Here is an 88,392-nt window from a genome sequence, read left to right as displayed (position 1 = left end):
CGTGTGGATGGTGGCCCGTGGCAGATGATGATGGTGACTCCGCAGGCGACCAGTGATCCGTTGCTGGTGCGTGTCTGGTGGGTTGATGTGGGACGCGTAGCCGGTGACTGCAGCTATGACGACACTCGTTGGGGCTGCAAGAACGATCCGACGATGGGTAAGAAGGATAATCCGAACCCGCGTCTGCGCAAGGCTGATATCCGTACCGGTCAGCGTTGGCACCTCAATGATAACGGTGACGGGGACACAGAGTATTCGTTGCACCGCGACTGGCCCGACATGTAAAGTCCACTGTGGGTCTTACGTTGAGAAGCCACATGTTCGCCGAGAAGCCACCATTCTAGTGGCTTTTCGAAACACATGTGGCTTCTCAGCTATCGGGGTTCTTCCCTTCAGCTGGTTAGTCTTCCGGTTTCTAACCAGCCCCCCTATTCACACTTCACACCGATACGAGGAATGTATTTCCATGACTTCCGTTATTTTGAACCGCCGCACACTGTTGAGCGGCGGTACCCTTCTGGGTCTTGGTGCCCTGCTTGCGGCATGCGGCCAGCAGGCGGCTAATGAGGCGAGCGCCTCGGCAGCACCGAGCGAGACCGCCTCCGCCACGCCGAGCGAAATGACTTCCGCTTCAGCTTCTACGGCGGCTTCCGATGCCTCTTCTGCATCAGCTACTCCGAGCCCGGTCATTACCCGCGGCTACTCCGGCGGCTCCAAGGCACCTGACGGGGAGTACCGCGGAGCTGACCCTAACGGTCCGGCACAAAACGTTCCGAAACCTGCATCACCTGAGGACGGATACCGAGAAAAATCCAATGAAGGTCTACGCAAAACACTCAACGCGTGGATTGAATGGAACAACTACGGCGCCCAAACCGGAGACTACAGCCAAGCACGCAAATTCGTTGATAGCAGCTTTACCGAACTACTAGACTCCTACGAAGGTCTTGAAGCCCTCTACAAGCGAGGCGGCTGGATTATCGCGGGACTTGATCACTACATTGCTGACGGGAACCCCTGGATCGAGGGGGAGACTTACTTCTGGAAGGCGTACCGGGAGTGGGGTTACGTTATGTACATTGAACCTAACGGTGATTGGAAGTCTTACGAGAATGACAGAAAGGATGACGACACGTGGAAGTTCTCGTTCAAGTACACCTCTGAGGGCTGGAAGATTATCGATTTTGAACAAGTAGATGACTAAATAGGAAATATAAAGCACTTATTAGTATCGCAAGAATTCTTATTCTTGCTTCGAGAATTTCTCTATCTTCCGCTTTCTAATCAGCATCCCCCATTCACACCACACCGATAGAAGGAATCTACTTCCATGACTTCCGTTTTTCTTACTCGTCGAGCGTTGTTGAACGGCGGCGCACTCATGGGTCTCAGTACCCTTCTTGGAGCCTGCGGTCAGCAAGCTAATAACGAGGCGGCAGCCACGACTTCCGCCGCGCCGAGCGAGACCACCTCGGCGTCTGCGGCGGCATCTGAGTCGCCCTTGGCGAGTGCTACCCCGTCTACTGTCCGCGGTTATTCGGGTGGTTCGAAGGCGCCTGACGGCGAGTACCGCCCGGCGGATAAGTACGGTCCGGCACAGAATGTACCGAAGCCTAACGTTCCGGAGGACGGCTACAACGAAAAGTCTCTGGAGGGCATGCGCAAGACGATGGATGCCTGGATCTTGTGGGGTAATTACGGTACTCAAACTGGCGATTACTCGATGGCTTTCAAGTTCATGTCCCCTACTTTTGAAGACGAACGTAAGGCCTATACAGGCGTCGAGGACCTTTACAAGAGAGGCGGATGGGTCATTGGCGGTATAAACCACTATCTAGCTGACGGTAACCCCTGGTCCGAAGATGGTGAAACCTACTTCTGGAAGGCGTACCGCGAATGGGATTACGAGACTTATGTTGAATCTGACGGTAGCTGGCGCAAATGGAGTAATGACGATAAAACCGATGACACCTTTAGATTTGAGCTGAAGCACAACGGGCAGAAATGGGAAATCATGAATTATGAGCCCGTTGATGACTAGTCCCTCCAGCCGATCCTAAAAGTCCGCACCCCGCAGATATCCCGCATCCCACAGACACCCAGCAGACATTCCGCAGACACGCAGAAGCCACATGTATTTCGAGAAGCCACCAAAAAAGTGGCTTTTCGAAACACATGTGGCTTCTCGGCGTTAATTAGACCGTTATTTAGACCGTCTGCTAGACCCTAGTTGCCGAAGCCCTGCAGGGTTGCTGCCCAGGCGCGGCGCGCCTCCAGAGCTTCTTTAGCCTTGGCGATCTTCTTGGAGTCGCCGCCCTTTTCAGCTGCTGCGAGCTCTGCTTCCAGCTCGGCGAGAGAGTCCTCGATCTGTGCGAGCAGGGAGTTCGCGCGTGCCGCCTTGGCGGGGTCGTTGCGCTTCCACTTTGCCTCTTCGGCGCCGTTGATTTCGTCCTGAATACGGCGCAGTTCGCCGTCGACGCGGCGCAGGTCGTTGCGGGGTACGCGGCCTGCCGCATCCCAACGGTCCAGAATCTTCTCGAAGGCGGCCTTCGCGCCCTCAATGTCCTCGACGGGCAGGAGTGCGCGTGCTTCTTCGAGCAGTGCTTCCTTGACCTTGAGGTTTTCGGCGTAGACTGCGTCCTGCGCTGCTTCGGCTTCGTTGCGGGCGTTGAAGAACAAGTCCTGTGCCGCGCGGAAGCGTGCCCACAGCTTGTCGTCTTCGCGACGGTGGCCGCGGGGTACCTGCTTCCAGGCGCGCATCAGGTCGCCGTATACGCGGGAAGTCTCAGACCAGTCAGTGGAGGTGGACAGCTCTTCCGCGCGTGCGATCAGCTCTTCCTTGGCGCGCTTGATGCGTGCGTTGCGGTCGTCGAGCTGCGAGAAGTGTGCGCGGCGGTTGCGGTCGAAGGTGGTGCGGGCTGCACGGAAACGCTTCCACAGCTCGTCCTCTACGCTCTTTGCCAGGTGAATTTCGCGCTGTGCCTTCTTCCACGCTTCGAACAGTTCGTTCATGCGGGAATGGGAGTTCTTCCAGTGAATCTGGTCGGGGTCCTGGCTGGCAATCTGCTCGGCTTCCGCGACGATTTCTTCACGGACGGCGAGGGCGCGTTCACGGTTTTCGGTGCGTGCCTGCTGCTGCTTTTCGCCGAGTTCAGCGATCTGCTCTGCGAGGGAGATGAGGCGCTTCTGCAGGCCGGAGTAGTCACCGACCATGTTGCGCACACCAATCTGTGCACCGATGGAGGTGATGCCCTTCTGCAGGTCTGCGGCGGGGGCGTTGTTGGCGAGGCGGGATTCGAGCAGGGCAACCTGCGCCTCGACGTTTTCAAACTTGCGGGCGAAGTAGCTGAGCGCTTCTTCTTCGGAGGCGCCGGGCAGCTGGCCTACGGCGTATTCTTCGCCGTCGACAATGACGAAGACGTGGCCGTCCTCGGAGACGCGGCCGTACTGGCGTGCCTTTTCGAGGTTTACAGTGTCGTCGGGTTTGGTAGTCACCGCTATAACTCTTTCACTCGGGGGTGCTGGGGGTGGGCGCCTTTGCGCTGTTCCCCGTGGTGGGCACCCGTTTGGGTGTGCGTGTGCACCTCCTAAGCATAGCCTCTGTGGGGTGTGTGTGAGTAGTGTCTGGTCGTGTTGTGTTGTGGGCGAACCTGCCGGCTGCGGGTTTGTGCGGGTTTGTGTTGGGTGAGCTGGGGGAGTGGGTGCTGTGCTGGGGTGGGTGTTGGTATGATGGGTAGATATGCCCGGAGGTGTTCCGGGGGTTTTGTTGTCGAGTTCTTTGTCAAGGAGTATCGCGTATGGCTCGCAAGGCTTCGCTGTCTGGTTTTCCCGAGTATCTTCCGGCTGAGCGGTTGGTTGAGAATCATGTTCTGGACACTTTGCGTGAGACTTTTGAGTTGCACGGTTTCTCCCCGATTGAGACTCGTTCGGTAGAGACTATTGAGCAGCTGCTGCGCAAGGGTGAGATTGACAAGGAAGTTTACGCAATTTCTCGCCTGCAGGAGGACGAGGCTGCTAAGGCTAAGGAAAAGCTGGCTCTGCACTTTGACCTGACCGTGCCGTTTGCCCGTTATGTGGTGGAGAACGCCGGTTACCTGAATTTCCCGTTCTCGCGTTACCAGATTCAGAAGGTGTGGCGTGGTGAGCGTCCGCAGGAGGGTCGTGCCCGCGAGTTCACTCAGGCTGATATTGACGTGGTTGGCGACGGCGAGCTGCCGTTCCGTTACGACGTGACCTTGGCGCTGGTTGTTGTTGATGCGCTGTCGAAGCTGCCGATTCCTGAGTTCAAGCTGCGTGTGAATAACCGCAAGCTGGCTGAGGGTTTCTACCTGGGCCTGGGTTTGACTGATACTGCGGCTGTTCTGCGTTCTATTGACAAGCTGGAGAAGATCGGCGCTGAGCGTGTGGCTGAGGAGCTGCAGGCTGAGGCTGGTGCGAGCGCGGATGCTGCCGCTGCCGCCCTGGAGCTGGCGCAGATCCGCACGGAGGATGCTTCTTTTGTGGAGCAGGTGCGTGCGCTTGCCGCTAAGTATTCGGTGGAGCATGAGCTGCTGGATCAGGGTCTTGCTGAGCTGGCTGAGGTCATTGAGGAGGCATCCCGCCGCGCGCCGGGTAAGGTGCTGGCTGACCTGTCGATTGCTCGCGGCTTGGACTACTACACCGGCACCGTGTATGAGACTGTTCTGGTTGGTCACGAGTCGCTGGGTTCGATTTGCTCGGGTGGCCGCTATGAGTCGCTGGCGTCGAACGGTAAGAAGACGTACCCGGGTGTTGGCCTGTCTATTGGTGTGACTCGTGTGGTGGCTCGTATCCTGTCGCAGGGTTTTGCGCAGGCGAGCCGTAAGGTGCCTTCGGCTGTGTTTGTTGCCCTGACGAATGATGAGGGCTGGTCCGCTGCGAATGATGTTGCGGATGCGCTGCGTGCCCGCGGTATTGCCTGCGAGGTGTCCGCGAATGCGGCGAAGTTCGGTAAGCAGATTAAGTACGCTGAGAAGCGCGGCATTCCGTTCGTGTGGTTCATTTCCTCGGATGAGTCGGGTGCCCCGGTTCACGAGGTGAAGGATATCCGTTCGGGTGAGCAGGTTGCTGCTGATCCGGCTTCGTGGATGCCGCCGGCTGAGGATCAGCACGTTCAGATTGTGCGTGCTGAGGGCCTGTAATAGTAGGTAAATAGTAGGAGCCTGTCATACCCTGTGGTGTTTGGCCGCTGTAGTATCTGGCTACTCTGAGCCTGCAGATGGACTCGCATATGGATGTGTACCCGCCTGGTGGGGAGGACGTTGACCTCCCTGCCGGGCGGGTCTTTTGTGTGAGCCCAGATTTTCGATAGGTTAGTGTCTTCGCCGTGGGTCTTTAACCCGGGGTGAAGGCGCTAACCTATCGACTGAGGCGTTTCCTCGCTTTATCTCAAGAGTAGTTTCCGCAAGTGGGTGATGACTTCCCGCTCTTTTTGAAAGATGTCAGCCCATGTGAGGTGTACGACCGTCCAGCCGGCGCGGGTTAGAGCACGGTCGCGGGTGGCTTCGTAGCGGTCCCTGCCGGGGTGGTCCACGTATTTCTGTTCGCCGTCGAACTCGAGAATGACGCGCGCCTCGGGCCAGGTGAAGTCCACTCGATAGTTACGGCCTTCGCATGAAATCGGGTACTGCGTTACGGGGAGGGGCAGCCTGTGCTCCATGAGTAGGCACCGGGTGAGGCTTTCACCAGCCGACTCGCTGGATGCATCCACCGCCTGCGCCAGGAGAGGCCCGGCGGAGCCGCCGTACCCGGTGAGGTTCAGTAGAATCTCAGTCACCTCGTGGGGTTCCAAGAGTTTCCGCCGCATGATGGAGTCAGCGAGGACCACCGCCTCCCGAAAGGGCATGCTGCGAGCACAATCCTGCAGCGTGCGAGCCACCGTCGTAACCATGATGGATGTGCCCGGCAACCTGGTGACTTCCTCGGGGCCAGGGGCGCTGTAATGCCGGGTGATTCTTCCCTTGTCAGAGGTGCTATGACTACAGCTATACACGCTTATCATTTGGGGAACAGAGAGTACATCAAGTCCCCATAGCGCCGCGGCTGATGTGTGGGAGAAGATTCCTTGAAGACCCATCATCTGAGCAGCGATGCACCGTACCGTGAGCCGCTCTTCGGGGGTGAGCGCTTGGGCATCGCAGGTGTAAATATAGGCTCCTCGCTGGATACGTTGCAGAGACCCTTCCGCCACTAGCTTGCGAATGCGTTTTGGCCCGATTCCTCGCAGGTTGAGCATCTGGGAGTTCAGCACGAATGGGTGCAGTTCTGCGGCGCGGGTAATTTCTGGTGTAGCCGGTAGTACGTTTGGGACGCGTTGCCACGGAATAGTTACGGTGTTCATAGGCTTTATCCTGGCAGGCTGTGTGAGGTTGTGGGGCTTGTTTGTGAAATCTGTGGATAACTTCGCGGATTCTACCGAAAAAGTGTTTGTCCACAGGCATGCGGAGTGGATTCCCCGGTAATACTTCGATAGGTTAGCGGCTTTTCGATAGGTTAATGCCTTCACCCCGGGTTAAAGACCCACGGCGAAGACACTAACCTATCGACCGCAGACACCCACGAACCGGCCGCCCTACCCGCATCCCGCCTCCGCACCCCATTTTCTGGCGCCTGACTTGCCCAGACTTGCCCCGACCCGCCCTCGACCTGCCCGGAGGGGATACAATATATGAGGCGCACGCAGTGTGCGCATATCATCAACCGCGTGTACCCGGCTACTGTCTATAGTCGTGAGGTGCCCGCTATGAAAGGAATGTCTGTGCTTCGCACTCACACCAACGGCGAGCTGACCGCCGCAAATATTGGAGAGACTGTTACCCTGACCGGTTGGGTGGCTCGCCGCCGCGACCACGGTGGTGTCGCTTTCGTTGACCTGCGTGACCGTGAGGGTGTCACCCAGTGTGTTTTCCACAATGAGGCTGATTTTGAGCACCTGCGCAACGAGTATGTGCTGCGTGTGACCGGTCTGGTGACTAAGCGCCCGGAGGGTAACGAGAACCCGAACCTGGCGACTGGCGAGATTGAGGTTGAGGTGTCCGCCGTTGAGGTGCTGAACACTGCCGCTCCGCTGCCTTTCCAGATTGACGAGCACGTTGAGGTGGGTGAGGAGGCGCGCCTGCGCTACCGCTACCTGGATCTTCGCCGCCCGGAGCCGGCTCGCATCATGCGTCTGCGTTCGGACGCGAACCGTGCGGCACGCAACCTGCTGGCCGAAGACGGCTACATTGAGGTTGAGACCCCGACCCTGACCCGTTCAACCCCTGAGGGTGCGCGTGACTTCCTGGTGCCGGCTCGTCTGGCTCCGGGTTCTTGGTATGCTCTGCCGCAGTCCCCGCAGCTGTTCAAGCAGCTGCTGCAGGTGGGCGGTATTGAGAAGTACTACCAGATTGCTCGTTGCTACCGCGATGAGGATTTCCGTGCGGACCGTCAGCCTGAGTTCACCCAGCTGGACATTGAGGCATCGTTCGTTGATCAGGAAGACATCATTGAGCTGGGCGAGCGCATCGTTGAGGCTGTGTGGAACCTGATTGACGTGAAGGTTCCCCGCCCGATTCAGCGCATGACCTACAAGGATGCGATGGAGAAGTACGGTTCGGACAAGCCTGACCTGCGTTTTGGTCTGGAGCTGACTGAGCTGACCGAGTACTTCAAGGACACCACTTTCCGCGTGTTCAAGGCTCCTTACGTGGGTGCTGTTGTGATGCCCGGTGGTGCTTCTCAGCCTCGCCGTACCCTGGACGCTTGGCAGGAGTGGGCGAAGCAGCGTGGCGCTAAGGGCCTGGCGTATGTCCTCATTCAGGAGGATGGCGAGCTGACCGGTCCGGTTGCTAAGAATATTACTGACGCTGAGCGCGAAGGCCTGGCTGAGGCTACCGGCGCGAAGCCCGGCGACTGCATCTTCTTCGCCGCTGGTGAGGCTAAGGCTTCCCGTGCGCTGCTGGGTGCCGCTCGTGTTGAGATTGGCCACCGTACCGGCCTGATTAAGGACGGCGAGTGGTCCTTCGTGTGGGTTGTTGACGCTCCCATGTTTGAGTCCTCCGCAGAGGCTACTGAGTCCGGTGACGTGGCTCTGGGTCACTCCGCGTGGACTGCTGTGCACCACGCGTTCACTTCCCCGAAGCCCGAGTTCATGGATACTTTCGACACTGACCCGGGTTCGGCTCTGGCGTACGCTTACGACATTGTCTGCAACGGTAACGAGATTGGTGGCGGTTCGATCCGTATTCACCGCCGTGACGTGCAGGAACGCGTATTCGCTGTGATGGGCATTGGCGAGGAAGAGGCTCAGGAGAAGTTCGGCTTCCTGCTGGATGCGTTCAAGTACGGCGCACCGCCCATGGGTGGTATTGCGTTCGGTTGGGACCGTATTGTGTCTCTGCTGGCTGGCGTTGATTCGATCCGCGAGGTTATTGCGTTCCCGAAGACCGGTAACGGTTACGATCCGCTGACTGCGGCTCCTGCACCGATTACTCCGGAGCAGCGTAAGGAAGCTGGCGTTGACTTCAAGCCGAAGAAGAAGGACGAGGAGTAATCTTCTCTAGTCTTTGGTCGTGCGCCCCGTGTGGGGTGCGAGGCGTGTGGCGATTACCCGGGGTTTGAGCCTTTAGGTTTTGAGTGCTGGGGTCGCTGTTGAGGGTGGGCTGTGTATTCTGCTGGTGCAGGGTCGCAGCCCACCTTTTGTATCAACTGGCGTGCGTGCCGATTTGTGTACTAAGCAAAGGTGTGTGCTAACTGAAGGGGGAGGGGAGCATGCGTATTCTGATTGCCGGCCCGAGCGGTAGCGGTAAGACGACGTTCGCGGCGCGGTTGGGGCGCCTCCTGGACATTCCGCATACGGAGATGGACTCGTTGCATTGGGGTCCGAACTGGACTCCGCGCCCTAGTTTTGAGGCGGATGTTCAGACGCTCATTGAGCGGCCTGCGTGGATTACGGAGTGGCAGTATCCGCAGGTGCGCGGCCGCCTGCTGGAGCGCGCGGATGTGGTGATTTACTTGCGCTATAGCCGTGCGGTGGTCATGTGGCGTGTGGTTCGCCGGACGGTGCGCCGTGCGGTGACGGGTCAGAGGCTGTGGGCTGATAATGTGGAGCCGCCGCTGAAGAATATTCTGCGGGACCCGGACAACATGATTCGGTACACGTGGAGGAGCTACCCGCACGTCGGGGAGTTGCTGGCGGAGGCTCGCGGGCAGCATCTGCAGAAGCGTTTTATTGAGTTTCGTACTCCGCGGGCGGCGAACCAGTTTTTGCGTGCCGTGCAGCTGCGCGGCGTGCTCTGAGGCGGCTGCCTCTAGAACTGCGGCTCCCCTAAACCAGCCGCTGAGAGTGGTGTCGAAAGAGATGTATGAGCCCGGCGAATGCCGGTTCCATGATGAAAGGTGAACGATGCGAGTAGTTATTCAGCGCGTGACCCGCGCGGCGGTGCGCGTGGCGGGTGAGACGGTCGGCGCGATTGAGCAGCCCGGCTACCTGGTGCTGGTCGGTATCACGCACGGTGACGGTGCGGCGCAGATTGCGAAGCTTGCCGACAAGACCGCGAACCTGCGCCTGATGGAGGGGGAGAAGTCCCTGCTCGATGAGGGCGCACCCGTGCTGGCGGTCAGCCAGTTCACCCTCTACGGGGATGCGAAGAAGGGCCGCCGCCCCTCCTGGTCTGCCGCTGCGCCCGGCGCGGTGAGTGAGCCGCTGTTCAACGACTATGTTCAGGCGCTGCGTGAGCGTGGCCTGCACGTGGAGACCGGCGTGTTCGGTGCGGACATGCAGGTGGAGCTCGTCAATGACGGCCCGGTGACCCTGATTCTCGATAGTGAGACCCTTTAAGAGCGGCGCTAACCCGTGTGGTGTCACGCCGCGAGCTAAATCCGCAGCTGTATATCCACACCCCGTACCCGCCTCCAGATTGTGAAACGATAGAGTAAGACTATGGCTGATTCCCTCTTTGATCTTGAGTTGCCCGATGACGGGGACCGCGTGAGCCTGATTGGTGCGCCCGCTGAGGAGCCCTCCTCCTCGCGTGCCTCTGCGTCGCGTGCGTATTCTGCCCGTTCGGCGTCTCGTGCGCCGTTGGCGGTGCGTATGCGTCCGCGCACGATTGACGAGGTCCTCGGCCAGGAGCATCTGCTGACTCCGGGTGCGCCTCTGCGCGTGTTGGCGGGGGAGAATGCCGGACCGGCTGGCCCGTCCTCGGTGATTTTGTACGGCCCGCCGGGTACGGGTAAGACCACTCTGGCGCATGTGATTGCGCGCGCGCCGGGTCGTAAGTTCGTGGAGCTTTCGGCGATTACCGCGGGCGTGAAGGACGTTCGCGCGGTCATGGACCAAGCGCTGCTCGACCGCGACATGTACGGCACGACCACCGTGCTCTTCCTCGACGAGATTCACCGTTTCACGAAGGCTCAGCAGGATGCGCTCCTGCCCGGTGTGGAGAACCGCTGGGTGATTCTGGTGGCGGCTACGACGGAGAACCCGTCGTTCAGCATTATTTCGCCGCTGCTCTCGCGCTCGCTACTGTTGCGGGTTCATTCGCTGGAGCAGTCCGATATTGAGCAGCTGATTGACCGTGCGTTGGCTGATCCGCGCGGTTTTGATGGTGCGGCGGTCATCGATGAGGACGCGCGCGCCCACCTCGCGGCGGTTTCGGGAGGCGACGCTCGCCGCTCCCTGACCTCCCTGGAGGCGGCGGCTGCGATTGCCTTTAGCGAGGCTGAAGCTGCGGGAAATGCCCCGGCAGAAACTGGCCCCGCAGAAACCGGTGCCGAAGAGGCCGAACCTGCCGCACCCGTGCGCATCACCCTGGCGCACGCTACGGAGGCGGTGGACCGCGCCGCGATCCGCTACGACCGTTCGGGCGATCAGCATTATGACGTGGTGAGTGCGTTCATTAAGTCCATGCGCGGCTCTGATGCGGACGCCGCGGTGCACTACTTGGCGCGCATGCTGGAGGGCGGCGAGGATCCGCGTTTCGTGGCGCGTCGCATCATGATTTTGGCGAGTGAGGATATTGGTTTGGCTGATCCGCAGGCGTTGCAGGTGGCGACGGCTGCGGCGCAGTCGGTGGCGCTGGTGGGCATGCCGGAGGCGCGCATTATCCTCTCGCAGGCGGTGATATATTGTGCGCTCGCGCCGAAGTCGAATGCGGCGTATAACGCGATTAACCGCGCGATTGCGGATGTGCGTGCGGGTGCTTCGGGTCAGGTTCCGGTGCATTTGCGTGATGGTCATTATGCGGGGGCTAAGCAGTTTGGTCACGGCGTGGGGTATGTGTATGCGCATGATGAGCCGGGGCATGTGGCGGCGCAGCAGTACCTGCCGGATACTCTGCGCGGCACGGTCTACTACGAGCCGACTCAGCATGGTTTTGAGCGTACGTTGACGGAGCGTCGTGAGCGTATCCGCCGTATTTTGGATGCCGCGCCGGTGCAGGATACGACCCGTTAGCTTACGTGGCTCCCATCGAGCCGTCTACTACTTTGAGTGCTGACCACCGGGGGAGTGGCGTGCCTCGGCAGGCAGGTAGCCGTATAGAGCAAGCAGCCGTATAGGGCTGAGCGCAAACAGAAAGCGGTGCGTAGTACCTCGGTAGTACTGCGCACCGCGTCAGAGTTTTGAGTTGTGATAGACGTCTTGACTGTCGGCCTTCCCGGAAGGGCGGACGCCAAGCTTGTTATGTTCTCTAGTCTAGGCGATATGGGGGTCTGATTCAAGCTATTCCCATAAAGACACAGGTTAAAAATAACGAAATGATTACAATCCAACATCCCGGCGCCGTGATTTTTTCGGGAAGTCGCACCTAAATAGCTCTGACGGGCATAAATAATTCTTGCGGGGTCGTGTGGGTAAGTATCAAAAACCCACACGCACAGTGATTTGAACCAAAGATTTCCCAAAAGGCTGGTAAAGCCCGGACGCATCCGGTAAGCTTGACGGGTCTGGCAATTACTATGCCCGCATTCGTGCGAGCGTCAGTAATGTAGCTGCGGGGTACTCTGCCCCGAGCTCTCCGCCTCACCGCCGTACAGCAACGACCGAATCGGTCGCGTACGGATTCCGGCGGGGTCAACCGAGGAGGCCAGTATTCAACAGACCGAGGCCCCACCCGCGAGGGTGCAGGAGCCTCACATAGAAAGGTAGATTGTGGCTAAGCACAACCGCACCCGCCGTACCGTGCGTCAGTCCCGTGCCCTGGGCATTGCACTGACCCCGAAGGCAGAAAAGTACCTCGAGCGTCGTCCTTACGGCCCCGGCCAGCACGGCCGTGCCCGCAAGAAGGCTGACTCCAACTACGCTACCCAGCTGAAGGAAAAGCAGCGTCTGCGCGCTCAGTACAACATCCGCGAGGCACAGATGCGCCGCGCATACCTCGAGGCAAAGCGTACCGAGGGCCAGACCGGTAAGAACATGGTCGAGCTGCTCGAGACCCGCCTCGACGCTCTGGTTCTGCGTGCAGGCTTCGCCCGCACCATTGCACAGGCACGTCAGATGGTTGTTCACCGTCACATCATGGTTGACGGCGTTCGCGTGGACCGCCCCTCGTTCCACGTCAAGCCCGGCCAGCTGATCCACGTTCACCCCAAGGCTGAGAAGACCACCCCCTTCCAGGCTGCGGCTGCAGGTGAGAACCAGGCAGTTCTGCCCGAGGTTCCCGCATACCTGAACGTTGAGATCGAGAAGCTGCACGCAAAGCTTGAGCGCAAGCCCAAGCGCGAAGAGATCCCCGTGATCTGCGACGAGCAGCTGGTCGTTGAGTACTACTCGCGTCTGGCATAATCTCGATTTTTCGAGAAGCAACCCGTCCTGCACCGTTCGGTGGGGGCGGGTTGTTCCCGTTTAACGCGCGGGTTTTGGGGCTTATACACCAGAGGGGAGTGGCGCCGCTGAACCTGTGAATCTTCCGTCGCTGGGAGTTTCATGAGAGTTTAAGGGGCGCTTGAAGGATTTATCGACTAAAATAGAGGATTGAACTGTGTATACGGTCCTGAACTGTATGCGCGATCCGGCTGCGCGCCACGGTGGCACGCGGTCCTGTACGACTATTGATAAGCATCATGCATTGAGCGGAATGGGGTTATAGATGACCGGCGGAGATATTGCGGGCCTGATTGCAGCAGGAGTTTTTGCGATTCTGGTGGCTCTGCTTGCGCTACCCATTATTCGCCTGACTAAGGTGTTTGATGAGCTTATCGTGACGATTCGTTCGCTGAACCAGAGCACCGGCCCCCTCATCGAAGAGGTGACTCGCACTGTGGTGACCACCAATGAGCAGCTGGAGAAGGTTGACGACATCACCTCGAACGTTTCGGATGCGTCCGCGAACGTTTCTGCGCTGTCCTCGCTGGTGACCTCGACTGTGGGTCAGCCGCTGATTAAGGTTGCGTCCTTCTCGTACGGTGTGCGTCAGGCGTTCCGCGGCGGTAAGTCCGGCGATGCGCACGGCACCGGCAACGCTGGTGGCCAGTACGGTTCGGCACAGGGCGGCTCTTACTCTGCAGGCGGTGAGAACTAATGGGTCTGCTTCGTTCTGCTCTTCTGCTCGGCGCCGGCGCGGCGGTTGGTTACTTCGCTTCCAGGCGTGCCGCCTCCGAACCTGCTCAGCGTACCCCCGGCAGCGCCCTGCTCATGCGTGAGCACGGTGAGCTTGCCCTCAACCCGGAGTCTCAGATGGGAAAGTTCTTCGATTCGCCGATTGGCAAGCCCCTGCAGCCGTATGCGTTGCGTGCTGTTGAGTTCGCCGCCCGCGTGCGTGAGGGCATGCAGGAGAAAGAGATGGAGCTCAACGCTAAGGTGGAGCGCCAGAAGCAGGATATGCGTCCTGGCTCCCTGGATACCTGGGACCGCAAGATGAGCTCGACTGAGATTGAGTCCACGAACCGCCGCCTGGCTGAGCGTGAACTCATTGAGGTGGAGGCTGAGATTGCCTCCTTGGAAGAGGCTCAGAAGCGAGCGCGTGAGCAGCGTATTGCGCGTGACCGTCAGCTCGGTGACGGCTTCTTCAACTAGGTTTTAAAAGATGGTGTTTTCGCCCGTAAACCACGGTACGAGACTGGCTCGATTAGCCATTTTGCTCTTGGGCAGGCACCATAGGTCAGTAGACTAATTTAGAATTTCGCACAGATTACTCTAAGGAACGAGATGCTCTCACAGGAGATTTCTAAGCGCTGGATCGATTTCTTCGCTTCCCGCGGCCATACTGTGGTGCCTTCGGCATCGCTGATTTCGAACGAGCCCGGCGCTATGTTCACCATTGCCGGTATGGTGCCGTTCATTCCCTACTTCCTGGGCCGTGAGACCCCTCCGTTCTCCCGCGCGACCAGCGTGCAGAAGTGCATCCGCACCCTGGACATTGAAGAGGTCGGTAAGACCGCGCGTCACGGTACCTTCTTCCAGATGGCTGGTAACTTCTCGTTCGGTGATTACTTCAAGGAGCAGGCGATTCCGTTTGCTTACGAGCTGCTGACCACCCCTCAGGATAAGGGCGGTTTCGGTCTGGATCCGGAGCGCCTGTGGGTCACCATTTATGAGGGTGACGATGAGGCCTTCGACATTTGGCACAACAAGGTGGGCTTCCCGGCTGAGCGTATTCAGCGTATGGGCATGAAGGAAAACTACTGGTCCACCGGTCAGCCCGGCCCCGCAGGCCCCGACTCGGAGATCTTCTACGACCGTGGCCCCGCGTACGGTAAGGAAGGCGGCCCGGCGGCTGACGATGACCGTTACATTGAGATTTGGAACCTCGTGTTCATGCAGTACCAGCGTGGCGAGGGCATCGGTAAGGATGACTTCGAGATTCTGGGTGATCTGCCGAAGAAGAACATCGATACCGGTCTGGGCGTTGAACGTCTTGCCATGCTGCTGCAGGGTGTTGAGAACTTCTACGAGACCGACCAGGTTCGCCCCGTTCTGGACGCTGCTTCTAAGCTATCCGGTAAGAAGTACCACGGCTCTGAGTCCGCTGAGGATGAGGGCTACGAGGACGACGTGCGTATGCGCGTGGTGGCTGACCACATCCGTTCCTCGCTGATGCTGATTGCTGATGGCGTGACCCCCTCCAACGAGGGTCGCGGCTACATTCTGCGCCGTCTGATGCGCCGTGCGATTCGTGCGATGCGTCTGCTGGGCGTTACTGAGCCCTGCCTGCCCGTGCTGTTCCCGGCTTCGCGTGACGCGATGAAGGGTGCTTTCCCGTACGTTGCTGACGACTTCGAACGTATTTCCCGCATTGCGTACGCTGAGGAGAAGGCGTTCCTGCACACCATTGAGACCGGTACTGAGCGTCTGGAAGAGGCTGTCGCTGCCGCTAAAAAGGACGGCTCTAACGCTGTTTCTGGTGCTGAGGCGTTTGCTCTGCACGACACCTACGGCTTCCCGATTGACCTTACCCTGGAGATGGCTGCTGAGGCTGGCGTGAAGGTGGATGAGAAGTCCTTCCGCGAGCTGATGGCTGAGCAGCGTCACCGTGCGCAGGCTGACGCTAAGGCGAAGAAGGGCGCGTTTGCTGACCTGTCTGAGCTGCGTAAGCTCGTGGACGAGCGCGGCTCCATCTTCACCGGTTACACCGAGCTGCGTACTGAGACTAAGCTGCGTGCAATCCTGGTGGACGGCGTTTCCGTGCCCGCCGCTAAGGCTGGCGACAAGATTGAGGTTGTCCTGGACGAGACCCCGTTCTACGCGGAGGCTGGTGGCCAGGCTGCTGATACCGGTGTTATTACCGGCAACGGCTTCATCATTGACGTTCAGGACGTTCAGCAGCCCGTGAAGGGCCTGAGCGTTCACCGCGCCGTTGTGCGTGAGGGTGAGGTTCACACCGGTGCCGATGTTGTGGCACAGGTTGATGTTCAGCGCCGCCGCGACGGTGAGAAGGCACACTCCGGTACCCACATCATTCACGCTGCCCTGCACCAGGTGCTCGGCAACGAGGCTACTCAGCGTGGCTCTTTCAACAAGGAAGGCTACCTGCGCTTCGACTTCGCGTGGGGCGAGGGCCTGTCCGAGTCCGCTAAGCGTGAGGTTGAAGAGGTTGCTAACCTCGCGATCCGCGATAACCACGAGGTGATTACCCGTGAGATGCCGCTGGCTGAGGCTAAGGCTCTGGGCGCTATGAGCCTCTTCGGCGAGAAGTACGGCGACGTGGTGCGTGTTGTTGAAATCGGCGGCGAGTTCTCCCGCGAGCTGTGCGGTGGTACCCACGTTGGTTCGTCCGCTGAGATTGGCTCCCTGACCCTGCTGACCGAGGGCTCTGTTGGCTCCGGCAACCGCCGTGTTGAGGCTCTGGTGGGCCTGGATTCCTTCAACCACCTGGCTGCTGAGCGTACCCTGGTGAACCAGCTGACCGGCCTGATGAAGGTTCAGTCCTCCGCTGATCTGCCGGAGAAGATTAACCAGACTCTGGCTAAGCTGAAGGCTGCTGAGAAGGAACTGGCTCAGCTGCGCCGCGAGAAGCTGCAGGCTGAGGCTGGCAAGCTGCTGGAGAACGCACAGACCATCGGTTCCGTGCGCGTTCTGGCGCATGACGCTGGCGAACTGGACGCTAACGGCGTTCGTGACCTGGCTCTGGATCTGCGTTCGCGCTTCGGCTCCGAGGCCGCTGTTGTCGCCGTGGTGGGTGTGGCTAATGGCCGCCCCGTCGTCCTGGTGGCAACCAACGAGGGTGCTCGTGAGGCTGGCGTGAAGGCTGGCGCTCTGGTCCGCGTCGCTGCCGGTGTTCTCGGCGGCGGTGGCGGCGGTAAGGACGACGTCGCTCAGGGTGGTGGCCAGGACGCATCCAAGATTGGTGCTGCACTGGACGCTGTCCGCGACGCTATCGCACAGGCTCAGGCCTAAACATGGCGGAATTCCAGCGCGGAGTGCGGATGGGTGTCGATGTGGGGAACGCCCGCGTCGGCACCGCCCTCAGCGACCCCGACGGTATTCTCGCCACCCCGCTCAAGACGCTGCGCCGCGACGCGAAGAAGAACTCTGACCGCCGTGTTTTGCGTAAGCTGATTGAGGTGAACGAGGTGGTGGAGGTTTTCGTCGGGCTTCCGAGGACCATGCGTGGCGGGGATTCTCCCTCCACGGAAATGGCTCGGGAGTACGCTCAGGCTCTGCGCTCCGAGCTGGATGCCGAAGAGAAAACACACATTAACATTTGGCTGGTGGATGAGCGACTCACCACCGTGAGCGCTCACCGTGCACTGCACGAGGCTGGGGTTTCCAGCCGAGATTTCAAGACTATGGTTGACCAGGTGGCGGCTGTGAACATTTTGCAGTACAGCCTGGATGCCCTCAAAGCGGGGCAGTCCGTAGCCGGGTACAAGGTGAGCGATCCGGCCCACGAAGAAAACCGACCGTCCGAGTCAGAAGGGACCACGGTCGGTGCCGTCAACGAAACGGAGAACCTTCAGTGACCGAACAGAATAAACATCCCGAAGAGAGCGGGCTCGACCTCTTTAGGCCGACAGCCGAGGATGAACGTAAGGGCATCACCGGCATCACGATGGAACAGGAAATCGTGTCGGTGGCTACGTTGCGTGCGCGTAAGCGCCGCCGCCGCGCCATCATGCTGAGCGCTATTTCCTTGTTTGTGGTGGCTCTGGTCATCATTTCGGGTGCCTTGATTACTCGCTATGACCCGTTCAAGACTCGTGACTACTCGGGTGGCGGCAATGGTACGACCGTGACGTTCACGATTCGTTCTGGCCAGTCCACCGCGCAGGTGGCGCAGGAGCTTGAGGCGGCGGGCGTTATTGCTGATGCTGATAAGTTCGTTGAGGTGTACACCAAGGAGAGCAAGGGCAAGTACCTGCAGCCTGGCACCTACGAACTGCAGCAGCACATGAGCAGCTCGAGCGCGATTACGACCATTATCGAGGCGAACAGCAACGTACTGTACCTGGCGATTCCGCAGGGTAAGCGCGTGAGCGAGACCATCGATTTGATTGTTTCTGGCTCCGATGGTGCGTTCACCCGCAAGCAGGTTGAGGACGCGGTCAGCAACTACACCCAGTACGGTGTGCCGAGCAACTTCCCCTCGATTGAGGGTTGGCTGCACCCGGGCGAGTACCGCTTCCCGAAGGACACCGACATCAAGAAGGTCATTCAGACCATGGTTGATAAGACCAAGGCTGACCTGAAGGAAGCCGGCGTGAGCGGCGACCAGAAGACCTTCGAGGTTCTGACCATCGCCTCCATCGTGGAGCTTGAGGCTCAGCCGAAGGACTACGTGGCGGTTGCAGGCATCATTGAGAACCGTCTGAACAACCCCGATGGTGAGACCTCGGGTCTGATTCAGTCGGATGCGACCGTGACTTACGGTCTGGGTGTCCGCTCGTACCACCTGACTGAAGAGCAGAAGGCCGATAAGAGCAATAAGTACAACACTTATGCGAATAAGGGTCTTCCGAAGGGTCCGATTGGTTCCCCGCAGCTGGCTTCGATTAAGGCTGCTGCGGCTCCTGAGAAGAACCCGTACTACTACTGGGTGACTGTGGACCTGGACTCCGGTGAGACTAAGTACTCCCGCACTTACGCTGAGCACCAGCGTTATGTTGAAGAGTACAACCAGTGGTGTTCTAAGCACCCGAACCGCTGTAGCTAAGTTGTAGCTCATTGGTTTAGCTGGTAGCTACGATTTGGTAGCTTCGGCGTGAAGGTTCCTTGCTGAGGCGGGTACCGCCTCCACGAGAGTGGGGGAGGTACCCGCCTTTGCTGTACCCGGATGCTGGGTGCATGGTTGATGGGGTGCTTGGTTGTTGGGCTATACCCGAATATTGGTTTGTCCCTTAAAATGGGTAGAGTGCGCCCATGAACGCGGGTTCGTGGCGTGCGTGTCCGCAAGCCCCAAGTGTTGAGAGCGTTCCCCAGCGTTGAGAGCGAAAGAGAGCCGATGAAGACTGAACCGTACCGCGAAGCCCCGTATCTTCGCCGCGCCTACGTGCTGGGGCACCCTATTGCGCATTCGCTGTCGCCTGCGCTGCATCGTGCCGCGTATGACTTTTTGGGTGAGCAGAATTTGGGTTATGATCGCCGCGATACTCTGCCTGATGATTTGCCGGCGATTATGCACGGTGTGCGCCACCCGGACGGTACGGAGGACGCCCCGTATATTGCGGGTCTGTCGGTGACGATGCCGTTGAAGACCGCGGTCATTCAGTATTGCGATGAGCTGAGTGAGACTGCCCGCGTGACCGGTGCGGTGAACACGGTGTATCCGCGCGGTGAGAAGGTGCTGGGTGATAACACGGACGTGATCGGCATTGTGAACGCGCTGCGCCACGCCGGTTTGGAACCGGAACCGCTCAAGGATTCTGCTGCGATTGTGGGTGGGGGAGCGACCGCTATTTCCGCCCTGACCGCTCTGCATCAGCTGGGGTATTCCCGTGTGAGCGTGTACGCCCGTTCGCTGCATAAGCTCGGTAGCGTGCAGAAGGCGGCGGACCGCCTGGGCGTTCAGCTGGAGCAGGTTTCCCTGGCTGATTTGCCGCAGAATCTTGCGGAGCGCGGCCATCACCCGGTGGTGTCTACGCTTCCGGCGCATGCGGCGGATGAGTGGGCGAGCCAGCTGAGCGGGCTGAAGGGCGCCTCCGCAACGCACCGGCCGGTACTGCTCGATGTTGCATATAACCCGTGGCCTTCGGTGCTGGCGAGCGCCTGGGAGGCTAACGGCGGCACGGTGGTTTCTGGCCTGGAGATGCTGCTGTATCAGGCGGTGGAGCAGGTGCTGCTGTTTACCGACCGCACCCTGTCTGAGGGTGAGCTGCTGGGCTTGGTGAATGCGATGTGCGCGGCGGTTGATCTTGCGCCTCGCGCTTCCGTTTCGTGAAAAAAGCGTGCTTTCACTCGCTCAGTCAACAGGCATTTTATACACTATTTATACACGTGAAGAATTATTATTCCTTCCTCCTGCGCTGCGGTGCGGGTGCGATGAAAAGAGGTTAACCTATGGCCCTGCGTTGGCTCACTGCCGGAGAATCCCACGGCGAGGCGCTCGTCGGCATTATTGAAGGCGTGCCCGCCGGTGTGGAACTCACCAGCGACATGGTGCGTGACGCCCTGGCTCGCCGCCGCCTCGGCTACGGCCGCGGTGCCCGCATGAAGTTCGAGGAGGACCGCGTGCGCATCCTCGGCGGTGTGCGTCACGGCCTGACTCAGGGCGGCCCGGTCGCGATTGAGATTGCGAACACCGAGTGGCCCAAGTGGACTGACGTGATGAGCTCCGACCCGGTGGATCCGAAGCTGATTGAGGGTCGTGCGCGTAATGCTGCGCTGACCCGTCCGCGCCCCGGTCACGCCGATTTTACGGGTATGCAGAAGTACAACTTCTCTGAGGCTCGCCCGGTGCTGGAGCGCGCCTCCGCGCGTGAGACTGCGACCCGCGTGGCTCTTGGCGTGGTTGCCGCCCAGATTCTGAAGGCTCTGGGTGTTGAGCTGGTTTCTCACACCGTGGCTGTGGGTGGCGTGCACGCTCCCGAGGGCGCCCCGGTGCCTTCGCCCCGCAATGTTGACCAGCTGGACGCTGACCCGCTGCGTTGCTTCGACAAGGCAACCTCCGACGCGATGGTTCAGCGCGTGGACGAGGCGCACAAGGACGGCGAGACCCTCGGCGGTGTGGTTGAGGTGCTCGCGTACGGTATGCCTCCCGGACTGGGTTCGTACGTGCACTGGGACCGCCGCCTGGACGCGCGCCTTGCCGCAGCGCTGATGGGTATTCAGGCTATTAAGGGCGTTGAGGTTGGCGATGGTTTCGCGACCGCCGACCGCCCGGGCACTGCCGCTCACGACGAGATTTCCATTGGCGAGCACGGCGTAACCCGCGATACCAACCGTGCAGGTGGCATTGAGGGCGGCATGAGCATTGGCGACCTGTTGCGTGTGCGCGCGGCAATGAAGCCCATTGCGACCGTGCCGAAGGCTCTGAAGACCATTGACACTTCCACCGGTGAGGAGGCTCGCGCCCACCACCAGCGTTCGGACGTGTGCGCCGTTCCCGCCGCCGGCGTGGTGGCGGAGGCCATGGTCGCCCTGGTGCTCGCCGAGGCCGCGCTGGAGAAGTTCGGCGGCGACTCGATTGGTGAGACTCGCCGCAACATGGATTCCTACCTGGAGGCCATTCCGGCGTCTCTGGCGTGGGAGTCTAACGTGGCTGGTTGGGACGCGTAGTGCCCCTTCCGGCGGAGTCTGAGGGCCGCGGCGCGAAGGGTCGCGGTTCCGGGGAGGTTTCTGTGGAGCAGGGTGTTCGCCCGGTCGCTTCGAGCCCCCTTGCGCGTATTGCTGCGGCAACGCAGCGTGCGCGAGGGGGCGCTTCGCCGCGCCCGGAAACCGGCACAGAACCCGGTGTATCTGTTGCGGCTGAGCAGAGTGTTGAGGCTGCGGGCGCTGGGGTTCGTGAGACTGTTGCGCGTGAGGCTGCCGCCTCGGTTTCTTCTGCGTCAGTTTCTTCTGTGCGCCCGGCTTCTCGCGTGCCCACCCCCGCTGACCTGATGCGTTCTGGCACCCGCCCCCTGCCCGCCGCCGCTACGGCGAGCACGCAGGGTGTGCGCCTGTACGCCTCCTCGGTATCTGAGGACGCCGACCCGGCGCTCGGCCTGGACGAGGACCTGCGCCTGAAGCTGCTCAGCGCCCTGCAGGGCATGGGCACCGCTGAAGAGGAATCCCGCAAGGAACCAGCGAAGGCGGAAGCACCCAAGCCGACTGCGCCGAAGCCTGCCGCGCCGTCAGTAGTTGCTGCGCCGAAGCCAGCCGCACCGAAACCGACTGCTCCTAAGCCTGCCGCGCCCAAGCCTGCACCTCCGAAGCAGGCTCAGCCTGCAGAAGCGGTGGGGGAGAGCGTTTCTGCTCCCGTGCAGAAGGCTGAACCCAAGACTGTACAGGTCACGCCCGCAGCCCCCGTAGGTGTGCCCGAAACTTCCGTAGCTGTGCCCGCGGCTGAACCCGCCAAGCCGGTCCGTCCGACCCCGGCGCTGTTCGGCAAGGTTCAGGTTGCCGCACCCGCAGTACCCGCTGTGCCCCCCGCGGAAGAAGAGAACCAGGTGGGGGAGAAGCCCCTCGACGCTTCCGAACTGCCCGCAACCCCGGCTGAATCTGTGGCACCCGCAGAGCTCGCCGCCCCCGCAGAGCTTGCCGCCCCCGCAGAGGCGCTCGCAGAAGACGAGTCCGCAGGCGGCGCTCGCATCCACCCGCAGCAGGTGCGTGAAATGCACGAGAACTTCGCGGAACGCTCCCGCCCCATCGTGCTCATTGGCCCCATGGCGGCAGGTAAGACCTACATTGGTACGCACCTGGCGCGTTTCTACGGCTACGAGTTCCTCGACGCCGACCAGCTCATCGTGGAACGCTACGGCGAAGTCTCCGAAATCTTCGAAATTTTCGGTGAGGCGTATTTCCGCGAGCTCGAACGCAAAACCATCGAAGAGGTCCTCACCTCGCCTGTGTACCGCAACACGGTGTTCTCCCTGGGCGGTGGCGCGCCCATGACCGACTCGGTTGCGGAGCTGCTCAAGGACGAATGCGTGGTGTACATCCTCGTTGATGCTGACACCGTCACCCCGCGCATTACCGGCAATAAGACCCGCCCGCTGCTGCAGCCGAACCCGGTCGAGCGGTGGACCGAAATTTTTGAGCGCCGCCGCAGTCGATACGAAGAGTTGGCGCACTTCACCCTGGACGCACGAGGCGGCCGCCCCATCACCGAGATGACCGCCGAAATCCAGGCGTACGTGACCGCAACCCGCGCCTCCCGCGCGCAGCGCCCCCAAGCATAACCCCTCACCTGTGAAAGGACACATGATGAGCACTCAGCCCACCCCCACTTTCGGTGCCTCCGGCGCGGAAGATATTACCCGCATCCCGGTGACCGGCAGCTCCCCGCGTGAGAACTATGAGGTTCTCATCGGCCACAACCTGCTCGGTAAAATCCCCGAAATTCTGGGCAACCGCACCAAGAAGGTGCTCGTGATTCACCCGCGTGCCCTGCGTTCCACCGGTGAGCTGGTCATGGAAGACCTGCGCACCATGGGCTACGAATCGTTCAGCGCCGAAATCCCGGACGCTGAGGAGGCAAAGCACTACCAGGTGGCGGCGTTCTGCTGGCAGGTGCTCGGTCAGAACGACTTCACCCGCACCGACGCAATCATCTCCGTGGGCGGCGGCGCCATTACCGACGTTGCCGGCTTCGTCGCGGCAACCTGGCTGCGCGGCGTGCGCGTCATTCACATTCCGACTACCCTGCTCGGCATGGTGGACGCCGCCGTGGGCGGTAAGACCGGCATCAACACCGCCGAGGGTAAAAACCTGGTCGGCGCGTTCTGGCCGCCCGCCGCAGTGCTCTGCGAAATCGGCACCCTGCGCACCTTGCCTGAGCATGAGCTGCTGACCGGCATGGGTGAGGTCGTCAAGTGCGGCTTCATCGCAGACCCCGAAATCCTCGACCTGATTGAGGCGAACCCGAACGCCGTACGCGACTCGCAGTCCGCCGTGATGCGTGAGCTCATTGAACGCAGCGTGCGCGTGAAGGCGGAGGTTGTCTCCGAGGACCTGCGCGAGTCCGGCCGCCGCGAAATCCTGAACTACGGCCACACCCTCGCACACGCCATCGAGCGTAACGAGCGTTACCAGTGGCGTCACGGCGCGGCAGTGTCCGTCGGCATGGTCTACGCCGCCGAACTGGCGCTAGCAACCGGCCACGCCGACGAAGAACTCGTGGCACGCACCCGCCGCATCCTCGAATCCCTGGGCCTGCCCACCTCCTACAAGGCAGACGCATGGCCCCAGCTGCTCGAAGCAATGCGCCGCGACAAGAAGGCACGCGGCAACCTGCTGCGCTTCATCATTCTTGACGGTTTGGCTCGCCCGCGCGTCTACGAGGTGCCGGACGACTCGATTCTGTACATGACCTACCAGGAGATTACCGAGTAGGTGACGGGTCCCGTATATTCACCGGATGCACCCGGCGCGTGTTTGCTAATACGCGGCAGCCGGGCGGGGTGCCACAGAAAAACTGTGGCGCCCCTGCTAGGCAAATTCGTGCGCATCCTGTAGAATGTACGGGACATATTTTTGCTCATTGAAAACTTAGCGCCTCGCCGAGTATCACTACGGCGTGGGCGTCGATGACACGAAGGAGAGCCCCATGGCATCCACTACCGATATTAAGAACGGCGCCGTCCTGAAGATTGACGGCAACCTCTGGTCCGTCGTTGAGTTCCAGCACGTTAAGCCCGGTAAGGGTGGCGCGTTCGTTCGCACCAAGCTGCGCAACGTTACCTCCGGCAAGGTCGTCGACCGCACCTTCAACGCTGGCGCTAAGATTGAGACCGCAACCGTTGACCGCTCCGACTACCAGTACCTGTACCAGGACGGCGACGACTACGTCTTCATGGACATGAAGACCTACGACCAGATCAACGTTCCCGCAACCGTTGTCGGCGACGCAGCAAACTACATGCTCGAGTCCCAGACCGCAACCATCGCAATGCACGAGGGTAGCCCCCTGTACATCGAGCTGCCCGCATCCGTGGTCCTCGAAATCACCTACACCGAGCCCGGCCTGCAGGGTGACCGCTCCACCGGCGGCACCAAGCCCGCAACCGTTGAGACCGGCTACGAGATCCAGGTTCCCCTGTTCCTGGAGACCGGCACCAAGGTCAAGGTTGACACCCGCACCGGTGAGTACCTCGGTCGCGTGAACGACTAATGAATTCGCGTACGAAAGCCCGATTGCGCGCCCTCGAAGTGCTCTTCGAGGCGGATCAGCGCAACGAAGATTATATTGAGGTACTCCGCCGCCGCCGACTGTACACGGTAGCGCAGATCTCTGCTTACTCTGAGGAAATCATTCGTGGCGTTCGCGACCACGACGGAGAGATCCGCGAGTTTGTGGAGACTTACGCTCGTGACTGGTCCTTCGAGCGTATGCCCGCCGTGGACCGTGCCGTGCTGCGTATTGGCACTTGGGAGCTTCTGTACAATGACGAAGTTCCGGATGCTGTCGCAATTTCTGAGGCTGTCGGTCTGGCGCGTGTGCTGTCCACGAATGAATCTCCTAAGTTCGTGAACGGTCTGCTGGATAAGCTCCGTCAGGTGAAGCCGACCCTGCTCGCGTAAGACATCCCGCCGCGGCTTGCCCGCCAGCCCCGTAGCTGGGTTGGTTTGCTGCCGTTGAGGATGTGCCCGCAGGGGAGCGTACGTGAAACCCCCGCCGTACTGTAGTTCGCTACAGGACGGCGGGGGTTTTCTGTGTCTAGGTTGCGTTTGTCGTGTGCTCGGGTCTGGGATGCTGAGCCGGATGCGCTGGCTAGGTTTGGTTGTAGCAGCGGTGGAGGCTTCACCGGACAACGCGGGCGGGGGAGTGCCCCCTCTGCGGCGCTGAGCGCCTTGAGGACGGAGCCCCCGCCCTGCGTGCCCGGCATGCGCCTCGAGGATGGTTCCTGCTCAGCGTGCTCGGCATGCGCCTCGTGCAGTATCAGCTACTCACCTTGAGCGGGTGCGGTCGCCTCGTTCGTAGCATCTGCTTCGCCTCCGCAACCTTTATGTACGGTTCGCATCTTGGCAATAACGAACGCACCATCCTCTGCACGGCGAATAAAAGTGATTTCTCGCGTCTGCAGAGGTGAATCAACTTTCTCACCATCTACCCGGCGAAGATCGCTCCAGTCTTCACAGTAGGTGATAACCACGCCGGTATTGTATACGCGTGACCCGTCATCCTTAATGCTTCCGTAAATCTCTTTTGTCTTAGCATCACGGAAGATAATATCGCCGTTCGCGGGAGCTTCCTGAGAGAGCTCATAAAAATTCTCTACAGTCTTCTTTACGCTTCCGAGCACGTCTTTATGTACGTACCGGACCAGCTCCTCATCGCTGGTGTGTTCAATATCCCCGTGCCTCCAGGCATTCCAAAGGCGGAAATGCTGCTCCAATGCGGCGTGTGCAGCTTTATTGGTTACCTCAGCGGCTTCCTTCGTGTTGCTATTCACGTCAATGCTTGGGTAAATCAGTTCGATTTCGGAGCCAGACGGGCCGGTCGGGGTGGGCGAAGGCGTGGGAGTCGCAGTGGGAGTCGCGGAAGCTTCAGTGCTCGCCGACTCAGTGCTCGCGGAGGTGGAAGCGCTCGATTCTGCGCTGACCTGCGCGCCGCCGGAACATGCGGACAGGGTGAGCATCATTGCCGCAGAGAGCGCGGCAATAGAACTACGGTTAAACATCATTGTTGGTTCTTTTCTGGTGTGTGGTTGTGTAAACCGCAGAATTATCCATACAGCAACGTGTGGAATTCAGCGGAATGTTATCGGTTGATGCCATTACCCTAACATATATCCACGGAGTGCACACCCTGCTTTATTCTTTGTCCATTTAGAGACTCGGTGTGCGCTTCATTTCTGCAGCCGCCTCACCGTGAGCGGACTCTCGCCGAACCTGAACGTAGCCTGTGAACTGTGGTACCCTACTAGAAGCACAAAACCTTTAAATCCGTCCCGTGAGGCGGGGAAGGAGACGGCTATGCCTGGGTCAACTGTACCCACATCCGGCGCGAATCAGGGGCGAAATGTAACCGCAGCCCCCCATTCGGCAACCCCTCAAAACGCCTCCGAGGACGCGACCACCGTCGGCCGCACCATCCTCAGCGAGGACGAAATCCGCCGCGCCCTCACCCGCATCGCCTACGAAATCATCGAAACCAATAAAGGCGTAGAAAACCTCGTACTCATCGGCATCCGCTCCCGCGGCGTGCCCCTCGCCGTACGACTCGCAGCCCGCATCCAAGCCATCGAGCCGAACTTCAACGCAGAAACACGAATCGGCGCCCTGGACATCACCGCCTACCGCGACGACCAGCGAACCGGCGGCACCACCTCCCCAGACACCGCAGGGGAAAGCATCATGCCCACCATCGGCATTGAAGGCAAAACCGTAGTCCTCGTTGACGACGTCCTCTACTCCGGCCGCACCGTACGCGCCGCCCTCGACGCACTCAACGCCCACGGACGACCCGCCCTCGTACGCCTGGCAGTCCTCGTAGACCGCGGACACCGGCAACTACCCATCCGCGCCGACCACGTGGGCAAAAACCTGCCCACCAGCGCCAGCGAAACCGTGCGCGTCGTACTAACTGAAACCGACAACGCAACAGACCGAGTTGACATTATCCAGCTGGGAGGGCTCTCATGAAGCATCTGCTCGACACCCGCGAACTAACCCGCGAAGAAGCCAACGAAATCCTTGACGTCGCCGACTACATGGCGCAGGTCAAAGCCGAAAACCGCACCCTCAACGTGCTCAACGGCAAGACCGTCGTCAACCTCTTCTTCGAGGACTCCACCCGAACCCGCCTCTCCTTCGAAGCCGCGGAGAAGCGCCTGGGTGCAGCCGTCACCAACTTCTCCGCTTCTGGCTCCTCCGTGTCTAAGGGCGAGTCGCTCAAGGACACCGCGCAGACCCTCAAGGCGATTGCCGCGGATGCGTTCGTGATCCGCCACTCTGCGTCCGGCGCACCGCAGCGCCTCGCCGAGGCAGGCTGGACCGACATCCCCGTGCTCAACGCGGGCGACGGCACCCACGCACACCCCACCCAGGCACTGCTCGACGCGGTCTCCTTGCGCCAGTACAAGGCAGAACGCGACGGCCTCGACAGCCCCCGCGGCACCGACCTGTCCGGCATGCGCGTGCTCATCGTTGGCGACATCCTGCACTCGCGTGTGGCACGCTCCAACCTCTGGCTGTTGCACACCCTCGGCGCACAGGTCGTCTTCGTCGCACCGCCGACCCTGCTACCGCTGAATACCGCCTCCTGGGTTGAAGAAGCCGGCCTGGAAATCTTCCACGACTTCGACGAAGCCATCGCCACCAACCCCGACGCTGTCATGTTGCTGCGCATCCAGAAGGAACGCATGAACGCCGCGTACTTCCCCTCCGCAGAGGAGTACACCGACCTGTGGGGCCTGACCGCCGAACGCTTCGCAACCCTGCAGGCGCAGCCGCAGCCGGTCGCGATCCTGCACCCGGGCCCCATGAACCGCGGCCTGGAAATCTGCACCGAAGCCGCCGACGCCACCAACTCCTGGGTCCTGCGCCAGGTCAGCAACGGCGTGGCGCTGCGCATGGCGGTGCTCTACCTGCTTCTGACCGACGGCTCCAGCGCCAAGCTCTACGCCGGCGACGAATCCTAAACGACCTTCCTAACGAGAGGAACCAACACCATGAGCAAGTACCTGATCAAGGGCGCAAGCCTCTACGGCGAAAAGGTCGCCGATATCCTCATCGAGGACGGCGTGATTAGCCGCATCGCAGAGAACATTGACGCCGCAGACGCACAGGTCGTCGAGGCGGCAGGCCAGGTGGCGCTGCCCGGCCTGGTCGACATCCACACCCACCTGCGTCAGCCCGGCTACGAGGCATCCGAAACCGTCGAGACCGGCACCCGCGCAGCAGCCCTGGGCGGCTACACCGCGGTGTTCGCCATGGCGAACTCCCTACCCGTGGCAGACACCGCCGCAGTCGTTGAGCAGGTTGACCGCCTCGGCAAGGAATCCGCATGGTGCCGCGTGCAGCCCATCGGCGCCGTGACCGTGGGCCTGAAGGGCGAGCGCCTCTCCGACATTGGCGGCATGGCGAACTCCACCGCGAACGTGCGCGTGTTCTCTGACGACGGCATGTGCGTGTACGACCCCGCCGTGATGCGTCGCGCCCTCGAATACGTCAAGACCTTCGACGGCGTTATTGCGCAGCACGCGCAGGAGCCGCGCCTGACCGAAGGCGCCCAGATGAACGAAGGTAAGGTGTCCGCTGATCTGGGTCTGACCGGTTGGCCCGCCGTCGCTGAAGAGGCAATCATTGCCCGCGACGTGCTGCTGGCTGAGCACCTGGACTCCAAGCTGCACATCTGCCACCTGTCCACCAAGGGCTCCATTGAGGTTGTGCGCTGGGCTAAGTCCCGCGGCGTGAAGGTGACCGCGGAGGCAACCCCGCACCACCTGCTGCTCACCGACGAGACCGCACGCACCTACGACCCGATTTTCAAGGTGAACCCGCCGCTGCGCACCGAAGAGGACGTCATGGCGTTGCGTCAGGCTGTTGCTGACGGCATCATTGACGTGATTGGTACCGACCACGCACCGCACCCGGCAGAGACCAAGGAATGCGAGTGGGCGTGCGCCGCGAACGGTATGACCGGCCTGGAGCAGGCACTGTCCATCATCCAGATGACCCTGGTTGACACCGGCATGATTACCTGGCGCGACGTGGCACGCATCCTCTCCGAGCAGCCCGCGAAGATTGGCCGTCTGGAGGCCGAGCAGGGCCGCCCGCTTGCCGAAGGCGAACCGGCAAACATTGTGCTGGTCGACCCGAAGGCAACCCGCGTCATCAAGCCGGAGGAGCAGGCAACCAAGGGTAAGAACAACCCCTACCGCGACATGGAGGTACCCGGCTCGATCCGTGCAACCTTCTACGCTGGCCACCCGACCGTGCTGAACGGCGAGCTGGCAACCCCGCGCCGTTAACCCGCGAGGCAAACGTACGTAGTGACCGTGCCTGGCGGTGGTAGGTTCACGCCTGCCACCGCCTCGCCGGGAGCACCGCCCCCAACCTCACCAACCCAGGCCGAGATCATCGACCGAGACCCCAACCGAAAGAGAGAACCTTCGTGGGAAAGTTCCTGACCGCCATCATCTGCATCGCCCTGGTCGCCCTGTGCATCTACGGCATGTGGCACGGATGGCGCTCGCGCCTGGCACGCCAGGCGAACATGTTCGGCTCCCTCAAGGAAGTTCCCGAACGCTACGAGGGCATGACCGCTGACGCCGCTTTTGAGGGCGAGTACGTCAGCACCACGATCTTCGGTAACTGGCTGGACCGCGTGGGTTTCGATTCGCTCGGCTTCAAGAGCAAGTCCACCCTGCTGATTTACCCGGACAGCATCATCTTCACCCGTAACGGAGCGAAGGACCTGTGGATTCCGGCGAAGAAGCTCGCCGTCATCACCACCGACCGCGGTATGGCGGGCAAGGTTGTGGAGAAGAACGGCCTGGTCGTGATTGGTTGGACCCTGGACGGTCACCGCGTGCAGACCGGCTTCCGCACCCGCTACGCCGAGGACAAGCAGGCGGTACTGCAGGAGCTGCGCCGCATCGCCCCGAACGCGGTGGATGCGCCCGAGAAGTGGACGGCAGAACCGGAAGCCTAAATCCCGGTGTAATATCCCTGCGCACCCACACCCATAGATTTTGCCTGAGGTCAGGCGAACACCCGCCGAAGGCACCATAGACTACCCCGGAACCTGCACGGTAGAGGCCGTACAGGAAGCGGGGGAGAACACCAGAGAAAAGGAAGAAGAGCATGACTGACATGACACGATCCGGCGCCCTGCGTACGGACCGCGCGCTGCTCGTCCTGGAGGACGGCACCGTCTACCGCGGCTACGGCTACGGCGCAACCGGCGCGTCCCTGGGCGAGGCGGTTTTCTCGACCGGTATGACCGGCTACCAGGAAACCCTGACCGACCCCTCCTACGCGGGTCAGATTGTGGTTCAGACCGCTCCCCATATCGGCAACACCGGCGTGAACACCACCGACGCTGAGTCCCGCAAGATTTGGGTTGCCGGCTACGTGGTTCGCGACGCAGCACGTGTGGCATCCAACTGGCGTTCTGAGCGCACCCTCGACGAAGAGCTCATCGAGCAGGGCATCGTCGGTATTCAGGGCATTGACACTCGCGCCCTGACCCGCCGCCTGCGTTCGAGCGGTTCGATGCGTGCGGGCGTGTTCTCCGGTGAGCACGCAGAACGCCCCGAAGCTGAACTGCTGGAGGAGGTGCGCGCCTCCGAGCCGATGGCTGGCCGTAAGCTCGCTGACTCCGTTTCGGTTGACACCGCCTACACCGTTGAGCCGCACCAGTTCAACTGGTTCGCACCCCCGGTCGCAACCATCGTCGCCCTGGACCTGGGCATTAAGTCGATGACCCCGCAGCGTTTCGCTGAGCGTGGCGTGCGCGTGCACGTGCTGCCCGCAAGCGCAACCCTCGAGGACATCTACTCCCACAACCCCGACGGCGTGTTCTTCTCCAACGGCCCCGGTGACCCGGCAACCGCTGACGAGCAGGTTGAGCTGCTGCAGGGCGTGCTGCGTAAGGGCACCCCGTTCTTCGGCATCTGCTTCGGTAACCAGCTGCTCGGCCGCGCCCTGGGCTTCGGCACCTACAAGCTGCCCTTCGGCCACCGCGGCATCAACCAGCCGGTCATGGACAAGACCACCGGCAAGGTTGAAATCACCGCGCAGAACCACGGCTTCGCTGTGGACGCGCCGATTGGCGACTACGTGACCGCACCGAACGCTGAGTTCGGTCAGGTCATGGTCTCCCACGTGGGTCTGAACGACAACGTGGTTGAGGGCCTGACCTGTAAGGACATCCCCGCGTTCTCCGTGCAGTACCACCCCGAGGCTGCCGCGGGCCCGCACGATTCCGCCTACCTCTTTGACCGTTTCATCGACCTGATGGTCGCAACCAAGACTGCAAAGGAAGCATAAATGCCTCGTCGTACTGACCTTAATAGCGTCCTCGTCATCGGTTCCGGCCCCATCGTCATCGGTCAGGCAGCGGAATTTGACTACTCCGGCACTCAGGCACTGCGCGTGCTGAAGGAGGAGGGCGTGCGCGTCATCCTCGTGAACTCGAACCCGGCAACCATCATGACCGACCCCGAGTTCGCGGACGCCACCTACATTGAACCCATCACCCCCGAGGTGATTGAGAAGATCATCGAGAAGGAAAAGCCGGACGCAATCCTGCCGACCCTGGGTGGTCAGACCGCACTGAACGCGGCTATCTCCCTGGATGAGCGCGGCGTGCTCTCCAAGTACAATGTTGAGCTCATTGGTGCGAACATTGAGGCGATTAACCTCGGTGAGGACCGTGAAGCATTCAAGGGCGTGGTGGAGCGCGCCGGCGGCGAGTCTGCACGCTCGGTGATTGTTCACTCCATGCCGGAGGCGCTGGAAGCCGCTAAGGAGCTGGGCTACCCGATGGTGGTCCGCCCCTCCTTCACCATGGGTGGTCTCGGCTCGGGTATGGCGTACAACGAGGAAGACCTCTACCGTATTGCCGGCGCCGGTATTCAGTACTCGCCGACCAGCGAGGTCCTGCTGGAGGAGTCCATCCTCGGCTGGAAGGAATACGAGCTGGAGATGATGCGTGACACCAACGACAACGTCGTGGTCGTCTGCTCCATCGAAAACTTCGACCCCGTGGGCGTGCACACCGGTGACTCCATTACCGTGGCACCCGCACTGACTCTGACCGACCGTGAGTTCCAGAAGCTGCGCGACATCGCGATCAACGTGATTCGTGAGGTTGGCGTGGACACCGGTGGTTGTAACATCCAGTTTGCGATCGACCCGAAGACCGGCCGCATCATCGTCATTGAGATGAACCCGCGCGTGTCTCGTTCCTCGGCGCTCGCGTCGAAGGCTACCGGCTTCCCGATTGCGAAGATTGCGACCAAGCTGTCTTTGGGTTACACCCTGGATGAGATTCCGAACGATATCACCCAGAAGACCCCGGCGTCCTTCGAGCCGACCCTCGACTACGTGGTCGTGAAGGTTCCGCGCTTCGCGTTTGAGAAGTTCCCGGCTGCTGACCCGACCCTGACCACCACCATGAAGAGTGTTGGCGAGGCTATGGCTCTGGGCCGTAACTTCACTGAGGCTCTGCAGAAGGCGATGCGTTCGCTGGAGCAGAAGGGTGCGTCCTTCTCGTTCAAGCCGCTGTCCCTGTCTGAGGCTGAGCTGGCTGAGCTGGTTGAGAAGACTAAGGTTGCGACCACTCAGCGTATCTACCAGGTTCAGCAGGCTCTGCTGGCTGGCGCTACCGTGGAGCAGCTGCACGAGGCGACCAAGATTGACCCGTGGTTCCTGGATCAGCTGGTGCTGCTGAATGAGGTTGCCGGTGTGGTTCACGCTAAGCGTGACAACCTTGACCCGGAGACCCTGAAGCTGGCTAAGCGTCACGGTTTCTCGGACGCTCAGATTGCTGAGATTATCGGCTCTTCTGAGGATGTTGTGCGCGGTGTTCGCCACGCTCTGGGTATCCGCCCGGTCTTCAAGACTGTTGACACCTGTGCAGCCGAGTTTGAGGCGTTCACTCCGTACCACTACTCCTCCTACGACCTGGAGGATGAGGTTGCGCACCACGAGAAGCCCTCGATTATGATTCTGGGTTCGGGCCCGAACCGTATCGGTCAGGGTATCGAGTTCGACTACTCCTGTGTGCACGCTTCGCTGGTGCTGCGTTCGCTGGGTTACGAGACCGTCATGGTCAACTGCAACCCCGAGACCGTTTCGACTGACTACGATATTTCGACTCGCCTGTACTTTGAGCCGCTCACCCTTGAGGATGTGCTTGAGATTGTTGAGTCGGAGCGTCGTACCGGCGGTCTGATGGGTGTGTTCGTGCAGCTGGGCGGTCAGACTCCGCTGAAGCTGGCTCGTGCCCTGAAGGATGCGGGCGTGCCGATTCTGGGCACCACCCCCGAGGCTATTGACCTGGCTGAGGACCGCGGCGAGTTCTCCCGCGTGCTGGAGGAGGGCGGCCTGATTTCGCCCAAGAACGGTACCGCGTTCACTTTCGAGGGTGCTAAGCGCATCGCTGACGAGATTGGTTACCCGGTTCTGGTTCGTCCTTCGTACGTGCTGGGCGGCCGTGGCATGGAGATCGTCTACGATGAGGCGAACCTGGCACGCTACCTGGAGAACGCTACCGAGGTTTCGCCTTCGCAGCCTGCTCTGATTGATAAGTTCCTTGAGGACGCTATCGAGATTGACGTTGACGCTCTGTTTGACGGCGAGGAGCTGTACTTGGGCGGCGTCATGGAGCACATTGAGGAAGCCGGTATTCACTCGGGTGACTCTTCCTGTACTCTGCCTCCGATTACTCTCGGCCCGGACATCATCGCGAAGGTGAAGGACGCTACCGAGAAGATTGCTCGCGGCACCGGTGTGCGCGGCCTGATTAACATTCAGTTCGCGTACGTGTCTGAGAACCTGTACGTGATTGAGGCGAACCCGCGTGCGTCCCGTACTGTTCCGTTCGTGTCGAAGGCTACCGGCGTGCAGATGGCTAAGGCTGCTGTGCTGATTGGTCTGGGTAAGAGCATTGCTGAGCTGAAGGCTGAGGGTTACCTGCCGTCGAACATGGATGGCGCATCCCTGCCTGAGGAGACCGCGATTGCTGTGAAGGCTGCGGTTCTGCCGTTCGCTCGTTTCCGCACTCCGGAGGGTGTTGTGGTGGATTCGCTGCTGAGCCCGGAGATGCGTTCGACCGGTGAGGTCATGGGTCTGGATAAGCACTATGACACCGCGTTTGCGAAGGCTCAGGCTGGTGCTGGTTCGCCGCTGCCGACCTCCGGTAAGGTGTTCATTTCGGTGGCTAACCACGATAAGCGTAACGTTATTATTTACGCGAAGATGCTGGAGTCGCTGGGCTTTGAGATCGTTTCGACCGGTGGTACCGCTGAGATTCTGCGCCGTAACGGCCTGAACTCGGTGATTGTGGCTTCGAAGTTCGCTGAGGCGAACGGCGACCACTCGATTGTGGACATGGTCCGCAACGGTGACATTGACCTGATTCTGAACACCCCTGCCGGTGGTGCAGCTCGTAGCGATGGTTACGAGATTCGTGCCGCTGCGGTTTCGGTGGGCTGCCCGGTCATGACCACTATCTCTGAGTTCGCTGCGGCTGTTCAGGCGATTAATGCTCTGCGTGAGCACAGCTGGGACATCATGAGCCTGCAGGAGCACGACGTTCAGCTGGCTGCCGCTGTGGATGCTCGTTCCGAGGGTGGCGAGGCGTAATGTCCGCTGCTTTTGGTGATCGTCTGGCGAAGGCGATGGCGGAGCGCGGCCCGCTGTGTGTGGGTATTGACCCGCATCCGAACCTGCTGGAGCAGTGGGGTCTTGAGGATTCTGCTGCCGGTCTGGCTGCTTTTACTGAGGCGGTCTATGAGGGTTGCGCCCCGTTTGCGGCGGCGTTGAAGCCTCAGGTGGCGCTGTTTGAGCGTCACGGTTCGGCTGGTCTTGCTGTGCTGGAGGCACTGTTCGCCCGCGCTGCCGCTGATGGTGTGCTGATTGTTGCTGACGCTAAGCGCGGCGATATCGGTTCAACCATGAAGGCGTACGCGGATGCGTGGCTCGGCTCCTCGTCGCCGCTGGGTACCGATTCGGTGACTTTGAGCCCGTATCTGGGTTTTGAGTCGCTGCGTCCGGCGCTGGATTTGGCTGATGAGAATGACCGCGGCACTTTCGTGCTGGCGTTGACCTCGAACCCTGAGGGTAAGAGCGTTCAGCACGTGGGCGCGTCGGAGTCTGGTCATTCCGGCGAGTCTGGGGGCGCTGTGGCTAAGCGTATTATCGCTGCGGCTACCGCTGAGAATGCTTCCCGCCAGTGGGAGCAGATGGGCCCGTGCGGCCTGGTGGTTGGCGCGACCGTTGGTCAGGCGCTGGTTGACCTGGGTATTGACCTGGGTTCCTTCAACGGCCCGATTCTGTCGCCCGGTTACGGCGCTCAGGGTGCCTCGGCCGCTGACCTGTACCGCGTGTTCGCGGGTGTGGAGTCGCAGGTGCTGGTGAATTCCAGCCGTGGCGTGCTCGCTGCAGGCCCGTCGGTTGAGGGTTTGGCGCAGGCTGCGCAGGCGGCTCGTGATGACCTGTTGGCGGCTCGCGGCGCATAGTTCGCGTGTTGCGTGAGGGGCGTGTGCTCCGGGTAGATTCTGTTGAGGGTCTGCTCGGGGTGCGCACCCCTTTTGCGTTTCCGGGTTCCGATACCCGGTTTTCGGCACCCGATTTCCGCGCCCAATTTTCGCCCCGGGAGCGCCGGGTTCGACTGGTTTAACCCCCGTTTCTGGGTACACCGGCATGCATAATTTTGCCGCCGCACACCCGCGCCGGTGCGAGTTTGCTCACCTCTGTAGCGGGGGAGTGCGCCCGCTCTATGAGGCGCTTCTGTGGTTCCACTTTTGATAGGGCGAATACTCCGCTATGCTATAGGGGTACTCCCTGATATTTACGTGCTGACGTGCGTAGACGCATTGTTGGTGCGAGGGTGAGTGCCGCGGGTGGAACGAGGATTCTCGCGCTATCCGTGATACATTAGTTGATAAGTAAAATTCTATAACTCGCAGAAATGGGGGACCCAACCATGCCGCTGACTCCGCTAACTGAGGATGCGCGCGCCTCCGCCCGCGAGAAGGCAGTACTTGCCCGAGCACACCGCCAGGAAATTAAGCGTGCACTGAGTGACCGTGAACTTTCCGTGCGTCAGGTGCTCGATATGGTCGATTCCGACCCTGCACTGGCTAAAATGCCGGTGGGGCAGATGCTGCGCGCACTTCCGGGCATTGGTGCCGTTCGAGCTGAACGCATCATTGAAGAACTTCATATTGCACCGACTCGCCGCCTTGGCGGCCTGGGTGTACACCAGCGTCGCAAGATGGTGGAGTACTTCAACCGTAATTCGCGGTATTTGAACCGTGCACGTCGCAGGACTAATACTCTGCCTCCTGAATCTTCTCAGTCCTAACACATCGTGCCTTCAGTCGATGAAGGCGCAGTAAGGAAGCTATGTCTCAGCCGACTCTCACCGTACTGGCTGGCCCCACTGCTGTTGGCAAGGGTACGGTGTGCCAGTACATTCGTGAGAACTACCCGAACGTGTGGTTCTCTGTTTCCGCTACTACTCGTGATCCTCGCCCCGGTGAGGTTGACGGTACTCACTACTATTTCGTTTCGATGGAAGAGTTTGACCAGATGATCGCTGACGGTCAGATGCTTGAGTACGCTGTGGTGCACGGTAAGAACAAGTACGGTACTCCGCGCGCTAAGGTCCAGGAGGCCCTGGATGCTGGCCGCCCGGTGATCCTTGAGATTGACTTGCAGGGTGCTCGCCAGATTCGCGAGACCATGCCGGATGCTCGCCTGATTTTCTTGGCTCCTCCGAGCTGGGATGAGCTGGTGTCGCGTCTGGTGGGTCGAGGTACCGAGAGTGAGCAGGAGCAAGCTCGTCGCCTTGAAACCGCGAAGGTTGAGCTGGCTGCTGAGAAGGAATTTGACGTCACGGTCGTCAACGACTCTGTTGAGCGTGCAGCGAAGGAGATTGCTGAGCTGATTGGCGCTGCCTAATCTGCATGCTTTGCGTTTGCGGTGGGGCTAGAGTTTCTTCCGACCTGTAGTTCTGCCGTGAGGCGTTGTGAAAGGTGGGGGTTTCGAAGAGTTTTCTTCGGAGCCCCCGCCTTTTGTTTGCCCTGTGCCCGCTACTCTGTGCCTGCCGGTCTGCCTTTTATCCGGGCTGGTACGTGCGTTTTAGCCGTTGAGAGGGTAGAATAGTTCTTTAGTTTTGACCGTGCCCTCAGTGTGCCCGGTTTGCGCCATAGCGCGAACGGTGTGCGGGGGCGTTCGGTACGTACATTCCATCAAGCTATTTGGAGTTTTTAGTGGCAAACGAAATCAAGGAACACGAGGACTACAACTTCGTTGACGGTGTCGCTCCCGAGGGCATCGTGAGCCCCAGCGCTGACGCGCTGATTGAGAAGGCGGAGTCCAAGTACGGCCTGGTGATTTTCGGTGCCCGCCGTGCACGCCAGATTAACGCGTACTACGCTAACCTGCAGGACAATACTGCTGCGCACGTTGGCCCGCTGGTTGACGCTGAGTCGAACGAGAAGTCTCTGTCGGTGGCAATGCGTGAAATCATTGCTGACCGTGTTGTGGCGGAGCACCACCCGGACGCTAAGTTCGATGAGGACGGCTACCCCGTTCCCGAGGATCTGTCCGCTGTGATTGATTTCAGCGCGGCTGAGTTCTCTGGCGCTATCGAGGAGGAGTACATCCCCGCAGGTAGCGAAGAGGTTATTGCTATCGAAGAGGTTATCCTCGACGAGTCCGCTGAGTAATCTGCGTTCTTTCAGGTTTAAGGATTCTTTAACGTACCATGCGCATTATCGTTGGTATTGGAGGGGGCATTGCTGCGTATAAGGCGGCGATGCTCCTTCGTCTTTTTGCGAAGAATGGCGACGAGGTAATCGCCATGCCCACCCCGAACGCGACGAAGTTCGTGGGTGTTCCCACCCTGGAGGCGCTGAGCGGCAACCCCGTCTCGACGGACGTGTTTGACCGCGTGCCGGAGGTGAACCACGTGCGTCAGGCCGAGCAGGCTGACGCTGTGGTGATTGCCCCGGCGACCGCTGATTTGCTGGCTCGTTTGGCGGCTGGTCGTGCGGATGATCTGCTGTCTTCTACGGTGTTGACGACGCACGCCCCGGTGATTTTGGCGCCGGCGATGCACACCCAGATGTGGGAGCATCCGGCGACTCAGGCGAATGTGCAGACGCTGCGTTCGTGGGGTTATCACGTGATTGAGCCTGCGATTGGGCGTTTGACGGGCCCGGATTCTGGTCCGGGTCGTATGCCAGAGCCGGAGGATATTTTCGCGGTGGCGCTGGATGTGATTGCTCGCTTCCCGAAGGGGCAGGTGCACCCGGTGTACACGCCCGGTTACGCGCCGACTGAGCCCCTGTACACGGGCACGGAGCAGGAGCGTATGGCGGCGGCGCGTGCGGCGACGCTGACTTCGGCGTTGCTGGGTCAGGGTGATTCGAGCCAGGTTGAGCCTGGTCAGGTTGATTCGGGCCAGGCAACTGGCGCATCCGAATCGCTGCGTGGTCCTCTGGCCGGTCGCCTCGTGGTCATTACCGCTGGCGGCACCCGTGAGGCACTGGACCCGGTACGCTTCCTCGGCAACCGTTCGACCGGCAAGCAGGGCGTGGCGCTCGCGGAGGCGGCACGCGACCTGGGCGCGACCGTGCACCTGATTGGTGCGAACCTTGAGGTTCCCGCGCCGGAGGGTGTGCAGGTGACCCGCGTGGTGAGCGCCCTGGAGCTGCGTGAGGCGACCCTTGAGGCGAGCGCGGCGGCGGATGTGCTGATCATGTCTGCGGCGGTGGCTGATTTTAGGCCCGCCGAGTTTGCCGAGTTCAAGATTAAGAAGAGCGCCGATTCTGAGGATGCGCCGGTGATTCAGCTGGTGCGCAACCCGGATATTCTGCGTGAGGTCGTGGTGCGCCGCCAGCAGGCTCATGAGGCGGGGGAGAGCACCCTCGGTCCGAAGCTCATTGTTGGTTTTGCGGCGGAGACCGGTTCGGCGGAGAAGACTCCGTTGGAGCTGGGTCGTGAGAAGCTGCAGCGTAAGGGCACGGACTTCTTGGCGGTCAATACGGTGGGTGTGAATCGTGGTTTCGGCACGGACGATAACACGATTACGTTGCTGTCGACCCTGAATGATGAGGCGCCGGTGTTCTCCGGTTCGAAGAAGGAGCTGTCGGTGCGTCTGCTGGAGCATGTGGCGGCTTTCCTGCCTGAGCTTTCTGCCTGAGTTTTCTGTCTAAGGCAACCTGGCGTATCCGCGTAGAGTTTTGGAGCGTTTATAGTGTGGAGCCCGTGCGGTGCCTCCTGTGGGAGGTATCGTGCGGGCTTTGCTGTGCCCGCGGCAGTGTTACCGCGCGAGGTTCTTAGCCGGGGGCTGTACCCTCCGTAGCTCTGCCGTCCGCCTCCTTCTGTAGACCCCTCGGAGAGCATTATGTGCAAGCACTTGTGATGCGGGTTTCTTTCTTCTGGGGTTCCTTCTGGGGTTCGGTCGGGGGAGCGTCTCATATTTCTGTCATAGTGGTGAAATTTCTGACCGTACCCCTGAACCGTCAGATAAAGGTCTTGTATCATGGCATAGAGAGTATTTCGCGTTGAAGGGGAAGAAGCACCATGCCCGAGAATCAGAGCAAGCCCGCCACGGTACAGTCCGCCCAGAGTGAGGAGCGCCCTCAGATTCTGGTGATTACCGGTATTTCCGGTGCCGGCCGCAGCACTGTCGCAAACGTGCTGGAGGATGAGGGCTGGTACGTTATCGATAACATCCCACCGCAGATGCTCGGTTCCCTGGCTGAGCTGGTGACCCGTGACGGTGCGCGAGTTCCGAAGGTGGCGCTCGGCATTGACGTTCGCGCCCGCGCACTGTTCTCCGATCTTCCCGCTGCGATTGAGACTCTGCGCAAGTCCGATATTGACTTCTCCATGCTCTTCCTTGACGCCAAGGACGAAACCATTATTGCCCGCTACGAGGCTCAGCGCCGCCCGCACCCGCTGCAGGGTGAGGGCCGCGTCCTCGACGGTATCCGCGCTGAACGCACTCTCTTTGAAGGTCTGCGCCTCGCTTCTGACCGCACCATTGACACCACCGGCATGAATGTTCACGAGCTGGCTCGTACCGTGCGTGAAATGTTTGCTGAGGGTGCGGATAAGAAGCTGAACCTGACCGTGATGAGCTTCGGCTTCAAGTACGGTGCGCCTTCGGACGCTAACTACATGGCTGATATGCGTTTCATCCCGAACCCGCACTGGGTTCCGGAGCTGCGCCCCCTGACCGGTCAGGACGCCCCGGTGCGCGACTACGTGCTGGAGCACGCAGGCACCGAGGAGTTCATCAGCAACTATCTTGCGGCTCTTCGCCCCGTGCTTGAGGGCTACCGCCGTGAGGGTAAGTACTACGCCACCATCGCAATTGGCTGCACCGGTGGTAAGCATCGTTCCGTGGCTGTGACGGAGGAACTGGCTCGTCGTCTCTCTGCTTTCGGTGAGCTGAACGTGAATGTTCAGCACCGCGACAAGGGCCGCGAGTAAGTTTTTCCCGGCGCGTCCCAACCACCGCGTCGTGTTTCATTAGCCGCCGTCCGGCCCCGCACACCGTGGGGCCGGCATACCACTCCTTCCGGGTATGTGAGGTATTACTATGTCTACCCATTCGACCAGTTATGACACTCAGGGTATTCCGCGCCTGCCGGCTCTGCCGACTCAGGCTTTGCGCTTGTTGAAGACCACGCACCGTTCGCCGAAGGTTACGGCGATGGGCGGCGGCCACGGGCTGTACGGTTCCCTGTCTGCGTTGCGCCACGTCACGCCTGATTTGACGGCTGTTGTGACGGTTGCTGACGATGGCGGTTCGTCGGGTCGTTTGCGTGAGGAGATGGGTATTCTCCCTCCGGGTGATTTGCGTATGGCGCTTTCTGCGCTGTGTGATGACACCGATTGGGGTCGCACGTGGCGTGATGTGATGCAGCATCGTTTTAGCGCACCCGAGGGTTATGAGGGTGAGTTCCCGCTGGATTATCACGCGCTCGGTAACCTGCTGATTGCTACTCTCTGGCAGCTGCTGGATGACCCGGTTGCGGGTCTGGACTGGGCGGGTGCGCTGCTGAATGCGCGCGGCCGCGTGCTGCCGATGGCGCTGGATCCGATGGTCATTTACGGCACCGTGTTGCGTGAGCATAACGGCGGCGGTATTGAGCGTGTGAAGGTGGTCGGCCAGGTGAACCTCTCGAAGGAGGAGCGGGTTCACGATATTGGTCTATCTCCCGCAAATGCGCGTCCTTGCCCGGAGGCGCTCTCCGCTATTGAGGAGTCCGACTGGATTGTTTTGGGTCCGGGTTCGTGGCGTACGTCGGTTCTGCCGCATCTGCTGTTGGACGCTCAGCGTGAGGCGATTATCCGCACGGAGGCGCGCCGCTGCGTGGTCATGAACCTCTCCGACGATAAGGAGACGGTCGGCTTCACCCCGGCAACGCACCTGGATTTGTTGCGCCAGTACGCCCCGAAGCTTCACCTTGACGCGGTGATTGCTGACGCTGACATGCAGGCTGATCACCGTTCCGAGCTGGAGCGCGAGGCCTCTGCGATGGGTGCGAAGGTTGTGTGGGCGCATCTGCGTTCGAGCTCCCAGCCGAATGTGCACGACCCGCTGAAGCTTGCGGCTGCGTATAACGAAGCGTTTGAGCTGAGCTCTTAGAATCACCGTTGCGGCTGCTATTTTTGGTGTGCTCATTTCCCGAAGTTATAGACTCTTAGACACTACGCCCAGAAGGACCTGTTCATGGCATTAACCACGCTCGTCAAGGACGAACTCGCCAACTACGAGGCAACGAAAGTCTCTGCTCGTAAGGCAGAAATCTCTACGATTCTGCGTTTTACCGGAGGCCTGCACATTGTCTCGGGGCGAATCGTGGTGGAGTCTGAGGTCGACCACGAGGCAACCGCCCACCGCATGCGCCGCACCATCGCGGAGATTTACGGACACGACTCTGAGCTGACCAGCGTCAGCGGTGGTGGCCTGCGTCGAGGCGGCCGCTACATTGTGCGTGTGGATCACGGCGGTGAGGCGCTGGCTCGCCAGACCGGTCTGCTGGATCTGCGTGGCCGCCCGGTGCGTGGTCTGCCGCCGGCTGTGGTGAACGGCTCTCTGCAGGACGCTGAGGCGGTCATGCGCGGTGCGTTCCTGGCGCACGGTTCGCTGACTGAGCCGGGTCGTTCCTCCTCCCTGGAGATTACCTGCCCCGGTCCGGAGGCTGCGCTCGCGCTGGTGGGTGCGGCCCGTCGCCTGGACATTATTGCGAAGGCACGCGAGGTGCGCGGCACGGACCGTGTGGTGGTGCGTGACGGCGAGACGATTTCGCAGCTGCTGGAGCGTATGGGCGCGACCGGCACCCTGACCACGTGGCGTGAGGCGCGCACCCGCAAGGAGGTTCGTGCGACCGCGAACCGTCTGGCGAATTTTGATGACGCGAACCTGCGCCGTAGCGCTCAGGCGGCTGTTGCGGCGAGCGCTCGCGTGGAGCGTGCCCTGCAGATTCTGGGTCATGAGGCGCCGGATCATCTGCGCTATGCCGGTGAGTTGCGTGTGCTGCATAAGCATGCGTCGTTGGATGAGCTGGGTCGTCTGGCTGATCCGCCGATGACGAAGGACGCGATTGCGGGCCGTATTCGTCGCCTGCTGGTGATGGCTGATAAGCGTGCTTCGGAGCTGGGTGTTCCGGGTACTGAGCTGCCGCGCGAGGACTAAGCGAAAGCTAGATTCTGCTCTTAAACGGTGCGGGCAGCTCGTGTGGCTGAAGTGTTTGTGACGGTTTTATGACAAACCAAACCCCTCCGTTTTTGAACAAAAACCGCATATTTTTCAAAAATGAGCCTGTGGATGGCCCCTTTCGCGTTGTGCGAGGGGAGTTATCCACAGGTTCTTTGCGTGCCCTCGTGCGTTCGCGCGCGTGAGCCTAGGGTAGGGGTATGACGAGCATGACCCCCAACCCCGACCAGAACGCTGTACAGAGCCCTGTGCAGGATAGTGCAGCCCAGCAGGGCGGCACACCTCAGCCGGGCGGCGCGCAGCGTAGCGCCCGCTCCCTGATGAACAGCCTCTACCGCAGCCCCCGCGCCCGCAAGAACGGCGCGCCGGATGCCGAGGACACCGTACCGCTGGCTATTGCCGCTGAGGTAACGCCTGCGGAGGTGCCCGCCGAAGAAACACCCGCCGAGCCCGCGCCTGCCGGCCAGCCCGTACCTACCAGCCAGCATGTATCTACCGCTCAGCCAGCGGCATCCCGCCCGGAGTCGAATGGCTGGGCTGACTGGGATCAGCAGCCCGACTGGAACGAGGTGGACGACTGGGCGGAGTGGGAGCAGGCCGATCAGCCCGGCACCACCCGCAGTACCCGTTGGGGTCTGTCGCCGCGCGTGCTGCTTCTGGTGGCGGTGTTGGCGCTGGTCGCCGTGGTGTGGGGTGTGACCCAGTTTTCGGCGGCTCCGCGTGCCGAGCAGCTTGCCTCCCCGGGTGCTTCCGCCGAGTCGGTGCAGGCGGTGGGTGCCCAGCAGAGCCCCGGCACCCAATCGACCGCCCAGCCGAGCGCTAACCCGAGTGAATCCGCGCAGGGTGGCGCCTCCGGTGAAGCTACCGTGCGGGTGCATGTGGCGGGTGCCGTGAACAATCCCGGCGTGTACACGCTGCCCGCGCAGGGTCGTGCCGTGGATGCGATTGCCGCCGCCTCCGGTGCCGCCGCGGATGCTGACCTGGACCGCGTGAATCTTGCCGGTGCGCTCAGTGACGGGGTGCAGATTTATGTGCCGCATCGTGGTGAGACGGCTGCTCCGGCGCAGATTCAGCCCAACGGTGGAAGGGCGAATGCGGGTCAGGGTAACGCGGCGAATGGTGCATCGCAGGATGGCACTCAGCCTCAGCCTGCGCGCACGCTAACTCCTGCGGGCAGCGCGCAGAAGGGTTCAACCCCGGTGAACATTAACACCGCCACCGCTGAGGAGCTACAGACCCTGCCGCGTATTGGTCCGGCGATGGCTCAGCGCATTATTGCCTGGCGTGAGGCGCACGGCGGTTTCCGTAGCGTGGATGAGCTGGATGCGGTGCCTGGCATTGGTCCGTCGATGCTGGAGAATCTGCGTCCGCTGGTGACGGTCTAATGCCCCGGCAAAACCGCAGGCCGAACCGCCCGCAGGCAGGGGAGCAGGAACTCTTTCCCGGTTCCTTGCGCCTCACCCGGCGCCTCATCCGGTCCGCGGCTACGGCGTATGACCGCGTCCGCTACCGCTGGAGCATCGGCGCTGAACGGTGGCGTACCCGCCGTGATGAGCAGGAGCTGCGCGCCCAGGGAAGCCTCATTCACCTGGACTTTCGCCTGAGTTTTACGGTGCTGGTGCTGTGGGCTTTTACCGCGGCGGCGCTGACCGTGGGTACGTGGCGGGTGGTGCATCCGCTGGCGTGTGTGCTCATTGCCCTGCTGGGGTGCCTGGTGATTCTGCTGTTCTTTCCGCCGCGTGCGGTGATGCCCTACAGCCTGCTCTTTCGCACGACCGGTCAGCTGGTTTTTCTGGCGTGTATTGTCACGGTTCAGGCGGTGCTTTTGTGCGCTACGGGGGTGGATGCATCCCGCGCCACCCTGCAGCAGGCGCAGGGTGCCTCGCTTCGTCTGAATGGCACGGTGGAGCAGGTTCGCCGCGTGGATCCGCGCACTACTCTGGTGGTCATTAAGCTGGAGGAAATTCAGGGGCGGAGCGTGCGTGCGCTGGTGAATGAGCGGGTACGCGTGTATCGGCGTGACGGTTCGGCAAAGAGCGCCGCGCAGCGCCTGGAGGCACGTTCGGCGGCGAGCTCGGCAGCTCAGCAACAGGGGAGCGGTACCGCGCGCTCGCAGGCGATTTATCCGGGCATGAAGGTGACCGCTCTCGGCACGGTGGAGTTCAACGGTTCCACGGCGAAGCTGAGCGGCGCAACTATTTTTCCTGCGCCCGCCTACGGTACCGGGTCGAACGCTGTCACCCGGACGGCGGCGGAGCCGTACCTGTCCACGCTCAAGGAGCAGCTGCGCACCCGCGCCCTGGACGCCCTCGGCACGGAGTCGGCGGCACTGGTTTTGGGTACCGCCTACGGGGATGATTCGCTGATGAGTTCGACCGCGCGGGAGGAGTATAAGCTCAGCGGGCTCAGCCATATTACGGCGGTATCCGGGGCGAATATTGCCATTGTGTTTTTGGGTGCGTACCGGCTGGTGTTGGCGGTTCGTCCGTACCGTTTCGCCAGCGCATACCTGCTGTTCCGTTCCTGGATGCAGCGGTTGCGGGGGAGAAGCACGGCTCGTTCTCGCCGCCCCGCGTACCCCCGGCGCCCCGCCCAACCTCAACAACCAGCCCAGTTTCAACAACCTACCCCGCCAAACGCCCACGCCCTGCCGCCGCTCGTACATCGGCTGAGCACCCTCGCCATTCCGCACCGCGTCATGGTGCTGTGCGGGGTTGCGGCGGTGCTCGCTTACGCCATGTTGCTGGACTCTGAGGGTTCCGTAATTCGTTCCCTCGCCATGGGTCTGCTCGGTGCTTACGCGATGCTGCGCGGTTCGGGTCGCCAGTCCTTGGCGGCGCTGCAAACCACGGTGCTGATGTGTCTGCTTGCCGCCCCGCACCTCGCCGTGGATATGGGGTTTGCCCTGTCGGTGACGGCAACCTCTGCGCTGATTCTGCTGGGCCCTCCGCTAATTCGTCTGCTCATGCGCGTCATGCCGGTGTTCTGCGCGGAAATGCTCGCCGCGCCGATTGTGGCGTCCCTGTGGTGCACTCCGCTGATTTTGGCGATGAGCGGTAAGGTGCCGCTCTACTCGGTTCCTGCGAACCTGATTGCCGCTCCTTTGGCGCCGCTGAGTATGCTCGCCGGGCTGGTGGCGCTCGGATTCATGCTCCTGGGTCTGCCCACTTTGGCGGATCTGTGCCTGCGCGCCGGTGGTCTTGCCGCGCAGGGCATCGAGTGGGCGGCACACACTGCCGCGCACGCGCCGGGTAACCCGTGGGAGCCCGGTTCGAGCGTCCCGGCGGTGGTGTGTAGCGCCCTCTGCGTGCTGGCGTTGAGCGTAGCCCTGTGGTGGGTGGATGCGCGCCGCTACCGTGCGGTCACGCACCGGCAGTATTTGCGGGTGGTACCGCACACTGCGCCCTCCTATCAGCGCTCCCATCAGCCCGCCCGTTCCTAACCGACTAACTGCGGGCATCTAACCCTGACCGACTACCCCTAACCACCGCTAGGAGGCATCCGAGAAGAAAACGCTATGATGGATACTCGAGACTCTACCCGCGCAGCACCCCCGTGCGCATCGGGGTCGAGTTCAGCCCGTACCCTGCAGATAAAGGCGAGTGATAAGCGTGTCCGAGCGTAAGCGTTCAACCCAGCGTGGTGGTTCCCGAGGCTACGCCCGCCGAGGCGGCCCCGCCCTCGACACCGCGTGGCGTACCGTCACCCCGGCACCCGCCGTCATGCTCTACGGCCCGGAGGAGTACTTTGCTTCCCGCGCTGCGGCACGCCTGCGTGAGCTGTTCCGTAGCATCCACCCGGAGGTGGACCGCGTTCAGATTAACGCCGCCACCTACACGGCGGGGGAGCTGATCCTGCACGCTTCGCCCTCCCTGTTCGGTTCGGCAAAGATCATTGAGGTTGAGAACCTCGCCTCCATGAGCGACGAGTTTTTGACCGATACGCTCGCCTACCTGAACGCCCCCGAGCCCGACATCATGCTCATTCTGAACCACTCGGGCGGTAACCGCGGCAAGAAGCTCATCGACCTGGTGCGCTCCCAGTTCGTGCTCATTAACTGCAAGGCGCTCAAGACCGACCGGGAAAAGAGCGAGTTCTTGGCGGGGGAGTTCGCCGCCGCTCAGCGCCCGATTACCGGCGGCGCCCTGGCGCTACTGACGGCTGCCGCCTCCGACACTGCGGAGCTTGCCGCCGCATGCCAGCAGCTGCTCTCAGACGTACCCGGCGAAATCACCGAGGAGGCGGTGAACCGCTACTACGGCGGCCGCACCGAGGTCACCGCGTTCCGCGTCAGTGACGCCGCGATTTCCGGTAACGCCCCGGAGGCTCTGCGTCTGCTCCGCCACTCTCTCGCCACCGGCACGGAGCCGATTCCGATGCTGGGCGCGCTCGCCATGCGTATCCGTAATATTGCGCGCGTGCACCACGTGCGCATGAGCGCTAACGAGCTGGCGCGTGAGGTGGGTATGTCACCGTGGCAGGTTGAGCAGGCTCAGCGTGACGGCCGCCGTTTTACCGGCGCCCAGTTGGCGCATATTGTGCAGCTTCTGGCTGATGCGGACGCCCAGCTGAAGGGTGAGTCGCAGGACGCGGTGTATGCGGTGGAGCAGGCTGTTTTGGCGATTGCTCTACCTCCGCGCCTGTAGTGCATAATAGAGCCCATGCTCGAAATTCTGAAGAAAATTTTCTTTGCCCTGCTACCCTTCCTGCAGAAGGCGGCAGAGGATGCCCTCAACGACGCTACTGCGTCTAAGGGCGGCTCCGAGTCCTCCCAGAAGAGCGAGTCCCGCAAGGATGAATCTCGTCAGCGTGAATCTCGTCAGCGTGAGGCTCGTACCTCCGGCTCTTCGGCGCCTAAGCCGAGCGCCCCGAAGTCTTCCTCGGCACCTAAGCCTTCCGCATCGGCTTCGACCGTCGCATCCGACGGTTCGGATTACCCGGGCGATTACCGCGACATGATTAACTTTGAGTACTCGCCCTCTCTGGATGGCGACGCTGACCCGGGTGAAATCGTGTGGACGTGGGTTCCCTTCGAGGAGGATCACTCGCAGGGTAAGGACCGCCCGGTGCTTCTGGTGGGTCGTGACGGTGAGTACCTGCTGGCGCTGATGATGACCAGCAAGGACCACAATAACCGTGAGCACGCCGATTCGAACTACCTTGATATTGGTTCGGGTCCGTGGGATCCGCAGGGCCGCGCTTCTGAGGTGAAGCTGAACCGTGTGATTCGTGTTCGCCCGGATGCGATGCGCCGCGAGGGTGCCATTATGCCGGAGGATACGTTCCGCCTGATTGAGCGTGCGTGGACTCGCCATAACGGCTAACACCCTGTGCCGGTAGTTTCACCGGCGACCGGCGCTGATTATCTGCGCCGGATGTGGAGGCTGCGTGTAGCGGTTTTCACAGTATTTTTCTCTCCGCGAGGGTCTGTCGTGGAGGCTGTTCATCTGGTATTATGTGTGGTTGAGTGTCCGATGGTCATCGGGCACTGCTGGCCGGTTGCCATAGGCATCCCCACGCCGCTCAGTCGATGATCGGCCAGCGTCGCCCTCACCGACCAATAAGACAAAACAGAAAGTTTAATTGTGGCTAACATTAAGTCTCAGAAGAAGCGTATCCTCACCAACGAGAAGGCTCGCCTGCGCAACAACATTGTAAAGTCCGAGCTGAAGACCGCGACCCGCAAGGTCAAGGCTGCTGTTGAGGCACAGAACAAGGAAGCCGCTGTTGAGGCTCTGCGTTTTGTGAACCGTAAGCTGGACAAGGCTGTTTCCAAGGGTGTTCTGCACAAGAAGACCGCTGCAAACAAGAAGTCCGGTCTTGCTGCGCTGGTAAACAAGGCTTTCTAAAACTTGCGGGGTACCTAAGTACCTCTCTGGTTTAAGGGCAGAGACCCCCTGTGTTCCCCCCTCCTCTAAGGGGAACGCAGGGGGTTTCTTTATGCCCGAATCGTTTATTGTGGGTGCTTACCCGTTATAAAGTTGTGAGTAAATCGCAATCAATCAATCTATGTACCTGATGACGCTCTCTGAACTATAACCTAGTTGTCATTAGTACAACTAAAATTAGAGACTCCTTCAGAAAGACCCTTACCAGTTTTAACCTTAAACTGGTTTAAAATAGATTGATAATGCACTCGACCTATTTTAGGAGGTCGAGATTATATTCAATTGGGACGCAGAGGATATTCTCCCGCCCGTCGATTCGGAGGCTCAGGTTAGCGTCGCCCCCATAATAATTTAGGGTAACTTGGACCATCTCGCCGGATTGAAACTCCTTAACAATCTTTTCGAGATCTAGTTCAATAAACTGGTCTGAGTTCACCACATCAAGAACCTTAATAGGACCCATAGTGACATTACGTAGACTAAAGGTCGTCCTCACTACATGAGTCAGTTCAAACTCAGGCCGCCGTAGATTAGTTGCAATTTCAGACTGTAATTGAATTGGTTGTTTTGTAACAACCTGCTCCTTCTGTTCAAGCAACTTCTCAGCCGCTTCCGCAGACCGGACAACTGCATCACTCATCTGTAGTGCTGCTTGGTGTGCTGCTTCAGCCTTTTCTTTTGCACGTTTAGAGCCACTGGAGCAGTACCACACCACTATCGCGAGAATAAGAGAAAAGAGCGCTGCGTAAGCAGCTATACCAGAGTGAAAGTTTGCTATGAATTGTGAGTCCATACCAGTCATCATAACCAGTCACACTGCAACATGTGAAAGACTAAACGCAACTGCGGGTGAATGATGTATTCGTACTTGATGATTCGGTACTGAATTTTTTAGCAGGATTATGGGGAGGCGCCCGCCCGGTGACGAAACCGCTTGCGGGTTACGGAAGAGCCCGTATAGTGGGAACTATCGGCGGTACCGCACACCGCCCGCGCCTGCATGTAGCGCCCTAAACGGCGTTGCACATAGCGCCGGTGTGGGCACACATTTTTTGCATATTATCAGGAGGTTCCCCATGAGTAGCGAGATCGCAGAAGAAGCTTACGATTATCGTGAAGACCCTGAGTATTGGCGTGCTCCGTTCGATTTTACGAAGCCCATATCTGATGCAAATACTCCAGAGGGGTGGATGCGTGCTGAGTTGAAAGGGCGTTTTTTCAACGCTCCGGTGGCACGCCCCGGTGCCGAATATGAGTGGGGTTTAGCAGAGATTAAGCGTAGGAACGAAGCTAAGGAATTCCCCTTCAAATATAGCGAAGTAACCAGGTTGTATCGTGAGAAGGTAGCTAATGGCGAGCTGCCGGATGTTTATGCTGGCACTCCATACGATTTGGCGCTTCTGCCTTTCTAAAACTTGCGAGGTACGTGAGTACCTCTCTGGTTGAGAGACCCCTGTGTTCCCCCTCCTCTAAGGGGAGCGCAGGGGGTTTCTTTTTCGTGTATACTTGGGCTCAAGGAGTTAGACGATTCCTCTGTAACCCTGAGCCTCACCTGTTGGTGTGGCAATAATGCTTGGGCGGCCGCGGCTTTATGCTTCGGTCTAGAAGACCTCGGGGGCACCACCGGCTAACTCCTTATAACTTTTGTGAAAGGCATCCTGCTAAACGGCGGGGTGCCTTTTGCTATACCCGCTTGCCGTGGTTTTATGACGCCCAGATTCCTCGCCCAATTCTTGGCACAGATTTCGGGGAGGCGCCTGCCCGGTGACGAAACCGCTTGCGGGCCGCACGGGAGCCCGTATAGTGGGAACTATCAGCGGTACCGCACACCGCCCGCGCCCTATCAATAGCGCCGTACACAGCGCTACGAACGGCACCGGGGGAGCGAGTACCGCCGATACACACCACACAACCACCGACCACGAGCTAAGGACAACGATGAGCCAGCCGAACTTCCCGCCCGCCCGACTCTTTGACGCTTTCGCCAAGCCCGCCTCCACAGAACAGCCCGCGAAGAAGGGCCTGCTCGGCAAGCTGCGCCTGAGCGAATCCTCCGAGGAGGACAACTACACGACCGTCATGCTGGTCGGCTTCAACTCCGCGAAGGAACCCCCGGGCAACGGCGAGGACGCCCTCGACGTGATTCACCGCGCGTTCGACCCGTGCGATGAGAGCCCCGGCTTCGACATGGACGACTTCTACGACTACGGTTCCGTCGCCCCGCAGCTGCTGAACAACGACGACTCCGAATCCACGGTCCTGGTGTGGCCCAAGATGTTCTACAACATGGTCACCATCCCGGAGCGTCGCCTGCGCCTGCTCGTGGTGACCGGCCCCGCCCCGAGCCTGTGCCTGCAGCGGTTCATGAACTGCTTCTTCAAGTACGTGAAGAAGCTCCACGTGGACCACGCGATCTTCGTTGAGACCTTTGAGGATCAGGTGGCGCACACCCGCCCGTACCCGTACACGCTGACCACTCACGACGAGAAGCTGGCGGCAATCCCCGGTATTCTGCACGAGTATTTCACCGGTTCTACCTCGGTGACGATGGCAATGTCTGCGCTCGCCGCCGAGCACAGCCTGCGTTCCTCGGTCATGCTGCGTATGAGCATCCCGGGGTATCTGAGCTTTGACCAGCAGAACCCGCGCGCGGTCGTGAGCCTGATCGAGGCGCTGGAGGTCATCCTCGGCATTAAGGTCGAGTCGGAGGAGTACGATCGCCTGCGCGCCCACGCTGGTGAGTGGGAGGCGGAGCTCGCCGAAGAAATGGCGAAGGACTACGAGAAGGTTGAGCTGGTGCGTGAGATTGAGCAGAAGATGGATTCGACTCTGCGCACTGTCTCCGGCGAGGTGATTGCCGAGGATATTGAGGGCTACCTGGATTCCCTCAGCGGCGCCTCCGAGGGTGTAAATCCTGGCGATGATGGTGCGGATTCCGCGGAGGATTCTTCGGAACGCTAGGTCCGTTCGCACATATGGCGCGGGTATGGGAAAATGATAGGTAACTATGCCCATACCCGCAGCCAGCATCTCGAAAGGATGATGTGATTGGCACCCATGTCGAAGAACCCGCCCGTTCCGGCGGCGACCGACCCCGCGATTATTCGCAACTTCTGCATTATCGCCCACATTGACCACGGTAAGTCCACCCTCGCAGACCGTATGCTGCAGGCCACCGGCGTGGTTGCCCCGCGCGACATGAAAGCGCAGTACCTGGACCGCATGGACATTGAGCGTGAACGCGGTATCACCATTAAGTCTCAGGCTGTGCGCATGCCCTGGGATGTTGACGGCACCTCCTACGCGCTGAACATGATTGACACCCCCGGCCACGTGGACTTCACCTATGAGGTGTCCCGCTCCCTGGCTGCGTGTGAGGGTGCGCTTCTGCTCGTGGACGCCGCCCAGGGTATTGAGGCTCAGACCCTGGCGAACCTGTACCTGGCGATGGAGAACGACCTGACCATCATCCCGGTGCTGAACAAGATTGACCTTCCCGCGGCTCAGCCCGATAAGTACGCTGAGGAGCTGGCGAACCTGATTGGTTGCGAGCCGGACGAGGTTCTGCGCGTATCGGGTAAGACCGGTGAGGGTGTTGAGGCCCTGCTGGACCGTATTGTGGAGGCGATTCCCGCCCCGCAGGGTGACGCATCCGCCCCGGCGCGTGCCATGATTTTTGACTCGGTGTACGACTCGTACCGCGGCGTGGTCACCTATGTGCGTGTTGTGGACGGCAGCCTGCAGCCGCGCCAGAAGATTAAGATGATGTCCACCGGCGCTGAGCATGACCTGCTCGAAATCGGCGTGATTTCCCCTGAGCCCGTCCCGTCGAAGGGCCTGGGCGTGGGCGAGGTGGGTTACCTCATTACCGGTGTGAAGGACGTGCGTCAGTCGCGTGTGGGTGATACCGTCACTTCCGCCGCGAAGCCTGCGCAGGAGTCCCTGGGCGGTTACGAGGACCCCAAGCCGATGGTGTTCTCCGGCCTGTTCCCGATTGACGGTTCGGACTACCCGGCGCTGCGTGACGCGCTGGATAAGCTGAAGCTCAACGACGCCGCACTGATTTACGAGCCGGAAACTTCTGCCGCTCTGGGCTTCGGTTTCCGCTGTGGCTTCCTGGGTCTGCTGCACCTGGAGATTGTGCGTGAGCGCCTGGAACGCGAGTTCAACCTGGACCTGATTTCGACCGCACCGAACGTTATTTACGACGTGGTGGACGAGGCCGGCAACGCTAAGCGCGTGACCAACCCGAGCGAATTCCCCGAGGGTAAGGTCGCGACGATTCGCGAGCCCATGGTGGCGTGTACGATTATTGCCCCGAGCGAGTACATTGGCGCAATCATGGAGCTGTGCCAGGCTCGCCGCGGCCAGATTGGCGGCATGGATTACCTCTCCGAGGATCGTGTGGAGATGCGTTACCGCCTGCCCCTGGCGGAGATTGTGTTCGACTTCTTCGATCAGTTGAAGTCCCGTACCCGCGGTTACGCGTCGCTGGACTGGAAGTTCGACGGTGAGGAAGAGGCTGACCTGGTGAAGGTCGACATCCTGCTGCAGGGCGAGAAGGTGGATGCGTTTAGCGCCATTACTCACCGCGATAAGGCGTACTCGTACGGTCTGATGATGACTTCTAAGTTGCGTGAGCTGATTCCTCGTCAGCAGTTTGAGGTGCCGATTCAGGCGGCTATCGGTTCGCGTATTATTGCCCGTGAGAATATCCGCGCGATGCGTAAGGATGTTCTTTCTAAGTGTTACGGTGGCGATATTTCGCGTAAGCGTAAGCTGCTGGAGAAGCAGAAGGAAGGCAAGAAGCGCATGAAGATGGTCGGTCGTGTGGAGGTTCCTCAGGAAGCCTTCATTGCGGCACTGTCTTCGGGCGAGGAGAAGGAAAAGAAGAAGTAGCCTTTCGCTGCTGTAGCTTTTCCGGCTGTGTGCTGACCTGTTGATTGTGGAGAACCCGGCTGGTGCCTCGTGTACCGCCGGGTTCTCTGCTGTCTAGCTTGGAAAACACATCAATTTGCGTAGGACATTCCTGAGATGACGAACTGACTTGGCACGCATCAGGGGTACAGTTACCCTTGAAGTATGGAATTTGTGGAACGCGCTGAGATACGACGACAGCAGGCTATGAGCGCTCTCGATGAGAAGAGCCAAAGCGACCAAGGTCAGTTTTTTACCCCGCTCGCAGTCGCGCAGATGATGGCGCAGATGTTGCCTCTTCCAACTTCTAATAAAGTTCGTATCCTAGACCCTGGCGCAGGATCTGGCATATTGACAGCAGCAGTTGTGGACCGATTTACACGAGAATCTCCAGAAACTAATCTTGAGATTATTGCTGTAGAAAAAGATTCTGAGCTCATTCCTGCGTTGAAGAATACTCTGAAAGATTGTTCTCGCCCAGGGGTGCATCTTGAATACGTTAATCAAGATTTTATTGAATGGGCTTTGCAAGGTCAGAGCCTGTTTGACTATGTTATTCAGAATCCACCGTATTTTAAGATTGCAAGTAAGTCAGAAGTAGCTCAAATTCTACGCTCACATGGATGCAATGTGCCCAATATGTATGCCGCCTTCATGTCTCTAGGTGAGCGCCTTTTGAAGGATGGTGGCTATCAGGTGTCCATTACCCCGCGTTCATGGATGAATGGAACCTACTACACTGCTTTTCGCCAAGAATTACTCAAAGAATCTAGTATTGATTCTATCCATAGTTTTGAGTCTCGTTCTTCTGTTTTTGGGGAGTCTGGAGTACTCCAGGAAACAGTTATCACTGGTATGTATAAGGGAGTAGCAAAATCTCATGTGCAGCTAAGTGTATCGCATGACCATAAGGGAACAGTCTCTACGCGTTTGGTTCCGTACACTCAAGTTGTAACTGGTGATTTTATCTTTGTCCCCAATACAGATTATGACGGGGAGATTATTGAGCGAATGTCCCATGCCAAGGAAACGTTATCCTCTTTGAATCTGAATGTTTCGACAGGTAAAGTGGTGGGTTTCCGTTCTCGTGAGATTCTTCTTGAGAATCAACTTGTTGGTTCTCTACCTCTCATTCATGCTTCCCATATATTTAATGGACAAGTAATCCATCCTCTTGAATCTTGTAAGAAAGAACAGTGGGTTGATGGGTTCCATCCAAATACGGCAAAAAATGTCATTCCGTCAGGCTGGTATGTCCTTGTAAAGCGTTTCTCTGCGAAAGAAGAGAAGCGTCGCATAAGCGCAGCATTGTACCATGCAAATAATTTGTTTGCAATAGATAATAAGGTGAACTATATTCACAATAATGGCTCAGGTCTTGAAAAGGACGTCGCTATAGGAATTGAGCGATGGCTAAACTCAGCCCAAGTAGACGATTATTTTCGCATTTTCAGTGGACATACCCAGGTAAATGCTGGAGATTTGCGTCAACTTCCGTTCCCTTCAATAAGTTCTTTGCGAAAACTTGCCCATTCAAAACAACCGACTCAGGACATTTCTGAGATTCTTTCAGATAATATCGAATCTCTACAGATTAAGAAGGAGAAAGCCGTATGAGCATACATGAAGAAGCTAAAAGACTTTTGAAGCTCTTTGAGTTTGATGAAAAACGAACTAATGATATGGCAGCAAGGACTCTTCTGTCGCTGTTGAACCTTCGTGAAGGAGATACCTGGGATCAAGCAACAAATAATCGAATCGGAGTGCGTGGTCTGATGGATTGGATGAGGAATAATCTTGATTTCCCAATTGCAGAAAACTCCAGGGAGACTATACGCAGAGAGGTTCTTCATCAGTTTGTCGCGGCAGCTTTTTGCGAACACAATGATGATGATCCGAATCGCGCGACTAATTCATCAAAAAATGTATATAGGGTTAGCCCCAATGCGCTAAGTGTGATTCGCATGTATTCAGGAAGCAATGATGATACTTCTAGTGAATTTCGTATTGCTCTTGAAGAATATCTAGCATATGCTCCGAGCCTAGTGGAATTGCAACGTGAAGAGCGTAAAATACACAAGATTCCGGTTCGTATGCCCTCGAATGAAATTGCATACATTAACCCCGGCGGTCAAAATAAATTAATTAAATCTATGGTTGAGGAATTTTGTCCTCGTTTTGCGCCAGGGGGCCAGGTTCTGTATATAGGTGACGCGGATAGTAAAACATCAAATTATAACGAAGAGCTACTTTCCTCTCTTGGTATTAATCTTGATATGCACGGAAAGATGCCTGACTTGGTTGTGTATCAGAAGGATAAAAACTGGCTCTTTTTAATGGAAGCAGTAACAACTCATGGTCCAGTAAATCCTCTCCGTAAGAAAGATTTGGAATCACTTTTTAAAGGTTCGAAAGTTGGAATCGTGTATGTTTCCTGTTTCCCGAACCGACAAGTACTCCGCTCTCACCTAATGGATATTGCTTGGGAGACAGAAGTCTGGCTGGAGAGCGACCCGACTCATATGATTCATTTCAATGGCTCACGATTTATGGGGCCCTACGAAAGTTAGACATATGAGAACCCGGCTGGTGCCTCGTGTACCGCCGGGTTCTCTGCACGCTGTCTGTTGATATACCGCCCGTTGATGCTAACCGCGTAGCCGCATGCGCGGTGCCCATATTTGATTCCCCCAACCGCCACACCTAGTTCCAGGAGGCAGAATGCCCGCCCAGCCCACCGGCGCCCCCGCACCCCGCGACGGGCGCATCCCCGCCATCAGCGCGGCAGGATGCGAAACCCGCGACTTCAGCCTCTACGTACACATCCCCTTCTGCTCCGTACGCTGCGGCTACTGCGACTTCAACACCTACGCCACCGAAGACTTCGGCGACGGCATCGGCCTCGGCACCTACGCCGACGACGCCATCGCAGAAATCCTCTTCGCCGCCCGCACCCTCGAGGCATCCGGCGTCGCAAAACGCCCCATGCACACCGTCTTCTTCGGAGGCGGCACCCCCACCAAACTGCCCGCCCGCGACCTCGTACGCATCCTACAGGCAGCCATCGACGTATTCGGCCTCGTCGAAGGCGCAGAAGTCACTACCGAAGCAAACCCCGACTCCGTCACCCGCGAAGACCTGCAAACCCTCAAGGACGGCGGCTTCACCCGCGTATCCTTCGGCATGCAGTCCGTCGTCCCCGAGGTGCTACAGGTACTCGACCGCACCCACACGCCTTCCAACGTGCCGAAGGTCGTCGCCTGGGCCAAGGAGGTTGGCCTGCAGGTGTCCGTGGACCTGATTTACGGTTCGCCGGGGGAGAGCCTGCAGCAGTGGGAGCAAAGTGTTCGCGCCGCAATCTCCTACGAGCCGGACCACATTTCGGCGTACTCGCTCATCGTGGAGGACGGCACCAAGCTTGCCGCGCAGATCCGCCGCGGCGAATACACCATACCCGATGAGGACCTCATGGCGGACATGTACCTGCTCGCCGAGGAGCTACTCACCGAAGCCGGCTACAACTGGTACGAGGTCTCCAACTACTCGCGCAGCGAGGACACCCGCAGCGACCACAACCTCGCCTACTGGCGCAACCAGGACTGGTGGGGCATTGGCCCCGGCGCGCACTCGCACGTGAACGGTACCCGCTGGTGGAACGTGAAGCACCCGGTACCGTACGCGCAGAAAGTGCGTGCGGGGGAGTCCCCGGCGGCAGCACGTGAGGTGCTGGACACCGCCACCCGTGCTTTTGAGACGATTATGCTCATGATCCGTGTGCGTGAGGGCTTGGCGATGCGCGAGCTGCTCACCGTGCACGATGAGGCACAGCTGGGCGCCTCGCTGCGTTGGCTGGTTTCTCAAGCTCTGATTGAGCCTGATGCTTTGAATTCTCAAGCTGAACCTGACCCTGAAGCCCACGTGCGACTAACCCTCAAGGGCCGCCTGCTGGGCGATGCGGTCACCCGTGAGCTGCTCCCGGAAGTCTCTGAAGAGCGCGAGGAGCACTAAGAAATACCTGCGTGATAAGGGGCTTTTCAGTCTGAGCGACATGCTGGTGCAGGTCTGCTACAGCTCCACTTGGGCGCCACCCCTGCCGCCGCCTGCACGCGGCGTGCACCCCGGTATTGCCGTAATATTTCGGTGATTTCGGGGTGTTTTTGTGGGTTCAGAAAAACTTTTAAAAAAATTTTTCGGGGCTGTTTGGAGGGATTTTGGGGAGCATCACACCTTACACCGGTGTGCTAATTGTTCGCATTTGTGCTGGACTAGCCGAAAGAATTTTCCACTCCTTCATGCCGCTTTTGGGATGCGTATTTTTCGATTACTTTCCTTAGAAAAAATTCTCCAAAACACCCAATTTCAAGTTGTGGTTGAAGGTTACGCTGTGTCATAATAGGTCATGGCAGGACGGTATATGTCTAACAGCGTGTTCTCGTCTTTGCTGAAGTTGAGTGAATACGGTTGTGGGCTCCTGGTAACAGGGGCCCACGATCGTTTAACAACGATTATCTACAGCGCCATTCGGTAGAGTTTGCAGTAATTCACGCGCACTAGGCAAAGAAGCCCCGAAAGAAAAGTATCCGACAGAAAAGCCCCGGCAGGGCAGCTACAGCCCCAACCGGCAACATAAACCTACGAATACAGCAGCAGGCACAACCCAACGTGCCAGCGCCTCCGCCAGTAGGCTTTAGAACAGCAGTACTTAAACGTAGAACGCCCCACACACAACGTGCGGGGCGTTCAAATGTAAAAGCTATCAGCGCGGTTTAGGACCGGCAGTTCTTAGGATTCTGCGGATTCTGCGTTCTCGGTGGAGTAGAAGCGGTCCAGCAGGCGCGGGTTAATGCGGTAGCTGTACGGCTCACCGCGGTTCACCTCAATACCGGCTCGGACAGATGCAACCGCCATGAACAGCCACACGAGCGCGCCCAGAACCATGGCAGTGTTGCCCATGCCGGGCAGGAAGGACAGTACCCACAGCGCCACCAGAGCAATGGAGGGCAGGAGGGTGAAGTTCATCGCCTCGCGAGCTTCCTGCTCAGCGAAGGGTGCGTTATTGCGGCTGACGTAGAAAACCGCAGCGGAAGGGATGATGCCGAGAATACCGCCGAAATGCGCGAGAGTCGCACGGTTGCGGTCCTGAATCACGCTAATCTTACGGGTTTTCTGAGGCCCGGTTGCCGGGCGAACATCGTTAGTCACGAAAATCCTGGTTCGATAGAAGTTTCTTGTGGTGATCACCTAAGCCGGTGGATCTGCCCTCCGAGGAGGTGAATCGTTTGAGCGGTGGTGACCTAAGAGTGTAGTGATGTTGCGGCAAAACCCACAGGGGCAATGCCACACGCTCAACCATTGTACCGCTTTAGCTGGCAAAACCCACAGGATAATGCCCTGGAGGGAAAGGTTCTGAGCAAATTCACACCTGCGCCCGCATACGGGGGCGCAATAGCGGGTCTCGGGTGCGGCTAGGCACCCGGCTCGGTGAGAAAATCAATGAGCGATTCAACCGGACCGAGCAGCGTCGGATCCAGGTCAGCGTAGGAGTCAACGCGGGAGAGAATATGCTTCCACGCCTGCGCCACATCCGCCTGCGTTTCGTGCGGCTGACCCAGACGACGTAGCGTGCCCTTCTTGAAGTCCTCACCGCGCGGCACCTGCGGCCACGCCTTCAAACCCAGCACTGAGGGCTTGACCGCCTGCCAAATATCAATGAACGGGTGGCCCACAATCTTCACGTGCCCGGCGGCGCCCGGCACGGCAAGCGCCTCCGCAACGATACGCTGCTCTTTCGTACCCTCGATGAGGTGGTCAACCAGAATACCCAGGCGGCGGCCTGGGCCCGGCGCGAACTCACGAATAGCACCGGCAAGATCATCCACGCCGTGCAGCGGCTCCACGACAATGCCCTCAACACGCAGATCGTGACCCCAGACCTTCTCCACCAGCTCGGCGTCGTGCAGACCCTCAACCCAGATGCGGGAGGCGCGCGCCACCTTAGCCGGGGCGTTCTTCACCGCAATTGAACCGGAGCGAGAAATCGTGCGCTTCGGCTCCTTCGCAGCCACCGGGGCGACAATCTCAACAGGCTCACCCTCAATCAGGTAGCCCGGACCCAACGGAAAATTCTTTACGCGACCCTTCGCGTCTTCGAGTCCGAAGAACAGGGCACCGCCGATGCGTTCAGCCTTCACGACCTCACCCACCCAGCCGTTAATATCCTCAATCAGCAGGCCGCGGCGCAGCGGCACCTTACGCGGGGCCGGCGCCTGGCGGTTCATGCGGGCGGCGTTTAGATCCTGGGCACCCCAGCCGTAGGGGGAGTGGTGGGTACTCAACGTATTCTCCTTCGGGGCAATCTTCGCAGGCGGTAGGGGCACAGATACGGTAGGACTACGGAGCCGATTCCAGGGGCACACGCACCGCAGATTAAGCGGATAGCGGGAGTGACCCCCATTCAGCCTAGCCATTGTATCGGGTCGGGGGTAGTATCCCCTAGAATTGATACGACCATTATTGGCGGTGCACTCATCGAGCACCGCCATCGTCTCGAGAGGAAGGAAACGCATGAGCCACTACGATACTCTCGGCGTATCGAACGACGCCAACGCTGAAGAGATCAAGAAGGCGTACCGAAAGAAGGCACGCCAGCTGCACCCGGACGTGAACCCCTCCGAGGACGCAGCCGAAGAATTCAAGCGCGTCACCCTCGCCTACGAGGTGCTCTCCGACCCCGAAAAGCGCCGCAACTATGACACCACCGGCGACGAACAGGGCCGCGCAGGCTACCCCGGAGGCGGCGGCTACCCGGGCGGCGGATTCAGCGGCTTCGGCGGTTTCGAGGACCTGCTGAACATGTTCACCGGCGGCGCGGCAGGTGCCCGCGGCCCCGCATCCCGCATGCGTCAGGGCCAGGACGACCTGATTACCGTCTCCATCAGCCTGCAGGACGCCGTGTTCGGTGTTGAGAAGACCATTGAGCGTCGCTCCGCCGTGACCTGCAAGTCCTGTAACGGTGAAGGCACCGCAGAGGGCACCCAGCCCGAAACCTGCACCACCTGCTCTGGTCACGGTTTCATGCAGCGCCGCGTGCAGTCCATCCTCGGTACCGTCATGCAGCAGGTCGAATGCCCCGACTGCCACGGCTACGGCACCGTCATCAAGACCCCCTGCCCTGAATGTCACGGTCAGGGCCGCGTACGTGAAGACGTGCCGCTGACCTTCAACGTTCCCGCCGGCGTGCACGACCAGGCGCGTATCCGCCTGCGCGGCAAGGGCGAGGCAGGCCTGTACGGTGGCCCCAACGGCGACCTGTACATTGACCTGAACGTTAAGCGTGACAAGTACTTCAGCCGCGAGGGCGACAACCTGGTCACCACCGTGAACATCCCCATGGTCGCGGCGGCGCTGGGCACCACCATCCCGCTGAAGACCTTCGACGGCGACCAAGAAGTTGCTATCCCCGCAGGCACTCAGAGCGGTGACGTGATCACCCTCAACGGCCTGGGCGCAACCGTGCTCGGCACCGAGCGTCGTGGCGACCTGCTGGTGCGTATTCAGGTGGTCACCCCCACCGACATGACCGAAGAGCAGCGTGAACTGCTGCGCCAGTTCGCCGCCCTGCGCGGTGAATCTCTCACCGAAGGTTCGCAGGTCAAGCACCGCGGTGGTCTCTTCTCCCGCCTGAAGGACCAGTTCAAGTAGGATCCCTACACCAAGCTGAGGATGCGGCGGGTGCGGGTTGAGTACCGCACCCGCCGCATTCCTGTCAGCACTGCGCTGTACGCGCCCGCGCTAAGCTGCGCACCTATTTCACACGCCACCCGCACACTACCCACGCTTTCAAACCGCACCCTCAAGGAGAACCATGAGCGCCCCCATCTTCTACATCAGCACGGAAGAATACGACGCACTCACCCCCGGCGCCACCTGCGCGCTCGGCGGCTCCGAAGGCAAGCACGCCCTCGTCAAGCGCCTTGAGCTCGGCGAACGCATCGACCTGGGTGACGGCACCGGCCGCCGCGCACTCGGTACGGTCGCCTCCATCAACGCGGACGGCGTGAGCGTGCAGGTGCAGGAGCTGTGCGAGGAACGCAGCGTGCCCTCCATCTACCTGGTGCAGGCGCTCGCGAAGGACGGCCGCGACCTGCTCGCCATCGAAACTGCGACCGAGCTGGGCGTGTACGGTGTGCTTCCGTGGAGTGCGGACCGCTCCATCGTGCGCTGGAAGGGGGAGCGCGCCTCCAAGGCACACACCAAGTGGCAGAACACCGTCACCGCCGCCGCGAAGCAGTCGCGCCGCGCACTCATTCCCGAGGTGTACGACCTGTACAACACCGCCGACCTGGTGGAGCTCATTGAAGAAGTAGCCGGCTCTGAGCAGTCCGCCGCCGTGTTCATCCTGCATGAGCAGGCGACCGAACGCCTCAGTGCCCTGGCACGCAAGCTTGTAGAGGCGGAGAACCTGCCCGACGAAATCTACCTGCTCGTTGGCCCCGAAGGCGGCATCAGCGACCGCGAAGTGCAGCTTTTCACCGACGCCGGCGCGCAGCTGGCACTGCTCGGTGATGAGGTGCTGCGTTCCTCCACCGCCGGTTCTGCCGCCATGTGCACCCTGAACGTGGTGCTGGGCCGCTGGTAGAGCGCCCGCTACTGGATTCCCTCCGGTAGCACCCATCTGCTAGAACCCAGCTGACAGGCATCCATCAGGGCGTGGTGCATCACGCGCATCTATACTTGTAAATACATCACTAGCCAAGGAGCCCATATGACTACCTCCCGACCTCTATCGACCGCACGCACCGTATCCTTCAAGAGCGCCGCAGAAATGATCGCCGTGCTCGGCCCGCAGGACGCGCACCTGGCGATTATCGAGGACTACTTCGAGCAGATTAGCCTGCGTCCCAAGGACCTGGACGTGCTCATCACCGGCCCCTCCGAGGCCGTCAACACCGCCGCAAAGCTGCTGAACGAGCTGCGCGTACTCTCCAGCCACGACACGCAGATTACCGTGCAGGTCATTCACCGCCTCATGGGCATGCTCGGCGACGAACTGAGCAACCCGGCGCACTCGCTGTCCACCAGCATCCTCTCCACCCGCGGCACCACGATTCGCCCCAAGACCATTAACCAGAAGAAGTACGTGGACGCTATCGACGCGAACACCGTCATCTTCGGCATCGGCCCGGCGGGTACCGGTAAGACCTACCTCGCCATGGCGAAGGCTGTGCAGGCGCTGCAGAGCCACGAAGTGAACCGCATTATCCTCACCCGCCCCGCCGTGGAGGCTGGCGAGCGTCTGGGCTTCCTGCCCGGCACCCTCAACGAGAAGATCGACCCGTACCTGCGCCCGCTCTACGACGCGCTGCACGACATGCTCGAGCCCGAAACCATCCCCAAGCTCATGGAGGCGGGCACCATCGAGGTCGCACCGCTGGCGTACATGCGCGGCCGCACCCTCAACGACGCATTCATCATCCTCGACGAGGCGCAGAACACCACCGCCGAGCAGATGAAGATGTTCCTGACCCGCCTGGGCTTCGGCTCGAAGATGGTCATTACCGGTGACATCACCCAGATCGACCTGCCCGGTGGCGCCGCCTCCGGCCTGAAGCAGGTGCGCAACATTCTGCAGGGCGTGGAGGACATTCACTTCAGCATCCTGGAATCCTCCGACGTGGTGCGCCACACCCTGGTCTCGAATATTGTGTCCGCCTACGATCAGTGGGGCGAAGACCAGAAGGCAATGGAACGCAAGCGCAACCGCAAGGTCAAGCGCGCCACCATCGAGGCCGCAGCTGAGAAGCTGCTGGACCGCGCTGGTATTAACGGCGGCTCCGAAAAGAACGTTGAAAAGAACGCCGCGCAGAACCAGGCAAACTCCGATAACGCACAGACCACCCCGGAAGGACGCTAAACGGTGGCAGAGATTGAATTCGACTGCGAAGAGCCCGCAACCGGTGCTGACCCGGCAACCGACGCGTTCGTCCGCGAATCCTTCGAGGCGGTAGACACCGAGGTGCTCACCCGCCTCGTCGAGCACGCTTTCAAGCGCATGCACCTTGCCGATGACACCTACCTGTCCATCGCCATCGTGAACGAAGACGAGATGGAGCGCGTGCACATCGAGTGGATGGACCTGCCCGGCCCCACCGACGTGATGAGCTTCCCCATGGACGAGCTGGAACCGGGAACCCCCGAAAACCCCTCCAGTGGTATGCTCGGCGACATCGTTCTCTGCCCGCCCGTTGCCGCACGTCAGGGCGCGGATGCGGGCCACAGCACCCTGGATGAGCTGTGCCTGCTCACCACCCACGGTATTCTGCACTGCCTGGGCTACGACCACGGCACCGCCGAAGAGGAAGCTGAAATGTTCGGCATTCAGCGCTCCATCCTCGAAGAGTTCCTGGGCCGCCCGGCACCGGTCGAAACCCGACACTAGGGGAGCGGCGTGGACATTCTACTCACAGCCCTCCTCGCCGTTCTCGCGCTCTGCCTGACCGTGGTCGCGGCAATCGCCGAAACCGCATTCACCTACCTGCCGCACAACGAGGCTGAGGAAGCGGTGGAGGCACACCCGGACACCCTCGGCGCCCGCGTCCTGCAGCGCACCCTCGACGGTGACTCCGAGGCGTACACGCACCCGCTGCGCCTGACCCGCCTCATTGCCGCAGCCGCCGCGGTGCTCGCCACCATGACCTGCCTGCTGAACCTGGTCGAGGTGCACGCGCTCGCCGTCGTGTTGACCCTCGTGATCGTTGCGCTGGTGGGCTACCCGATTCTGCATGTGCTGGCGCGTGCTCTGGGACGTAACCGTCCGGTCGCGTCGATTCGTGTGCTGGCTCGCCCGGTGCACTACCTGTCGGTTCTGCTGAGCCCGGCGACCGGTCTGCTCGATAAGCTCAGTGTGCGCCTGGCGCCGGAACGTTCGGCTGAGGCCCCGGTGGGCGTGTTCGATGAGGAGGAGCTGCGCGAGTTCCTGGACCGCGCCTCCGACGCTGAAACCATCGAGGACGACGAGGCGCAGATGGTGCAGTCCGTCTTTGAGATGGACGATACCCGCATCCGTTCGCTCATGGTTCCGCGCACCGACATGCTCACCGCTAGCCGTGACACCCCTCTGCGTGAGGCGCTGAGCCTGTTCCTGCGTTCGGGTTATTCGCGTATGCCGGTGATTGGTGATTCGAGCGATGAGATTCTGGGTGTGCTCTACCTGAAGGACGCGATGCGCGCCTTCATCCTGCACGGCGAGGCTCCCGAAGGTACCGCCCTGCCGACCGTGGTTGAGCTGATGCGCCCGGCTCGTTTTGAGCCCGAGTCGAAGCGCGCCATGGACCTGCTGCGTGAGATGCAGCGTGAGTCCACGCACGTGGCAATCATTGTTGATGAGTACGGCGGCACCGCCGGTCTGATCACGCTTGAGGACCTGATCGAGGAGCTGGTCGGTGACATTTCTGATGAGTACGACCATGAGCGCCCCGATTACACGCTAAACGATGACGGCACGTTCCGTCTCTCTGCCCGTCTGGGTATTGATGAGCTGGGCGAGATTTTCGGTCGTGAACTCGAGGATGAAGATGTTGATACGGTGGGCGGTCTGCTCGCTAAGCATCTGGGCATGGTGCCGATTGTTGGTTCTGAGATTGAGATTGACGGTATTCATATTCGTGCGATTGGTTCGTCGGGCCGCCGCCACCAGGTGGATATGTTGCAGGCATGGTACGAGCCGCCTCGTGATGAGCAGCAGAACGCTGAAGGTTCCGCGGCGTCTTCCTCGGAGCCTAATTCCGCGGAGGTTGCTGACATCCTCACCGTGGATACCGAGCCTCCCGTTGTGGCTGAGCCGCATGCGCATCCTGATCTTCCGGGAGATATTGCAGAGGCTGAACCGGCAACCGATCAGCACGGCAACCGCTAGATATCGAACATAGACGCCGCATTTTCCCTAACACACTTTGAGTCGGCCGCCCCGCCCCGGAAGGCGCAGGCAGATGAGGCTGGCACCCCATACACCCCGCACGGGGTTTGATAAGGAGAAACACAATGGACCAGGAGTACACCCCGCTCGATTTGAGCACTCTGGACTTGAGCACCCCGCTGCCGACCTACCCGGCGGATTTCCGTTCGGGCTTCGCGTCGCTGGTGGGCCGCCCGAATGCGGGTAAGTCTACTTTGACGAACGCTATGGTCGGTCAGAAGGTGGCTATCACCTCGAACCGTCCGCAGACGACCCGCCACACGATCCGCGGTATTGTGCACAAGGACGAGTACCAGCTGATTCTGGTGGACACCCCGGGTATTCACCGCCCCCGCACTCTGCTGGGTGAGCGTCTGAACGACCTGGTGGCGAGCACCCTTTCGCAGGTGGATGTGCTGGGCTTCTGCATTCCGGCGAATGAGAAGATTGGTCCGGGTGACCGTTACATTGCGTCGCAGCTGGTGGCGTCGAGCAATAAGCCGGTGGTTGCTATTGTGACGAAGGCTGACACTGTGAGCTCTGAGGAGCTGCGTGAGCAGCTGCTGGCTGTTGAGGCGCTCGGCGAGGAGGTCATGAGCGCTGAGCGTGCGGCTCGTGCTAAGCGTGCCGCGCATCGTGCGAAGCAGAAGGGTAAGGGCCCCAAGGGTAAGGACGGCAAGAATGATGCTGTGCCTTTCGCGAAAGGTTCGGGTCCTGCGGCTAAGCGCCGTGCCGGTGAGGTTGCTGAGCCGATGCCGGTTGACGGTAAGGGCGGCTGGGCTGCGATTATCCCGGTGTCTGCTGTGAAGCATTTCCAGGTGGATGCGGTTGCTGACCTGCTGGCGCAGTACACTCCGCTGTCGCCGCCGCTGTACCCGGACGGTGAGCTGACCGATGAGCCGGAGGCAACCCTCATCGCGGAGCTGGTGCGTGAGGCTGCCTTGGAGGGTGCGCGTGAGGAGCTGCCCCACTCGATTGCTGTGACGGTTGAGGAGATGGAGTTCCGCGAGGGCCGCCCGGCGGATAACCCGCTGCTGGATGTGCACGTGAACCTGTATGTGGAGCGTGAGTCGCAGAAGTACATCATTATCGGTAAGGGCGGCTCGAACCTGCGCAAGATTGGTACGAAGGCTCGTGAGCAGATTGAGGCGATGCTCGGTACCCGCATTTACCTGAATATTCATGTGAAGGTTGCGAAGGAATGGCAGTCTGACGCGCGTGCGTTGAATCGCCTGGGATTCTAGTAGTTTTCCTACTCATTCGGCGCTCATAGGGAAGAGTGTTACTCTGAGAAAGCACTTGCTCACCGGCAGAAAGAGAAAAGGTATGCCCCAGGCACCTCGTTTACGAAGCACCGGTCGTCATATGCGCACGACGGTGATGACTTCAAACCGCAATAAGTGGATTGCTCTGCTTACTGCTTGCATGCTCGTCATTGTTGTTGGCTTTGGTGGCGTGTTGGCTCTGCGTATGCGCAATAATCTGCATACTCAGGAGCTGAACATCAGCAATTACAAGGACGGCCTGGAGAACGGCGCCTTGGACATTCTCGTGATTGGCTCCGATACCCGTAAGGGCAATAACGGTGCGTACGGTGATGAGGATGACCGCAATTCTGAGGCTCGCGCGGACGTGATGATGCTGCTGCAAATCAGCAAGGACCGTAAGAATGTGAGCGTGCTGTCGTTCCCGCGTGACTTGATGGTTAATGTGCCGCAGTGTACTGATCCTGAGAGCGGCACCGTGTACCCGGCTGAGGAGAACGTTCAGATTAACGAGTCTCTGTCTCGCGGTGGTGCCGGTTGTACTGTGGCGACCATTAGCAAGCTGACCGGTGTGAATATTGACCACTTCATGTTGGTGGACTTTAACGCTGTGAAGGAGCTGTCGAAGGTTGTTGGCGGCGTTCAGGTGTGTGTGGACGCTCCGATTGATGACGAGTACAGCGGTCTGAAGCTTCCTGCCGGTACTTCTACTGTTGAGGGTGAGCAGGCTCTTGCGTTCTTGCGTAGCCGCCACGGCTTCTCGGATGGTTCCGATATTGGTCGTATTCAGGCTCAGCAGGGCTTCATGTCTTCGCTGCTGCGTAAGGTGAAGAGCGAGGGTACTCTGTCGAATCCGGGCCGTCTGATTAACATTGCTGAGGCGATTACTCAGAACGTGACGGTGGATAAGAACCTGGGTAATATCAGCACTCTGGTGGGTGTTGGTGCGACTCTTGGTGGCGTGGATTTGTCGAACGTTGTGTTTGCGACGGTGCCGACTGAGCCGTGGAGCCAGGATGAGAACCGCCTGCAGGTTTCTGCGGATGCTGCGAACGTATTCCAGCGTCTGCGTGACGATAAGTCGCTGAAGGAAGAGAAGGCTCCGGAGGCGCCGGCTACTTCTGCCGCTCCGGTTCAGCTGGATCGTACGGTTCCGGTGAGCGTGTACAACGCGACCGGTCTGGATGGCCGTTCGGCTACGATCGCCTCGGTGATTGAGGGCCTGGGCTACACGAATGTTACTCCGGGTACTTCGGCTAACCCGACGAACTTCACCACGGTGTTCTACTCGACCGGTTACGAGGCGGAGGCGAAGGAAATCGCCGCGAAGCTGAACGTGACCCGCGTGGTGGCGACCGAAGAGGTTCAGGGCGTGTCGGTGACTATCGGTACTGACTTCCCGTCCGGTGAGGCGATGGAGAAGCAGGAGGCTGCGATTGCGGGTAACGCGACCGGTCAGACTGCTGATCAGAACAAGTGTCAGACTGCTTTCGCCTACTAGGTTGTAGCTAGGGCATAGCGCAGATGCGTGAATTTTGAGTGAGGGGGCGTAGCGCCAGAAATGGTGGCTGCGCCCCTTTGCCGTTAATTCTTTCCAGATGATGGACGGCTTCCCGTGTGCCCTGCCGCCGCCTCCGACCCCTGTGATAGCGTGGAGGCATGACTATTGACGGTGAGAGCATGCGCGGGGTTACTCGCCAGGCAGTGAACCTGCTGCTTATTCGCCGGAACGGGGCACACTAGAATCTGCCGCGACCGTTCCGGCTTTTTGACGCGGCATCTCACCTTTGCATCCTTTCTGATGCGCACCGCCTTGACCACGGCTGCCGGGGACCGATACCCGGCACGGTACGAGCCCCACAATTGGGGTAGAGCGAGACGGACCAACCAACAGGAAATTCATCATGAAAAACCACCAGAAGCCCAGCCCCATGCCGGTACACAAGTACCGCCCTTTCCACGAGCAGATTGTTGTTGACCTGCCGGACCGCACCTGGCCGGATAAGGTCATTGAGAAGGCTCCGCGCTGGTGCGCAGTGGATCTGCGTGACGGCAACCAGGCGCTGATTGACCCCATGGACACCGACCGTAAGCTTGCGATGTTCAAGCTGCTGGTGAAGATGGGTTACAAGGAAATTGAGGTTGGTTTCCCTTCGGCGTCGCAGACTGACTTTGATTTTGTGCGCACTCTCGTTGAGGACGGCCACATTCCTTCGGACGTGACCATTCAGGTTCTGGTGCAGGCTCGTGAGCACCTGATTGCCCGCACTTTTGAGGCGATTGAGGGTGCACCGCAGGCGATTGTGCACTTCTACAACTCGACCTCCGTTCTGCAGCGTCGCGTGGTGTTCAACCAGGATCAGGAGGGCGTGCTGGATATCGCCCTGCAGGGTGCGCGCCTGTGCCGCAAGTACGAAGAGCAGATGATCTCTGACACTAAGGTCATCTACGAGTACTCGCCCGAGTCTTTCACCGGCACTGAGCTGGAGTACGCGGCTCGCGTGGTGAACGCTGTGGCTGAGGAGCTGGAGGTTGGTCAGAACGGCCGCGAGCTGATTGTGAACCTGCCCGCTACCGTTGAGATGGCTACCCCGAACGTGTACGCCGACTCTGTCGAGTGGATGCACCGCAACCTGAACCACCGCGAGCACATTGTGCTGTCGCTGCACCCGCATAATGACCGCGGTACCGGCGTGGCTGCTGCTGAGCTGGGTTACCTGGCGGGCGCTGACCGTATTGAGGGTTGCCTTTTCGGTAATGGCGAGCGCACCGGTAACGTTGACCTGGTGACTTTGGGTCTGAACATGTACACCCAGGGTATTGATCCGCAGATTGATTTCTCTGATATTGACGGTATCCGTAAGACTGTTGAGTACTGCAACCAGTTGAAGGTGCACGAGCGTTCGCCGTACGGTGGCGACCTGGTGTTCACTGCGTTCTCTGGTTCTCACCAGGACGCTATTAAGAAGGGCTTTGAGGCTCTGGAGCGTACTGCTGCTGAGGCGGGTAAGACCGTGGATGAGGTTTACTGGGAGGTTCCGTACCTGCCGATTGATCCTCGCGATCTGGGTCGTACCTATGAGGCGATTATTCGTGTGAATTCGCAGTCTGGTAAGGGCGGTATGGCGTACCTGCTGAAGCAGGATCACGGTCTGGATTTGCCGCGTCGTGCTCAGGTTGAGTTCTCGAAGATTGTTCAGGCTCGTACTGACGCTGAGGGTGGCGAGATGACCAGCCAGAAGCTGTGGAACATCTTCGCGGATGAGTACCTGCCCGCTACGGATCCTGAGAAGCGTTGGGGTAAGTACCGTATTGAGTCGATTAATATTGATTCGGCTGATACTGGTGCGACTACTCTGCGTGTTGGTCTGAACATTGATGGCCACACCTACACTCGTTCCGCTTCGGGTACCGGTCCGGTGGATGCTCTGCAGAACATCCTTTCGGGCGAGGGCGTGGATATTCGCGTGATGGATTATTCGGAGCACACCATGTCGTCTTCGTCGACTGCTAACGCTGCCTGCTACGTTGAGGCTGCTGTTGGTTCTCGCGTGCTGTGGGGTATTGGTGTGGACAGCTCGACGACTCGTGCGGCTTTGAAGGCGATGATTTCGGCTGTGAACCGTGCGCTGCGTGATGAGCGTCAGGCGTAGGCGATAGCCGTACATATTTCGCGCGGGGTTGGCGGGTGACCGTTAGCCGTGCATGATGTGGGGGCGGGATGCATACTGGGAGTATGTATCCCGCCCCTTACGCGTTTAATGTGCGCAGGTGGTGTGCGCATTGGCGGTTTGCGCGGCGTCCTTGAGCTGTGGATGAGCCCCGGATGCACCGCGGTGTACCTCCTGAAACGGCACCCTGAGCGTTTCACAGTGTGGACGGGGCGGTTTGCGGAAGTTCCACATCACCTTCGGCGAACCGCCCCGGGCGGGTGCACCTCCTGTATCCTTGAATGCGTGGAATGGATTCAAGCAATTATTTTGGGCTTTGTTCAGGGCCTGACCGAATTTCTGCCGATTTCGTCATCGGCGCATCTGAACATTGTTGGCCAGATTCTGCCGGAGAAGGCTGACCCGGGCGCCGCGTTTACCGCAATCACCCAGCTGGGTACTGAGACCGCGGTCTTGATTTTTTTCTGGCGCGATATTGTGCGCATTGTGAAGGCGTGGTTTGGCGCTCTTACCGGTCGTGTACCGCGCAATGACCCGGATGCCCGCATGGGTTGGCTGATTATTATTGGCTCCCTGCCCATCGGCGTTCTGGGCCTGCTGCTGGAAGACTACATTGACACCCAGTTCCGTAGCCTGTGGATTGTGGCGACTATGCTGATTGTCTTCGCTGTGTTCCTGGGTCTTGCGGACCGTTTTGGCCGCGAGCAGCGTGAGCTGAAGGACCTGACGTTCCGTCACGGCCTGCTGTACGGTTGCGCACAGGCGCTGGCACTGATCCCGGGTGTTTCCCGTTCGGGCGGTACGATTACTGCGGGTCTGTTCATGGGTTACACCCGTGAGGCTGCGGCACGTTACTCGTTCCTGCTGGCCATGCCCGCCGTGTTCATGTCTGGCCTGTACAAGACCTTCAAGGTGGTCACCGGCGAGGAAGCTACCGGCTTCTACGGTATTCCCTCGACTATCGTGGCTACTCTGGTTGCGTTTGTGGTGGGTTACCTGATGATTGGCTGGTTCCTGAAGTACGTGTCGTCGAAGTCCTACGGCATTTTCATCTGGTACCGTATTGCGCTCGGTATCCTGATTTTCGTTGGTCTGGGCACTGGCGTTCTGAACGCTACTTCTTCGGCGTTCTAAGGCTTTAGCCCTCAGCGTGATATGACATACCCGTCCGTGAGTTTCTCACGGGCGGGTATTCTTATTGGAGTAGATTTTTTGGCACCCGCATGCCTTGAGGTTGGGCGGCGGGTGTGGCGCGTCCACCGGTTGTGGGCGTTTTTACGGAAAGGAAACCCATGCGAGCTTGGGATGCCCCCGCCTCTGTGACTCTGCCCGGTCAGGCTGCGCTGCCGCGTATTTTTGATACCGCGGCTGGTGAGATTGTTCAGGTTCAGGAGGATAAGGCGGCGAGCCTGTACGTTTGCGGTATCACCCCGTACGACGCGACGCATATGGGTCACGCCTCCACCTATGTTGCTTTTGACTTGCTGCACCGCGCCTGGCTGGATGCGGGCGTGCCGGTCACCTACGTGCAGAACGTGACCGATGTGGACGACCCGCTGCTGGAGCGTGCGACCGCGACGAATGTTGATTGGCGTGAGCTGGCTGAGGATCAGACGGAGCTGTTCCGCACCGATATGAAGGCGCTGAACGTGATTCCGCCGGCGCACTATGTGGGTGTGGTGGAGTCCATTGAGTGGCTGTTCCCGCTGATTGAGGACCTGTTCCGCCGCGGCCTGGCGTACCGCGTGCCCGGTTTCACGGACGAGCAGGGTGTGGTGCATCCTGACGGTGACGTGTACCTGGATCTGAAGGCTGTGCGTGAGCTGCCCGCGAACGCTGAGGGCTACTCGTGGGCACCGGGCGAGGTCTGCCACTTGACCCGTGATGAGATGCTGGAGATTTTCGCTGAGCGCGGCGGCGACCCGAACCGTGCCGGTAAGCGTGATGCACTGGATCCGCTGCTGTGGCGTGTTGAGCGTGAGGGCGAGCCGAGCTGGGATGCCGGCGAGCTGGGCGCGGGCCGCCCCGGCTGGCACATCGAGTGCACGATGATTGCCCGCCGTTTTGTGGATGGTTCGCTGACCGTTCAGGCTGGCGGTAACGACTTAACGTTCCCGCACCATGATTTGGGTGCGGGCCATTCGTGGGCTGTGTCTGCACGCCCGCACGCTAAGCATTACGCGCACACCGGCATGGTCGGTTTGGATGGCCACAAGATGAGCAAGTCCCGCGGTAACCTGGTGCTGGTTTCGCGTCTGCGTGCAGCCGGTGAGGATGCGAACGCGGTGCGTCTGGCGATTATGGGTCAGCATTACCGTTCGGATTGGTTCTGGACTGATGAGCTCCTGGAACACGCGAAGGCTCGCCTGGACACCTACCGTCATGCGGTGTCGGTGGCTGAGGGCCGTGAGGGTTCCGAAGGTGTCACCGATGAGGCGGCTGTTGAGCTGCTGACCACTGTGCGTGAGGCACTTGGCGAGGACCTGAACGCTCCGGCGGCGTTGGCGGCTGTGGATGCGTGGGCTGTGAAGGCTCTGGCGGACACCACCGTCGGCGGTGGCGCGCTGGTGCGTGACATCCTGGCGGCACGCCTGGGCGTGGTCCTCTAGGGATAACACCCCACGAAACGTTGAAGCGCAGGAGCGGCGCTACGGTGTGAAAGCCGTGGCTGCCGCCCTGCGCTTTTCTGCGCCTGCACGTGATGCGCCCGCTTTCTACCGCACCGCCGGCTGACCGCACAAGAAACCAGCTTCCCGGTTATCACGCCCGCGGGGTAATGCGCCACAGCCGATTTGCAGACTCCGCTAAAATAGAAAAGGACTTTTTCCGTCCGCAGTTCGCCGCAAAGCGCGAACAGCACAGACTGACCCAAACCCGAGGAGAACCACCCCGTGAGCAGCGGCACCCACACCCCCACCGGCGCAATCAACCGCCGCGGCCCCTTCCGCCCCGGCGAGCGCGTCCAAATCACTGACGAACGCGGCCGCATCACCACCATCACCCTCGCCGAAGGCGGCGAATACCACTCCCACAAGGGCTTCCTCAAGCACGACGACCTCATCGGCGCACCCGAAGGCACCGTCATCCCCAACACTCACGGCATCCTCTACCAGGCGCTGCGCCCCCTCTACAAGGACTTCGTGCTCTCCATGCCGCGCGGCGCAGCCGTCGTCTACCCCAAGGACGCCGCCCAGATTATCGTCAAGGCTGACATCTTCCCCGGCGCGCGCGTCGTCGAGGCAGGCGTCGGTTCCGGTGCGCTGTCCATCGCCCTGCTACGTGCGGTCGGCGACTACGGTTGCGTGCACTCCTTCGAACGTCGCGAAGAGTTCGCAGACGTCGCCCGCGGCAACATTGAGACTATGTTCGGTGGCCCGCACCCGGCGTGGAAGCTGAGCATCGGCGACCTGCAGGACACCCTGCCGCAGGTTGAAGAGCCCGGCAGCGTCGACCGCGTCGTCCTCGACATGCTCGCACCCTGGGAGTGCCTGGACGCTGTGGCGGAGGCGCTCGCACCCGGCGGCGTGCTCATCTGCTACGTTGCGACCGTGACCCAGATGTCCCGCCTGGTTGAGGGCATGCGCCTGGACGGCCGCTTCACCGAACCCGAATGTGACGAGACCATTGTTCGCGGCTGGCACGTGGAGGGTCTGGCGGTCCGCCCCGACCACCGCATGGTTGCGCACACCGCGTTCCTGGTGGTTGCCCGTCGCCTGGCTGACGGTGCGGTGCGCCTGGCACCGAAGCGTCGCGCGTCCAAGACTGACTTCTCTGAAGAAGATATGAACGCGTGGATTCCCATGAATGTGGGCGAGCGTGAGGTGACCGATAAGAAGATCCGCCGCGCAGCCCGCGATGCGAAGAACCTCGCCGCTCACGCCGCACGCGCGAACGAGATTGCGCTGGAACAGAACGGTACCGCGCAAAACGACGCAGCTGCTGAAACTGACTCTGCGGCGACTGAGTCCGCCGAATAATTTGAACCACTGACCTGCGGGGGCACGGGCGTTGCCTGGAGCCCCCGCAGTGCACCCACCAGGCTACTCGCCTTACCCGACCACCCGCATCGAGTAGCCGCCGACAAGGACGAACAGCTAAAGGAGCTACCGTGTCCACCCACGAATCTGCAGATCAGGTAGGAACCCCCCAGTACGGCACCGCCCACAGTGCAGCCAGCGCGGCACCGCACTACTCGGCTGCTTTCGGGTCGACCTCCCTGCCCGGCAGTCAGCCCGTCAGCGCGCAGGAGTATGACGCCGTGCTGCGTCGACTCTCCGCGGCGGAGGCAACTCGCGACAATATGAGCCGACAGATTCGTGGTGCGGGGGAGAAGAACCGCAAGCTCGTTGAAGCAATCACCAGCATGCGCTACCAGGTGGAGCGTCTGCGCGCGTCCCTGTCGCAGAATGTTATGCCGCCGCTGAATTCGGCGATTGTGCTGGCGGTGCATGAGGGCCAGACCATGACCTACGAGCAGGTTGCCGACGATAAGACTCCCGCCGAGATTGACACCTACCTGGATGTTCAGGTGAGCGGGCGCATGATGCGTATTCCCGTGTCCCCGCTCATTGACCTGTCCACGCTGACCCCCGGCATGACCGTGCTGCTCAACGATAAGACCGAGGCGGTCGTTGCCCTAGACACCGAACCCTTCGGTGACGTGGTGACCGTGCGCGAGGTGCTGGATGAGCAGCGCGTGCTGGTTGATACGTCCTCGGGTGCTCAGCAGGTGGCGCGCGTGGCTGGTTCCCTCGACATTGAGCAGCTACGCACCGGTGACGCGGTCACGCTCGACACCCGCACCCGCATGCTGACCTCGCAGGTTCCCGCCTCCCGTTCGCAGGAGCTGGTTCTGGAAGAGATCCCGGACGTCACCTACGAGCAGATTGGTGGCCTGGGCGCGCAGATCGAGCAGATTCGCGACGCGGTGGAGCTGCCGTACCTGCACCCCGAGATTTTTGAGCGCTACCACCTGGCGCCGCCCAAGGGCATTCTGCTGTACGGTCCTCCCGGTAACGGTAAGACCATGATTGCTAAGGCTGTGGCGAACTCCCTGGCGGCTCGTGCGGCTGCGCTGAACCCGGGTTCGGCTACTCGCGGCTACTTCTTGAACATTAAGGGCCCCGAGCTGCTGGATAAGTTCGTTGGTGAGACCGAACGTCAGATTCGCGATATTTTTGTTGCCGCCCGTGAGAAGGCGGAGGCGGGCCACCCGGTCGTCGTGTTCTTCGACGAGATGGAGTCGCTGTTCCGTATGCGCGGTTCGGGTCGTTCCTCCGATATTGAGACGACCATCGTGCCGCAGCTGCTTGCTGAAATTGACGGTGTGGAGTCGCTGCAGAACGTCATCGTTATTGGCGCGACCAACCGTGAAGACCTGATTGATGCCGCCGTGATGCGCCCGGGCCGACTCGACCTGAAAATCCGCATTAACCGCCCGGACGCTGCCGGTGCGGCAGAGATTTTCGGCCTGTACCTGACCGAGGACCTGCCCCTGGACGCTGCGGAGGTGGCAACCGCCGGTTCGACCCGCGCCGCCCTGACCGCGATGATTGCGGCGGCGGCAGGTCAGCTGTACGCACGCACCCCCTCCACGGCGTACGCTGTGGCGACCGTGGATTCTTCCATGGTCGTTGGTTCTGGTGCGAGCGCGAACCTGTCCACGCACACGCTGTACCGCGGCGATTTCGCTTCGGGTGCGGTGATTCGCAATATTGTGGACCGCGCGAAGAAGGCCGCGATTAAGGAGCAGCTGCAGGCGCTGACCGCCGGTGCGGACGCTTCGAGTGTGGGTATTGGTACCCGCCACCTGCTGGAGGCGGTACGCGCCGAGTTTGAGGATCAGGTGGACTTGCCGCCGCTGCCCGATATTGAGGATGCGCTCACCGTTGCCGGTGTGCGTGGCCGCCTGGTGTCGGTGGAGCCGCCGCGCTAAACCCCGCGCCCGCGCCATGAGTCGGACGGCGCACACTCACTAAGCTGTGCGCTCAGCCCACACCCCGCGCTTATCCCGCATAAACTCAGCATTACCGCAGGTCCAAAGCCTTTAGATGGTATAGATTTTTTCAGGAGAACCCCATGAACTCCACCCCCAGCTACGGCGTGCACCGCATTATGGGTGCCGAAACCGAGTACGGCGTCATCGCGCCCTCCGCGCCGGGCACCAACCCGACCGTGCTGTCCGCACTGGTGGTCAACACCTACGCCAAGCTCGCCTTCCGCCGCGGCGCCGCCTTCCGCGAGCAGCTGCAGCGCCGCGCCCTGGCTGATGAGCTGACCGCCGAGCAGGCACGCCAGGCAGAGAACTACTCGACCGCAACCCCCGAGGGCCAGTGGCTGGGGGAGTCCGAGTCGCCCCTGCGCGACGCCTTCGGCCGGGTGCAGGACGCCTCCACCGCGCACTCAAGCCAGATGACCCACACCCGCACCGAGCTGACCAGCCAGGACATCGCCCTGGAGATTATGCGCGAGGCGGGCGTGCAGGCACCGGGCGAACCCGCCGAGCCGCGCAGCGCCCTGGATGCGCTCGCCGGCGTGCACGGCCGCGGCGGCTTCCCGGAGCGTCTGGATTGGGACCGCGTGACGATGAACGCGATCCTGCCCAACGGTGCGCGCCTGTATGTGGATCACGCGCATCCGGAGTATTCCTCGCCGGAGGTTCTGACCCCCGCCGACGCGGTGCTCTATGACGCTGCCGGTGACGCGCTGGCGTACGAGTCGCTAGTGGAGTTGGGCAACCACGCGCAGGATTTGCCGCAGGTGAAGCTGTACAAGAACAACACCGATTCGAAGGGCCAGTCGTACGGCGCCCACGAAAACTACCTGATTAGCCGTGATGTTCCGTTTGAGCAGGTTGCGGATGCGCTCCTGCCGTTCTTTGCGACCCGCGCTATTTTTACGGGTGCGGGCCGTGTGGGTATTGGTACGCACGGTGAGGTTCCGGGTTTTCAGATTAGTTCGCGCGCTGATTTCTTTGAGCGCACGATTGGTTTGGAGACCACGATTCGCCGCCCGATTGTGAATACGCGCGATGAGCCGCATGCGGATGAGTCGAAGTACCGCCGCCTGCACGTGATTCCGGCGGATGCGAACATGTCGCACTATTCGAACCTGTTGAAGTTTGGTACGGCGGCGCTGGTGATGAACCTGATTGAGTCGCATAGCGAGCAGCACCCCGTGCTGCCGGGTGTGCGCCTGTCTGATCCGGTGGCGGCGATGCACGCGGTCAGCCACGATTTGTCGCTGTCAGTTCAGTTGCCGTTGGCGCCGTCTTCGGCGACCCTGCCGAACCCGGTGTCCACGAGTGGTTCGGCGAGTGCCCTGCAGATTCAGCGCGCCTACTATGAGGCCTCCCGTGCGCACGAGGAGTCGAACCCGGCGGGTGTGGATGCTGCGACCGCGCAGATTCTTGATCTGTGGGGTGAGGTTCTGGACGCCCTGGAAACCAACCCGCTCTCGCTGGCGGATCGTCTGGACTGGGTGGCGAAGTATGCGCTGGTGCGCGGTTATGTCGCTCAGGGCGTAGATTATGCGAATCCGAAGTTGAAGGCGTTGGATTTGCAGTACGCTGATATTGACCCGTCGAAGAGCCTGTATCACCGTCTGGTGTCGCGTGGCCGCATGCGCACGCTGTTCTCTGCGGAGCAGATTGAGCGTGCGACGACCGAGCCGCCGCGTGAGACGCGCGCGTTTTTGCGTGGCACGTTGATGGCGCGTTGGCCGGAGGAGATTCTGGGTATTAACTGGGATACGGTGTCCTGCCGTGGCAGGTATTCGAAGGATCTGACTCGTTTTACGATGATGGAGCCGACCCGGTACGGTGCCGCCCAGGTGGAGCCGCTGCTGGATGAGGTGAACCATTCGGATGAGCTGCTGAACCGCCTGCGCTAGTGGCACCTCACCACCCCTAAACCCACATAAACTCATATTCTTCCCCGGGGTGAATACCCCCATTCGGAAGAGTAAAAACCACATAACCCACAGTTAGGGTGCAGGAGAATCCGGGTACCAAAACCCTTACACCCCGCACCCGACCCCACTAAAAACTTATTTGTCCACAACCGAAAACCCCTTGAGGAGAGAACCATGAGCCGCGAACGCATCAGCGCACAGCAGACCGAAACCACCGCAGCCGAGCAGGAGCAGGAACTGACCCTCGCCGCCTCCCACGTTGTCTCTGACGTGAGCGAGGTCGACGACCTGCTCGACGAAATTGACGGCCTGCTCGCTGAGAACGCTGAAGACTTCGTCACCGGCTTCGTCCAGAAGGGCGGCGAGTAACCGGCGCACCTGCGCGCCGGGTCAGCATCATGGAACACCGTATTTTCGGCATTGAAAGCGAATTCGGGCTCAGCTACGTCCCGCACGGGCTCGGTCGGCTGAGCATCGAAGAGTCCGCCGCCACCCTTTTCAAGCCCGTCCTGGATCAGTGGCGTTCAACGAACGTCTTCCTGCCCAACGGCGGTAGGCTCTACCTTGACGTGGGTTCGCACCCCGAGTACGCCTCCGCCGAATGCGGCAACATTGACGAACTACTCGCGCAGGAACGCGCCGGTGAGCTGCTTTTCGCTGATCTGGCGCGTACCGCCCGCAAGCGCCTGCTCGCAGGCGCGGAGGGCCGCCCCCTCGACGGTGAACTGTACCTGTTCAAGAACAACGTGGATTCGGCGGGCAACTCCTACGGCAGCCACGAGAACTACCTGATCAGCCGCAAATTGCAGTTCAACGACCTGATTAAGCAGCTCGTGCCGTTCCTGGTGACCCGCCAGATTCTGGTTGGTGCCGGTAAGACCCACCCGAAGGGTGGCCCGGTGCCCGGTTCGACCGACCCGGCGTCCTGCACGGGTGTGCCTTCGTATTCGTTCTCGCAGCGTGCCGACCATATTTGGGAGGCGGCATCCACCTCAACCTCGCGCGCTCGCCCGCTCATTAACACCCGCGATGAGCCGCATGCGGACGCGTCGAAGTTCCGCCGCATGCACGTCATTAATGGCGACTCGAATATGGCGGAGCCGACGACCCTGCTGAAGATTGCCAGCACTGACCTGGTGCTGCGCATGCTGGAGGACCGCTTCCCGGTGACAAGCCTGGATATTGTGTCTGTTCCGGCGGCTCTGCGCGCTATCAGCCACGACCTGACCGGCACCGCGACCTTCGAAACCACGGACGGTAAGCACTACACGGCGTTGAGCGTTCAGCGTCACTACCTAGATGCGGCACGCCAGTACGTGCAGCAGTACGGCGCGCACCACCATCATGTGGAATACGCCCTGGACCTGTGGCAGCGCACCCTGGACGCTATCGAGTCCGGCGACTACAGCAGCATCGATACTGAGATTGACTGGGCGATTAAGAAGAAGCTTCTGGATGCGTATATTGCCCGCGCCCGCGCGGCTGGTCAGCCTGCCGATTATGCGAGCGCCCGCATCCGTCAGCTGGATTTGGCGTACCACGACATCGACCCGGAGCGTAGTGTTTTCCATGCGCTGGTTCGTCGCGGTGCGGTCAAGCGCATCCTGCCTGAGGGGGCTGCGAAGGCGGCGAAGACTCAGCCGCCGAACACTCGCGCTCTGCAGCGTTCGCGTTTCATTAATGCGGCGGTTGCGGCGGGGGAGCAGTTCACCGTGGATTGGGTGCATTTGAAGCTCAACGCCTACCCGCAGCACACGCTGGTGTGTAAGGACCCGTTTGCTACCGGTAGCGAGGAGCTGGAGGAGGTGCTGAGCCTGTTGGCGTCTAAGGCGCGTCAGCATCAGGAGGCGGCATTCCCGCCGCCCTGCTAAAACCCCAGCTCACCCCGCGCCGCGACACAGCCTGAACACAGCTACGTACCGTAGCATAAAACAGCTAAACCTATACCTGTAAACTGTTCTGTGACACACGGGCACTCACACGCCCCACTCTCACAGAAAACCCAGAGGATAACACTATGACCAAACGCTCTAAGCTCGCTATTTTCGGTGCCAGCGCGGCAGCTCTTGCGCTCGCACTGTCTGCATGTGGCGCGCAGTCCAGCGGCGACCTGTCTAAGGTGCAGTACACCCTGAAGAACGCGACCGCTGAGCCTGAGGCGTCCTTCGCGACTCCCTTCGCCGCTTCTAGCCCCTCCGCGTACGTGATTGAGGAAGGCAACGGCGACTCCATCAATGATGGTGACTACGTGCTCGTTGAGGCTGCCGTGTTCAACGGCACCGACGGCAAGCTTAACGGTTCCACTTACTCCAGCGAGCCGATTCTGCTGCCGATTAACGATCAGCTGAAGCAGGCTGCACCGCAGGTGTACGAAACCCTGAAGAAGATTAAGGTTGGCGGTTCTTTCTCGTACACCACCAACGTTCTGCAGCAGCGCAGCACTGCGGGCGTGACCACTACGACCGCTTCGCCCGGTGCCGCAACTAACGTTGAGGTGTACACCGTGAAGACGAAGCTGCCCAAGTACGCAACCGGTAAGGCTGTTGAGGCTGACCCGTCGCTGCCGTCCTTCACTCTGGATGAGTCCACCGGCAAGGCTGATATTAAGCTGCCCGACACCAAGCAGGAATACACTGAGCTCGTCTCGAAGAACCTCATTGAGGGCGAGGGCGCCGAGGTCAAGGAAACCGATACCGTGTACGTGCGTTACATTGGCGTGCAGTACTCCGACGGTAAGGTCTTCGACGGCAACTATGACGCTTCCACCCCGATGGGCCTCTCCCTGCAGGGCGTTATCAAGGGCTGGACTCAGGGTCTGAAGGGCAAGAAGGTCGGCTCCCGCGTTGAGCTAGTCATCCCGGCGGATTTGGCGTACGGTAACGACACCGGCGGTTCCAAGCCTTCGGGCACTCTGGTGTTCGTTGTTGATATTCTGGGCGCGGAGGAGAACCCGCAGACCCTGCAGCGTGCTCAGGCGGCTTCTAGCGCAGCTGCTGCGGAGGCGTCCGCTTCGGCAACCGCTGAGGCTTCTGCGACTGCGACCCCGGCGGCTACCGCTTCGGCTACCGCACAGTAGCCCGGCAACCACATTTTTATATAGTGTTTTATACAGCGCTCGCCGCTTATCCTGTATGGGCGGCGAGCGCACCCACTATTTCGATTCATTTCGAACCAATCAAAGGAGACACCCATGTCTTTCGGTCAGCGTAACCTCGACCGCGAAAAGCCCGAAATCGATTTCCCCGAGGGCGACGCCCCCACCGAGCTGGTCATCACCGACCTGATCGAGGGTGCAGGCGCTGAGGTTGTTCCCGGCTCCCGCGTGCTCACCCACTACGTTGGTGTGGCATTCTCCACCGGTGAAGAGTTTGACGCGTCCTGGAACCGTGGCGAGCCGCTGCCGTTCCAGGTGGGCGTTGGCCAGGTTATCCGCGGTTGGGATGAGGGTCTGCTCGGCATGAAGGTCGGCGGCCGTCGTCGCCTGGAGATTCCCGCCGACATGGCGTACGGTGACCGCGGCGCTGGTTCGGTCATTAAGCCCGGCGAGTCCCTGATTTTCGTGGTGGACCTGCTGGACGTCCGCTAAGGATTAGCAAGGTTCTCGCGTTTTTCGCGCTTCTCACGTAAGACGCGCAGAGACGCGCAGCCCGGTGCTTTCTCCCGATTGTGGGAGGGGCGCCGGGCTTTTGTGTATCAAGTTTTTGTACTGGGCTTTTTTGTACTGGGCTATCGGCGCGTCCGCGAAATTTTATACCCGCGCATTCTTCTCGCAGCCACCCCACACGCAAGTAAGTGCCGCGGAACACACACGGTATGATGGAATCATGTCCACCGCAGCCCAGCTTTACATGACTCTTCACCGCCTCTCCACCGCCGCCGAGGCACCCGATGCCGCCACCCGAACCCAGGGCATCAGCCGCAACGAGCTACTGACCCTGCTCGGTATTAGCACGCGCGCTAACGGCTCCCTCAGCGAGTCCCAGGAACGCGCCTTTGAACGAGCCAAGCAGACCCTGCGTGATGCCGGCGCGCGCATCACCCACGTGACCACGGACCTGGGTGAGCGCTACCGCCTTGAGACCAGCAACGCCGCTAAGCTGCCCGCCTGGAACCCCACCGCCGAGGAGTTCCGCCTCATCAACACCATCCTGCGCGGCTGGGAAGGCACCGAACTGCAGGATGATGCCTACCGCATTCTGCGTAAGATTGCGCTGACCAGCGAGAACCTCACCGATGAGGCGCTCGCCGCCGCGAAGATCCTGGAGCCGAAGACCGGCAAGCGTCAGCGCGCGAAGAACCTGTACACCTACCGCGAGCCCCTTCAGCGCATTTACTTTAGCGATAACCCGCACCTGAATGAGCTGTTCACTGCCTATGCGGAGCGTAAGACGGTCACGTTCACCTATCAGACGGCTGCCGGTGCGACCCGCACGCAGGAGAAGGTCAGTGTTGCCGGTATTGGGTACCGTTACGGCACCTGGTATTTTGTCGGCTACTACACTGAGAGCTCGGAGCGTAAGGAGTACACGTTCCGTGCCAGCCGTATTCAGAAGCTCACGATGCTCTCACGTATCGATTCGACCCCCATCAACGCGACGTTTAACGCCAAGAACTGGCTTGAAGACATTAAGGGCTACGAAGAGAGCCTGATTGTTGCCGAGGTCAACGCCGATTCGACGTTGTCGGAGCCCTTCACCGTGCCCTCGTACGGCACGATTGATAGCGCTGTGGCGGCGACCAGCTACAGCTGCGTGATCGAGCCGCCCGAGGAATCGGAGGCTGCCTCTACCCGCCAGCGTGACAGCTACGCCGCCCAGCAGCAGCTGTTGCGCACCCTCACCGACCTGCACAGTGGCGCAGTTGAAGACCCCGGCACCTGGGCGGATATCAACCAGCGCAACCGTAACAACTCCCTCGACGACCTTGTGGACCTGCTCCTGGGTCTGCACCGTGCCGACCGCTGGGCGAGCGCCCACGATGAGGCGCCCATGCCGTTGAACCAGCTCAACGCCCTCTACAGCGTGGACACCGAGAAGAACCGTGCCCTCGGCAAAACCATTGCCGAGATTTTCGCGCAGGTAGACACCGTACCCTTCGAGTCTGATCCCAAGGACCCGGACGCCCTCAAGCCCACCTACATTAACCTGCTGCCGGACTTTGGCGGCGCCACCCCGAACACGCTGCTGAACTACGCGCGCCTTACTGACACTGAGCTCGCCATTCTCGTCTTCACCCTCTCTGCCGCAGATATTCTGCACCCGGCGGATGCGCGCCTGGGCAGTATCCGTGCGGCGCTCGCCGCCGCGTACCCGAACGCGCCTATCTATACGCAGCATCTGTGCTTCGCCCCGGAGGAGCCCCTACTGCAGGAGGCGACTGCCGCCCTGAGCAGCGGCAACGCCGTGACCATTGGTTACGGTGAGCGTGCCGCGGACCGCCTGGTGGACCCGTATGCGTTGGTGCTGCACCGCGACCACATGTATCTGCATGCGTGGTGCCGTACCGCTGAGGAACGCTACTATGCCGCGCGCGGTGAAGAGGTGCCCGAGTATGTGCCCGAGGCTTTTGCTCACCCCACCACCGGCGAGGCAGAGAACAGCGAAGTTGCAGACAGCGAGGCGGCGGACAATGAGGCAGGGGAGAAGACCCCCACTTTCTGGCGTAACTTCCGCCTCACCCGCATCAATCACATTCACGAGGCGGGCGCGGGTCGCGCCCACCCGGTCACCGGTGACACCGTCCCGCATTGGCACGCGCAGCAGCACAGCACTCAGACCAACCCGTTCGCTGAGTTGCGGATTCACCCGACCGAGCATATTCCCAGCGGTGAGCCGCTCGATACGCTCACCGCAACGTACATGCGCCGCAGCACCCACCACGTGAAGAAAGCTTCACGCACCCAGTACGTGCGCATCCACTACTACAACAACGCCCACGGTGCTGGCGATAAGAACATTCTCGACACCGTCATTGCGCACCGAGGTGCCCTCGAACTGGTCGGTCCTGCGCACCTGCGCGCGGCGTTGCTTGACCAGTTGCAAACCCTCAACGCGAGCAGCCGCAGGGGTGTGCCCGCAGAAAAATAGAACTTCACCCACAAGCAAAAACACCCTAAAAACCCATCTAAGGCGCCAAAACATTAACCTAAAACTTGTATAATGGTGCTCATGTCTTGGTGGTTCTGGATTTTGCTATGGGGCGCGCTCATCATCTGCTCGCTCCTCTATTTGGCATGGTTCACCTACAAAGCACTCACTCGCGGTTTCACACTCCTTGACGAAACCGTAACCTGGGTCGAGTCAATCGAGGGACAATTCGACGCAGCGCAAGCGAACGCAAACCGAAAACTCCCACGAGACACCACCCTCGGGGTATTCACACCCATCACCGAGGCATACAATAACTACGAACAAGGTAAGCAGACACGCAGGTCTGAGCGGATCAAGCGACGGGTCTCCCGACGAGATCGACTCGGCCAACCTCAAAACATCGGAGACCTGCTCTAACAGAAAGGCACACCACCATGGGCCAGATTTTCAGCCACCCCGCGACCATCATCGTCGTTATCCTCCTCATCGTCCTGCTCTTCGGCGCACCCAAGCTGCCCGGCATGGCACGCAGCCTCGGCCAGTCCATGCGCATCTTCAAGACCGAAGTTGAGGGTCTGAAGAACGACTCCAAGAAGGACCCCCGCGAGAAGGACGGCGAAGAGGTCGTCACCGCTGAGGTCGTAGACAACGGCAAGGACGGCAAGACCGAAACCAAGTAACGGTCCCGCCACCGATGCACCAAACCCGTGCCAGCCCACCGGCCGGCACGGGTTTTGCGGCACCACCCCATAAACACCCCACCAGACCCCCTCAGCCGAATCACACACGGCACCGACACCCAGAGGACACCACGTGGCAACACCCGACCAGGACGTGCGCAACCGCAAAATCAATCCTGAAGCACGCATGGAACTCAAGGAACACCTGCGCGAATTCCGCGACCGCCTCATCAAAGCGGCTATCGCAACCATCATCGCAGCCATCATCGGTACGGTCTTCCTCTACCAGCCTTTCATCGAAATGATCTCTGCACCCCTGCAGCAGATCAACGCAGAAACCGGCCGCAACGCAAACCTGAACTACGGTAGCGTCGCATCTCCTTTCGACCAGCTGCTGAAGGTCGGTATGTACATCGGCCTGGTGATCGCCTCTCCCGTCTGGCTCTACCAGGCGCTGCGATTCCTGCTTCCGGCACTGCACACCAAGGAGAAGAAGTATCTCTTCGGCTTCCTCACCGCATCTATTTTCGCGTTTGCCTGCGGTGTCGCCATTTCGTACTTCACCCTCCCCGGCGTGGTCTACGCACTGCTGAAGTTCACCCCCGTCAACGAAAGTAACTACATTGACGCGGGCGTGTACATCTCCTTCATCCTGAAGTTCGTTGTGACGTTCTCCTGCGCGTTCATCATCCCTGTGATTCTGGTCGGCATTAACATGCTGGGCCTGATTCGCGGTAAGACCATCCTGAAGTCTTGGCGTTGGGTTGTTGTGCTCGTTGCGGTTATCGCAGCGCTGACTGCACCCGGTAGCGACATCATGATGATGTTCGTGCTCATGGCGCCGCTGCTGATTTTCTTCTTCGCAGCAATCGGCATCTGCATGATCAACGACAAGCGCCGCGACCGCAAGCTTGCCAAGCTGGCGGAGGGTTCGGATGAAGCAAGCCTGAACACCGCAACCAGCAGTGAAGACCTGGCGAAGATGGGTTACTTCGAGGACGAGAAGACTTCCTAAATTGAATAGCTCGCTTTGATCAACCTAGCCGAAAGGGGCGGGGTACAGAGAACCTGTACCCCGCCCCTTTCGTATGTTCCGCAAAAGCGTCTCGAGGCGCACAGACGAATTTTTACAACGCCCGCCGGTACATCCCGGCAGAAACTGAGCATAAACTGCGCCGAAACCGCGCAGCCGATGCGCTCGCTGTTCGCCCATACCGGATTAGTGCCCGTGCAGGATGCTTTCTGAAGGCTCGCGGCGGGCGAACCGTTACACTGGACATACTATGAGCAAGCACCACGCACAGCACACTTCTGACACACACACTTCTAACGCTTCTAACGCACAGACCCCGGCGGAGCAGACCGGCACCGACTACGCTGCCGCCTACGCCGCATCCCGAGAACGCGCCGCATACGCGAAGACCGTCCTCGGGGCTTTTGAGGCGTCCCTTGATTTTCCGCTGGATGATTTTCAGCGTCAGGCGTGTGCCGCTGTGGAGGCGAACCGCTCCGTCCTCGTTGCCGCGCCTACGGGTGCCGGTAAGACCATTGTGGGTGAGTTCGGTATCTACCTGGCGTTGCGCCGCGGCATGAAGGCGTTCTACACGACCCCTATTAAGGCGCTGAGCAACCAGAAATACCACGACTTTGTGCGCGCGTACGGTGAGGATTACGTGGGTCTGCTCACCGGCGATACGAGCATTAACACGGAAGCACCCGTGGTCGTCATGACCACCGAGGTGCTGCGCAACATGCTCTACGCCAACTCGACCACGCTGACCGGCCTGGGCTATGTGGTCATGGATGAGGTGCACTACCTGGCGGACCGTTTCCGTGGCGCGGTGTGGGAAGAGGCGATTATTCACCTTCCCGAGCATGTGAACGTCATTTCCCTGTCGGCTACGGTGTCGAACGTTGAGGAGTTCGGCGCGTGGCTGGATACGGTGCGCGGCGGCACGGACATTATTGTTTCGGAGCACCGCCCGGTGCCGCTGTGGCAGCACATGATGGTCGGTCACCGCGTGGTGGACCTGTTCGTACCCGAGGACAACTCCGCACAGGGCAAAAACCACACCCAGGGCAAGAACCAGGAGCCGGAGGAGAAGCTCTCCCGCAAGCAGGCGAAGAAGGCACAGAAGGCTAAGCAGCGCGGCGCATCCGTGGAGGCGGGCGCTAACCCTCTGCTTGCCGGTCTGCGTCTGAACCCGCAGCTGAAGGCGCTACGCCCCGGCTTCCGTTCGAGCCCGGGCCGCGGACGCTACGGCGGCAAGCGTGAACGTTTCCGTCACCGCCGTGAAGGCTGGCTCAATGAGACGTTCAGCAGCGGCGAGCGCGGCCGCTCGGACCGTCGTGACCGTTTCAGCAACGACCGGGACTTTGATGCGCGCGGTGAGCAGAAGCCCCTGCATCCGCAGCGCATTACCCGCCCGGAGATGGTGCGCGCCCTCGACAAGCAGGGCCTGCTACCGGCTATTTGCTTTATCTTTTCCCGTGCCGGTTGCGACGGCGCAGTCAGCCACTGCGTATCCGCCGATATTACGCTGACCACCCCCGAACAGCAGCAGACCATCCGCGCCTACATTGCGGAAGCGACCGCTCACCTGGACACCCGCGACCTGAACACCCTCGGCTACTACGAATGGCGTGACGGCCTGATTCGCGGTATCGCCGCGCACCACGCCGGCCTACTACCCCTATTCAAGGAGGTCGTCGAAACCCTCTTCGCCCAGGGCCTGATTAAGCTGGTCTTCGCCACCGAAACCCTCGCACTGGGCATCAACATGCCCGCCCGCACCGTCATCCTGGAAAAGCTCACCAAGTACAACGGCGAATCCCACGTGGACATCACCCCCGGCGAGTACACCCAGCTAACCGGACGCGCAGGCCGCCGCGGCATCGACATCGAAGGCCACGCCGTCGTCATGTGGCGCCCCGGCATGTCCCCAGAACACGTGGCAACCCTCGCCTCAACCCGCACCTACCCGCTGAACTCCTCATTCCGCCCCACCTACAACATGGCGGCAAACCTCATCGCCTCCTACGGCGCCGAACGCACCCGCAAAATCCTGGAATCCTCCTTCGCACAGTTC

General features: G+C 60.3%; 71 protein-coding genes and 2 pseudogenes (1 of these 73 running past the window's edge). 66 read left to right on the top strand and 7 right to left on the bottom strand.

Annotation, left to right across the window (positions count from 1 at the left end; all coding sequences use genetic code 11):
• The 3 genes and pseudogenes from HMPREF2765_RS09350 to HMPREF2765_RS03970 all read left to right on the top strand — a co-directional run.
• Window positions 1-285 (top strand): annotated as a pseudogene (locus HMPREF2765_RS09350) (peptide ABC transporter ATPase); the annotation flags it as partial.
• A gap of 181 nt (window positions 286-466) precedes the next feature.
• On the top strand, window positions 467-1,204 hold the full coding sequence (locus HMPREF2765_RS03975) for a DUF6318 family protein (protein ID WP_049345492.1): 738 nt from the start codon (window positions 467-469) through the stop codon (window positions 1,202-1,204).
• 126 nt (window positions 1,205-1,330) lie between these two features.
• Window positions 1,331-2,041 (top strand): DUF6318 family protein, encoded by a 711-nt coding sequence (locus tag HMPREF2765_RS03970; protein ID WP_070604334.1) that lies wholly within the window; start codon window positions 1,331-1,333, stop codon window positions 2,039-2,041.
• A 185-nt stretch (window positions 2,042-2,226) separates the two neighbouring features.
• Here the strand turns inward: HMPREF2765_RS03970 and HMPREF2765_RS03965 are convergent, their stop codons facing one another.
• Window positions 2,227-3,495, bottom strand: a complete 1,269-nt coding sequence (locus HMPREF2765_RS03965; RefSeq protein WP_070604332.1) for a DUF349 domain-containing protein — start codon at window positions 3,493-3,495, stop codon at window positions 2,227-2,229.
• Between the two features lie 302 nt (window positions 3,496-3,797).
• Between HMPREF2765_RS03965 and hisS the strand changes: the two genes are divergently transcribed.
• Complete coding sequence (hisS, locus tag HMPREF2765_RS03960; RefSeq protein WP_070604330.1) at window positions 3,798-5,159, top strand: histidine--tRNA ligase; 1,362 nt, start codon at window positions 3,798-3,800, stop codon at window positions 5,157-5,159.
• A 242-nt stretch (window positions 5,160-5,401) separates the two neighbouring features.
• Here hisS and HMPREF2765_RS09345 read toward each other — a convergent pair whose 3' ends face one another.
• A complete protein-coding gene (locus HMPREF2765_RS09345) occupies window positions 5,402-5,794 on the bottom strand; it encodes an endonuclease domain-containing protein (RefSeq protein WP_231840307.1) in 393 nt (130 codons plus the stop codon).
• 378 nt (window positions 5,795-6,172) lie between these two features.
• Window positions 6,173-6,358: pseudogene (locus tag HMPREF2765_RS09445) on the bottom strand (type IV toxin-antitoxin system AbiEi family antitoxin domain-containing protein); the annotation flags it as partial.
• Window positions 6,359-6,775: 417 nt separating this feature from the next.
• Between HMPREF2765_RS09445 and aspS the strand changes: the two are divergent.
• From aspS to nusB, 16 genes are all read left to right on the top strand, one after another.
• On the top strand, window positions 6,776-8,548 hold the full coding sequence (gene aspS, locus HMPREF2765_RS03950) for an aspartate--tRNA ligase (protein WP_070604327.1): 1,773 nt from the start codon (window positions 6,776-6,778) through the stop codon (window positions 8,546-8,548).
• Window positions 8,549-8,766: 218 nt separating this feature from the next.
• Window positions 8,767-9,294, top strand: coding sequence for a P-loop NTPase family protein (locus HMPREF2765_RS03945; RefSeq protein ID WP_049337468.1), 528 nt, complete (start codon window positions 8,767-8,769; stop codon window positions 9,292-9,294).
• 106 nt (window positions 9,295-9,400) lie between these two features.
• On the top strand, window positions 9,401-9,835 hold the full coding sequence (dtd, locus tag HMPREF2765_RS03940) for a D-aminoacyl-tRNA deacylase (RefSeq protein ID WP_012903476.1): 435 nt from the start codon (window positions 9,401-9,403) through the stop codon (window positions 9,833-9,835).
• A 102-nt stretch (window positions 9,836-9,937) separates the two neighbouring features.
• Entirely contained in the window at window positions 9,938-11,452 is a 1,515-nt protein-coding gene (locus HMPREF2765_RS03935) for a replication-associated recombination protein A (protein ID WP_049341924.1), read from the top strand.
• A 696-nt stretch (window positions 11,453-12,148) separates the two neighbouring features.
• On the top strand, window positions 12,149-12,781 hold the full coding sequence (rpsD, locus tag HMPREF2765_RS03930; protein ID WP_005508739.1) for a 30S ribosomal protein S4: 633 nt from the start codon (window positions 12,149-12,151) through the stop codon (window positions 12,779-12,781).
• Between the two features lie 304 nt (window positions 12,782-13,085).
• Window positions 13,086-13,517 carry a DUF948 domain-containing protein gene (locus HMPREF2765_RS03925; protein WP_070604324.1) on the top strand — a complete coding sequence of 144 codons (432 nt, stop codon included), beginning with the start codon at window positions 13,086-13,088 and terminating at the stop codon, window positions 13,515-13,517.
• Window positions 13,517-14,011: a peptide chain release factor 4 gene (locus HMPREF2765_RS03920; RefSeq protein ID WP_070604322.1), complete on the top strand. Its 495-nt coding sequence runs from the start codon at window positions 13,517-13,519 to the stop codon at window positions 14,009-14,011. Before HMPREF2765_RS03925 ends, HMPREF2765_RS03920 begins: the two co-directional genes overlap by 1 nt.
• 132 nt (window positions 14,012-14,143) lie before the next feature.
• Window positions 14,144-16,831, top strand: a complete 2,688-nt coding sequence (gene alaS, locus HMPREF2765_RS03915) for an alanine--tRNA ligase (protein ID WP_070604321.1) — start codon at window positions 14,144-14,146, stop codon at window positions 16,829-16,831.
• A 2-nt stretch (window positions 16,832-16,833) separates the two neighbouring features.
• Entirely contained in the window at window positions 16,834-17,397 is a 564-nt protein-coding gene (gene ruvX, locus HMPREF2765_RS03910; protein WP_060824745.1) for a Holliday junction resolvase RuvX, read from the top strand.
• Window positions 17,394-18,587, top strand: a complete 1,194-nt coding sequence (mltG, locus tag HMPREF2765_RS03905; RefSeq protein WP_070599980.1) for an endolytic transglycosylase MltG — start codon at window positions 17,394-17,396, stop codon at window positions 18,585-18,587. The genes ruvX and mltG overlap by 4 nt, the downstream gene beginning before the upstream one ends.
• Window positions 18,588-18,875: 288 nt before the next feature.
• Window positions 18,876-19,811: a shikimate dehydrogenase gene (locus HMPREF2765_RS03900; RefSeq protein WP_070604320.1), complete on the top strand. Its 936-nt coding sequence runs from the start codon at window positions 18,876-18,878 to the stop codon at window positions 19,809-19,811.
• Between the two features lie 119 nt (window positions 19,812-19,930).
• Entirely contained in the window at window positions 19,931-21,148 is a 1,218-nt protein-coding gene (aroC, locus tag HMPREF2765_RS03895) for a chorismate synthase (RefSeq protein WP_070604319.1), read from the top strand.
• Window positions 21,148-22,749, top strand: a complete 1,602-nt coding sequence (locus tag HMPREF2765_RS03890; RefSeq protein WP_070604318.1) for a shikimate kinase — start codon at window positions 21,148-21,150, stop codon at window positions 22,747-22,749. Before aroC ends, HMPREF2765_RS03890 begins: the two co-directional genes overlap by 1 nt.
• 25 nt (window positions 22,750-22,774) lie before the next feature.
• On the top strand, window positions 22,775-23,902 hold the full coding sequence (aroB, locus tag HMPREF2765_RS03885; protein WP_070604317.1) for a 3-dehydroquinate synthase: 1,128 nt from the start codon (window positions 22,775-22,777) through the stop codon (window positions 23,900-23,902).
• Window positions 23,903-24,116: 214 nt separating this feature from the next.
• The gene (gene efp / locus HMPREF2765_RS03880) at window positions 24,117-24,680 is read left to right on the top strand and encodes an elongation factor P (RefSeq protein ID WP_005505932.1); all 564 of its coding nucleotides are present in this window, start codon (window positions 24,117-24,119) and stop codon (window positions 24,678-24,680) included.
• Window positions 24,680-25,090: a transcription antitermination factor NusB gene (gene nusB / locus HMPREF2765_RS03875; protein ID WP_049350076.1), complete on the top strand. Its 411-nt coding sequence runs from the start codon at window positions 24,680-24,682 to the stop codon at window positions 25,088-25,090. Before efp ends, nusB begins: the two co-directional genes overlap by 1 nt.
• 362 nt (window positions 25,091-25,452) lie before the next feature.
• On the opposite strand, the gene HMPREF2765_RS03870 is transcribed toward nusB, so the two are convergent.
• Entirely contained in the window at window positions 25,453-26,193 is a 741-nt protein-coding gene (locus HMPREF2765_RS03870; RefSeq protein ID WP_070604316.1) for a hypothetical protein, read from the bottom strand.
• 292 nt (window positions 26,194-26,485) lie between these two features.
• Between HMPREF2765_RS03870 and pyrR the strand changes: the two genes are divergently transcribed.
• The 19 genes from pyrR (at window position 26,486) to rpsT (ending at window position 48,778) form a co-directional block, all read left to right on the top strand.
• The gene (gene pyrR / locus HMPREF2765_RS03865) at window positions 26,486-27,154 is read left to right on the top strand and encodes a bifunctional pyr operon transcriptional regulator/uracil phosphoribosyltransferase PyrR (protein ID WP_070604315.1); all 669 of its coding nucleotides are present in this window, start codon (window positions 26,486-26,488) and stop codon (window positions 27,152-27,154) included.
• Window positions 27,151-28,152: an aspartate carbamoyltransferase catalytic subunit gene (locus tag HMPREF2765_RS03860; RefSeq protein WP_070604314.1), complete on the top strand. Its 1,002-nt coding sequence runs from the start codon at window positions 27,151-27,153 to the stop codon at window positions 28,150-28,152. Before pyrR ends, HMPREF2765_RS03860 begins: the two co-directional genes overlap by 4 nt.
• Before the next feature lie 30 nt (window positions 28,153-28,182).
• Window positions 28,183-29,484: a dihydroorotase gene (locus HMPREF2765_RS03855; RefSeq protein WP_070604313.1), complete on the top strand. Its 1,302-nt coding sequence runs from the start codon at window positions 28,183-28,185 to the stop codon at window positions 29,482-29,484.
• Between the two features lie 143 nt (window positions 29,485-29,627).
• Window positions 29,628-30,167 carry a PH-like domain-containing protein gene (locus HMPREF2765_RS03850; RefSeq protein WP_070604312.1) on the top strand — a complete coding sequence of 180 codons (540 nt, stop codon included), beginning with the start codon at window positions 29,628-29,630 and terminating at the stop codon, window positions 30,165-30,167.
• Between the two features lie 152 nt (window positions 30,168-30,319).
• Complete coding sequence (gene carA / locus HMPREF2765_RS03845; protein ID WP_049327218.1) at window positions 30,320-31,507, top strand: glutamine-hydrolyzing carbamoyl-phosphate synthase small subunit; 1,188 nt, start codon at window positions 30,320-30,322, stop codon at window positions 31,505-31,507.
• Window positions 31,508-34,828 carry a carbamoyl-phosphate synthase large subunit gene (carB, locus tag HMPREF2765_RS03840; RefSeq protein WP_070604311.1) on the top strand — a complete coding sequence of 1,107 codons (3,321 nt, stop codon included), beginning with the start codon at window positions 31,508-31,510 and terminating at the stop codon, window positions 34,826-34,828. It begins immediately after the preceding gene.
• On the top strand, window positions 34,828-35,703 hold the full coding sequence (gene pyrF / locus HMPREF2765_RS03835) for an orotidine-5'-phosphate decarboxylase (RefSeq protein ID WP_070604310.1): 876 nt from the start codon (window positions 34,828-34,830) through the stop codon (window positions 35,701-35,703). The genes carB and pyrF overlap by 1 nt, the downstream gene beginning before the upstream one ends.
• 467 nt (window positions 35,704-36,170) lie before the next feature.
• Entirely contained in the window at window positions 36,171-36,551 is a 381-nt protein-coding gene (gene mihF, locus HMPREF2765_RS03830; protein ID WP_005505949.1) for an integration host factor, actinobacterial type, read from the top strand.
• 41 nt (window positions 36,552-36,592) lie between these two features.
• Window positions 36,593-37,150: a guanylate kinase gene (gmk, locus tag HMPREF2765_RS03825; RefSeq protein WP_005505951.1), complete on the top strand. Its 558-nt coding sequence runs from the start codon at window positions 36,593-36,595 to the stop codon at window positions 37,148-37,150.
• A gap of 311 nt (window positions 37,151-37,461) precedes the next feature.
• Window positions 37,462-37,920, top strand: coding sequence for a DNA-directed RNA polymerase subunit omega (gene rpoZ / locus HMPREF2765_RS03820; protein ID WP_070593339.1), 459 nt, complete (start codon window positions 37,462-37,464; stop codon window positions 37,918-37,920).
• Between the two features lie 38 nt (window positions 37,921-37,958).
• Window positions 37,959-39,398 (top strand): bifunctional phosphopantothenoylcysteine decarboxylase/phosphopantothenate synthase, encoded by a 1,440-nt coding sequence (locus tag HMPREF2765_RS03815; RefSeq protein ID WP_070604309.1) that lies wholly within the window; start codon window positions 37,959-37,961, stop codon window positions 39,396-39,398.
• A gap of 383 nt (window positions 39,399-39,781) precedes the next feature.
• Entirely contained in the window at window positions 39,782-40,696 is a 915-nt protein-coding gene (rapZ, locus tag HMPREF2765_RS03810; RefSeq protein ID WP_005505957.1) for an RNase adapter RapZ, read from the top strand.
• A gap of 109 nt (window positions 40,697-40,805) precedes the next feature.
• Window positions 40,806-41,858, top strand: a complete 1,053-nt coding sequence (gene yvcK / locus HMPREF2765_RS03805) for a gluconeogenesis factor YvcK family protein (protein ID WP_049345462.1) — start codon at window positions 40,806-40,808, stop codon at window positions 41,856-41,858.
• Between the two features lie 84 nt (window positions 41,859-41,942).
• On the top strand, window positions 41,943-42,908 hold the full coding sequence (gene whiA, locus HMPREF2765_RS03800; RefSeq protein WP_005505961.1) for a DNA-binding protein WhiA: 966 nt from the start codon (window positions 41,943-41,945) through the stop codon (window positions 42,906-42,908).
• 221 nt (window positions 42,909-43,129) lie between these two features.
• Entirely contained in the window at window positions 43,130-44,314 is a 1,185-nt protein-coding gene (locus HMPREF2765_RS03795) for a ComEA family DNA-binding protein (RefSeq protein WP_070604308.1), read from the top strand.
• A complete protein-coding gene (locus HMPREF2765_RS03790; protein ID WP_070604307.1) occupies window positions 44,314-46,371 on the top strand; it encodes a ComEC/Rec2 family competence protein in 2,058 nt (685 codons plus the stop codon). Before HMPREF2765_RS03795 ends, HMPREF2765_RS03790 begins: the two co-directional genes overlap by 1 nt.
• A gap of 169 nt (window positions 46,372-46,540) precedes the next feature.
• Window positions 46,541-47,575 (top strand): DNA polymerase III subunit delta, encoded by a 1,035-nt coding sequence (gene holA / locus HMPREF2765_RS03785; RefSeq protein WP_070604306.1) that lies wholly within the window; start codon window positions 46,541-46,543, stop codon window positions 47,573-47,575.
• A gap of 15 nt (window positions 47,576-47,590) precedes the next feature.
• Window positions 47,591-48,253, top strand: coding sequence for a type II toxin-antitoxin system PemK/MazF family toxin (locus HMPREF2765_RS03780; protein WP_070604305.1), 663 nt, complete (start codon window positions 47,591-47,593; stop codon window positions 48,251-48,253).
• 261 nt (window positions 48,254-48,514) lie between these two features.
• Window positions 48,515-48,778 carry a 30S ribosomal protein S20 gene (gene rpsT / locus HMPREF2765_RS03775; protein WP_049349792.1) on the top strand — a complete coding sequence of 88 codons (264 nt, stop codon included), beginning with the start codon at window positions 48,515-48,517 and terminating at the stop codon, window positions 48,776-48,778.
• Between the two features lie 292 nt (window positions 48,779-49,070).
• Here the strand turns inward: rpsT and HMPREF2765_RS03770 are convergent, their stop codons facing one another.
• Window positions 49,071-49,610 carry a hypothetical protein gene (locus tag HMPREF2765_RS03770; RefSeq protein ID WP_141752951.1) on the bottom strand — a complete coding sequence of 180 codons (540 nt, stop codon included), beginning with the start codon at window positions 49,608-49,610 and terminating at the stop codon, window positions 49,071-49,073.
• 283 nt (window positions 49,611-49,893) lie between these two features.
• Here HMPREF2765_RS03770 and HMPREF2765_RS03765 point away from each other — a divergent pair, with 283 nt between their 5' ends.
• From HMPREF2765_RS03765 to hemW, 6 genes are all read left to right on the top strand, one after another.
• Window positions 49,894-50,229: a hypothetical protein gene (locus tag HMPREF2765_RS03765; protein WP_070593333.1), complete on the top strand. Its 336-nt coding sequence runs from the start codon at window positions 49,894-49,896 to the stop codon at window positions 50,227-50,229.
• 526 nt (window positions 50,230-50,755) lie between these two features.
• A complete protein-coding gene (locus HMPREF2765_RS03760; RefSeq protein ID WP_070604303.1) occupies window positions 50,756-51,778 on the top strand; it encodes a PAC2 family protein in 1,023 nt (340 codons plus the stop codon).
• Window positions 51,779-51,874: 96 nt separating this feature from the next.
• Window positions 51,875-53,716: a translation elongation factor 4 gene (gene lepA / locus HMPREF2765_RS03755; RefSeq protein WP_371260509.1), complete on the top strand. Its 1,842-nt coding sequence runs from the start codon at window positions 51,875-51,877 to the stop codon at window positions 53,714-53,716.
• Between the two features lie 192 nt (window positions 53,717-53,908).
• Complete coding sequence (locus HMPREF2765_RS09060; RefSeq protein WP_168163558.1) at window positions 53,909-55,351, top strand: Eco57I restriction-modification methylase domain-containing protein; 1,443 nt, start codon at window positions 53,909-53,911, stop codon at window positions 55,349-55,351.
• Window positions 55,348-56,304, top strand: a complete 957-nt coding sequence (locus HMPREF2765_RS09055; protein WP_083303613.1) for a BsuBI/PstI family type II restriction endonuclease — start codon at window positions 55,348-55,350, stop codon at window positions 56,302-56,304. Before HMPREF2765_RS09060 ends, HMPREF2765_RS09055 begins: the two co-directional genes overlap by 4 nt.
• A 151-nt stretch (window positions 56,305-56,455) precedes the next feature.
• Window positions 56,456-57,742 (top strand): radical SAM family heme chaperone HemW, encoded by a 1,287-nt coding sequence (hemW, locus tag HMPREF2765_RS03750; protein ID WP_070604302.1) that lies wholly within the window; start codon window positions 56,456-56,458, stop codon window positions 57,740-57,742.
• Window positions 57,743-58,516: 774 nt separating this feature from the next.
• Here the strand turns inward: hemW and HMPREF2765_RS03745 are convergent.
• Window positions 58,517-58,936, bottom strand: a complete 420-nt coding sequence (locus HMPREF2765_RS03745; RefSeq protein ID WP_070543537.1) for a DUF4870 domain-containing protein — start codon at window positions 58,934-58,936, stop codon at window positions 58,517-58,519.
• A 263-nt stretch (window positions 58,937-59,199) separates the two neighbouring features.
• On the bottom strand, window positions 59,200-60,069 hold the full coding sequence (locus HMPREF2765_RS03740) for a DUF3097 domain-containing protein (protein WP_070604301.1): 870 nt from the start codon (window positions 60,067-60,069) through the stop codon (window positions 59,200-59,202).
• Between the two features lie 229 nt (window positions 60,070-60,298).
• Between HMPREF2765_RS03740 and dnaJ the strand changes: the two genes are divergently transcribed.
• From dnaJ to HMPREF2765_RS03630, 21 genes are all read left to right on the top strand, one after another.
• A complete protein-coding gene (dnaJ, locus tag HMPREF2765_RS03735; protein WP_070604300.1) occupies window positions 60,299-61,435 on the top strand; it encodes a molecular chaperone DnaJ in 1,137 nt (378 codons plus the stop codon).
• Between the two features lie 163 nt (window positions 61,436-61,598).
• Window positions 61,599-62,372 carry a 16S rRNA (uracil(1498)-N(3))-methyltransferase gene (locus HMPREF2765_RS03730; protein WP_049341191.1) on the top strand — a complete coding sequence of 258 codons (774 nt, stop codon included), beginning with the start codon at window positions 61,599-61,601 and terminating at the stop codon, window positions 62,370-62,372.
• 126 nt (window positions 62,373-62,498) lie between these two features.
• On the top strand, window positions 62,499-63,647 hold the full coding sequence (locus tag HMPREF2765_RS03725; RefSeq protein ID WP_070604299.1) for a PhoH family protein: 1,149 nt from the start codon (window positions 62,499-62,501) through the stop codon (window positions 63,645-63,647).
• Between the two features lie 3 nt (window positions 63,648-63,650).
• On the top strand, window positions 63,651-64,172 hold the full coding sequence (gene ybeY / locus HMPREF2765_RS03720) for an rRNA maturation RNase YbeY (RefSeq protein WP_070604298.1): 522 nt from the start codon (window positions 63,651-63,653) through the stop codon (window positions 64,170-64,172).
• A gap of 9 nt (window positions 64,173-64,181) precedes the next feature.
• On the top strand, window positions 64,182-65,648 hold the full coding sequence (locus HMPREF2765_RS03715; RefSeq protein ID WP_070604297.1) for a hemolysin family protein: 1,467 nt from the start codon (window positions 64,182-64,184) through the stop codon (window positions 65,646-65,648).
• A gap of 125 nt (window positions 65,649-65,773) precedes the next feature.
• Complete coding sequence (locus tag HMPREF2765_RS03710) at window positions 65,774-66,931, top strand: GTPase Era (RefSeq protein ID WP_210390876.1); 1,158 nt, start codon at window positions 65,774-65,776, stop codon at window positions 66,929-66,931.
• 82 nt (window positions 66,932-67,013) lie between these two features.
• The gene (locus tag HMPREF2765_RS03705) at window positions 67,014-68,453 is read left to right on the top strand and encodes an LCP family protein (RefSeq protein WP_070604296.1); all 1,440 of its coding nucleotides are present in this window, start codon (window positions 67,014-67,016) and stop codon (window positions 68,451-68,453) included.
• A 403-nt stretch (window positions 68,454-68,856) separates the two neighbouring features.
• Complete coding sequence (gene leuA / locus HMPREF2765_RS03700) at window positions 68,857-70,605, top strand: 2-isopropylmalate synthase (RefSeq protein ID WP_070604295.1); 1,749 nt, start codon at window positions 68,857-68,859, stop codon at window positions 70,603-70,605.
• Between the two features lie 303 nt (window positions 70,606-70,908).
• Window positions 70,909-71,757 (top strand): undecaprenyl-diphosphate phosphatase, encoded by an 849-nt coding sequence (locus tag HMPREF2765_RS03695; RefSeq protein WP_044150432.1) that lies wholly within the window; start codon window positions 70,909-70,911, stop codon window positions 71,755-71,757.
• Window positions 71,758-71,915: 158 nt separating this feature from the next.
• Window positions 71,916-73,232 carry a cysteine--1-D-myo-inosityl 2-amino-2-deoxy-alpha-D-glucopyranoside ligase gene (gene mshC, locus HMPREF2765_RS03690; protein WP_044150434.1) on the top strand — a complete coding sequence of 439 codons (1,317 nt, stop codon included), beginning with the start codon at window positions 71,916-71,918 and terminating at the stop codon, window positions 73,230-73,232.
• A 282-nt stretch (window positions 73,233-73,514) separates the two neighbouring features.
• Window positions 73,515-74,600, top strand: a complete 1,086-nt coding sequence (locus tag HMPREF2765_RS03685; RefSeq protein WP_049354654.1) for a tRNA (adenine-N1)-methyltransferase — start codon at window positions 73,515-73,517, stop codon at window positions 74,598-74,600.
• 131 nt (window positions 74,601-74,731) lie between these two features.
• Window positions 74,732-76,558 carry a proteasome ATPase gene (arc, locus tag HMPREF2765_RS03680; RefSeq protein ID WP_070604294.1) on the top strand — a complete coding sequence of 609 codons (1,827 nt, stop codon included), beginning with the start codon at window positions 74,732-74,734 and terminating at the stop codon, window positions 76,556-76,558.
• 143 nt (window positions 76,559-76,701) lie between these two features.
• A complete protein-coding gene (gene dop / locus HMPREF2765_RS03675) occupies window positions 76,702-78,513 on the top strand; it encodes a depupylase/deamidase Dop (protein ID WP_070604293.1) in 1,812 nt (603 codons plus the stop codon).
• Between the two features lie 195 nt (window positions 78,514-78,708).
• A complete protein-coding gene (locus HMPREF2765_RS03670; protein WP_005506016.1) occupies window positions 78,709-78,903 on the top strand; it encodes a ubiquitin-like protein Pup in 195 nt (64 codons plus the stop codon).
• A gap of 29 nt (window positions 78,904-78,932) precedes the next feature.
• Window positions 78,933-80,405, top strand: coding sequence for a Pup--protein ligase (pafA, locus tag HMPREF2765_RS03665; RefSeq protein WP_070604292.1), 1,473 nt, complete (start codon window positions 78,933-78,935; stop codon window positions 80,403-80,405).
• A 146-nt stretch (window positions 80,406-80,551) separates the two neighbouring features.
• Window positions 80,552-81,610: an FKBP-type peptidyl-prolyl cis-trans isomerase gene (locus tag HMPREF2765_RS03660; RefSeq protein WP_070604291.1), complete on the top strand. Its 1,059-nt coding sequence runs from the start codon at window positions 80,552-80,554 to the stop codon at window positions 81,608-81,610.
• Window positions 81,611-81,724: 114 nt separating this feature from the next.
• Window positions 81,725-82,120 (top strand): FKBP-type peptidyl-prolyl cis-trans isomerase, encoded by a 396-nt coding sequence (locus HMPREF2765_RS03655; protein ID WP_005508667.1) that lies wholly within the window; start codon window positions 81,725-81,727, stop codon window positions 82,118-82,120.
• 238 nt (window positions 82,121-82,358) lie between these two features.
• Window positions 82,359-84,620: a WYL domain-containing transcriptional regulator gene (locus tag HMPREF2765_RS03650; RefSeq protein WP_070604290.1), complete on the top strand. Its 2,262-nt coding sequence runs from the start codon at window positions 82,359-82,361 to the stop codon at window positions 84,618-84,620.
• A gap of 437 nt (window positions 84,621-85,057) precedes the next feature.
• Window positions 85,058-85,303, top strand: coding sequence for a Sec-independent protein translocase subunit TatA (tatA, locus tag HMPREF2765_RS03640; RefSeq protein ID WP_005506024.1), 246 nt, complete (start codon window positions 85,058-85,060; stop codon window positions 85,301-85,303).
• 133 nt (window positions 85,304-85,436) lie between these two features.
• Window positions 85,437-86,318: a twin-arginine translocase subunit TatC gene (tatC, locus tag HMPREF2765_RS03635; protein ID WP_049341219.1), complete on the top strand. Its 882-nt coding sequence runs from the start codon at window positions 85,437-85,439 to the stop codon at window positions 86,316-86,318.
• Window positions 86,319-86,586: 268 nt separating this feature from the next.
• Window positions 86,587-88,392, top strand: partial view of a DEAD/DEAH box helicase gene (locus tag HMPREF2765_RS03630; RefSeq protein ID WP_070604289.1) — the 5' portion only. It continues 1,263 nt past the right edge of the window; the window shows 1,806 of its 3,069 coding nt (coding positions 1-1,806); its start codon is at window positions 86,587-86,589; its stop codon lies beyond the right edge, outside the window.

The organism is Rothia sp. HMSC062H08 (genome assembly GCF_001810775.1).
Taxonomy (GTDB): Bacteria; Actinomycetota; Actinomycetes; order Actinomycetales; family Micrococcaceae; genus Rothia.
Note: the sequence above shows the minus strand (reverse complement) of the source record. Positions and strands in the feature narration are given on the sequence as shown.

What these genes read in the sequence shown, in the direction of transcription:
- HMPREF2765_RS03975 (WP_049345492.1), top strand. Translation starts at nt 467, where the DNA reads ATGACTTCCGTTATTTTGAACCGCCGCACACTGTTGAGCGGCGGTACC.
- HMPREF2765_RS03970 (WP_070604334.1), top strand. Translation starts at nt 1,331, where the DNA reads ATGACTTCCGTTTTTCTTACTCGTCGAGCGTTGTTGAACGGCGGCGCA.
- hisS (WP_070604330.1), top strand. Translation starts at nt 3,798, where the DNA reads ATGGCTCGCAAGGCTTCGCTGTCTGGTTTTCCCGAGTATCTTCCGGCT.
- HMPREF2765_RS03945 (WP_049337468.1), top strand. Translation starts at nt 8,767, where the DNA reads ATGCGTATTCTGATTGCCGGCCCGAGCGGTAGCGGTAAGACGACGTTC.
- dtd (WP_012903476.1), top strand. Translation starts at nt 9,401, where the DNA reads ATGCGAGTAGTTATTCAGCGCGTGACCCGCGCGGCGGTGCGCGTGGCG.
- HMPREF2765_RS03935 (WP_049341924.1), top strand. Translation starts at nt 9,938, where the DNA reads ATGGCTGATTCCCTCTTTGATCTTGAGTTGCCCGATGACGGGGACCGC.
- HMPREF2765_RS03925 (WP_070604324.1), top strand. Translation starts at nt 13,086, where the DNA reads ATGACCGGCGGAGATATTGCGGGCCTGATTGCAGCAGGAGTTTTTGCG.
- HMPREF2765_RS03920 (WP_070604322.1), top strand. Translation starts at nt 13,517, where the DNA reads ATGGGTCTGCTTCGTTCTGCTCTTCTGCTCGGCGCCGGCGCGGCGGTT.
- alaS (WP_070604321.1), top strand. Translation starts at nt 14,144, where the DNA reads ATGCTCTCACAGGAGATTTCTAAGCGCTGGATCGATTTCTTCGCTTCC.
- ruvX (WP_060824745.1), top strand. Translation starts at nt 16,834, where the DNA reads ATGGCGGAATTCCAGCGCGGAGTGCGGATGGGTGTCGATGTGGGGAAC.
- HMPREF2765_RS03900 (WP_070604320.1), top strand. Translation starts at nt 18,876, where the DNA reads ATGAAGACTGAACCGTACCGCGAAGCCCCGTATCTTCGCCGCGCCTAC.
- aroC (WP_070604319.1), top strand. Translation starts at nt 19,931, where the DNA reads ATGGCCCTGCGTTGGCTCACTGCCGGAGAATCCCACGGCGAGGCGCTC.
- aroB (WP_070604317.1), top strand. Translation starts at nt 22,775, where the DNA reads ATGAGCACTCAGCCCACCCCCACTTTCGGTGCCTCCGGCGCGGAAGAT.
- efp (WP_005505932.1), top strand. Translation starts at nt 24,117, where the DNA reads ATGGCATCCACTACCGATATTAAGAACGGCGCCGTCCTGAAGATTGAC.
- nusB (WP_049350076.1), top strand. Translation starts at nt 24,680, where the DNA reads ATGAATTCGCGTACGAAAGCCCGATTGCGCGCCCTCGAAGTGCTCTTC.
- HMPREF2765_RS03870 (WP_070604316.1), bottom strand. Translation starts at nt 26,193, where the DNA reads ATGATGTTTAACCGTAGTTCTATTGCCGCGCTCTCTGCGGCAATGATG.
- pyrR (WP_070604315.1), top strand. Translation starts at nt 26,486, where the DNA reads ATGCCTGGGTCAACTGTACCCACATCCGGCGCGAATCAGGGGCGAAAT.
- HMPREF2765_RS03860 (WP_070604314.1), top strand. Translation starts at nt 27,151, where the DNA reads ATGAAGCATCTGCTCGACACCCGCGAACTAACCCGCGAAGAAGCCAAC.
- HMPREF2765_RS03855 (WP_070604313.1), top strand. Translation starts at nt 28,183, where the DNA reads ATGAGCAAGTACCTGATCAAGGGCGCAAGCCTCTACGGCGAAAAGGTC.
- carA (WP_049327218.1), top strand. Translation starts at nt 30,320, where the DNA reads ATGACTGACATGACACGATCCGGCGCCCTGCGTACGGACCGCGCGCTG.
- carB (WP_070604311.1), top strand. Translation starts at nt 31,508, where the DNA reads ATGCCTCGTCGTACTGACCTTAATAGCGTCCTCGTCATCGGTTCCGGC.
- pyrF (WP_070604310.1), top strand. Translation starts at nt 34,828, where the DNA reads ATGTCCGCTGCTTTTGGTGATCGTCTGGCGAAGGCGATGGCGGAGCGC.
- mihF (WP_005505949.1), top strand. Translation starts at nt 36,171, where the DNA reads ATGCCGCTGACTCCGCTAACTGAGGATGCGCGCGCCTCCGCCCGCGAG.
- gmk (WP_005505951.1), top strand. Translation starts at nt 36,593, where the DNA reads ATGTCTCAGCCGACTCTCACCGTACTGGCTGGCCCCACTGCTGTTGGC.
- HMPREF2765_RS03815 (WP_070604309.1), top strand. Translation starts at nt 37,959, where the DNA reads ATGCGCATTATCGTTGGTATTGGAGGGGGCATTGCTGCGTATAAGGCG.
- rapZ (WP_005505957.1), top strand. Translation starts at nt 39,782, where the DNA reads ATGCCCGAGAATCAGAGCAAGCCCGCCACGGTACAGTCCGCCCAGAGT.
- yvcK (WP_049345462.1), top strand. Translation starts at nt 40,806, where the DNA reads ATGTCTACCCATTCGACCAGTTATGACACTCAGGGTATTCCGCGCCTG.
- whiA (WP_005505961.1), top strand. Translation starts at nt 41,943, where the DNA reads ATGGCATTAACCACGCTCGTCAAGGACGAACTCGCCAACTACGAGGCA.
- HMPREF2765_RS03795 (WP_070604308.1), top strand. Translation starts at nt 43,130, where the DNA reads ATGACGAGCATGACCCCCAACCCCGACCAGAACGCTGTACAGAGCCCT.
- HMPREF2765_RS03790 (WP_070604307.1), top strand. Translation starts at nt 44,314, where the DNA reads ATGCCCCGGCAAAACCGCAGGCCGAACCGCCCGCAGGCAGGGGAGCAG.
- HMPREF2765_RS03780 (WP_070604305.1), top strand. Translation starts at nt 47,591, where the DNA reads ATGCTCGAAATTCTGAAGAAAATTTTCTTTGCCCTGCTACCCTTCCTG.
- HMPREF2765_RS03770 (WP_141752951.1), bottom strand. Translation starts at nt 49,610, where the DNA reads ATGGACTCACAATTCATAGCAAACTTTCACTCTGGTATAGCTGCTTAC.
- HMPREF2765_RS03765 (WP_070593333.1), top strand. Translation starts at nt 49,894, where the DNA reads ATGAGTAGCGAGATCGCAGAAGAAGCTTACGATTATCGTGAAGACCCT.
- HMPREF2765_RS03760 (WP_070604303.1), top strand. Translation starts at nt 50,756, where the DNA reads ATGAGCCAGCCGAACTTCCCGCCCGCCCGACTCTTTGACGCTTTCGCC.
- lepA (WP_371260509.1), top strand. Translation starts at nt 51,875, where the DNA reads ATGTCGAAGAACCCGCCCGTTCCGGCGGCGACCGACCCCGCGATTATT.
- HMPREF2765_RS09055 (WP_083303613.1), top strand. Translation starts at nt 55,348, where the DNA reads ATGAGCATACATGAAGAAGCTAAAAGACTTTTGAAGCTCTTTGAGTTT.
- hemW (WP_070604302.1), top strand. Translation starts at nt 56,456, where the DNA reads ATGCCCGCCCAGCCCACCGGCGCCCCCGCACCCCGCGACGGGCGCATC.
- dnaJ (WP_070604300.1), top strand. Translation starts at nt 60,299, where the DNA reads ATGAGCCACTACGATACTCTCGGCGTATCGAACGACGCCAACGCTGAA.
- HMPREF2765_RS03730 (WP_049341191.1), top strand. Translation starts at nt 61,599, where the DNA reads ATGAGCGCCCCCATCTTCTACATCAGCACGGAAGAATACGACGCACTC.
- HMPREF2765_RS03725 (WP_070604299.1), top strand. Translation starts at nt 62,499, where the DNA reads ATGACTACCTCCCGACCTCTATCGACCGCACGCACCGTATCCTTCAAG.
- HMPREF2765_RS03710 (WP_210390876.1), top strand. Translation starts at nt 65,774, where the DNA reads ATGGACCAGGAGTACACCCCGCTCGATTTGAGCACTCTGGACTTGAGC.
- HMPREF2765_RS03705 (WP_070604296.1), top strand. Translation starts at nt 67,014, where the DNA reads ATGCCCCAGGCACCTCGTTTACGAAGCACCGGTCGTCATATGCGCACG.
- leuA (WP_070604295.1), top strand. Translation starts at nt 68,857, where the DNA reads ATGAAAAACCACCAGAAGCCCAGCCCCATGCCGGTACACAAGTACCGC.
- mshC (WP_044150434.1), top strand. Translation starts at nt 71,916, where the DNA reads ATGCGAGCTTGGGATGCCCCCGCCTCTGTGACTCTGCCCGGTCAGGCT.
- dop (WP_070604293.1), top strand. Translation starts at nt 76,702, where the DNA reads ATGAACTCCACCCCCAGCTACGGCGTGCACCGCATTATGGGTGCCGAA.
- HMPREF2765_RS03670 (WP_005506016.1), top strand. Translation starts at nt 78,709, where the DNA reads ATGAGCCGCGAACGCATCAGCGCACAGCAGACCGAAACCACCGCAGCC.
- pafA (WP_070604292.1), top strand. Translation starts at nt 78,933, where the DNA reads ATGGAACACCGTATTTTCGGCATTGAAAGCGAATTCGGGCTCAGCTAC.
- HMPREF2765_RS03660 (WP_070604291.1), top strand. Translation starts at nt 80,552, where the DNA reads ATGACCAAACGCTCTAAGCTCGCTATTTTCGGTGCCAGCGCGGCAGCT.
- HMPREF2765_RS03655 (WP_005508667.1), top strand. Translation starts at nt 81,725, where the DNA reads ATGTCTTTCGGTCAGCGTAACCTCGACCGCGAAAAGCCCGAAATCGAT.
- HMPREF2765_RS03650 (WP_070604290.1), top strand. Translation starts at nt 82,359, where the DNA reads ATGTCCACCGCAGCCCAGCTTTACATGACTCTTCACCGCCTCTCCACC.
- tatA (WP_005506024.1), top strand. Translation starts at nt 85,058, where the DNA reads ATGGGCCAGATTTTCAGCCACCCCGCGACCATCATCGTCGTTATCCTC.